The sequence below is a fragment of the Glycocaulis sp. genome (assembly GCF_050485565.1).
Classification (GTDB): Bacteria; Pseudomonadota; Alphaproteobacteria; order Caulobacterales; family Maricaulaceae; genus Glycocaulis.
This window is the reverse complement of sequence record NZ_JBJHBQ010000001.1, coordinates 340,801-452,509: the sequence shown is the minus strand read 5'-3', so window position 1 is coordinate 452,509 and position 111,709 is coordinate 340,801. Positions and strand designations below refer to the sequence as shown.

Annotated in this window: 103 protein-coding genes, 2 tRNA genes and 1 pseudogene (2 of these 106 running past the window's edge); 53 read left to right on the top strand and 53 right to left on the bottom strand. The window is 63.7% G+C overall.

The features are described from left to right. From ACQ5ID_RS01995 to ACQ5ID_RS01975, 5 genes are all read left to right on the top strand, one after another. Positions 1-140, top strand: partial view of a helix-turn-helix domain-containing protein gene (locus tag ACQ5ID_RS01995; protein ID WP_429910799.1) — the 3' portion only. 94 nt of this gene lie to the left of the window's left edge; only the last 140 of its 234 coding nucleotides appear in the window; its start codon lies beyond the left edge, outside the window; the stop codon is at positions 138-140. 155 nt (positions 141-295) lie between these two features. Then, a complete protein-coding gene (locus tag ACQ5ID_RS01990) occupies positions 296-1,981 on the top strand; it encodes a tyrosine-type recombinase/integrase (RefSeq protein ID WP_429910798.1) in 1,686 nt (561 codons plus the stop codon). An 11-nt stretch (positions 1,982-1,992) separates the two neighbouring features. Continuing rightward, positions 1,993-3,060, top strand: a complete 1,068-nt coding sequence (locus tag ACQ5ID_RS01985) for a hypothetical protein (RefSeq protein WP_429910797.1) — start codon at positions 1,993-1,995, stop codon at positions 3,058-3,060. Next, on the top strand, positions 3,057-3,251 hold the full coding sequence (locus ACQ5ID_RS01980; RefSeq protein WP_429910796.1) for a hypothetical protein: 195 nt from the start codon (positions 3,057-3,059) through the stop codon (positions 3,249-3,251). The genes ACQ5ID_RS01985 and ACQ5ID_RS01980 overlap by 4 nt, the downstream gene beginning before the upstream one ends. Continuing rightward, on the top strand, positions 3,248-4,858 hold the full coding sequence (locus tag ACQ5ID_RS01975; RefSeq protein ID WP_429910795.1) for a recombinase family protein: 1,611 nt from the start codon (positions 3,248-3,250) through the stop codon (positions 4,856-4,858). Before ACQ5ID_RS01980 ends, ACQ5ID_RS01975 begins: the two co-directional genes overlap by 4 nt. Here the strand turns inward: ACQ5ID_RS01975 and ACQ5ID_RS01970 are convergent. Next, positions 4,829-4,905, bottom strand: a tRNA-Arg gene (locus ACQ5ID_RS01970). The genes ACQ5ID_RS01975 and ACQ5ID_RS01970 overlap by 30 nt on opposite strands. A gap of 119 nt (positions 4,906-5,024) precedes the next feature. Between ACQ5ID_RS01970 and ACQ5ID_RS01965 the strand changes: the two genes are divergently transcribed. Further along, positions 5,025-7,070, top strand: a complete 2,046-nt coding sequence (locus ACQ5ID_RS01965; protein ID WP_429910794.1) for a potassium/proton antiporter — start codon at positions 5,025-5,027, stop codon at positions 7,068-7,070. Positions 7,071-7,097: 27 nt separating this feature from the next. Here the strand turns inward: ACQ5ID_RS01965 and ACQ5ID_RS01960 are convergent, their stop codons facing one another. Together ACQ5ID_RS01960 and ACQ5ID_RS01955 are read right to left on the bottom strand one after the other, a co-directional pair. Further along, positions 7,098-7,391, bottom strand: coding sequence for a hypothetical protein (locus ACQ5ID_RS01960; RefSeq protein ID WP_429910793.1), 294 nt, complete (start codon positions 7,389-7,391; stop codon positions 7,098-7,100). A 46-nt stretch (positions 7,392-7,437) separates the two neighbouring features. Beyond that, positions 7,438-8,418: an ABC transporter ATP-binding protein gene (locus tag ACQ5ID_RS01955; protein ID WP_429910792.1), complete on the bottom strand. Its 981-nt coding sequence runs from the start codon at positions 8,416-8,418 to the stop codon at positions 7,438-7,440. A gap of 160 nt (positions 8,419-8,578) precedes the next feature. Here ACQ5ID_RS01955 and ACQ5ID_RS01950 point away from each other — a divergent pair, with 160 nt between their 5' ends. Further along, complete coding sequence (locus ACQ5ID_RS01950; protein WP_429910791.1) at positions 8,579-8,809, top strand: zinc-finger domain-containing protein; 231 nt, start codon at positions 8,579-8,581, stop codon at positions 8,807-8,809. A gap of 22 nt (positions 8,810-8,831) precedes the next feature. Here the strand turns inward: ACQ5ID_RS01950 and ACQ5ID_RS01945 are convergent, their stop codons facing one another. Further along, a complete protein-coding gene (locus tag ACQ5ID_RS01945) occupies positions 8,832-9,950 on the bottom strand; it encodes a hypothetical protein (protein WP_429910790.1) in 1,119 nt (372 codons plus the stop codon). A 218-nt stretch (positions 9,951-10,168) separates the two neighbouring features. Between ACQ5ID_RS01945 and ACQ5ID_RS01940 the strand changes: the two genes are divergently transcribed. Further along, positions 10,169-11,686 (top strand): SLC13 family permease, encoded by a 1,518-nt coding sequence (locus ACQ5ID_RS01940; protein ID WP_429910789.1) that lies wholly within the window; start codon positions 10,169-10,171, stop codon positions 11,684-11,686. Here the strand turns inward: ACQ5ID_RS01940 and ACQ5ID_RS01935 are convergent, their stop codons facing one another. From ACQ5ID_RS01935 to ACQ5ID_RS01920, 4 genes are all read right to left on the bottom strand, one after another. Next, a complete protein-coding gene (locus tag ACQ5ID_RS01935) occupies positions 11,687-11,983 on the bottom strand; it encodes a winged helix-turn-helix domain-containing protein (RefSeq protein WP_429910788.1) in 297 nt (98 codons plus the stop codon). Positions 11,984-11,987: 4 nt separating this feature from the next. After that, on the bottom strand, positions 11,988-12,617 hold the full coding sequence (locus ACQ5ID_RS01930; protein ID WP_429910787.1) for a hypothetical protein: 630 nt from the start codon (positions 12,615-12,617) through the stop codon (positions 11,988-11,990). 245 nt (positions 12,618-12,862) lie between these two features. After that, complete coding sequence (locus tag ACQ5ID_RS01925) at positions 12,863-13,798, bottom strand: tyrosine recombinase XerC (RefSeq protein ID WP_429910786.1); 936 nt, start codon at positions 13,796-13,798, stop codon at positions 12,863-12,865. After that, positions 13,795-14,478, bottom strand: coding sequence for a DUF484 family protein (locus ACQ5ID_RS01920; protein WP_429910785.1), 684 nt, complete (start codon positions 14,476-14,478; stop codon positions 13,795-13,797). Before ACQ5ID_RS01920 ends, ACQ5ID_RS01925 begins: the two co-directional genes overlap by 4 nt. A 146-nt stretch (positions 14,479-14,624) precedes the next feature. Between ACQ5ID_RS01920 and ACQ5ID_RS01915 the strand changes: the two genes are divergently transcribed. The 7 genes from ACQ5ID_RS01915 (at position 14,625) to ACQ5ID_RS01885 (ending at position 22,312) form a co-directional block, all read left to right on the top strand. Further along, on the top strand, positions 14,625-16,814 hold the full coding sequence (locus ACQ5ID_RS01915) for a primosomal protein N' (RefSeq protein ID WP_429910784.1): 2,190 nt from the start codon (positions 14,625-14,627) through the stop codon (positions 16,812-16,814). A 347-nt stretch (positions 16,815-17,161) separates the two neighbouring features. Beyond that, the gene (locus tag ACQ5ID_RS01910; protein ID WP_429910783.1) at positions 17,162-17,722 is read left to right on the top strand and encodes a F0F1 ATP synthase subunit delta; all 561 of its coding nucleotides are present in this window, start codon (positions 17,162-17,164) and stop codon (positions 17,720-17,722) included. An 8-nt stretch (positions 17,723-17,730) separates the two neighbouring features. Beyond that, on the top strand, positions 17,731-19,266 hold the full coding sequence (gene atpA, locus ACQ5ID_RS01905; RefSeq protein ID WP_429910782.1) for a F0F1 ATP synthase subunit alpha: 1,536 nt from the start codon (positions 17,731-17,733) through the stop codon (positions 19,264-19,266). Between the two features lie 34 nt (positions 19,267-19,300). Continuing rightward, complete coding sequence (locus ACQ5ID_RS01900) at positions 19,301-20,185, top strand: F0F1 ATP synthase subunit gamma (protein ID WP_371393123.1); 885 nt, start codon at positions 19,301-19,303, stop codon at positions 20,183-20,185. Positions 20,186-20,258: 73 nt separating this feature from the next. After that, on the top strand, positions 20,259-21,698 hold the full coding sequence (gene atpD, locus ACQ5ID_RS01895; protein ID WP_429910781.1) for a F0F1 ATP synthase subunit beta: 1,440 nt from the start codon (positions 20,259-20,261) through the stop codon (positions 21,696-21,698). Between the two features lie 7 nt (positions 21,699-21,705). Beyond that, positions 21,706-21,912 carry a glutathione S-transferase gene (locus tag ACQ5ID_RS01890; protein WP_429910780.1) on the top strand — a complete coding sequence of 69 codons (207 nt, stop codon included), beginning with the start codon at positions 21,706-21,708 and terminating at the stop codon, positions 21,910-21,912. After that, entirely contained in the window at positions 21,905-22,312 is a 408-nt protein-coding gene (locus tag ACQ5ID_RS01885) for a F0F1 ATP synthase subunit epsilon (RefSeq protein ID WP_429910779.1), read from the top strand. The genes ACQ5ID_RS01890 and ACQ5ID_RS01885 overlap by 8 nt, the downstream gene beginning before the upstream one ends. Positions 22,313-22,395: 83 nt before the next feature. Here the strand turns inward: ACQ5ID_RS01885 and ACQ5ID_RS01880 are convergent, their stop codons facing one another. From ACQ5ID_RS01880 to ACQ5ID_RS01820, 13 genes are all read right to left on the bottom strand, one after another. Next, complete coding sequence (locus ACQ5ID_RS01880; RefSeq protein ID WP_429910778.1) at positions 22,396-24,240, bottom strand: serine hydrolase domain-containing protein; 1,845 nt, start codon at positions 24,238-24,240, stop codon at positions 22,396-22,398. 124 nt (positions 24,241-24,364) lie between these two features. Beyond that, positions 24,365-24,871, bottom strand: coding sequence for an RNA pyrophosphohydrolase (locus ACQ5ID_RS01875; RefSeq protein WP_429910777.1), 507 nt, complete (start codon positions 24,869-24,871; stop codon positions 24,365-24,367). After that, the gene (locus tag ACQ5ID_RS01870; protein ID WP_429910776.1) at positions 24,868-26,028 is read right to left on the bottom strand and encodes a divergent polysaccharide deacetylase family protein; all 1,161 of its coding nucleotides are present in this window, start codon (positions 26,026-26,028) and stop codon (positions 24,868-24,870) included. Before ACQ5ID_RS01870 ends, ACQ5ID_RS01875 begins: the two co-directional genes overlap by 4 nt. A gap of 137 nt (positions 26,029-26,165) precedes the next feature. Continuing rightward, positions 26,166-27,473: a S41 family peptidase gene (locus ACQ5ID_RS01865; protein WP_429910775.1), complete on the bottom strand. Its 1,308-nt coding sequence runs from the start codon at positions 27,471-27,473 to the stop codon at positions 26,166-26,168. 16 nt (positions 27,474-27,489) lie between these two features. Next, complete coding sequence (locus tag ACQ5ID_RS01860) at positions 27,490-28,701, bottom strand: murein hydrolase activator EnvC family protein (RefSeq protein ID WP_429910774.1); 1,212 nt, start codon at positions 28,699-28,701, stop codon at positions 27,490-27,492. 11 nt (positions 28,702-28,712) lie between these two features. Beyond that, entirely contained in the window at positions 28,713-29,180 is a 468-nt protein-coding gene (locus tag ACQ5ID_RS01855) for a 23S rRNA (pseudouridine(1915)-N(3))-methyltransferase RlmH (protein WP_429910773.1), read from the bottom strand. Between the two features lie 7 nt (positions 29,181-29,187). Then, positions 29,188-29,541, bottom strand: a complete 354-nt coding sequence (rsfS, locus tag ACQ5ID_RS01850) for a ribosome silencing factor (RefSeq protein WP_429910829.1) — start codon at positions 29,539-29,541, stop codon at positions 29,188-29,190. A 90-nt stretch (positions 29,542-29,631) separates the two neighbouring features. Beyond that, positions 29,632-30,648 carry an L-histidine N(alpha)-methyltransferase gene (gene egtD, locus ACQ5ID_RS01845; RefSeq protein ID WP_429910772.1) on the bottom strand — a complete coding sequence of 339 codons (1,017 nt, stop codon included), beginning with the start codon at positions 30,646-30,648 and terminating at the stop codon, positions 29,632-29,634. Between the two features lie 33 nt (positions 30,649-30,681). Next, on the bottom strand, positions 30,682-31,302 hold the full coding sequence (locus ACQ5ID_RS01840; protein ID WP_429910771.1) for a nicotinate-nucleotide adenylyltransferase: 621 nt from the start codon (positions 31,300-31,302) through the stop codon (positions 30,682-30,684). Then, positions 31,299-32,357 carry a GTPase ObgE gene (obgE, locus tag ACQ5ID_RS01835; protein ID WP_429910770.1) on the bottom strand — a complete coding sequence of 353 codons (1,059 nt, stop codon included), beginning with the start codon at positions 32,355-32,357 and terminating at the stop codon, positions 31,299-31,301. Before obgE ends, ACQ5ID_RS01840 begins: the two co-directional genes overlap by 4 nt. A 39-nt stretch (positions 32,358-32,396) precedes the next feature. Then, positions 32,397-32,957, bottom strand: coding sequence for a GNAT family N-acetyltransferase (locus ACQ5ID_RS01830; RefSeq protein ID WP_429910769.1), 561 nt, complete (start codon positions 32,955-32,957; stop codon positions 32,397-32,399). A 155-nt stretch (positions 32,958-33,112) separates the two neighbouring features. Next, positions 33,113-33,382, bottom strand: a complete 270-nt coding sequence (rpmA, locus tag ACQ5ID_RS01825; RefSeq protein WP_371393136.1) for a 50S ribosomal protein L27 — start codon at positions 33,380-33,382, stop codon at positions 33,113-33,115. Between the two features lie 47 nt (positions 33,383-33,429). After that, a complete protein-coding gene (locus tag ACQ5ID_RS01820; RefSeq protein ID WP_429910768.1) occupies positions 33,430-34,101 on the bottom strand; it encodes a 50S ribosomal protein L21 in 672 nt (223 codons plus the stop codon). A gap of 304 nt (positions 34,102-34,405) precedes the next feature. Here ACQ5ID_RS01820 and ACQ5ID_RS01815 point away from each other — a divergent pair. Continuing rightward, positions 34,406-34,495: transfer RNA gene (locus ACQ5ID_RS01815), tRNA-Ser, on the top strand. A 45-nt stretch (positions 34,496-34,540) separates the two neighbouring features. Here the strand turns inward: ACQ5ID_RS01815 and ACQ5ID_RS01810 are convergent. Beyond that, positions 34,541-35,197: a helix-turn-helix domain-containing protein gene (locus tag ACQ5ID_RS01810; RefSeq protein WP_429910767.1), complete on the bottom strand. Its 657-nt coding sequence runs from the start codon at positions 35,195-35,197 to the stop codon at positions 34,541-34,543. Positions 35,198-35,505: 308 nt separating this feature from the next. On the opposite strand from ACQ5ID_RS01810, the gene ACQ5ID_RS01805 reads away from it, so the two are divergent. From ACQ5ID_RS01805 to bla, 6 genes are read left to right on the top strand one after another with little or no spacing between them, the layout of a single operon-like run. Beyond that, positions 35,506-37,722: a TonB-dependent receptor gene (locus ACQ5ID_RS01805; protein ID WP_429910766.1), complete on the top strand. Its 2,217-nt coding sequence runs from the start codon at positions 35,506-35,508 to the stop codon at positions 37,720-37,722. Positions 37,723-37,754: 32 nt separating this feature from the next. Then, on the top strand, positions 37,755-39,749 hold the full coding sequence (locus ACQ5ID_RS01800) for a serine hydrolase domain-containing protein (protein WP_429910765.1): 1,995 nt from the start codon (positions 37,755-37,757) through the stop codon (positions 39,747-39,749). Between the two features lie 15 nt (positions 39,750-39,764). Then, positions 39,765-40,781: a dipeptide epimerase gene (locus ACQ5ID_RS01795; protein WP_429910764.1), complete on the top strand. Its 1,017-nt coding sequence runs from the start codon at positions 39,765-39,767 to the stop codon at positions 40,779-40,781. Beyond that, complete coding sequence (locus ACQ5ID_RS01790; RefSeq protein ID WP_429910763.1) at positions 40,781-41,821, top strand: DUF1611 domain-containing protein; 1,041 nt, start codon at positions 40,781-40,783, stop codon at positions 41,819-41,821. Before ACQ5ID_RS01795 ends, ACQ5ID_RS01790 begins: the two co-directional genes overlap by 1 nt. After that, on the top strand, positions 41,818-42,915 hold the full coding sequence (locus ACQ5ID_RS01785; protein WP_429910762.1) for a YkvI family membrane protein: 1,098 nt from the start codon (positions 41,818-41,820) through the stop codon (positions 42,913-42,915). Before ACQ5ID_RS01790 ends, ACQ5ID_RS01785 begins: the two co-directional genes overlap by 4 nt. Further along, positions 42,912-43,907, top strand: coding sequence for a class A beta-lactamase (gene bla, locus ACQ5ID_RS01780; protein ID WP_429910761.1), 996 nt, complete (start codon positions 42,912-42,914; stop codon positions 43,905-43,907). Before ACQ5ID_RS01785 ends, bla begins: the two co-directional genes overlap by 4 nt. Before the next feature lie 92 nt (positions 43,908-43,999). Here bla and ACQ5ID_RS01775 read toward each other — a convergent pair whose 3' ends face one another. Further along, positions 44,000-45,556 (bottom strand): amidohydrolase family protein, encoded by a 1,557-nt coding sequence (locus ACQ5ID_RS01775; RefSeq protein WP_429910760.1) that lies wholly within the window; start codon positions 45,554-45,556, stop codon positions 44,000-44,002. A gap of 122 nt (positions 45,557-45,678) precedes the next feature. Between ACQ5ID_RS01775 and ACQ5ID_RS01770 the strand changes: the two genes are divergently transcribed. The 3 genes from ACQ5ID_RS01770 to ACQ5ID_RS01760 are packed head-to-tail and all read left to right on the top strand — an operon-like array spanning position 45,679 to position 48,343. Next, positions 45,679-46,980: an ATP-grasp domain-containing protein gene (locus ACQ5ID_RS01770; protein ID WP_429910759.1), complete on the top strand. Its 1,302-nt coding sequence runs from the start codon at positions 45,679-45,681 to the stop codon at positions 46,978-46,980. Between the two features lie 6 nt (positions 46,981-46,986). Then, on the top strand, positions 46,987-47,676 hold the full coding sequence (locus ACQ5ID_RS01765; protein ID WP_429910758.1) for a gamma-glutamyl-gamma-aminobutyrate hydrolase family protein: 690 nt from the start codon (positions 46,987-46,989) through the stop codon (positions 47,674-47,676). 49 nt (positions 47,677-47,725) lie between these two features. Continuing rightward, positions 47,726-48,343, top strand: coding sequence for a hypothetical protein (locus tag ACQ5ID_RS01760; protein ID WP_429910757.1), 618 nt, complete (start codon positions 47,726-47,728; stop codon positions 48,341-48,343). A 17-nt stretch (positions 48,344-48,360) separates the two neighbouring features. Here ACQ5ID_RS01760 and ACQ5ID_RS01755 read toward each other — a convergent pair whose 3' ends face one another. The 3 genes from ACQ5ID_RS01755 to ACQ5ID_RS01745 form a co-directional block, all read right to left on the bottom strand. Further along, positions 48,361-50,019 carry a sensor histidine kinase gene (locus ACQ5ID_RS01755; RefSeq protein ID WP_429910756.1) on the bottom strand — a complete coding sequence of 553 codons (1,659 nt, stop codon included), beginning with the start codon at positions 50,017-50,019 and terminating at the stop codon, positions 48,361-48,363. A gap of 98 nt (positions 50,020-50,117) precedes the next feature. Then, positions 50,118-50,741 carry a sigma-70 family RNA polymerase sigma factor gene (locus ACQ5ID_RS01750; protein WP_429910755.1) on the bottom strand — a complete coding sequence of 208 codons (624 nt, stop codon included), beginning with the start codon at positions 50,739-50,741 and terminating at the stop codon, positions 50,118-50,120. A 3-nt stretch (positions 50,742-50,744) separates the two neighbouring features. Next, positions 50,745-50,957 carry a NepR family anti-sigma factor gene (locus ACQ5ID_RS01745; RefSeq protein ID WP_429910754.1) on the bottom strand — a complete coding sequence of 71 codons (213 nt, stop codon included), beginning with the start codon at positions 50,955-50,957 and terminating at the stop codon, positions 50,745-50,747. Positions 50,958-51,157: 200 nt separating this feature from the next. On the opposite strand from ACQ5ID_RS01745, the gene ACQ5ID_RS01740 reads away from it, so the two are divergent. The 3 genes from ACQ5ID_RS01740 (at position 51,158) to ACQ5ID_RS01730 (ending at position 53,043) form a co-directional block, all read left to right on the top strand. Then, positions 51,158-51,928, top strand: a complete 771-nt coding sequence (locus ACQ5ID_RS01740; RefSeq protein ID WP_429910753.1) for a response regulator — start codon at positions 51,158-51,160, stop codon at positions 51,926-51,928. An 18-nt stretch (positions 51,929-51,946) separates the two neighbouring features. Continuing rightward, positions 51,947-52,120, top strand: coding sequence for a DUF1328 domain-containing protein (locus ACQ5ID_RS01735; protein ID WP_429910752.1), 174 nt, complete (start codon positions 51,947-51,949; stop codon positions 52,118-52,120). Between the two features lie 143 nt (positions 52,121-52,263). Further along, positions 52,264-53,043, top strand: a complete 780-nt coding sequence (locus ACQ5ID_RS01730) for a PRC-barrel domain-containing protein (RefSeq protein WP_429910751.1) — start codon at positions 52,264-52,266, stop codon at positions 53,041-53,043. Between the two features lie 56 nt (positions 53,044-53,099). Here the strand turns inward: ACQ5ID_RS01730 and ACQ5ID_RS01725 are convergent, their stop codons facing one another. The 3 genes from ACQ5ID_RS01725 to ACQ5ID_RS01715 all read right to left on the bottom strand — a co-directional run bounded on the left by ACQ5ID_RS01725 (position 53,100) and on the right by ACQ5ID_RS01715 (position 54,714). Next, positions 53,100-53,525 (bottom strand): hypothetical protein, encoded by a 426-nt coding sequence (locus tag ACQ5ID_RS01725; RefSeq protein WP_429910750.1) that lies wholly within the window; start codon positions 53,523-53,525, stop codon positions 53,100-53,102. Between the two features lie 97 nt (positions 53,526-53,622). Next, the gene (locus ACQ5ID_RS01720; RefSeq protein WP_429910749.1) at positions 53,623-54,375 is read right to left on the bottom strand and encodes a Crp/Fnr family transcriptional regulator; all 753 of its coding nucleotides are present in this window, start codon (positions 54,373-54,375) and stop codon (positions 53,623-53,625) included. A 153-nt stretch (positions 54,376-54,528) separates the two neighbouring features. Next, positions 54,529-54,714 carry a CsbD family protein gene (locus ACQ5ID_RS01715; RefSeq protein WP_429910748.1) on the bottom strand — a complete coding sequence of 62 codons (186 nt, stop codon included), beginning with the start codon at positions 54,712-54,714 and terminating at the stop codon, positions 54,529-54,531. Positions 54,715-54,963: 249 nt separating this feature from the next. Here ACQ5ID_RS01715 and ACQ5ID_RS01710 point away from each other — a divergent pair, with 249 nt between their 5' ends. The 3 genes from ACQ5ID_RS01710 to ACQ5ID_RS01700 are packed head-to-tail and all read left to right on the top strand — an operon-like array spanning position 54,964 to position 59,718. Then, a complete protein-coding gene (locus ACQ5ID_RS01710; protein ID WP_429910747.1) occupies positions 54,964-56,736 on the top strand; it encodes an N-acetylglutaminylglutamine amidotransferase in 1,773 nt (590 codons plus the stop codon). A 24-nt stretch (positions 56,737-56,760) separates the two neighbouring features. Beyond that, entirely contained in the window at positions 56,761-58,530 is a 1,770-nt protein-coding gene (ngg, locus tag ACQ5ID_RS01705) for an N-acetylglutaminylglutamine synthetase (protein ID WP_429910746.1), read from the top strand. 15 nt (positions 58,531-58,545) lie between these two features. After that, positions 58,546-59,718 carry an osmoprotectant NAGGN system M42 family peptidase gene (locus ACQ5ID_RS01700; RefSeq protein ID WP_429910745.1) on the top strand — a complete coding sequence of 391 codons (1,173 nt, stop codon included), beginning with the start codon at positions 58,546-58,548 and terminating at the stop codon, positions 59,716-59,718. Here the strand turns inward: ACQ5ID_RS01700 and ACQ5ID_RS01695 are convergent. After that, positions 59,715-60,488, bottom strand: coding sequence for an EAL domain-containing protein (locus ACQ5ID_RS01695; protein WP_429910744.1), 774 nt, complete (start codon positions 60,486-60,488; stop codon positions 59,715-59,717). The genes ACQ5ID_RS01700 and ACQ5ID_RS01695 overlap by 4 nt on opposite strands. A 174-nt stretch (positions 60,489-60,662) precedes the next feature. Between ACQ5ID_RS01695 and ACQ5ID_RS01690 the strand changes: the two genes are divergently transcribed. Beyond that, positions 60,663-61,580 carry an acyl-CoA thioesterase gene (locus tag ACQ5ID_RS01690; protein ID WP_429910743.1) on the top strand — a complete coding sequence of 306 codons (918 nt, stop codon included), beginning with the start codon at positions 60,663-60,665 and terminating at the stop codon, positions 61,578-61,580. Positions 61,581-61,699: 119 nt separating this feature from the next. Here ACQ5ID_RS01690 and ACQ5ID_RS01685 read toward each other — a convergent pair whose 3' ends face one another. From ACQ5ID_RS01685 to ACQ5ID_RS01670, 4 genes are all read right to left on the bottom strand, one after another. Further along, positions 61,700-62,833, bottom strand: a complete 1,134-nt coding sequence (locus ACQ5ID_RS01685) for a pyridoxal phosphate-dependent aminotransferase (protein WP_429910742.1) — start codon at positions 62,831-62,833, stop codon at positions 61,700-61,702. A gap of 9 nt (positions 62,834-62,842) precedes the next feature. Beyond that, positions 62,843-63,538, bottom strand: coding sequence for a DUF4197 domain-containing protein (locus ACQ5ID_RS01680; RefSeq protein WP_429910741.1), 696 nt, complete (start codon positions 63,536-63,538; stop codon positions 62,843-62,845). Positions 63,539-63,617: 79 nt separating this feature from the next. Further along, positions 63,618-65,537 carry an N-acyl-D-amino-acid deacylase family protein gene (locus ACQ5ID_RS01675; protein WP_429910740.1) on the bottom strand — a complete coding sequence of 640 codons (1,920 nt, stop codon included), beginning with the start codon at positions 65,535-65,537 and terminating at the stop codon, positions 63,618-63,620. Between the two features lie 28 nt (positions 65,538-65,565). After that, positions 65,566-66,468, bottom strand: a complete 903-nt coding sequence (locus ACQ5ID_RS01670; protein ID WP_429910739.1) for an alpha/beta fold hydrolase — start codon at positions 66,466-66,468, stop codon at positions 65,566-65,568. A 132-nt stretch (positions 66,469-66,600) separates the two neighbouring features. On the opposite strand from ACQ5ID_RS01670, the gene ACQ5ID_RS01665 reads away from it, so the two are divergent. Beyond that, entirely contained in the window at positions 66,601-67,683 is a 1,083-nt protein-coding gene (locus ACQ5ID_RS01665; protein WP_429910738.1) for a lycopene cyclase family protein, read from the top strand. On the opposite strand, the gene ilvD is transcribed toward ACQ5ID_RS01665, so the two are convergent. The 5 genes from ilvD to ACQ5ID_RS01640 form a co-directional block, all read right to left on the bottom strand. Beyond that, positions 67,680-69,371 carry a dihydroxy-acid dehydratase gene (ilvD, locus tag ACQ5ID_RS01660; RefSeq protein WP_429910737.1) on the bottom strand — a complete coding sequence of 564 codons (1,692 nt, stop codon included), beginning with the start codon at positions 69,369-69,371 and terminating at the stop codon, positions 67,680-67,682. The two genes, ACQ5ID_RS01665 and ilvD, sit on opposite strands and share 4 nt — an antisense overlap. After that, positions 69,372-70,691, bottom strand: a complete 1,320-nt coding sequence (gene thrC / locus ACQ5ID_RS01655) for a threonine synthase (RefSeq protein WP_429910736.1) — start codon at positions 70,689-70,691, stop codon at positions 69,372-69,374. It lies immediately after the preceding gene. Then, complete coding sequence (locus tag ACQ5ID_RS01650; protein WP_429910735.1) at positions 70,688-71,635, bottom strand: homoserine kinase; 948 nt, start codon at positions 71,633-71,635, stop codon at positions 70,688-70,690. The genes thrC and ACQ5ID_RS01650 overlap by 4 nt, the downstream gene beginning before the upstream one ends. A 30-nt stretch (positions 71,636-71,665) precedes the next feature. Continuing rightward, positions 71,666-73,447, bottom strand: coding sequence for a homoserine dehydrogenase (locus tag ACQ5ID_RS01645; protein WP_429910734.1), 1,782 nt, complete (start codon positions 73,445-73,447; stop codon positions 71,666-71,668). Positions 73,448-73,557: 110 nt separating this feature from the next. Next, complete coding sequence (locus ACQ5ID_RS01640; RefSeq protein WP_371393204.1) at positions 73,558-73,695, bottom strand: hypothetical protein; 138 nt, start codon at positions 73,693-73,695, stop codon at positions 73,558-73,560. A gap of 73 nt (positions 73,696-73,768) precedes the next feature. On the opposite strand from ACQ5ID_RS01640, the gene ACQ5ID_RS01635 reads away from it, so the two are divergent. The 11 genes from ACQ5ID_RS01635 to ACQ5ID_RS01585 all read left to right on the top strand — a co-directional run bounded on the left by ACQ5ID_RS01635 (position 73,769) and on the right by ACQ5ID_RS01585 (position 87,956). After that, positions 73,769-74,134 (top strand): hypothetical protein, encoded by a 366-nt coding sequence (locus tag ACQ5ID_RS01635; protein ID WP_429910733.1) that lies wholly within the window; start codon positions 73,769-73,771, stop codon positions 74,132-74,134. A 95-nt stretch (positions 74,135-74,229) separates the two neighbouring features. Continuing rightward, the gene (ilvC, locus tag ACQ5ID_RS01630) at positions 74,230-75,246 is read left to right on the top strand and encodes a ketol-acid reductoisomerase (protein WP_429910732.1); all 1,017 of its coding nucleotides are present in this window, start codon (positions 74,230-74,232) and stop codon (positions 75,244-75,246) included. An 18-nt stretch (positions 75,247-75,264) separates the two neighbouring features. After that, a complete protein-coding gene (gene ilvG / locus ACQ5ID_RS01625; protein WP_429910731.1) occupies positions 75,265-76,962 on the top strand; it encodes an acetolactate synthase 2 catalytic subunit in 1,698 nt (565 codons plus the stop codon). Positions 76,963-76,965: 3 nt separating this feature from the next. Beyond that, the gene (locus ACQ5ID_RS01620; RefSeq protein WP_429910730.1) at positions 76,966-77,226 is read left to right on the top strand and encodes an ACT domain-containing protein; all 261 of its coding nucleotides are present in this window, start codon (positions 76,966-76,968) and stop codon (positions 77,224-77,226) included. Continuing rightward, positions 77,223-78,824 (top strand): 2-isopropylmalate synthase, encoded by a 1,602-nt coding sequence (locus tag ACQ5ID_RS01615; protein ID WP_429910729.1) that lies wholly within the window; start codon positions 77,223-77,225, stop codon positions 78,822-78,824. Before ACQ5ID_RS01620 ends, ACQ5ID_RS01615 begins: the two co-directional genes overlap by 4 nt. Before the next feature lie 10 nt (positions 78,825-78,834). Further along, on the top strand, positions 78,835-79,809 hold the full coding sequence (locus ACQ5ID_RS01610; protein ID WP_429910728.1) for a branched-chain amino acid transaminase: 975 nt from the start codon (positions 78,835-78,837) through the stop codon (positions 79,807-79,809). Further along, on the top strand, positions 79,787-81,220 hold the full coding sequence (gene leuC, locus ACQ5ID_RS01605; RefSeq protein WP_429910727.1) for a 3-isopropylmalate dehydratase large subunit: 1,434 nt from the start codon (positions 79,787-79,789) through the stop codon (positions 81,218-81,220). The genes ACQ5ID_RS01610 and leuC overlap by 23 nt, the downstream gene beginning before the upstream one ends. Then, positions 81,210-81,788: a 3-isopropylmalate dehydratase small subunit gene (leuD, locus tag ACQ5ID_RS01600; protein WP_429910726.1), complete on the top strand. Its 579-nt coding sequence runs from the start codon at positions 81,210-81,212 to the stop codon at positions 81,786-81,788. Before leuC ends, leuD begins: the two co-directional genes overlap by 11 nt. Before the next feature lie 101 nt (positions 81,789-81,889). Continuing rightward, positions 81,890-84,580 (top strand): leucine--tRNA ligase, encoded by a 2,691-nt coding sequence (gene leuS, locus ACQ5ID_RS01595; RefSeq protein ID WP_429910725.1) that lies wholly within the window; start codon positions 81,890-81,892, stop codon positions 84,578-84,580. Positions 84,581-84,654: 74 nt separating this feature from the next. Then, positions 84,655-86,379, top strand: coding sequence for a carboxylesterase/lipase family protein (locus ACQ5ID_RS01590; protein ID WP_429910724.1), 1,725 nt, complete (start codon positions 84,655-84,657; stop codon positions 86,377-86,379). Between the two features lie 74 nt (positions 86,380-86,453). Beyond that, a complete protein-coding gene (locus tag ACQ5ID_RS01585; protein WP_429910723.1) occupies positions 86,454-87,956 on the top strand; it encodes a flavin-containing monooxygenase in 1,503 nt (500 codons plus the stop codon). Here ACQ5ID_RS01585 and ACQ5ID_RS01580 read toward each other — a convergent pair whose 3' ends face one another. Next, entirely contained in the window at positions 87,957-89,327 is a 1,371-nt protein-coding gene (locus tag ACQ5ID_RS01580; RefSeq protein ID WP_429910722.1) for a DUF1254 domain-containing protein, read from the bottom strand. A 134-nt stretch (positions 89,328-89,461) separates the two neighbouring features. Between ACQ5ID_RS01580 and ACQ5ID_RS01575 the strand changes: the two genes are divergently transcribed. The 3 genes from ACQ5ID_RS01575 to ACQ5ID_RS01565 all read left to right on the top strand — a co-directional run bounded on the left by ACQ5ID_RS01575 (position 89,462) and on the right by ACQ5ID_RS01565 (position 93,758). After that, positions 89,462-91,285 (top strand): ABC-F family ATP-binding cassette domain-containing protein, encoded by a 1,824-nt coding sequence (locus ACQ5ID_RS01575; RefSeq protein WP_429910721.1) that lies wholly within the window; start codon positions 89,462-89,464, stop codon positions 91,283-91,285. Positions 91,286-91,356: 71 nt separating this feature from the next. Continuing rightward, positions 91,357-92,496 (top strand): glutamate 5-kinase, encoded by a 1,140-nt coding sequence (gene proB, locus ACQ5ID_RS01570; RefSeq protein ID WP_429910720.1) that lies wholly within the window; start codon positions 91,357-91,359, stop codon positions 92,494-92,496. Continuing rightward, on the top strand, positions 92,493-93,758 hold the full coding sequence (locus ACQ5ID_RS01565; protein WP_429910719.1) for a glutamate-5-semialdehyde dehydrogenase: 1,266 nt from the start codon (positions 92,493-92,495) through the stop codon (positions 93,756-93,758). The genes proB and ACQ5ID_RS01565 overlap by 4 nt, the downstream gene beginning before the upstream one ends. Here ACQ5ID_RS01565 and bioB read toward each other — a convergent pair. Beyond that, complete coding sequence (gene bioB / locus ACQ5ID_RS01560; RefSeq protein WP_429910718.1) at positions 93,755-94,732, bottom strand: biotin synthase BioB; 978 nt, start codon at positions 94,730-94,732, stop codon at positions 93,755-93,757. The two genes, ACQ5ID_RS01565 and bioB, sit on opposite strands and share 4 nt — an antisense overlap. Between bioB and ACQ5ID_RS01555 the strand changes: the two genes are divergently transcribed. Then, positions 94,731-95,177, top strand: a complete 447-nt coding sequence (locus tag ACQ5ID_RS01555) for a VanZ family protein (protein WP_429910717.1) — start codon at positions 94,731-94,733, stop codon at positions 95,175-95,177. The two genes, bioB and ACQ5ID_RS01555, sit on opposite strands and share 2 nt — an antisense overlap. Continuing rightward, complete coding sequence (locus ACQ5ID_RS01550) at positions 95,174-95,998, top strand: heme-dependent oxidative N-demethylase subunit alpha family protein (RefSeq protein ID WP_429910716.1); 825 nt, start codon at positions 95,174-95,176, stop codon at positions 95,996-95,998. Before ACQ5ID_RS01555 ends, ACQ5ID_RS01550 begins: the two co-directional genes overlap by 4 nt. Position 95,999: 1 nt before the next feature. Here the strand turns inward: ACQ5ID_RS01550 and ACQ5ID_RS01545 are convergent, their stop codons facing one another. From ACQ5ID_RS01545 to rlmN, 9 genes are all read right to left on the bottom strand, one after another. Next, complete coding sequence (locus ACQ5ID_RS01545) at positions 96,000-97,826, bottom strand: alanine/glycine:cation symporter family protein (protein WP_429910715.1); 1,827 nt, start codon at positions 97,824-97,826, stop codon at positions 96,000-96,002. Positions 97,827-97,984: 158 nt separating this feature from the next. Further along, on the bottom strand, positions 97,985-98,605 hold the full coding sequence (locus tag ACQ5ID_RS01540; protein ID WP_429910714.1) for a hypothetical protein: 621 nt from the start codon (positions 98,603-98,605) through the stop codon (positions 97,985-97,987). Positions 98,606-98,684: 79 nt separating this feature from the next. Then, positions 98,685-99,518 carry a dienelactone hydrolase family protein gene (locus tag ACQ5ID_RS01535; RefSeq protein ID WP_429910713.1) on the bottom strand — a complete coding sequence of 278 codons (834 nt, stop codon included), beginning with the start codon at positions 99,516-99,518 and terminating at the stop codon, positions 98,685-98,687. Continuing rightward, positions 99,518-101,113 carry a bifunctional phosphoribosylaminoimidazolecarboxamide formyltransferase/IMP cyclohydrolase gene (gene purH, locus ACQ5ID_RS01530; protein WP_429910712.1) on the bottom strand — a complete coding sequence of 532 codons (1,596 nt, stop codon included), beginning with the start codon at positions 101,111-101,113 and terminating at the stop codon, positions 99,518-99,520. The genes ACQ5ID_RS01535 and purH overlap by 1 nt, the downstream gene beginning before the upstream one ends. Positions 101,114-101,149: 36 nt before the next feature. Beyond that, on the bottom strand, positions 101,150-102,892 hold the full coding sequence (locus ACQ5ID_RS01525) for a heparinase II/III family protein (protein WP_429910711.1): 1,743 nt from the start codon (positions 102,890-102,892) through the stop codon (positions 101,150-101,152). A 10-nt stretch (positions 102,893-102,902) separates the two neighbouring features. Next, positions 102,903-103,565 (bottom strand): ribulose-phosphate 3-epimerase, encoded by a 663-nt coding sequence (gene rpe / locus ACQ5ID_RS01520; protein ID WP_429910828.1) that lies wholly within the window; start codon positions 103,563-103,565, stop codon positions 102,903-102,905. A 56-nt stretch (positions 103,566-103,621) separates the two neighbouring features. After that, on the bottom strand, positions 103,622-104,959 hold the full coding sequence (locus tag ACQ5ID_RS01515) for an RsmB/NOP family class I SAM-dependent RNA methyltransferase (protein ID WP_429910710.1): 1,338 nt from the start codon (positions 104,957-104,959) through the stop codon (positions 103,622-103,624). After that, positions 104,956-105,720 (bottom strand): 2OG-Fe(II) oxygenase, encoded by a 765-nt coding sequence (locus ACQ5ID_RS01510; RefSeq protein WP_429910709.1) that lies wholly within the window; start codon positions 105,718-105,720, stop codon positions 104,956-104,958. Before ACQ5ID_RS01510 ends, ACQ5ID_RS01515 begins: the two co-directional genes overlap by 4 nt. Before the next feature lie 32 nt (positions 105,721-105,752). Further along, positions 105,753-106,907: a 23S rRNA (adenine(2503)-C(2))-methyltransferase RlmN gene (gene rlmN / locus ACQ5ID_RS01505; protein ID WP_429910827.1), complete on the bottom strand. Its 1,155-nt coding sequence runs from the start codon at positions 106,905-106,907 to the stop codon at positions 105,753-105,755. 121 nt (positions 106,908-107,028) lie between these two features. On the opposite strand from rlmN, the gene ACQ5ID_RS01500 reads away from it, so the two are divergent. Continuing rightward, a complete protein-coding gene (locus ACQ5ID_RS01500) occupies positions 107,029-107,793 on the top strand; it encodes a DUF6065 family protein (protein ID WP_429910708.1) in 765 nt (254 codons plus the stop codon). A gap of 408 nt (positions 107,794-108,201) precedes the next feature. Here ACQ5ID_RS01500 and ACQ5ID_RS01495 read toward each other — a convergent pair. From ACQ5ID_RS01495 to ACQ5ID_RS01485, 3 genes and pseudogenes are all read right to left on the bottom strand, one after another. Further along, a pseudogene (locus ACQ5ID_RS01495) lies at positions 108,202-108,381 on the bottom strand (sterol desaturase family protein); the annotation flags it as partial. A gap of 713 nt (positions 108,382-109,094) precedes the next feature. Further along, positions 109,095-109,265, bottom strand: a complete 171-nt coding sequence (locus ACQ5ID_RS01490; RefSeq protein ID WP_429910707.1) for a hypothetical protein — start codon at positions 109,263-109,265, stop codon at positions 109,095-109,097. Positions 109,266-109,296: 31 nt separating this feature from the next. Continuing rightward, positions 109,297-110,193 carry an MBL fold metallo-hydrolase gene (locus ACQ5ID_RS01485; RefSeq protein ID WP_429910706.1) on the bottom strand — a complete coding sequence of 299 codons (897 nt, stop codon included), beginning with the start codon at positions 110,191-110,193 and terminating at the stop codon, positions 109,297-109,299. 104 nt (positions 110,194-110,297) lie between these two features. Between ACQ5ID_RS01485 and ACQ5ID_RS01480 the strand changes: the two genes are divergently transcribed. From ACQ5ID_RS01480 to fabB, 3 genes are all read left to right on the top strand, one after another. Continuing rightward, positions 110,298-110,891: an SH3 domain-containing protein gene (locus tag ACQ5ID_RS01480; protein ID WP_429910705.1), complete on the top strand. Its 594-nt coding sequence runs from the start codon at positions 110,298-110,300 to the stop codon at positions 110,889-110,891. A gap of 165 nt (positions 110,892-111,056) precedes the next feature. After that, complete coding sequence (gene fabA / locus ACQ5ID_RS01475; RefSeq protein ID WP_429910704.1) at positions 111,057-111,593, top strand: 3-hydroxyacyl-[acyl-carrier-protein] dehydratase FabA; 537 nt, start codon at positions 111,057-111,059, stop codon at positions 111,591-111,593. Further along, positions 111,590-111,709, top strand: the 5' end (the start) of a protein-coding gene (fabB, locus tag ACQ5ID_RS01470) for a beta-ketoacyl-ACP synthase I (protein ID WP_429910703.1). It continues 1,092 nt past the right edge of the window; only the first 120 of its 1,212 coding nucleotides appear in the window; the start codon lies at positions 111,590-111,592; its stop codon lies off the right edge, out of view. The genes fabA and fabB overlap by 4 nt, the downstream gene beginning before the upstream one ends.

Below are 111,709 nucleotides of genomic sequence, written 5' to 3'. Positions count from 1 at the left end.
TCGGCTGCAGCCGCAAGCAGGTCGAGCGCTTCATCGCCAGCGGAGACCTGATCGCGACCCGCTTCGGGCCGCGGATGGTGCGCGTGCACCGGCGGGACCTGGAGGCTTTCATCGCGTGGAAGCGCAAAGACCGCTCCTGACGCGCTCTGCCGCAATGAATGAGGTGAAGTCAAAGTTGAAATGAAAACCTCACAACTATTCACGGACGCTTATGTGTCGTGAGGTCATTATCAATTTTGCTCTTCGACTCATCATGACTTATCATGTCTCAATCTGACCAAGCAAGGAACTTGTCATGCCTGGACAAAAGCAACCCACCGTGACCCTCGCCGCCCTCATCGAGACGCTGAAGGCGCAGGACGACGTCCCAGCCGCCAAGGCCAAGCTCTACATCTCGGCGATCAACCGCTTCTGCAAAGTCGTCGACCGGTTGCCGTCCGACACGCTGGCCGACCCGGCCATCATCCGGAAGCTGGCCGGCACGGCCTGCTGGCACAAGCACATGAAGAAGTCGTCCTGGGCCACGGTGCGCTCGAACCTGAACGCCGCGCTCGCCGCAGGCGGGGTGCAGGTGCTCCACCGGAGCCGCCGCAATTACCGCCGCTCTGAAGCCTGGAACACGCTGCTCAGCGGTTTGTCCGCCCGGTCCCAGAAATTCTTCACCCGCTTCCCCGGCTGGTGCACATCCTACGGGATCGAACCGGACGACGTCACCGAGGGCACGTTCACGCGCTTTCTCGATGAGCTGCTGACCCTGAGCACGGCGAAGCACCCCAAGGAGGCGTGGCACCGCGCCCGGCGCATCTGGAACAGCGAAGTGGTCCCGTGGTCGGGCGGGCGATATCCGGTGATCGAAAACGTGGAAACGACCGAGACGAAGACCCTGCCCTGGTCGGACTTCCCTGAAGGTCTGCGCGACGATATCGAGCGCTATGCGGAAACGATGGCCGCGCCCGACTGGACCGATGAAGATCAGGAGAAATTCGAGCCGCTCAGCCCGGCCACGATCCGCAACTACGCCTATCATCTGCGGCTCCAGCTTTCCCTGCTCGTCAAGGACGGCGTGCCGATCGAGACGTTCCAGTCCCTGGCCGACTGCCTTCAGCTCGATCTGATCAATCGTGGCCTGAAGCTGCTTGAAGGCGGGCGCGGTCATAAGGGCGAAGCCCGGCCCATGCTGTGGGGGGCGGTGAACGCTTATCTCAGCTTCGCGAAATTCTCCGGCGCGCCTGAGGCGATTTCGGCGAAGCTTGGCATTTACCTGCGCAAGCTCCGGGACAAATCGCGGGGCTTGAAGAGGAAGAACAGGGAGCGGCTCGCCCAGTTTGATGACCCCAGGCGGCGCCGCGCCTTCTTCATGCTCCCCCTCGTGATCGAGGCGGAACTCGCCTCGGTGAAGAACCCTACCCGTGAACAGGCGCTGCGGATGCGGGGCGCGGCCATGCTGGAGCTGCTGCTGCACATGCCTATCCGCATCCGCAATGTGGTCGACCTCGATCTCGAACGCTATGTCCAGCGGGTCGATGAAGTCGATGGCCTGCGCTGGCGGATCGGAATCCCCGAGGACGAGGTCAAGAACGGGATCGCTCTGTCGGGGCATCTGCCGGTCGGGGCGACCCGCGTTCTCGAACTGTGGCGCACCCGGTTCCGTCCCCGGCTGAACCCGCAGTGCACGCGGCTGTTCATCGGAGACAAGGGCCGGTCTATCGGCGAGGGTCCGCTCTCGAAGGCCTTTTCCGATCAGATGATGCGGGAGCTGGGCGTGGTGGTGAATCCCCACCTCATGCGCCACTTCGCGACCACCAATCTGCTCAAGGCGCGGCCGGGCAGTTTCGAACAGGCCCGGCAGATGCTCGGTCACACCAACATCGCCACCACCATCAACTTCTATTGCGGCGAGGACATGGAAGCGGCTCTCGCGCAATGGGACGCCATCGTCGATCTTGAGCGCGGCGACGCGTCCGACGAAGACGAGCTGTGAGGGGGGCGGTCATGCATCAGGCTTTCCCCCCGCTCAAACCCGCCGCCTGGCCGGAAGCAGACCGCCGCCTGTGGGCCGCCGCCCGCGAGCCGGCCGATTTTCTTGACGAGGAGGGCCCGGCGTCGAGCTGGGCCCCATCGACCCTGGCCAAGATCGAATACGATTACGGCATCTGGCTGGGATGGCTGGACCGGACCGGTCAGCTCGACCCTGCGGCCCTGCCGCACCGCAGGGTCGACCGGGACCGGGTCCGGCGCTTCATCGCGGTCTATGCTCCGGGTCGCGCCGAAGGCACGATGGCGTCCGTGGCAGGCAATATCGCCGCCTTCATCCGCTGCGCCACCCCGCCCCATGGCCTCGACTGGCTTGACGCTCTGGCCGTCCGCCTCAAAAAGCGCGCCCGGCCGGCCCGCGCGAAATCCCCGCGAATGTCGTCCGTCAGAGAGCTGCTGTCGCTCGGCCTCGATCTGTTTTCCGAAGGCACCGAGATGATGGCCGACGGGCCCAGCCTGGACGGGGCCGTGCGGATGCGCGATGGCCTGGTCATCCTCATGCTCGTCGCGCGGCCGATCCGGCGCCGGAATCTGTGCGGGATGCGCCTGAGCGAGACCGTCTTCGTGACCGAGCGCCAGGTCAGGGCGGACTTCCCGCCCAGCCAGACCAAGGCGGGCAACCGGATCGCCTTCAGCTACCCGGGCTGGCTGCGCCCGCTGATCGACGCTTATCTCGCCGAGGCCCGCCCGATCCTCAGGAACAACCCGCACAGTTCCGGGGGCGAGGACGAGGGGTGGTTCTGGCTGACGCGCAAGGGCACGCCCCTCGATCCGGCTTACGCCACCACCCGCATTCCCCGCCTGATAGCCGCCCGTACGGGCCGCGCCACCAGCCTGCACCTGTTCCGGCACTGCGCGGCCACCGAGATCGCGCTGCGCGACCCTGAGCATGTCGGCATCGTCAAAGACGTCCTCCAGCACTGCTCCATGAAGAGCGGGCAGGCCTACTACATCCAGGCCCGCATGGCCGCGGCGCTGGACGACTGGGCGGATGTGATCGCGGAAATCCGGAAGGAGGCGGTATGATGGGAGACCTCGCCATGCTGACCCTGTCGCCCCCCGAGGCCGCCGTGACCATCCATGTGGACGACCGCCGCCTGGAGATCACCGGCATGCCCGCCCGCCTGCCGGTGAGGAGCGCGGAGATCGCCCTGCTGCGGGCCCTGTTCGGTCCCGAGATCGACGCCCTGATCCGGGGCGGGGAGGAGAGCGCATGACCATCCGCGCGGCCATATATGTGAGGGTCTCCACCACAAGGCAGGCCGAGCGCGACCTGTCCCTGCCCGACCAGATCGCCCAGTGCCGGGCGTGGTGCGAGGCCAAGGGCTGGCAGGTCGCCGAAATCTTCTCCGAGCCGGGCGCGTCCGCGCTGGACGACGACCGGCCCGTCTTCCAGGAGCTGATCTTCAAGGCCACCCGGCCCGAGCGGCCCTTCGACCATGTGGTCGTCCATTCGCTCTCCCGTTTCAGCCGGGACTCGCTGCATTCGGAGCTCTATGTCCGCCAGCTCAGGAAGGCGGGGGTGTCGCTGGTCTCCATCACCCAGGACATCGGCCAGGACGCCAGCGGGGAGTTCATCCGCAAGGTCCTGAACGTCTTCGACGAGCACCAGTCGCGCGAGAACGCCAAGCACGTCCACCGCGCCATGATGGAGAACGCCCGCCAGGGCTTCTGGAACGGCTCCCGCCCGCCCTTCGGGTACGGGCTGAGAATCGCCGAGCGGCGCGGGACGCGGGACAAGAAGGTGCTGGTGATCGACGAGGCCGAGGCGGAGATCGTCCGCGAGATGTTCACGCTGGCGGCAGGGGCGCAAAGCCGCCCCATGGGCGTCAAGGCCATCGCCTCCCATCTCAACCAGCGCGGCGTCACGCGCCGGGGCAGGCCCTTCATGACCGGGGGCGTGCACGCCATCCTGACCTCCACCACCTATGTCGGCCGCCACCAGTTCAACCGGCGCGACAGCCGCAACGGCACCGTCCGCCCGCCGTCTGAATGGATCGAGCTGGCCGTGCCCGCCATCGTCGACCAGGCCACCTTCGACGCCGTCCAGCGTCTGCTCCAGAGCCGCAACCCCAAGCGCACCCCGCCGCGCGTCGCCAACGGCCCCACCCTGCTCGCCGGGCTGGCCCGATGCGGGCATTGCGGGGCGGCCATGATCCAGAACACCGGCAAGGGCGGGGCCTACCGCTATTACGCCTGCTCGACCAAGATCAAGCAGGGCACGGCGGCCTGCCCGTCCAAGCGCATCCGCATGGACCGGCTCGACGAGCAAGTGATTGCAACGGTCACCGCCCAGGCCCTGAACCCGGATTATCTCACCGACCTGCTGCAGGACTATCTCAAGGCCGCCAGCGCGCGCGACCAGGCCTCCAGGGACAGGCTCGCGAAGCTCAAGGCCCAGGCCACCGAGGCGGGCGCGGCGATCACCCGCCTGCTTTCGCTGGTGGAGACCGGCGCCATGGCCGCGGACGACCCCGACCTGCGCGACCGGCTGGTGGGCCTGCGCCTCCGGCGCGACGAGCTCAGCCAGCAGGCCAGCGCCCTGCAGCGGCGCATCGCCGAGGGCGAGCCGGAGCTGACCGCGGACGCCATCGCAAAGCTGGCCGCATTCCTGAAGGACAAGCTGAAGGACGGCTCGCCGGAGCTCAAGCAGGCCTATGCCCGGCTGGTGCTGTCCGAGGTCGCCGTCAGCGACGACGCCATCCGCATCACGGGATCGAAGACCCGGCTGGCGAAGGCCGCTGCCGCCGAGATGGCGGACACACCCATGGGGGTTCTTTCTTTTGTTCGGGAATGGCGCACCCGACAAGATTCGAACTTGTGACCTCTGCCTTCGGAGGGCAGCGCTCTATCCAGCTGAGCTACGGGTGCATCACCACGCTCTCTTACAGGGCCGCGCAGGACTATTCAATGGACTGACGCCGCGCAAAAACCAGCCTGGCGTGCCCGGCCGCAGAGCAGCCATGACGGCCAGCGTGTGACGGGCAGGCTTGGCGCTTCCATGGTCAGGCGCGACCGCCTATATCGACGATATCATGGGTTCAGCAGAGTTCATCTTGCTAGCGGCGGCGGGCCTTGTCCTCCTCGCCATTGCGGGGGCTGCCGCAACGCGGCAGGCCGGGGCTCCGCTATTGCTGATCTTCCTGGTCATCGGCATGCTGGCGGGCGAGGAAGGCCCTGGCGGCATCGCCTTCCATGCCCATGACACAGCCTATCTGTTCGGATCACTGGCGCTGGCGCTCATTCTGTTTGATGGCGGGCTCGGCACCAAGCTGCGCCGCCTGCGCAGCGTGTTGCGGCCCGCGCTCAGCCTTGCCACGCTGGGGGTCATCATCACCGCGGGCATCACCGCCCTCGCGGCCAGATATCTGTTCGGGCTGGGCTGGGTCGAGGCCGCCCTGATGGGCGCCATCGTGTCGTCCACCGACGCCGCCGCTGTGCTGATGCTGATCGCCGGCAAGGATATCAAGGCCCGCCCGCGCGTGGCGACCACGCTGGAGGCCGAATCCGGTTTCAACGATCCCATGGCGGTGATCCTTGTGGTCACCTTCGTGGCGTGGCTGACGGGGCAGGGCATTCCCGATCCGCTTATCGCCACCCTCTCCATTGTCTGGGCCATACTGGCGGGCGGCGCGCTGGGCTGGTTTGGCGGGCGTGCGATTGCCTATGTCGAGCGCAAGATCGGCCTGCCCATCGGGCTTTATCCGATCTTTGCGTCCGCGGCGGCGGTGTTCCTGTTTGCGTTTGCCGAAGTGGTTGGCGGCTCCGGCTTTCTGGCCGCCTATCTTGCCGGAGTGGCCATGGCTTCCGCGCCCAAGCGCCGCGCGGCAGAGGCGACCGCGCGCTTTTCCGACGGGCTGGCCTGGATCGCCCAGATCGGCCTGTTCCTGATGCTGGGCCTGCTGGTCACGCCCAGCCACGCAGCTGAAGTGGCCTTGCCGGCGCTGGGGCTGGCCTTCGTGCTGATCCTCATTGCCCGCCCGGTGGCGGTGCTTGTCTGCCTGGCGCCGGAGCGCTTCCGCATCAATGAGCGCGCCTTTATCGGCTGGATGGGCCTGCGCGGGGCGGTGCCGATCTTTCTGGGGGCGTTTCCAGTGCTGGCAGGGGTGGAGAACGCGAACCTCTATTTCTCCGCTGCCTTTGCCGTCGTCATTGCCTCGCTGGTTATCCAGGGCTGGACCGCAGGCCCGGTCGCGCGCCTGTTCCAGGTCGCGCCGCCCTTGGCGCGGGGCGGCAATCTTGCCAATGCGGGCATGATCGCAGCCGTTGCGGTCGGCTTCACGCTGGCAAGCGCGCTGGTGTCGTTCGGCGTGAACGAGCGCGATACCGGCCGCGACGCAATTGCGCCGCTAAACATGCGTGAGCTTCTGGCCGCGCTGGGGCCTGATGGGGGGCCGCGCGCTGTGCGCCTGGAAAGCTTCCCCTCGGACTGGGACCAGATGGACCCGGCCCATCGCCGCGACACGTTTGCCCGCGTGGCGGCGGGGCTCGTCGCAGCGCAGAACGAACGCATCATGGAGGAGCGTGAGCAATTGCTGGTCATGCGTGCGCAGGAGGAGGCCGGCATCCCGTTGAGCCTGCCCCAGCAGGCGCGGCGCGACACGCTCGCAAGGCGCTATGGCGGCCGCTATGACGATCTGGATGATCTGCTGGCCCGCGTCGATATCGTGCCGCCTTCGCTGGGGGCCGCCCAGGCCGCGCTGGCGACCGGCTGGGGTTCCAGCAGCCCGGCTCTGGCGCGTAATACGCTGTATGGCCGCTCGGCGCGCGATGGCCGCTTTCCCAGCCTGACCGCTGCGGCGGCCGATTATGTGGATGTACTCAACACCCATCGCGACTTTGCCGCTTTCCGCGCCGAGCGGGCAGCCCTGCGCGGTAATGGCCAATACCCTACCGGACCAGCGCTGGTCGGTTTTGTAGGACCTTATGCGGAAAGCGGGGATGCCTATGCCGCCCAGGTGCGCGCCGTGATGAACAGCGCCGATCTGGCACGGTTCGATCCGGGTCAGGACAACCGCTTTACCGAAGAGAGCTAGCCCACCGCCCGCATCGCTGGCGCGCCGCTAGGAAATGTCCGCATCGTCCTCGCCGCGGCGTCCACTCTGGCCCCTGCCAAAGCCCAGCCCGGCCATATAGCGGTCACCGTACCCGCGTTCGGCGTCTTTGGGATAAAACTCCGCGCCCATCATCCAGCGATAGGCCACGAGTGCGGTCACGAAGGCGGCAAGTGCGAGCAGCACCAGAACAACCCAGCCCGCCGGTGACACCGGCTGGATCTGGAAGATGATTATAAACGCCAGCCCCAGACCGATAGCGCACAGGCTGGCAGCGCCGACTGACTTGAAAAAACGCATCATCACCGGTTCTCCCGGATGGCTTGGCCCCCGTCAGCAGCGCAGCAGATCAGCGCGCCGCCTTGGCCTCCTGCGCCCCAGCTTGCCCGCTATTATACGTCAGGGCGAGGAAAACATCCTCCAGGTCGGGTTCTTCGGTCCTCAGATCACGGATACGCTGGCCGCTTTCATTGAAGCGGGCGATGAGATCGCCCACCGATGTCTGTCCGGCCCGGTAGGTGATGGTCAGCGCGCCATCGCGCAGGTCCGCATCCAGCCCTTCAAACCCGGCAGGAATGGCCGAAAGCGCCGATTCCGCTTCGATAATCAGGGTCTTGCGGTCCAGACGGCGCAAGAGGCTGTGCTTGGGTTCGCTCGCCACAACCCGGCCCTGATCGATAATGGCGATCTCGTCGCACAGCTCCTGCGCCTCTTCGAGATAATGCGTGGTCAGCACGATGGTCACGCCCAGCCCGTTCAGCTTGACGACATACTCCCACAGCTGGCGGCGCAGCTCGATATCCACCCCGGCTGTGGGCTCATCGAGTACCAGAACAGGCGGATTATGCACCAGCGCCTTGGCGATCAGGAGGCGCCGCTTCATGCCGCCCGATAGCTGGCGCACATAGGCATTGCGCTTGTCGGCAAGGCCCATCACCTCAAGCAATTCATCGGAGCGCCGCTCGCCCTTGGGGACGCCGTAAAACCCCGCCATCAGCTCCAGCGTCTCAAAGGGCGTGAAGAACACGTCCATGTTGATTTCCTGCGGCACGACACCGATCGAGGCACGCGCCTGCCGCGCGGCGCTGGTGATGTCGTGGCCCCAGATGCTGGCCGTGCCGCCGGTCTTGTTGGTCAGCCCGGCGAGGATATTGATGAAGGTCGATTTGCCTGCGCCATTAGGCCCCAGCAGCCCGAAGATCGAGCCGCGGCGCACTTTCAGGTCAATGCCTGTGAGCGCCTGCTTGGGCTCGCGCTTTTTCGACCCGGCATAAGTCTTTTCAAGGCCCTCGGCGATGATGGCATAATCGGGCAGGGTGGGCTGGGTCATGTCGCGCGGGCCTCGATGTGTGAGCCATGCACGCTGGCGCCGATTGACGCAGCCAGCGGCTAAAACTAAAGCAGGGTGGAACTTAAGAGGCTTGCACACCGGCGTCCATGGCCGGTCCGCAACCCTTGCACAGCGCGTTTCCTGCGAAGGACTGATACCGATGGCCCGTACCCGCGAAAAGTCTGCCAAGCCGACCGCTCCCAAGGCACCCGTGGCCGCGTTCCCGCCGCCGGAAACGATCGAGGTCACCACCAAGCGCGTAATGTGCGACGGCGGTGGCGGGGCGCTTGGCCATCCGCGCGTCTGGTACGATATGGGCGACGAGAATTTCGTCGATTGCCTCTATTGCGACCGGCGCTTCGTGCTGAAAGCCGGATCGGACGGGCATTAGCGTCTTGGCAGTTTGCAGTATTTCAACCCGCTAGCACAGCAGTCACATCATCGTCGGTGAGTTTGAAATTATACATGACGCGCCTAAGTTGATCAGTGAGCTTGTCAGCATTAAACTTATTAAATTTTAAATAAATATTTGATCTATGTTTTTTATCTTCTATATATCTATCAAGCATCCAGCGTCCAATTTTAAATGTAGAAGATATATCTCCAAGATATAATTTTAGCCAATTTAATCCAAACTCTGATGTTTCAATGACTCCGGGACCTTCAACAGTATTGTGTCGTGCTGCTTGTTCTAGAGCTTTTAAACCATGGGATGCTGCGAGGCGTTCTCTTGGGTCTGATGAATTGTTCCAAATTGCAATATGCTCACGATAGGATCTTGCCCAATCTGAATTTCTAAGATGTAGCAGGCTAGTGAGGATTCCGTCTGGGCATTTGTCACGTGTTGATTGCATGGCGAGATATAAGAAGCTGGGTGCTATTAATGATATCTCATCGATATTCGAGTTTGATTTATGAGCTAGATCGGTAAGCACCTTACCTTCGATATCTCCGAACGCACCGCTGTGGATAAGTCGTAGTAGTTCGCGAGGGTAATCCTTGACGGCTTGCTTATCAAATTTGTGGCAAGCAACAAATTCAGACCCGACGCTTTCAGCAAATGCAATATAGCTTGAAGTTCGTTTTATATTTACATCTTCAAATATACGATTCCAATCGTCCCTGATTTGCCTATGGTATACAATTAAATCGTCAATTTCATTGTTGTTATGTAAGTGCTGATGTATTTTTCGCATTGTTTCTTCTGCATTTCTGTCCAACTCTTTTAGTCGTGAACTCGCATATATCTCAAAGTTATGGTCGACGAACATAAGGGCGTCGTCGGTCTCCGCACCGTGCACCGTAATAAGTTTAATGCCTTCAGTGCGCTTTGCCTCTTTGGAGAAAAATGAACTCGCTGGCCCGTCTTCGAAAGTAGGTGCGCCTGCCAAGTAAATTTGGTCGGAAAGTACCAAGGCATTGGAAAGTTTGAAAAGTTCTAGCAAACCTAGGCGTTGGTCACTCTCATGGTGGGAGCCTGAAAAAAGTGCGTCGATATACCCTCTTAAAAAAATTGTTGACTTGACATTCATCTCGACACCCCGAGTTTTCGATCTTAATTCAATTTAGGAGTTTTCTAGAGTGTATATTACTACTGTCTAGAACGGACAGGGCGAAGAAATTTTAACCTTGGGTCGGAGCTCACACAAGTATGTGTCATCCCGCCCTGTTGCCCTGACAACACCAATCCGGCTTAACTGCCCCCTCACAAGCGCCCGCAAGCGGCGCAGGGCTTTGCGGGAGGCATAGTATGGCGAAGGGCTGGACCGCCCGGCGGATAGGTCTTGTCACCGGGATCACGCTGGCGGCCATCGTTCAGCTCATCCCCGTGCCCGAAGGCGTCTCGCGCGAAGCCTGGCTGTGCCTGTCGCTGGCCCTGATGATGGCCAGCTGGTGGGCCACCGAAGCCATTCCGATTGCCGCCACCGCCCTGATCCCGGTCGCGCTCTTTCCCTTTCTTGGCATTGTCAGCGTGCGCGAGGCGGCGGTGCCTTATGCCGACCCGATTGTACTCCTGCTGCTGGGCGGGTTCATCATCGCGCTGGGGATAGAGAAGTGGAATCTTCATGCCCGCATCGCGCTCAATGTCGTGGCGTGGTTCGGCTCGCGCCCTTCGCTCATGCTGCTAGGCTTCATGATCGCGTCGGGCATGCTGTCCATGTGGATCTCCAACACGGCGACCACGCTGATGATGATCCCCATCGCGCTGAAAGTAGCCGAGGCGGTCCAGAAAGAGGGCGTGGACACGAAGATGTTCGCGCCTGCCCTTGCGCTTGCCATCGCCTATTCGGCCTCGATTGGCGGGCTGGCAACGCCGGTCGGCACGCCCTCCAACCTCATCGCCATGGGCTATCTGGAACGCACCACGGAACGCATTATCAGCTTTCCTGAATGGATGATGGTGGGCCTGCCAGCCGCCGCCCTGATCATTCCGGCAGCCTGGATCATCCTCACTCGCTTTGCCTTCAAGGTGCCGCACCGGGCAGGTAGCGGGGAAGGCCATGCCCTTATCCTTGCCGAGCGCGCCGCGCTGGGGCGCATGACCACGCCGGAAAAGCGCGTGGCGCTGGCCTTTGGCACGGTGGCTCTGCTCTGGATGGGCCGGGAGCTGCCGGGTGTGCTGATCGGGCTTCCCGATATCAGCTTTGGCTGGAACCCGCTTCTTTCGTGGATTGCCTCAGCCATCGGCCTGCCCGTGACGCCCACCCTTTCCGACATGCAGATCGCCATGGCAGGCGCGCTCGCCATGTTCCTGATCCCGGCAGGCGGCAAGGAGAATGGCGGCAAGGCGCTGATGGACTGGGAGACCACCCAGCGCCTGCCCTGGGGCGTCCTGATCCTGTTCGGCGGCGGGCTGTCACTTGCCTATGCGATGGATGCGACGGGGCTTTCAGGCTGGATCGGCTCTCATCTGGCCATTGTGGCGGCCCTGCCGCTGCCCATCGTGGTGCTGATCCTCGCCTTCATGGTCGTCTTCCTGACCGAGCTGACCTCCAACGTGGCCACCACTACCGCCTTCCTGCCCGTGCTGGGCGGCGTTGCGGCGGCGGCCAATGTACCGCCTGAGCATCTCATCCTGCCCGTGGCACTGGCGGCGAGCTGTTCCTTCATGCTGCCGGTAGCGACCGCGCCCAATGCCGTGGTCTATGCCAGCGGGGCGGTCACGATGGGACAGATGATAAAGGCGGGCTTCCGCATCAATATCGTGGCCGCGCCGATCATCGCCATGCTGGCCAGCTTCCTGGCGCCCATGGTCTTCCCGGCCTGATCACTCACCGACCAGCTTTTTCAGGTCATCGAGATAGGCCATCCACGCCTTGCGCCCCGCAGGTGTCAGAGCCGCATCGGTGCGCGGCTTGCGGTCGACAAAGCGTTTGGTGATGGCGACATAGCCTGCGTCCTCCAGCTTTCTGAGGTGGGTGGAGAGATTGCCATCGGTCGCGCCGGTGCGCTCTTTCAGCTCGCCAAAGCTCGCTGCCTCGACCCCGGACAGATAGGCCATCAGGCCCAGCCGCATGCGCCCGTGAATGACATCATCGAGATCAGAGGAGTTGAAGTCAGCCATTGCCCTACACCACGTCCCGCGGCTCTCTTGCCATCAGGAAGAAGCCGGGAATGAACGTGCCCAGCAGCATGCCGGCCGAGGCGACCAGATAGACCCAGGGCGTCATGACCAGCGCGGTGCCGAAGAAGGCGGCGGCCAGCGTGATGATGGCAGGCACCAGAAGCAGCCGCTCGCGCGATAGCAGCGCATCCACCATCCAGCCTGTCCCGTAGGCGAGAAACGCTATCGGCAGCATGGTGTTGATAAGCGCGCCCGGCACCAGACCCGCCAGCATGCCGGCTACCAGCCCGGCAAAATAAAGCCCGATACATCCGCCCAGCACCGGCCATAATACCTGTTGTACCCGGTTACCCATCGAGCCTGCTCCTGGCTTGTTGCGCACTGACCAGCCAAGTATCGCGCTGCCAATGGAGCCCAGCACCATATAGCCCAGCCAGAGCGGCCACAGCGCTTGCACGCCGATACCTACCGCCTCGGTGATAATCAGCCAGTGAGCAAACGCCACTGCGCCGGTCAGCCCGCCCCACCAGACCATGAAGCGCCCGCCCAGCAGGGGCGCTCTGGCGCCGGCCTCGGCCATTTCACGCAGATAGGCGAGGTCTGCGTGGGCGGCGGTCTTGCGGTCGGTATTCATGGGCGCGGCTCCTTCACACGGCGAATGCGCTGATTCGGATCAGCTCGCGCTTTAATGGCACAATTCAAACTACTTTGCAATACAAAGTTTATTATTGGAGCGGGCAGGGTCCCGTTATGTCATCGTACGGCCCCTCCCTGCGTCATTCCGGCGAAAGCCGGAACCCAGCCTTTCTTAACAATAACTGGGTTCCGGATAAGCGCTGGCGCGCTTTCCGGAATGACGAAGGGAGCAGCAGCAAAGCGCTATCCGCCCGCCGCCCGCCTTGCTCTCGGGTGCGTGGCCGCATGGACCGACAAAAGGCGCGCAGTATCCACCTCGGCATAGATCTGGGTTGTCGAAAGCGAGGCGTGACCCAGCAATTCCTGTATCGCGCGCAAATCCCCGCCCCCGGCCAGCAGATGCGTGGCAAAAGCGTGGCGCAGGGCGTGGGGCGTAGCGGTGGAGGGCAGGCCCAGAGCGCCGCGCATGCACTCGACACAGCGCTGCACCGCGCGCGCATTCAGCGCCCCGCCGCGTGCGCCCTTAAAGAGCGGCTGGTCTGCAGCCAGCGGATAGGGGCAGAGCGTCACATACGCCTCTACGGCCTGCCGCACAGGCTCCAGCACCGGCACCAGCCGGGTGCGCCCGCCCTTGCCCGTGATGCGCAAGGCATCAGCCAGCGGATAATCGCGTCCCATAAGCGAAAGCGCTTCTGATACGCGCAGCCCCGCCCCGTAGAGCAGGGTCAGCACAGCTGTATCGCGTGCGCCGTGCCAGGCTTCGGCGCGGGCAGTTCCAGCATCGTCCAGCATGGCCTTTGCGGCCGCTTCGCTGACCGGCCTTGGCAGCCGACGCGGCGCGCGCGGCGCTTCGACCAGAGCCAGCGCGGCATTGTCGATACCGTGGCGGGCGCGCACGAAGGCGTAGAAGCTGCGCACGGTGGAGAGGGCCCGTTGCAGGGTGCGCGGGCCTGCCCCGTCCCTGCGCCGGTCAGCCAGCCAGGCACGCCAGTCGGTGCCGGAGAGTTCAGAGAGGTCCTTTGAGGTTACAGCCCGGCCCTTGTGAGCGGTCAGAAAGGCGAGCCACTGGCCAAGATCACGCTCATAGGCTTTCACCGTGTGGGCGCTATAGCGCCGCCCGCCCTCAATATGCGCGAGGAAACCGGCCACAAGGGCCGTGGGGGCAGCGCCTTGCGTCATCGCGGCAGAAGGGCCTCCAGCCGGCGTTCGAGAATACGGGCCAGGAAATGGGCCAGATCCGCCGCATCGCTGGGCCGGAAGGCATCGCGCCGGGCAGAGCCAAGGCACAGAACGCCGGAGAAGCCGCGCCCCTCAAGCGCGATGACGGCTTCGCTCGCCACCCGGCTTGCCTGCACACCGTAAATCGGCCCGGAAAGGCGCGGATCCGGCGCGCCAAGGCGTTCGGACGCTTCGCCCAGCATGGCCAGTTTCAGGCCCGGTGCAGCGGGCAGTATGGCAATCGCGCGCGGCAGGGCGGTGATGCCCTCAAGGCAGACGCGCACAGCCTCAAGGCCCAGCGTGGTCGCCGTATGGCCTGCAAGGCGGCGGTCGAGCGCGGCCAGTGTCGGCTCGTCCATCAGCCCCATAACCGCGGCATGCGCGCTCGCCTGGGCGGCCAGATTGCCCCGCAGCATATCCTGCAAATCTTCATTGGCGGCTTTCAGCAGGGTGATTTCGCTCTGCAGGCGCGCGCGGGCCGCTGCATTGAGATCGGCGACATTCGCATCGCTCCGCACACCCAGCAGCGCATTCATCAGCTCGCCATCAGCCAGCACGCGCGACGGGTCGGCCAGTATCGCGCCCCGCCAGTCCGGCGTGTCCTCTGTGTTGCGGGCTGCGGGCATAGCGTTGCTGCGCATGCGTTTCATGCCGATCATTATCCATCCATCCTGTTGCCGGCCCCTCTTGGCGGGGGCGCTTGTCTATGCAGGCACTTTTGCATGAGACCGGTTCCAGATGCGTTAACTCACCTGCACGAATTGCGCAGCGCCGCTAGGATGGCCGGATGAGCGCGAATCGAGACCCGTCCACCCCTCAGATCGCTACCGTCCTGCTGCCCCTGCCCTTGCCGGAGGCGTTCGATTATGCCGTGCCGGAAGGCATGATGGTCGCTGAGGGGGATCATGTCGTGGTGCCGCTGGGCAACCGGCTCAGCCATGGCGTGGTCTGGGGTGTGCGCGACGGGACAGGCGGCAACCGGCCCTTGAAGCCTGTTGCCGAGCGTCTGGACGCGCCGCCCTTTACCGCCGCCATGCGCGATTTTGTCGACTGGGCGGCGCGCTATCTGGCTGAAAACCCCGGCCTCGTCCTGCAGGCGACATTGCGCAGCCGGGGCGGGCTCTCGCCATCCCCCACCGAGACGCTCTACCACCCTACCGGCCAGATACCGGACCGGATGACACCGGCGCGTCAGGCCGTGCTGGATGCGGCTGCCGAAGAACCCGCCAGCGGCGCAGAGCTCGCCCGGCGCGCAGGCGTATCGCCCGGCGTGGTGAAGGGGCTGGCCGATGCTGGCGCGCTGCGCGCTGAAGCGCGCGATGTCGATCAGCCTTTTCCTGCGCCCGATCCTTATCGCGATGGCCTCACGCTCAATGACGGGCAGGAAGCGGCCGCCAGCCAGCTGCGCCGTCTCGTCGCGGCTGGCGGATTTCAGGCGGCGCTTCTTGATGGCGTGACGGGGTCGGGCAAAACCGAGGTTTATCTGGAAGCCATCGCAGAGCTGCTACGCCGCGAACCCGACGCACAAGTGCTGGTGCTGCTGCCGGAAATTGCCCTGACACAGGCCGTTACGGCCCGGTTTGAAGAGCGGTTCGGTGTGTCGCCTGCACTCTGGCATTCGGCTATCGGGCCAACGGAGCGCCGCCGGGCCTGGCGGGAGATTACGGCAGGGCGGGCACGCCTGATTGCAGGCGCGCGCTCGGCCATCTTCCTGCCCTACCGCAATCTGCGCCTGATCGTGGTCGATGAGGAACATGATCCGACCTACAAGCAGGATGAGGGCCTGACCTATCACGCCCGCGATCTGGCCGTGGCGCGCGCCAAGATCGAAGGCGCCGTGGCGATCCTTGCCAGCGCCACGCCCAGCCTTGAAACCCTCGTCAATGCCCGCGCGGGCCGCTACGGCCATATCCGGCTGGCGGCGCGGGCGGGCTCTGCGGTCTTGCCGCAGATCGAGACGATAGATCTGCGCGAGCATCCGCCAGAGCAAGGCCACTGGCTGTCCCCGCCTTTGACCGCCGCCATGGCCGAAACTATCGCGCGCGGCGAGCAGGTGCTGCTCTATCTGAACCGGCGCGGTTATGCGCCGCTGGTCCTGTGCCGGGCCTGTGGTCACAAGATGAAAAGCCCGGACACTGACCGCTGGCTGGTCGAGCACCGCTATACCGGGCGGCTCATCTGCCACACGACCGGGTTCTCCATGCCCAAGCCGCGCGCCTGCCCGGAATGCGGCGCGATTGATTCGCTCACAAGCGTCGGCCCCGGCGTGGAGCGTGTGGCGGAAGAAGCCGCCTTGCGCTTTCCCGATGCGCGCGTGGAGGTGTTTTCCTCTGACAGCGCGGCGGGACCCAATGGTGTGCGCGAGCTTGTCGCCCGCATGGAGGCTGGCGAGATCGATATTCTGGTCGGCACCCAGATTGCCGCCAAGGGCCATAACTTCCCAAAACTGACGCTGGTGGGTGTGGTCGATGCCGATCTGGGTCTTAAAGGCGGTGATCTGCGCGCGGGCGAGCGCACCTATCAGACTTTGGTGCAGGTAGCGGGCCGGGCCGGGCGCGCCGACCGTCCGGGCCGGGCGCTGCTGCAGACCCATGAACCGCAGCACGAAGCCATCCAGGCGCTGCTGGCCGGAGACCGCGACAGCTTCCTCGATCTGGAAGCGATGATGCGCGAGCAGCTGGGCCTGCCTCCTTTCGGGCGGCTGGCGGCTCTGGTGATGTCCGGCACCGATGAGCGCCTGCTGGTGGAGACGGCTAAAATCGCGGCTGCCGCAGCGCCCTTGAGCGATGATGTGAAGCTGTTCGGGCCAGCCGAACCGCCGCTGGCGGTCGTGCGCGGGCGCTACCGGCGGCGCTTTCTGGTGCAGGCGCAGCGCAATGTGGATGTATCCGCCTTCATGGCGACCTGGATGGCGCGTTTCAAACTGCCCTCCTCCATCCGGGCGCGGGTAGATATCGAACCGTATTCCTTTTTGTGAGGCGTGGGCGCAACCGCGAAGACGTCCGCGCCGGTGCTTGGCTATCCGTCTGGCCGCCATGTCGTATGGTACCGGCAAGGGCCGCCAAGTACCGAGATTTTAGGCACCCTGCACACCCGTCAGAGCAGCCACGCCGCGTTTTCGTGACTTTCCGCCTGCGCCGATTGCGCGCGGGCAGGTTGCCGCCCTCAAACCCTTGTGCTAGGTGGGCGCCGGACTGAACGGGACTGTCCTTGCACGGCCAAGGCGGTCTTTTGAAAAACCTCAATATCTCAAGTGCTTGGGCCTGATCTGCCGACCAGACCCGATTTGGCGCTAACCACAGAGAAGAGAGCGGGCGAAAAACGGTGACCACCGCCGGTAACGCAATTTCAAACGAAGCCGCGCAGCGCTATGCGCGCGCGCTGTTCGATCTGGCCCTTGAATCCAAGGCGCTGGCCAAGGCTGAGGCCGACATGGCGTCTCTGGCCGAGGCTTTTGCCGAATCGGGCGAGCTTGCCCGCGCGGTGGCCAGCCCGATGCACAGGGCCGAGGACAAGGTGAAGGCGCTGGCCGCGCTGGCCAAGGCGCTCAAACTGTCGCCGCTGGGCACCAAGTTTATCGGTGTCGTGGCGCGCAATGGCCGCGCTGGTGATTTGCCGGCCATGACGGCGGCCTTCGCCGCACTGGCTGCCGCCCATCGCGGCGCCGTTACAGCAGATATTGCCAGCGCTGACGCGCTGACCGCCACGCAGCTCAAAGAGCTGACGACGGCACTGAAAACCGCCCTCGGGCGGGAGGTTGAGGTTCGCGCCGAGATTCGGCCCGAACTCATTGGCGGGCTCACTGTGAAGGTGGGTTCGCGCATGTTCGATTCTTCACTCCGGACCAAGCTGGACGGCGTGAAACAGGCGATGAAAGAGGCTTGAGAACCGCCATGGACATCCGGGCAGCTGAGATTTCTGCGATCCTGAAGGATCAGATCAAGAATTACGGTGCGGAAGCGGACGTCTCTGACGTCGGCCAGGTGCTCTCCGTCGGTGACGGTATTGCGCGCGTATACGGCCTCGACGAGGTGCGCGCCGGTGAGCTGGTGGAATTCCCCGGCGGCATCAAGGGCATGGCCCTGAACCTGGAAAGCGACAATGTCGGCTGCGTGATCTTCGGCGATGACCGGGGCATCAAGGAAGGCGACACCGTCAAGCGTCTGGGCTCCATCGTGGACACGCCGGTCGGCAAGGGCCTTCTGGGCCGCGTCGTCAACGCGCTGGGCGAACCGATCGATGGCAAGGGGCCGATCAAGGACGTGGCCGAGCGCCGCCGTGTGGACGTGAAAGCGCCGGGCATCCTGCCGCGTAAATCCGTGCACGAGCCGATGGCAACGGGCATCAAGGCCATCGACGCGATGATCCCGGTTGGCCGCGGCCAGCGCGAGCTGATCATTGGTGACCGCCAGACCGGCAAGACCGCGATCGCGCTCGACACCATTTTGAACCAGAAGCAGATCAATGAAGGCGATGACGAGAGCAAGAAGCTCTATTGCGTCTATGTCGCCATCGGCCAGAAGCGCTCCACTGTCGCCCAGATCGTGAAGACGCTCGAAGAGAACGGCGCGATGGAATACTCCATCGTTGTTGCCGCCACGGCCTCCGATCCGGCGCCGATGCAGTTCCTCGCGCCCTTCACCGCCTGCGCCATGGGTGAGTATTTCCGCGATAACGGCATGCACGCCCTCATCGTGTATGATGACCTCTCCAAGCAGGCCGTTGCCTACCGTCAGATGTCGCTGCTGCTGCGCCGCCCGCCGGGCCGCGAAGCCTATCCTGGTGACGTGTTCTACCTGCACTCCCGCCTGCTGGAGCGCGCCGCGAAGCTCAACGAGAACCACGGTTCTGGCTCGCTGACCGCGCTGCCGATCATCGAGACGCAGGCCAATGACGTGTCGGCCTACATCCCGACCAACGTGATCTCGATCACGGACGGCCAGATCTTCCTCGAAACGACCCTTTTCTATCAGGGTATCCGTCCTGCCGTGAACGTCGGCCTGTCGGTCAGCCGCGTGGGTTCCGCCGCGCAGACCAAGGCCATGAAGCAGGTTGCCGGCAAGATGAAGGGCGAGCTTGCCCAGTATCGCGAAATGGCCGCCTTCGCCCAGTTCGGCTCTGACCTTGATGCCGCCACCCAGCGCCTGCTGGCCCGTGGTGAGCGCCTGACCGAGCTCCTGAAGCAGCCGCAATTCTCGCCGCTCTCCATGGAAGAGCAGGTCTGTGTGATCTTCGCCGGTACGCGCGGCTATCTCGACAAGATCGCGACCGGTGATATCGGCCGCTTCGAGGCCGAACTGCTTCAGCACCTGCACGCCGACAAGGCCAAGCTGCTGGACGCCATCCGGTCCGATCAGAAGCTGTCTGATGCGTCGGAAGCCGAGCTGGTCAAGACGCTCGAAGCGTTCGTCACCCGGTTCGCGGGCTAGGGTGCAGGGGCAAGGGCTGACCGAGGCATAATCGATGGCGAGCTTGAAAGAACTGCGCAGCCGGATTTCCTCCGTGAAATCCACGCAGAAGATCACCAAGGCCATGCAGATGGTGGCCGCAGCCAAGCTGCGCCGCGCGCAGGATAGCGCGCAGGCAGCGCGCCCCTATGCGCAGAAAATGGCGCAGGTCATGGCCAATCTTGCCAATGGCGTTGTGGCCGGGCCGGAAACGCCGCGCCTGCTTACCGGCACGGGAAAGTCCGAAACGGTGCTCCTGCTGGTGCTCAGCGCGGATCGCGGCCTGTGCGGCGGTTTCAACACCAATATCGCGCGTCTGGCGCGCGAACGCGTGGCCACGCTTGTCGGCGAAGGCAAGGACGTGAAGATCGTCACGGTCGGCAAGAAGGGGTTTGATGCCCTTAAGCGCCTGCACCGTGACCGGATCGTCAGCGCAATTGAGCTGAAAGACGCCGCCAGCCCGGCAGCCCTCGCTGCACGCGTCGGCGACGAGCTGCGCAAGCTCTTTGAGGCTGGCGGGTTTGATGTGTGTGAGCTGGTCTCTTCGGAGTTCATCTCTGTCATCAGCCAGAAGCCGAAAGCACGCACGCTGATTCCGGCGCGCGAAGCCATTGATCCTGATGCGCCCGGTCCTGACCTCAAGGGTGCCATCTACGAGTACGAACCTGATGAGGAGGCCATTCTGGCCGCTCTCCTGCCGCGCTATGTCGACACCGTCATTCTTTCGGCCCTGCTGGAGAATGCGGCGGGCGAGATGGGCGCGCGGATGGCCGCAATGGACAACGCCACACGCAATGCCGGCGAGCTCATCAACAAGCTGAACCTGCAATACAACCGTACCCGCCAGGCCAAGATCACCACCGAGCTTACGGAGATCATCTCCGGGGCCGAGGCGGTCTAGGGCAGCGGACCACACATATTAGAGAACGCCTCCTGCAAAGCGCAGGGGATTGGTAAAAGAGGCTGAGACGATCATGAGCAATCTCAAGGGCCGTATCGCACAGGTCACAGGCGCTGTTGTCGACGTGAAGTTCGAAGGCGGTCTGCCCCCCATCCTGAACGCGCTGGAAACCATGAATGGTGACCAGAAGCTGGTTCTGGAAGTGGCCCAGCACCTCGGCGAGAGCATGGTGCGCACCATCGCGATGGATGCCACTGAAGGTCTGCAGCGCGGCGGCGAAGTGACCGATCTGGGTTCGCCGATCACCGTGCCGGTCGGTCCGGGCACGCTCGGCCGTATCCTCAACGTCACCGGCGAACCGATCGACGAGGCGGGCGATGTGGTGTTTGAAAAGCGCGCCCCGATCCACCGCGCCGCGCCGGCCTTTGACGAGCAGTCCACCGAAGCGGAAATCCTGCCCACCGGCATCAAGGTCATCGACCTGCTCTGCCCCTACGCCAAGGGCGGCAAGATCGGCCTGTTCGGTGGCGCGGGCGTGGGCAAGACCGTGCTGATTCAGGAGCTCATCAACAATATCGCCAAGCTGTTCGGCGGCTACTCCGTGTTTGCCGGCGTCGGCGAGCGCACCCGTGAAGGTAACGACCTTTACTGGGAGATGATCGAGTCCGGCGTGAACAAGGACCCGAAGGAAAACAAGGGTTCGACCGAAGGTTCGCGCTGCGCCCTGGTGTTTGGCCAGATGAACGAGCCTCCCGGCGCGCGTGCCCGTGTGGCGCTCTCCGGCCTCGCGCAGGCGGAGTATTTCCGCGATGAAGAAGGCAAGGACGTGCTCTTCTTCGTCGACAACATCTTCCGCTTTACGCAAGCCGGCGCCGAAGTGTCCGCGCTTCTGGGCCGTATCCCGTCGGCGGTGGGCTATCAGCCGACGCTGGCCACCGACATGGGCGCCCTGCAGGAGCGCATCACCTCGACCAAGAAGGGCTCGATCACCTCTGTGCAGGCCGTTTACGTGCCGGCTGACGACCTGACCGACCCGGCCCCGGCCACGACCTTCTCCCACCTTGATGCGACGACGGTGCTCAACCGCGCCATCTCGGAAAAAGGCATCTACCCGGCCGTGGACCCGCTCGATTCCACCTCGCGCATTCTTGAGCCGCGCATTGTGGGTGAAGAGCACTACCAGACCGCCCGCCGCGTGCAGGAAATCCTTCAGCGCTACAAGGCTCTGCAGGACATCATCGCGATCCTGGGCATGGACGAGCTGTCTGAAGAAGACAAGCTGACCGTGGCCCGCGCCCGCAAGATCGAGCGCTTCCTCAGCCAGCCCTTCGACGTCGCCGAAGTGTTCACCGGCTCGCCGGGCATTCAGGTGCCGGTCGAGGAGACGGTCAAAGGCTTCAAGGCGATCTGCGATGGTGAGTATGACCATCTGCCGGAGCCGGCTTTCTACATGGTCGGCACCATTGAGGACGCCGTGAAGAAGGCGCAGAAACTGGCCGCCGAGGCGGCGTAGGCGTAACATGGCCGCAGGCCGCCCCATGCTGCGGATCGAGGACTGCGTCAATGACGTATGTCCCTGGTCGGGCAAGCCGGTGAGCGCAGATTCGCTCACCCTCTATCGCGGGGCGGTCGTCGGCTTCTGCAATCCCGGCTGCCGGGACAAGTTTGAAGCGGCAAGTGGTGCGTTCGACAGCGCGCTGGCTGCAAGGGACGAAGACAATGGCTGACAAGCTGAAATTCGACCTCGTTTCGCCTGAAGCACGTGTGTTCTCTGGCGAGGTGGATATGGTGGTTGTACCCGGCGCCGAGGGCGATTTCGGCGTGCTGGCGGGTCATGCGCCCTTCATGGCCACGATCCGCACCGGCACGATCGACGTGCATGCCGAAAGCGGCATCACCCGCATCTTCATCCATGGCGGATTTGCCGAAGTGACCCCGCAGGGCCTGACCATTCTGGCCGAGGAAACGGCGGAGCTCGCCACGCTTGATGCGGCCGATATCCGTCAGAAGCTGGAGGCCGCCCGCCTGCGCGCCAAGGATGCGGCTGACGACAATGCGCGCGATCAGGCCGAGGCCGATATTGCCCGGCTGGAGGCGATGCAGGCGGCCATGGAACTGGCCCACTAGGGCGAGCGTCCTTTCCGTTACGGACTTGAAAAACCCCCGCACCAGCCGGTGCGGGGGTTTTCATTTGGCCAATGGGTACCGGGCTATCCGCTTACGACAGGCGTGTAGCTCCAGGGCGTCAGCCCCGCCCAGCCATAAACCGCCATCCAGCTCCAGCAGAGCGCCAGCAAGGCGCTGGTCAGACCAGCCTGCAGGCGGGCGAACAGGCGCACGTCGCTGGCCCTGAATGATGCCCATATTCCGATCAGGGCAAGCGGTCCAAAGACGAAGGTGGCAAGCTGGAAGGTGCGGCCCAGCGGTGACGGGCCTGCAAGATTTGCCAGAACATCGCCCGATGACAGGGCGAAGAACGCGCCCGCACCCACGGCCAGCGCAGCAATCGACAGGCTTGGCCACAGCCAGACCCGCCAGCGATGGGAGTTTTTGAACTGGCCAAACAGCCTGCCTGCCGCCCAGACTAGGAGGGTTACAAGCCCGGCAACAATCGCCAGTGCAGTGGCAATCCACATCGCGACAGGTCCGCCCATGCGCAGCCAGCTTGAGCGTTTCCAGCTCTCCCCATCGCTGTAGACCAGCTCGTGGCCGCCCGCGTCATCCGGGATCAGGAACAGGCGGCGGTGTGGCTGGTCCGCGATGAAGTAGCGCCCATCGCCCATGGAGGTATAGCGCCGGGGCTCTCCGCCAAACCCGGTTGCAACGCACAGCTCATTGCCGCACTGCCAGACGCGCTCGGCCTGCATCAGGTCTGTTATGGCGCGGAACATTTCCTGACGCGGATTGATGCTGCGATAGATACCGGCCACGCCATCGGGCATCTGCCAATCGGCCTCGGCCTGCGGCTCCGCACGGGGGCCGCCCAGCGCTTCACGCAAGGCGATGCGCATTTCTGCCATGCCGCGCCCGCCGGTATTGACCATCAGCGCGTAGCCGAGGCCCGAGGCGCGGTCATAGAAGAGCTCGGCCTGTGCCCGGTCAATGGCACCGCCATGACCGATCCACTCACCGTTCGCCGCGCGCCAGTGGTACAGGCCCAGCCCGTAATGCGGTATTCCGGCCTGCGCGGCGCGGCCCGTCTCACCGTTCTCCATGCGGGCTACCGACTGCGCGCCGACAAACCCGTCGCCGCCCGCCAGCAAGACCCTGCCGACCTCGGCAAGATCACGCGCACCGATGGACAGAGCCCCGGCGGGCGAGGCCCAGATACGGACGAACTGCGCGCGCTCATCTGCGTTGGCATAGCTGGCTATCCGCCGCTCAGGCGAGTCCTGGTCAAAACTCGCGCTTTCAAGCCCCAGCGGGGCAAGGACAAGATCCTGAACAGCGGTCTCGAAAGGGCTGCCGGTCGCGATCTCTATCACCCGCCCGATCGCAGCGGCGCCGGAATTGGAGTAGCTGGCGTAAAGGCCGGGCGCCCAGCGCGCCGTACGCGAGCGCGGATTGTCGGCGAGCCCGTCCACGAGCCGTGTGCCTTCCGGAAAGCTGCGATATTCCTGCGGCTGGATGTCGTCCCACCCTGCCGTGTGTTCGAGCAGGTGGACGAGACGCACCGGATGCTCGCTTTCGAACCGGTTGGTAAACGCAATGTCCGGCGCGACAGAGCGAAGCGGCGCGTCAAGATCAATCGCCCCTGCCTCGGCGAGGCGAACGGCTGCCAGCGCGGTGAAGAGCTTGGAGACCGAACCGGCCCTGAACGGCGTGTCGGCGGTGGCGGTGATCCCCGCCTCGCGGTCGGCATGGCCATAGCCGCGCGCGAAGATGATGCTGTCCGCGTCCATAATGGCGACACTGGCGCCAACGACGTTGCGCGCTTCCATGATGTCGGCAAGGCGCTGGTCAAGTGCCTCGATATCCACCGAGGCTTCTTCAGGCAAGGCCGCGGCGCTGGACAGGACCAGCGCGGTCACGGCGGCGGCAATGGATCGGATCATGGTGGCAGCATCCCCTGCTTGTTGGTCTTCAGGGTATGATGCGCCTTGCCGGGCGATTGGATGCGCGAGGGGTGTCCGGGCCTGAGTAGGCCGGCTTACCTTGGCGGTCTGGAGGAGGCTGGGTTCAGGGACGGGCGCGCTGACCAAACGCCGAAAACGCCCGCACGACCTCTTCATACACGGGCCGCTTCCACGGGATGATCAGCTCTGGCACCTCTTGGAGTGCGACCCAACGGAAAGCTTCAAATTCCTGCGGTGGCACGGCCGTGAGGTCGAAATCGGAATCTGTGCCCAGAAAGCGGAAGGCGAACCAGCGCTGGCGCTGGCCTTTCCAGTTCTTCTTGCGCAGCGCCAGCACTTCGGGCGGGAAATCATAGGTCAGCCACGCATTGATGGAGCCGAGCATTTCCACCTGATCTGTGTGGATGCCGGTCTCTTCGTAAAGCTCCCGGTAGGCAGCCGCTTCAGGGTCTTCGCCCGCGTCCATACCCCCTTGCGGCCATTGCCACATCCACGGACCCGCCTCCTGAAAGCGCTTGCCAACCCAGGTCAGCCCGTCCCGGTTGAACAGGACGATGCCGGCATTGGGCCGGTAAGCGGCAAGCGCCGCCGGGTCATGCACGGTGCTCATGTTCCCTGACCGGCGCGGTCCTCGCGGATATTGGCGACATGAGAGGCTGGCGCAAGCTGATAGCCACGCCGCTCAAGGCCCTCTGCCCAGCTTTGCAGCGCGGTGACCGTGACCGGGTAGGCAAAGCCGGAGCCCAATGAATGCCCGTTCTGGATAGCCAGCGCCTCCAGCTCCAGCAGCCTGGCATCTATCGCGCGCGCGCTGGGGTCAGCGTCAATCACCCGCTCGGCCAGCGCCAGCGGGGTGCCGGCCCGCGCAGCAGCGGCCGAGGCTGCGCCGGGGCGTCCGGCACCGTCATGGAAGATGGTCAGCCCGCGCTCGCCTGCCTCGCGGTAGATGCGCGCCAGCGCTGCCTCTGAACCGGAAAGGCGAGCGCCGAGATAGTTGGTAACGCCGAAATAGCCTGACGCGCGTGAGAGCAGCCAGTGAAGGCGGCGCATATTCTCCGCCTCGCTGGCATCGGCCAGCAGGGTGTGCGGGCCGGGGTCATTGTTGGGATAGTCAAACGGCTCCATGGGCAGTTCGATCATCACTTCATGGCCGGCTGCGCGCGCCCGGTTCATCCAGCTTTGCAGATCACGCGCATAAGGCACAAAGGACAGGGTTATCTCCGGCGGCAGCGAGTCTATGGCGGCCTGCGTCAGGGACTCGCTTACCCCCAGCCCGCCGACAATCACGGCAATGACGGGCGTGCCCGGCTCAGCCTCGAAGGGGCGAGCATAGGCCGTAGAGGGGCGTCGTCCATCGGCGGCGATAATGGGCAACGGCCCGCCGGGGCCGTCCTCATACAGGCCGGCATGGGGAACATTGGACACGCGCGCCAGCGCCAGTGCGCGCGCCGCATTGCTGCCCGGAGGCGGTTCCACCTCGCCGCCCAGCACGTCCTGCGTTTCGCGTACACCCGGAAGGCTGAAACTCTCGTCTTCCTCGCCTTCGGCGAATATGGCCGGGCTTGCCGCCGGAATTTCCGCCACCTCGATAATTTCGTCATCGCTGGCGGGCCTGTCCAGCGCCGCGCGCGCGGCTGTCCCGGTCTCGGGCTCGGGAGCGAGAAAGACGACGGCCGCAAACACCAGCCCTGCTGCTGCAAACAGGCAGGCAGCCGCGATCAGCGGATTGCGCAAAGGCGGCGTGTCGGATGTCTGGCGGGCGGGCATGGTGTCCGGTTTTGCCTGAACAGGTGAAGGCGTACTGACGAGCAGAACTCATCGGCACGCTGACATGCAAGACCATTCAATGCGCCGGGGTAAGGAAAGGTTAATGTCCGCGCAAGCCGGTAAGGCCGGTGCGGGTTTTACCGGCCCCCGCTCCCTGCGCGCGCCTCGCGCCGCTCCATCATGCTCGACAATTGCTCGATGGCGCGGTGAAGCTGGTAATCCTCATCTGCCGGCCAGTCTTCGGGCGGATACTCCATATCCTCGCGTTCGCGCCGTTCGGTCCCGCTCTCATGGGTCAGGGCATTGCGCAGATTGGCTTCGCTGAACCGGTTTGTCTCGCCTTCGCGCGGACGGCGGAAAGCCACGGCGATATCCGGCTCCAGGCCGGTCGCCTGAATGGAGGTGCCAGAGGGGGTGTAATAGCGCGCCGTGGTCAGGCGCAGCGCCCCGTCGCGTCCGCCCCGCAGCGGAATGACGGTCTGCATGGAGCCTTTGCCAAAGCTGTTGGTACCCATCAGCACGCCGCGTTCCCGGTCGCGTAACGCGCCCGCGACGATCTCGGAGGCGCTGGCAGAACCGGCATTGATAAGCACCACTATCGGCGCTCCGTCCAGAACATCGCCCGGGCGGGCATTGAAGCGATAGGTGTTGCGCGCGTCGCGGCCACGGGTGGACACAACCTCCCCGCCGCTCAGGAACAGATCGGACACCGACACGGACTGGTCCAGCAGACCGCCCGGATTGGAGCGCAGGTCCAGAACAAGGCCCGGCAGCGGGCCACCATAGGCTTCGCTCAGATCGTTGAGGGCCCGCATGGTGGCCTCGGTCGTATGTTCGTTGAATGTGGTGATACGCAAATAGGGGGTATTGTTGGCTTCCATGCGGTAGATCACCGAGCGCACTTCAATAATGGCGCGTACGATCGTTACGTCGAACGGCTCCACCCCGTCGCGCGCGATGGTAATCGTGACAGGTTCACCGGCCGGTCCGCGCATCCGCTCCACTGCGACGTCAATACCCACACCGATCATGGACTCGCCATCAACGGCGATGATGCGGTCCTCCGGCTCGATGCCGGCCCGGTCTGCAGGTGTTTCGGCAATGGGCGAAACCACGGTGACAAAGTCGTCACGCAGCGTCACCTCGATGCCCAGCCCGCCATATTCGCCGCGTGTTGACACTTGCATGTCCTGAAACGCATCGGCGTTGAGATAGGCCGAATGGGGATCGAGCGAGCCCAGCATGCCATTAATGGCCGCCTCGATCAGCTCGACCTGATCCGGGTGGCTGACATAGTCGGACTCGATCCGGCTCAATATGTCACCGAACAGCTCCAGCTGCCGGAAGGTCGCGTCCCGGCTCCGCTCTTCGCCCTGCGCCGAAACGGCCAAAGCCGCTGCGCCTATACCAAAGGCAATGGCTGAAGCGATAATGTGCAAGCGCATGAATTCGTCCTGTCTGTCAGCGGACCCGATACTCGGCTCTTAGCCAGTTTTCGGGGTTCTCGGCGGCTCCGGTACCCCGTCTTACCTCATAATATAGTCTCGGCGGCGGAATTTCACGCTCCGGCATGAGTCCGATCGGTTCTCCCGCCAGCACACTTTGCCCTTCCTCAGCATAAAGCAGGCCAATTCCGCCAAGAATAAGGGTGTAGCCGTCTGTCGTGTTTATCATCACCACCGCGTCAAAGCTCTGGAAGGGTCCGGCAAAAACCACCATTCCGTCAAACGGCGCTGACACCTGCCCGCCGCTGCGCGCTTCCAGCCACAGCCCGTCGCGCCGGATTCCGTCCGGTCCGGGCTCGCCCGCGCGGCTGGAGACGCGCCCTTCTGCGGGCGGGCGCAGGCGTCCGCGCATATCGCCAAACCCCGGTCCGGAAGCCGCCGCCTCGACCGGCAGGGCCGAGAGCAGTGTCTCGCCCTCCAGCATCGCGACATCTGCCATCATGGCGGCGCGGCGCTCACGTATGGGTGACAGCCGGGGCGAGATATCGGCCAGCTGTGTGATCTCCTCCCAGAGCTGACGCAGGGAGCGGGCTTCGGCGGCGATCCGGGCGGCCTGACTGGCCAGATCACCCGCTTCGCGCCGCAGGGCCGTTTCAGCCTGGCGCCGCTCCGCAATCAGGGCCTCCACCTGCGCCCGCACCGCCGCCAGCGCATCGCGGGCCGTCTCGACCGTCTCGCGCTGTCCGGACAGCTCTTCGCGCAAACGCGCCAGCGCCTCGATATCGCTGCGCAGCGCACTCGCGCGCCGCTCCAGTTCAGGCGCGATGGCGGCAAGCAGACCGGCTGCGCGCGCTGCCTCGCTGGCATCATCCGGGCTGACGGCCAGAGCAGGCGGCGCGTTCATCTCCAGCCTCTGCAGGGCGGCCAGCACGTCAGCCAGACTTTGCCTCTCACGCGCCAGCCGGGTGCGCAGCGCGTCCTCCTCCGCCTCCAGCTCGGCCAGCCGCGCCTCGGCGGCGTCTGCATCCGCCTCGCGGGCCTGTACCCGTGAGCCGGCTTCCACAAGGCGTGCCTGCAGATCGGCAATCTCGCGGCGCAGGGCATCGGCCTCTGCCTCGCGCGCTTCGCTGATGGCGCGCGTCTCGCGGGCGGTTTCCTCCATCGCCTCGATCTCCTGGGGATCAGGCGGTGTCTGCAACAGGGCGATGGCAAGGAGGAGCGCGCTCATTGTGCCGGCCTTCAGTCCCGGTGATAGGGCGCGCCGGACAATAGTGCGCTGGCCCGGTAAATCTGTTCTGCCAGCATGACGCGCACCAGCTTGTGCGGCCAGACCATGTGTCCGAAGGACAAAAGCCGCACACCGCCGGGCAGGAGGCTGTGGTCAAACCCGTCTGCGCCGCCGATGAGAAACTGCATCTCGCGTGCACCCTGATCACGCTCGCGTCCGATCATCTGTGAAAACTCACGCGAATCCATCTGCTTGCCCCGCTCGTCCAGTGCGATGGTGGGGCCGGACGTCAGGCCCTCCACAAGCGCGCGGGTTTCGGCAGCAGCGCCCTGCAGGGTGCGTGTATCGAACTCGCGTTCGCTGACCGGGCCAAGGCCGGTAGCGCGTCCATGATGATTGGCGCGCTCGATATAGCTGTCGACAAGCGTGCGCTCCGGTCCCGGCCGGATGCGGGAAATCGCGCGGATCTCGATGCGCAAGTCCGGCTCAGGCCGCCGTTTCCGGCGCCCCGCCCCACATCTTTTCCAGATCGTAGAAGCTGCGCACTTCAGGCCGGAAAAGGTGGACGATCACATCCCCGGCATCAATCAGCACCCAGTCGGCGGCCTGCAGGCCCTCGACCTTCACATTGCCGTGCCCGCTCTCTTTGAGCGCACGCATCAAATGGTCGGCCAGCGCGCCGACATGACGGTTTGACCGCCCGCTCGCGATGACCACGAAGTCGGTGACGGGCGATTTGCCGGTCAGATCTATGGATACGATGTCCTCTGCCTTGTCATCGTCGAGTGTTTTGACGACGAGGGCCTCGAGAGCTTCACTTTGCTCCCGGCCGCCTTTCAGGCTTACCGGGGCGGGCGCAGTATCATTGCGTTGGCGTTCGACGGGCAGTGCCGGAGCTCCTGTTGTTTGGGCGGGACCAGTAAAATCAGTCTAGCACGCTTCGCCCGCCGGTTCGAGCCAGTGGATGGAAAAGGGTTCACGTGCCGAAACCCACGCCTTGCGCGAGCGCAGGCCCGCCTTGGCAGCCAGGTCCTGGAAGGTTTCCAGCGTGAATTTGTGGGAGTTTTCCATGTGAATGGTTTCGTCCTTGCGGATCACGAAGCGCTCCCCGCCGACCGTGAAATGCATGTCACGCCTGGCTACCAGATACATCTCCACGCGCGAGCGGTACGGGTTCCAGAATGCCTTGTACTGCAGGGCGTCAGCATCGATATCGCCGTCCAGCTCGCGATTGATGCGGGCGATGAGATTGAGGTTGAAAGCCGCCGTTACCCCGGCCTCGTCATCATAGGCCGCCTCCAGCGCTTCGGAGGCTTTGCGCATGTCCGCGCCGATCAGCAGCGCATCTCCCTCACGCAGCCAGCCGCGCAGGGTCTTCAAGAGGGCGAGCGCATCAATCAGCTCGAAATTGCCGATCGTCGAGCCGGGAAAGAATACCAGCCGCCGGCCCGCATGGGCCTTGGCCGATAGCGGCAGGGCCGCCACATCAAGGCTCTGGGTGAAATCATGGCACAGCGCGCCAATCTCCAGCGACGGATAATCAGCAGCCAGCGCCTCGCACGCGCTTCGCACATGGTCGCCGGATATATCCATGCCGACATAGGCGCTGGGGCTATCGAGCGCGTCGAGCAATGTCCGGATTTTCACGCTGGATCCGGCACCCGGCTCCAGCACCAGCGCGCCTTCGCCCGCCAGTTCACGCAGTTCCGGACCGATAGTGCGCATCAGCTCCAGCTCGGTGCCGGTGACATAGTATTCGGGCTGCTCGGTAATGGCATCGAACAGGCGCGAGCCTTCCTCATCATAATAGTATTTGGGCGGAAGCGCCTTTTGCGGCTTTGACAGGCCGGCCAGAATATCGGCGCGGAAATCGGCTGCCGGTGGATGCATGTCTTCAAAGAAGGACAGGCCGCCTGTCTGGCTGGGCGTCTTGCGGGGCTCGGTCATGGAAGGTCTGGGGGTCGCTTCGGACGAGGGCTGCTACCGCCCCCGGCGCAGGAGCGAGGACGCCTCAGCATGTAATGGCGCGGTGATATATGTCCACCCCGGCGCGCCCCGTTTCACAAGCGCGCGCGCAGCCACGGGCTGAAAACGTGCGCCCGCCAGATGGCGCGCCGCCCGCCCCAGACGCCATTTGAGCGGGGTGCCGCCCCGCGCGATCACGCAGATTGGCACGCGCGCGGCAATCTCGCGCCAATTGCTCCAGCGGTGAAAACTGCCAAGCCCGTCCGCGCCCATGATCCAGACAAAGCGGACCTGCGGATACCGCTCTGTCAGATGACGGATGATATCGATCGTGTAGCGGGTGCCCAGCCGGTCCTCGATCGTGCTGATGACATGGCCGGGCTCCGGGATCAGCGCCGAAACGGCGTCTACCCGCGCTTGCAGTCTGGCTGGCGCATCGGCTTTGAGCGGGTTATGGGGCGCTACCAGCCACCATACCGCATCAAGACCCAGGCGCTTTCTGGCCGTCAGGGCGACATGGCGATGACCGGCATGGGGCGGATCGAAACTGCCCCCGTACAGCCCCACCGTCATGCCCGGCGCAAGCATCTCCGCCTTGCCGGCGGCAAAGCGGGGTGTGGCGGGCCGCTGGTTCATGGTGTCCAGCTATCGTCCTCGCCGCCGCGCGCCAGGCGCTCGGCCTCTGCCTTGTCGGCGGCGCGCTGGCCTTCAATGGCTGCCTCGATCCGGTAAAGCAGCGGGCGCATGTTTTCGCCCGTGACCGCCGATACCACAGCAATCTCGCCCTCGCTGCGGCTCTCCAGCTCGGATTTGAGCTCCTCAAGCCGTTCGGGGCTGACCGTCTCCATCTTGGAGAGAACCAGTATCTCCGATTTCTCCGTCAGGCCGCCGCCATAGGCTGCCAGTTCTCCGCGTACCACATCATAGGCCGCTACCGGGTCTTCCCCGCCCGCATCGACCAGATGGACCAGTGTTGCGCAGCGCTCGATATGGCCAAGGAAGCGGTCGCCAATCCCGGCACCCTCATGTGCGCCCTCGATCAGGCCGGGGATGTCAGCCAGCACAAAACGCTTGCCCTCGCCGGTGTCCACGACGCCCAGATTGGGATGCAGCGTGGTGAAGGGATAGGCCGCGATCTTCGGATTGGCCCGGCTGCAGGCCGACAGGAAGGTGGATTTGCCCGCATTGGGCAGACCGATCAGCCCTGCGTCCGCAATGAGTTTCAGGCGCAGCCACAGCCAGCGCTCCTCGCCCTCCTCGCCGGGCTGTGCGTGGCGCGGGGCTTGCTGGCGTGAGGTCTTGAAATGGGCATTGCCCTTGCCGCCGCGTCCGCCGCGCGCCAGCAACACCTTCATGCCCTCCTCGGTCATGTCGGCCAGCACTTCCTCATTATTCTCGTCGAGAATCTGGGTGCCGACTGGCACTTTCAGGATGATGTCCTCGCCATCAGCGCCGGTGCGGTTCGCGCCCGCGCCATTAATGCCGCGCTGGGCCTTGAAATGCTGCTTGTAGCGGTAGTCGATGAGCGTATTGAGCCCGTCCACGGCCTCGGCCCAGACATCGCCGCCCTTGCCGCCATCCCCGCCATCCGGCCCGCCGAACTCGACATATTTCTCCCGGCGGAACGACACACATCCCGGTCCGCCATAGCCTGACGCGATAAAGACTTTGACCTGATCAAGAAACTTCATGGGGTATGTGCAATCTGCAATGAGGGGGCAAGGGCCCGGTTATAGCGTGGGAACGGCGGCGCGCACCATGCGCGGGCAGGGGGCCGATGCCATGCGGCCCGATGAGAACGCAATCGGCACCTCGCCGGTATAGACAAAGCCGCATTTCTCCAGCACCCGGCCCGATGCCGGATTGTCGGCATAGTGGCCTGCGACAATGGGGGCAATGCCTGCCCGGTCGGCCGCGTTCAGCAATAGCTGCGCTGCCTCACTGGCATAGCCCTGGCTCCAATAGGGTTCGCCCAGCCAGTAACCAAACTCCCAAGCGCCATCTTTGCGGGGATGCAGCCCGATCATGCCCATGCCGGCGCGATCGGCCTTGCGGATGATCGCGCGCACCCGGTCGCCCCGATTGGCCTCTGCCGCCTGGCAGGTGAGCACGTAAAGTTCGGCCCCCAGAGGCGGGTTGGGATAGGGGATGCGCCCGGTCATGTCGGTAACCTTGCGATTGGTCGTGCCTTGCGCGATCCAGCCCGCATCCTCGAGCGTCAGTGGACGCAGGCTCAGCCGTTCGCTCTCCAGCGGCCGTGTCCAGTCGGGTATTGCGTTATCGGCGTGCATGGCCGTCTCCGCACGCTGGCCGGGAAAGGGTCCGGCGCAACGAAAAAGAGGAGCGGGATGATCCCGCTCCCCTTTCAGAGCTTTGCAGCTTTCGCCGCCCGGGATCACCTTTTCTTTAAAGAAGGGCGATCCGGCATGAAGCTTTCGGAAAAACCCTATTCGGCAGCGTCGCTAAGCGGGGCGACCGATACATACATGCGGTCGTCCTTCTTGCGGCGGAATTCCACCTTGCCTTCGGTAAGGGCGAAAAGGGTGTGATCCTTGCCCATGCCGACATTGGCGCCGGGGTAATACTTCGTGCCGCGCTGGCGAATGATGATATTGCCCGGAATCACGGCCTGACCGCCGGCCTTCTTGACGCCAAGGCGCCGGCCTTCACTGTCGCGTCCGTTGCGGGATGAACCGCCTGCCTTCTTGTGAGCCATGGTTCGCTCTCCTCAGATATTGTCTGCTATCGAAACGGCGCGGGGGCTTAGCCCTTCGCCAGTTCCTTGGCTTGTTTCACCCACTCGCCGCTTTCCGCTTTCGCCTTCACGCCGGCGATTTCAGCGTCCAGCGCGTCCAGATCAGCAGCCTTCCAGGCGGCGACCTGCGCAAAGCTGGTCACGCCCGCCGCGTTCAGCTTCTTGGCATAGGCGGGGCCCACGCCATTGAGCTGGGTCAGATCGTCATTGCTGGCGGCCTTGGCTTTCGGTGCGGCTTTCGCGGCCGGCTTTTCAGCTTTCGCGGCAGCTTTGGGCGCAGCAGCCTTCGGAGCGGCCTTGGCAGGCGCGTCCTCAGATTTGGCCGCCGGCTTGGCTTTCGCCTTGGCAGCCGTTTTCGGCTTGGCGCCCGGCAGCACGATCTCGGAGATCGCCACGAACGCTTCCCACTGGCGGTGGCCCTTGGTGCGGCGGTAGTTCTGGCGGCGGCGCTTTTTGAAGACGATGACTTTCTCGCCCTTGCGCACTTCCACCAGCTCGCCAATCACCTGCGCGCCGTCGATCAGCGGGCTGCCCACGGTCACGCCGCTTTCGCCGCCCAGCATCAGGACTTCGCCGAACACGATCTGGTCGCCAGCTTCGCCGTCAATTTTTTCCACGACGAGGCGGTCGCCTTCGGCAACCTTGTACTGCTTCCCGCCGGTCTTGATTACCGCATACATCTCTCAATCACCTTTTCTACGGCCAGATCTCCCCAAGTCATTGGGAAGCCTTACCCTTTTTCTTCGCCAGCTTCTTTGCAAGATGGCGTTGTCACAACAAAGCGCCCGCACTCATGGCCTGAGGCGGGCATCAGAGGCGCGCACTTACACGCAATAGGCGCCTTGAGTCAATCGTGGCGGGGCGCGCACTGGCCTTTGCAGGCAGTGCGAATGACCGCGCCGCAGGACATTGTCACCGCCGGTTTCATCTGCACATTACCCGCTTGCGGGGGGAGAGGCTTGCCGCTAGTTTCCGCCGCTTCGCGGAGAGGTGCCGGAGTGGTCGAACGGGGCGGTCTCGAAAACCGTTGTGCCTTTACGGGTACCGAGGGTTCGAATCCCTCCCTCTCCGCCAGTTCCTTCAAAACAAGTCCATGCTGCCCGTCGCGCGATAGCCCCGCTAGCTCACTGACTCGCGCTTCTCGCCGATATGGACGAGGCTTTCCACGTCGATGCGTTCATCACCGCCGCACACGCCGATAATCAGGGCTTCATCGCAGCCTTCGCCCACCAGGTAGGCGTGGCCCATCGAGCTGTCGAGATAGTAGGATTCCCACTTCTCTAGCACGACCGGGTCGTAAAACTCGGTATGCACCTCGACACGGCCTTCCAGCACGAAGATGAACTCTTCCCCGCCATGGCGGATCAGATCGCCGAACTCCTCCACGGAGCGCGCGCGCACCTTGGTGAAGATGGGAATCATGCTCTTCTTGCGCAGCTCGGTACACAGATAGAAATAGTCGTAATTGTCCGTCTCGACGCGCATGCCGGTGTCCAGCGTGCCCTTGGCGCGCCGCCCGGTAACCGCGCCTGCGGGCGTGCCACTGTCCGGGCTGGGGGCGCTGAACAGGTCCGATAGCGGGATATCCAGCCTCTGGCTGAGCTGCAAGAGCTTGTCATAGGTGAGGGTTAGCCGGTCGTGCTCGATCTTGGACAGGGTCGAGAGCGGAATGCCGGAGCGCTGGCTCATCTCCTTCAGGGTCCAGCCATTGCGCTGCCGTATGGCGCGCACGACCTGGCCCAGTGTCGTGCTGGCTTCGGTAGCGGTGTTATTCATCGCATATTCCTGACTATACCCTGATCGAAAATAGCCAAAACCGGCCCGTTCGGAAAACCACTTTCCATCCGGGACTTGGCACAGGCTAGCCGCGTTGCATGGCCGCCGCCAAGCCCACAACGCTTCCAGGCGTCACGAGCGCCGCAGAAAGCGATGTTGTCCTGATCAGAAAATTTTGTTGACAATTCTCCTATTGGGATCGACCCTGTTCCGGATAGACCTGATCTGGTGTGCGCCTCCATCCGCGATGGGGCGGGGCCTGTCAGGCCGCAACCATGAACGCAAAGTTCAGGAGGGGAGAGTAAATCATGATCAGGCATTCGCTTCGCGCGGGGCTTCTGGGCACGGCCGCCATGGCCATGTGCGCACCGGCACTCGCATTTGAGGACGCATCCCAGGATGACAGCCAGCCGGTTGCCACCTCGCAGGTGCGTGACGTCATCATCGTCACCGCGCAAAAGCGCGAGGAAGCTATCACCGACATTCCCGCTTCAATCAGCGTGGTTTCCGGTGAGCGCCTGCAGGGCATGGGTGTGGGTTCGCTGGCAGATTACGCAGCCTACGTACCCGGCGTGAATGTCGGCAGTGGCGGCAGTCCCGGCCAGACCTCGATTACGCTGCGCGGGATTGCGCCGGTCGGTCCGGGTGCTACCGTCAGCACCCATATCGACGATACCCCGCTGGGTGGCAGCTCGAATTATTCGCGCGCCTCGGCGTTCGCGCTTGACCTGTTCCCGAATGATATCGAGCGGGTTGAGATCCTGCGCGGCCCGCAAGGCACGCTCTACGGTGCCAGTGCCATGGGCGGCCTGCTGCGCTATGTCACGCGTACGCCCGACCCGTCCGGCTTTTCCGTGCAGATGGCTGGCGAGATGTTCTCGGTGGCCGATGCCAGCTCGCTGGGTTACGGCGCGCGCGGGCGGGTGAACGTCCCTCTGGCCGATAATGCCGCGTTCAGCGCCAGCCTGTTTACGCGCGAAACGCCGGGCTATGTAGACAACACGCTGACCGGGCGTAGTGACCAGAACGAGCTGACGCAGACCGGTGGCCGGCTGGCGCTCTTCCTGGAGCCTGCCAGCAACTTCACCATCAATCTGTCCGCGATGTTCCAGAACATCGATTCAGCAGACAACGCGCAAGTCTATCTCGATCCGGCGACGCTGCAGACCTTTGACGGGCCGCGTACCACGCGCAATCAGCTGGCCGAGCCGTTTGAAAAGCGGGAGCGCTATTATGCCGCCCGGCTCAACTGGGATATCGGCTTTGCCGACCTGACCTCGATCACCAGCTTCTCCAACATCGTGAATAACCAGACGCAGGACGCCAGTACGATCTACGGCGTTCTGTTCCCGTTGTTCACGGGCGGTGCGGTCCCGCCGGGCCTGTCGGAATTCAATATCCTGCTCGATCTTGAAAAGATTACTCAGGAATTCCGGCTGACATCGGCCGGGGACGGGCCCTGGCAGTGGATGGCTGGCGTTTTCTACACGCAGGAAGACAGCGTCAACCAGCAGATTGCAACGGCTCTGGATATGTCTGGCAGCTCGATTCCTGGTCTTGATCCGCTGGCTATTGTGGGACTACCCAGCAGTTATGAAGAAATCGCCATTTTCGGCAATATGAGCTTTGACCTCACCGACCGGCTTACGCTTGGGCTGGGCGGGCGCCTTGCGCGTAACGAGCAGGACTTTGCCCAGATTTCCGATGGCCCACTGGTTGGCGGGTATCAGGAGGTGCCTGGCGACTCCTCAGAGACCGTGTTCACCTACATGGCCAGCGCGACCTTTGATGTAACCGACCAGACCATGCTCTATGGCCGTGTGGCCAGTGGCTACCGCCCTGGCGGTCCCAATGTGTCGCTGCCCGGCGTGCCCCCGCAGGTCGATGCCGACCGGCTGGTAAACTATGAGGTCGGGATCAAGTCGGACTTCTGGGATGGCCGCGCGCTCATTGAGGCGACAGCCTTCTGGATCGAGTGGGAAGACATACAGCTGGCAACCGCTGCAGGCGGGATCAGCTGGCTGACCAATGGTGATACGGCCCGCTCGCGCGGTGTCGAGTTCCAGGGCGTTATCGCTCCGGTTGACGGGTTGCGTCTCGGCCTGAACGCGGCCTTCGTGGATTCTGTACTTACCGCTGATGCGCCCGGCCTGTCGGCAGTCAGTGGTGACCGGCTGCCCGGTGTGCCGCGGTATAACTACTCGCTTACGGCGGACTATAGCTGGGGGCTGCAGAACGGCTGGGATGCGAGCTTGGGCGGCGGGATCCGCTGGATTGGTGACCGCAATGTCTCCTATCCCGGCGCTGCCAATTTCATGAAGCTCGACAGCTATCACTCGGTTGATCTCAATGCCGAGATATCCAACGGAAGCTTGGCGCTGCGCGGCTATGTGCGCAACCTGACCGATGAGGATGTCTATCTCAGCGGAACCCGCATGACGGACGCATTCGGTGCTCCGACTTTTGTGATGAGCTCGTTGCTTCAGCCACGTACAGTGGGCGTGGTGCTTAGTCTCAGCCGCTAGCGGGGTTACACCCGGACAGGGAAGGAAAAGTGATGGTGAAGCATTGGATGCAGGGCGCATTGGGCGCCCTGCTGGCGGGGTTCGCCCTTTCGACAGCCTCCGCGCAGGTGCCTGATCTTGATCCACGTGATCAAGAGCAGGTCGAACTGCCGGCGCTTCCTGAACAGGTAGCGGCCCCGGCCGCGCCATCGGGCGTCATCGACCGGGCTGATCTGGAAAGCTGGCTGGATGGCTTCATGCCCTACGCGCTGGCGCAAGGCGACATTGCCGGTGCCGTCGTAACGGTGGTAGCGGACGGGGAAATCCTGCTCAGCAGAGGCTACGGCTATGCCGATGTAGAAACCCGCGCCCCGGTTGATCCTGACGCCACCCTTTTCCGTCCCGGTTCGGTATCCAAGCTCATCACCTGGACCGCTGTCATGCAGCTGGTCGACGATGGGCTTGTTGATCTTGATGCTGACATCAACACCTATCTCGATTTCGAGGTGAACGCAGTCGACGGTCCGGTCACCATGCGTCACATCCTCCACCACACGCCCGGCTGGGGCGAGGCGGTGCGCGGCCTGATCATGGACAATGAGGACAGGCTTGTGCCGCTCGGCCAGTATCTGCGCGAGAATGTGCCTCCGGCCATGTATCCGGCCGGCGAGGTACCTGCTTATTCCAACTACGGCACGGCGCTGGCTGGCTATGTGGTCGAGCGTGTGTCCGGCATGGCCTTCGATGACTATCTCGATCAGCGCATCTTCGCGCCTCTGGGCATGGAGCGGTCGACTCTGCGCCAGCCTTTGCCGGATCATCTCGAAGGCCTGATGTCCAGCGGATACCTGCGTGCATCTGATGGCGATGCGCGCCCGTTCGAGATTGTCAGCGCCGCGCCTGCCGGTTCGATGTCCTCAACCGGCAATGATATGGGCCGGCTGATGATCGCCTACCTCAATAATGGCGAAGGGCTGCTATCGCCCGAGACGGCTGAGCTGATGTATACCAGTGAGGATCGCAAGCTGCCCTCGCTCAACTCGATGGTGCTGGGCTTCTATCAGCAGAACCGCAATGGCCACCGCATTATCGGTCATGGCGGTGATACCACCCTCTTCCATTCCAATCTGCATCTCTATCTCGATCACGGCGTCGGCCTGTACATCTCGATGAACAGCACCGGGCGCGGCGGGGCAACGGGCCGCATTCGGCAGGCGCTCTTCGAGCAGTTCACTGACCGCTATTTCCCGGTGGAGCTGGAAGAGCTGCCGACGCTGGAGACGGCCGAGGAGCATGGCCGCATGCTGGTTGGCCAGTATCTTGTCTCGCGTCGTCCTACAGGCAATTTCCTGGCGTCCAGCTGGCTGCTAAGTCCGGCGAGCGTGACCATGAATGCTGATCACGAGCTGTCGCTTTCCATCCTGAACGATACCGCCGGTGCGCCCATGCGCTTCCGCGAGGTCGAGCCCTTTGTCTGGCAACAGGTGGGCGGCGTGGAACGCCTATCGGCCCGTATCGGCGAGGATGGCAATGTGGAGATGTTCAGTGCGGCCTTCTTCTCACCTTTCATGGTGTTCATGCCTGTTGAGTGGTGGCGCAACGGCACCCTGCTCACGCCTTTAGTGGGCATCGCTGCTGCCGCGCTCTTGCTGACTTTCATCTTCTGGCCGGTGCGGGCGATTGTGCGCTGGCGGTTTGGCAGGCGCTTCGCCCTGTCAGGCCGGGAAGCCATGGCGCACCGTCTGGTGCCGCTCGGCGCGCTGGCGACGCTGGTTCATGTCGGCGGCTGGGTCTGGCTCATCATGCACATGATGTCTGACTTCACCCGGCTTGATGGCCGCCTGGATGGCGTGATGACGCTGCTGCAGCTTCTGTCCGTGTTGCCGCTGGCGGCCCTCGCCATCATGGCCTGGAACGCCTTCGTAGTGTGGACCGGCGCTGCGAGCTGGTTTGCGAAACTCTGGAGCCTTGTGCTGGTCGTATCCATGCTGGTGATGCTCTGGTTCCTCACCGTTGGTGGCTTCTTCAACTTCGGAACGAGCTTCTAGGCGGAGAGGAGAACCATGCCTGTCACAACGCCCCTTTCCCTGACTGTGCGTATCGAGCCGGTCCGCCTGAAAACACCGTTCCGGATTACCGGACACGTGATGGACAAGGTTGATCTGGTGGTGTGCACCCTGTCTCGCCGCGGCCTTGACGGCCGGGGCGAGGCCACCGGGGTCTATTATCACGCCGAGACGGGAGCCAGCATGCTGGCTCAGATCGAGGCGGTGCGCGCGCAGATCGAAGCGGGTATCACGCGCGAGGCGCTGCAGGACCTCCTGCCGCCGGGCGGTGCCCGCAACGCTGTGGACTGCGCTTTGTGGGACCTTGAAGCGCGCGAGACGGGAAAGCCGGCCTGGCAGCTGGCCGGTCTGGGCAAAACCTCGCCTCTGCTCACCACCTTCACTCTGGGCGCTGACAGCCCTGAGGCGATGGGTGCCAAGGCGGCCACGCTGACTTATGCGAAGGCTCTCAAGCTCAAGCTGATCGGCGATGGGCTGGATGCCGAGCGTGTGCGGGCCGTGCGCGCCGCTGCGCCTGAAGTCTGGATCGGGGTAGACGCCAATCAGGCGTTTGACCGGGCCGGAACCGAGGCGCTTCTGCCCTGCCTGATCGAGGAGAAGGTGAGCCTTCTTGAGCAGCCTTGTGCCATTGGTGCGGACGAAACGCTGGCAGGGCTCAACGCACCCATCCCGCTGGCCGCCGATGAAAGCGCGCAGACCAGCGCGGACATTGCCCGGCTCGCGCCCATTTACGACATCATCAATATCAAGCTGGACAAGTCCGGCGGTCTCACCGAAGGGCTGAAAATGGCGCATCTGGCGCGCGAGCATGGCCTTGGCGTCATGGTCGGCAATATGGTTGGCACCTCGCTGTCATGCGGACCGGCGGCAATAGTCGGCCAGCTCTGCGATGTGGTCGATCTGGATGGGCCCTGGCATCTGTCCGCCGACCGCGATCCGCCTGCGCGTTATGAAAACGGCCATCTTGTATGCCCGCCTGAAGGGTGGGGTCTGCCGGAAAGGAAAGCGGCCTGATGAGTGTTCTCTCCCTCCCCCGGCCTTACCTGCTCTTTCTTGGCGATGTCACTGACCTGTCCTATGCCAAGACGGCGGCGGGCCTGCGCGACTGGGTGCCGGATCAGTGTGTGGCCGAATGGTCCTTGCCGGGAAACCCCTTACGGCTTGGTCTTCCGGTCATGGCACCGGCAGAGGCGGCTCGCGCAGGCGCCCGCTCGCTGGTTATCGGCGCGGCGACAATGGGCGGGGCTATCCGCCCGGCCTGGGTGCCAGCGCTGGTCGAAGCCATGGAAGCCGGTCTCGACATCATTTCGGGCATGCACGCTCCGCTGGCCGGGGTTCCGGAGCTCAAAGAGGCCGCGGCGCGTCTGGGCCGCCAGCTGATCGATGTCCGGCGCCCGCCCGCCGGCTTGCCGCTCGGTACGGGCCGCAAGCGCACGGGCAAGCGCCTGCTGACCGTGGGTACCGACTGCGCGCTGGGCAAGAAATACACCGCGCTGGCACTCACCCAGGCGTTCACGCGCGCCGGAGCCAAGGCAACCTTCCGCGCCACCGGCCAGACCGGCATTCTGATCGCGGGCGGCGGCGTGCCGATGGACGCGGTGGTCAGCGATTTTCTGGCGGGCGCTGCCGAGGCCCTGTCTCCCGATGCGCCAGCCGATCACTGGGATATTGTCGAAGGGCAAGGTTCGCTCTTTCATCCCTCCTATGCGGGCGTGTCGCTGGGCCTCCTGCATGGCAGCCAGCCCGACGTGCTGGTGATCTGCCACGAGTTTGGCCGTAAACGGATTATCGGTCTCGACGCGCACTATCCCATTCCCTCCATCGAGGAGGTGATCGAGCTCAACCTGATGCATGCGCGCCGGGTGAACCCGGATGTGCGGGTGGGCGGGATCAGCCTGAACACCTCCAAGCTGTCAGAAGACGAGGCACGCCGCGCCATCGAGGCGGAGACACGCCGGTCTGGCCTGCCATGCGCAGATCCGATCCGCGGAGGCGCAGCGTTCGACGCGCTGGTAGAAGCCTGCCTTGAGCCGGAAGCAGCCCTCGCCCAATGAGCGCGCCGCCCAGCCTCTTTCAGCGCCTGATCCTGCCGGGCCTTGCCTTCAAGGCGGTGGTGATTGGCGGGGGCTATGCCACGGGGCGCGAGCTGGTCGAGTATTTCATGCCATCTGGCCCGGTGGGCGGATTGCTGGGGCTGGTGCTGGTCACGGCATTGTGGAGCGGTATCTGCGCGCTGACCTTCGTCTTCGCGTACGCTACGCGCAGCGCCAATTATCTCGCCTTCTTCAAGGCGCTGCTCGGCCCGTTCTGGCCGCTCTTCGAGATCGCCTATCTGCTCTTCCTGTTCCTCATCCTTGCCGTGTTCGGCGCGGCAGCAGGCGAGATCGGGGCGGCGCTTTTCGACCTGCCTAACCTGGTGGGATCGGCCGCTCTGGCGCTCTCCATCCTCATCTTCGCCGCTCTTGGTCAGGAAAGCGTGGAGCGGCTTTTCAAATACGCCTCGCTCTTCCTCTATCTGGTCTATCTCGTCTTCGTGGTGATGTGTTTCACCCAATTTGGCGGGGATATCCTCGCCGGTCTTGATGCCGGTATTCCGGCCACGGGCTGGGTGTCCGGCGGTATCACCTATGCGGGCTATAATGTGATCGGCGCAGTGGTGATCCTGCCCATGCTGCGCCATCTGACCAGCCGCAAGGACGCAATTATTGCAGGCGCGCTTGCCGGGCCTTTGGCCGCGCTTCCCGCGCTTCTCTTCTTCGCCTGCATGATCGCCTTCTACCCGGAGATTTCCGGCGCGGCCCTGCCGTCAAACTATATCCTGGAGCGTCTGGGTTCGCCCGCTTTCCAGATGGCCTTCCAGTTCATGGTGTTCGTCGCGCTGGTGGAAACCAGCGTCAGCGCGGTCCATGCCGTCAATGAGCGGATATCGGCCGTGCGGCCCCGCGCCATCGGCATACGCACCCGTCTTGCGGTCACCTCCGTCATACTGCTCGCGGCCATGGTGGTGGCAGACCGGTTCGGCCTGATCGCTCTTATCGCCAATGGCTACCGCATGCTGGCCTTCGCGATTATCGCGGTCTTCGTCCTGCCGCTCCTGACGCTCGGCGTCTGGAAGCTGATGCGTATGCGCAAGGAGGCCGGCGCATGAGACATGTCCTGATAGCAGCCGTGCTGGGCACCGCCCTCTGCACGGGGCCGCAGACCGGCGTCAGCCATGCCGCCTTGCTGGAAGAGAGCGAAACCGCCGCGATAGAGGCGCGCATCGCCGCGCTGGCACAGATCGCGGGCGGGCGTGTAGGCGTGATGGCCTTTGCCCTTGAGGGCGGTCCTGCGGTGGGCCTTAACGCCGATGAAGCCTTCCCCATGGCCAGCACGTTCAAGATCGCGGTAGCTGCAGCGGTGCTGGCGCGGGTGGACGCAGGCGAGCTGTCGCTGGACACGATGGTGGATATCCCGCAGGAGCGCTATGTGCTCTCCGATGTGATCGCCAACCGGTTGATCCATCCCGGTGTGGCGCTGTCGGTCGCCAATCTGATCGAGCTCAACATCACCGAGAGTGACAATACCGCCGCCGACATGCTGACCGAGCTGGCTGGCGGGCCGCAGGCGGTCACTCAATGGCTGCGCGCGCAAGGGATTGAGGACCAGCGCGTGGACCGGGATACGGCAGGGCTGATCCGTGATTTCTTCGCCCTGCCCGATGGCCCGCTCATCCACACTGTGCCGGCAGCTCTGGAGACGGACCCGCAGATATTCCAGCGCGGCCAGCAACCCAATCCCGATTTTGATGCCGACCCGCGCGACACTTCCAGCCCGCGCGCCATGGCCCGCCTGATCGCGCGTATCGCACAAGGCGAGGCGCTCAGCGAAGCCAGTACCGGGTTTCTGCTCGCCTCCATGGGGCGCACGCGCACCGGGGCCGGGCGGCTGAGGGGTCTGCTTCCCGGCGGTACGCAAATTGCCCACAAGACCGGCACGATCGGGGGCACGGTCAACGATGCCGGGCTTATCACCCTGCCGGATGGGCGGCGTATCGTGGTGGTGGTGTTCGTGAAGGAAAGCGCCGCGCCGATTGCCGAGCGCGAGCGCGCGATAGCGGAAATCACCCGCACCCTGCATGACTGGTTCCTCGTCCGGTAGGACAGGAAAACCGCTGCTTTCCGGATTTCAAAGAGTCAATCAGCGGGCCGGGAACGGCTGGCAGGGCCTTACCGCCTTGCCAGCCATAATCCCTACTCCGCCCCGCTGGCTACTGTTCCCCGGACCGGGCGGCCGGGCAGGACGGAGGTGTCCAACTCGCCGCCATCGACCAGCACCGTGCCATTCACGATCACATAGTCAAAGCCGACTGATGCCTGGGCGGGCCGCTCGAACGTGGCGCGGTCGGCCACCGTTTCAGGGTCGATGACCACGATATCGGCGTCCATACCGGCTTGCAGACGGCCCTTGCGGCGCATTTGCGGCACGGCATCAGAAAGGATGCGGGCAGGGTAAAAGCTGGTCTTGGCAATGGCTTCCGGCCAGTCGATCACGCCGCGCTCGCGCGCATAGATGCGAAGGAAGCGGCCATAGGTGCCGGCGCTGCGCGGGTGGGAATGGGCATCCTCCGGGATCGGCCAGACATCGCCGGTCAGGCGCTCGCTGCCGACGGACCACGGTCCGCCATCAGAGGCGATCGCCCCGCCGGGGAAGAGGATGGAGCGGTCGAGATAAGCCTGATGCTCCGGGCGCTCATCGGGATTGAGGAAGTGAACGACAATGCCGGTACCCGGCGCGTTTTCCTGCAGATCGTGGAAGCGCTCCTCATCGAGCGGTTCACCTCGCACGGTAAAGTCGGAATATTCGATCCCGCCCATGCGCTCGCGCCAGTCCGGCCCGCGGAACATCGCCGCGCCAATACCGGTTGCGCCCGCACCATAGGGGTAGGCTTCCACCGTGATGTTTATCCCGCGTGCCTGCGCCCCCTCGATCATCTCCGCGATGCGGTCAATGTCGGACAGGCTGATAGAGTTGAGATGGCTGATATGCATGTGGGCGCCGGTGGCGGCGGCCACGGCCACCATCTCCTGAAAGCCCTCGAACGAGCTTTGCGGCTCGATAGCGCTCAAAAACCGCGCATGGGTGAAGGTGGGTACATCGCGCGCGGCGGCCAGCGCGTTGACGGCGTGATACTCGCCCCGGCTGACGCCGGGCGCATAGCCCAAAAGAATACCGATGCCCAGCCCGCCTTCTTCCAGCCCGGTATTGATATGGCGCAGGATTGCCGACAGGCGCTCATCATCGGCGAGCTCCGTCTGCCAGCGGGGATCACCGATATATCGGAAGAACCAGTAGGTGTCGGCATCGGGCTCGACATCCATGACGGCGGCGATGCGCGCATGGGCCCAGCTTGAGGCGGCACCGTAATTGATCGGACGGCCTTCCTCGGCGGCGCGGTCGTAGAAATCGGCTACGGGGAGCACGCCCGATTCCAGTTCCAGCGTGGTCGTTACGCCGTCCATTGCCTGCATGCGTCCCGACGGCGTGTTCTGGCCATGGCCGTGCAGATCGATAAAGCCCGGCGCCACGATGCGGCCTGTGGCGTCGATCGTGCGCGCGCCTTCCAGCGGAGTTTCGGAAATGATGGCAATTTCGTCGCCGCGGATGCCGACATGGCGGATCGCATCAAGACCGGTTTCCGGGTCGATGACGCGCCCATTATTGAGAACAACGTCATAATCCTGCGCAAGCGCGGCCGGGCTGAAGGCCAGAACACCTGCTAGCGCAAGTTTTGCGATGATACCCGTCATGACCGGACTCCCCGTTTTCTTTTTCTGATGCATTTCTCTTATCAGAGAAAATTGGCTCTGTCAGGTTTGTTTGCGCATGCGAGCTGGCTGGAACCCGATCCTGCCGGGCGCGTTTTCGGCGTATGAAACAACCGGTCGTGATTATCACCTATGCGCGCAGCCTGATGGCGCTGACGATCGCTGAGTCCTGCCGTGATCTGGCAGGGCGCATCGTGGCCGCTGACAGCGTGGACATGACCCCGCTCGGCTTCTCCAAGCATTGCGACGAAGCGATCGTTACCGCTGATTGCCGCAGCGACCCGGAAGGGTTCGTGAACGGCATGGTCGAGGCGTGCGCCCGCTATGCCGGAGAGGCCGTGATTATCATGCCGGTGTTTGAGGAAATGGAATTGCTGGCGCGCGAGCGTCATCGCTTCCCGGCGCATGTCACCATTGCCGCGCCGGACGCCGCTGCGATTGCCAAGGTTACGCCCAAGCACCATCTGGCCGAGACGATATCGGGTACGGATATCCCCGCGCCTGCGACCGAGATCATCGGGGATGGAAAGTCCGGACTTAAGGAGCCGGAAGGTTTCACCTATCCCTTCCTCGTCAAACCGTCTGAAGGCGCGGGCGGACGCGGCATCAGCAAGATTGAGTCCGGTGATGAGCTGGATGCCTATGCGGCCGGTCTTCGTGAGAAGGATGTCATTCTCGCGCAATCGCTGGCACCGGGAGAGGACTATTGCGTCTCGGCCCTGTGCCGTCAGGGCGAGCTCGTCATCTGCTCGGCCTACACCAATCTGGAGCAATTCCCCAAGGAGCACGGCGCGGGCGTGGTGCGCGAAACGGTTGATACAGCGCCCTTCGTGGAGGCGGTCCGCCGGATTGCGCGCGAAACCGGCTGGGACGGGATTTTCGAGGCCGACTTCATGTGGACCGGCAATAAGGACGACACGCCCCTCCTCATCGAGATCAATGCCCGTTTCTGGGCGGGCGTGCGTCATTCCAAGCTGTCGGGCGTGGACTATCCCCGCCTGTTGCTGGAGCAGACCCTGTTTGGCCGTATCCAGTCTGATCCCGGCGTGCCGGAAATCGGTCATCGCTCGAAAGTGCCGATGATCTGGATGCCCTCTGCGGTGTCTGAGGCGTTCTCGGAGACCGAATACGCCGAGAAGCTGTCCGAAGCGTGGGAGCATCTGCAGGCATCAGACGGTAATCTCTTTGAACGTGTCGGCCGCTTTCTTGGCACGCTGGGCAGCGCGAAGTCGGCTGGTGAAGCGATAGACGATATCGTGTTCCGCCTGACCGACAGGTCAGACCTTGATATCGATCTGATGGCCGAAGATGACCCTCGCTCGGCCCTGGGGGTCCTGTTCATCGCATCCCATCTGGCGCGCTTTGGCAAACTGCCGCCGGAAATCTCCTACAAGCCCATGGATTAGCGCATTTTGAGACCTGTCATCGGATATATCGGTGCGCCGCGCGGCGACCGGCTGGTCGGAGCTTTGACCTCGCTCATCATCCGCATTTCGGGTGGCAGGCCAGTCCGCCTGCGCAAGCCGCCCGGCCCGGAGCCCCGCAGGGTTGATGGCCTCATCCTTCTGGGCGGGCTCGACATCCACCCCAGCCGGTATAATGCGGAAATGGAGGTTGAAAGCCGGTTTGACCTTGAGCGTGACGAGCTGGAGTTGGCCTGGCTGGACATCGCCTTTGCGCGCGCAATCCCCGTTATGGGCATTTGCCGGGGCCTTCAGATGCTCAACGTCAAGGCGGGCGGAGATCTGCACCAGCGGCTCGATCCTGAAGTGACCAAGAACTGGCCGAACGGCCCGCTCGGCTACGCCTTGTTCCGCAAGCCGGTCGAGGTGCTGCCCGGCTCATTCCTCGCCAGCGTGTTCGGCGCAGGCACGCTGCGCGTAAACAGCCTGCACCGCCGTGCCGTGCGCGCCGTAGCGCCTGGCTTTGAGGCAACGGCGTGCGGAGCAGACGGCGGTGTGCAGGCGATTGAGGCACGGGGCGGAGCCTTGCGCCTCGGTGTGCAGTTTCACCCTGAACTGCTGCCCCATCGGCGCGATATGCGCCGCCTGTTCGACCGCTTCATCGATGCCTGCCGCACGCGCATCCGGGCAGATATTTGAAACCTGACAGTGCCGTGCGCGTTAATCTTCTCAATGGAGGTATGACGCGATGCACATGGCTATCGGATCGATGATCGCCGCTGCCCTGACCGGTCTTGCCGCCAGCACAGCTGTAACTCTGGCAGGTTCGCAATCTGGCCAGTCCCGCTTTGTGCCGGCTGCGGCGGCCCCGGCTGACGCGTTGCAGGACTTCCAGGTGCGGCTCGCCGACGGCGAGGCTTATATCGACCAGGTGCATTATGACGAGGCAGGTTCGCCTGTCGCGTTCACGATGCGGGTGGGAGCAGGTTCGCGCTTTGCCGCCCGCTTCCGGCCAGCTCTTCCGGTGCGTATTGACGCCGAAGACGTCCTCTTCGACGCCCGTCGCGGCGTGGTGGTTGTACCCTTTGGCGAGCACGATCTTCTCGCGCAGCAGGCTGCCGCGAGCATAGCGCTTGCTGACGCGGACAGTGTGGTACCGGCGGGTACGGCGGTCATCACCGATCGCGGCCACCGCTTTGGCGAAATTGTTGAAGATGCCGCCGACACCCCGGAAGCCGGTCAGGTGCTGATGATCCGGCTCTACGGTGCCGGAGGCGGGTTGCAGCGCGTGCCTGCCGCATGCGCCGGACTTGTCCCGGAAACGGGCCTTGTTGTTGTACGTGCCTGCAATCTCGATACCGTCTGAGCGCAAGCCCGGAGCGGTCAGTTGTCCCAGCTCTTGCTGACCGGGAAGGCGACAGCCGCTTCATACCCGCCAAGCGCGCTGACCCGTGTCGTGAACTGGCCGCCCAGCTGCTGGGCAAAGGCATTCATCAGCGATGAGCCAGTGCCTGTTCCCGCTTGCGGGGATGCGCCATTGCCATTGTCGCCAATGGCAATTTCGCACTGATCGTCATCACCGCAGATCAGGCGCACGACGATCCTGCCGGAATCCCTGCCCGCAAAGGCATGTTTGAAGGCGTTTGTAACCGCTTCGGTCACAAACAGGGCCATGGGCGCAGCCTGGTCGGGGCTAAGCGCCAGCTCCTCACACTCGATCTCCACGCTGATATTGCTGTCATGGCCGCCCAGCACCTCAGCGAGGTTATGGATCAGATCCTTCAGGAAGGGAGCAATTTCGATAAAGCGCAGATCATCAGTCTCGTAGAGGCTGCGATGAACAAGGGCGAGCGCGTTGATCCGCCGCCTGGCATCCATCAGCGCTTCGGCGGCCGCCGGGTCGCTTATCCGGCCCGACTGCAGATTGAGAAGGCTCACAATGACCTGAAGATTGTTCTTCACGCGGTGATGGATCTCGCGAAGCAGGCCGGAGCGCTGATCGACCGCTTCGGCCAGTTCGGTGCGCTGTTCATCCAGCGAGGCGGCCATCTGCTCCATGACGGCGGCGAGCCTTGCCACTTCGCGCGGCGCCTTGCGCGCGCGCTGGGGAACAAGGTCGAGCCGTCCGGCAGCATAAAGCTGCGCAATGCGCTGCAAATAGGTCAGCCAGCGCAGAATGAAGTAATCCACCGCCACCCAGACGCACACCAGCACCAGCAATGTCATCAGGGCAGGGATGGCAAATGTGCTGATGACGCTGACACCGCTCCAGCTTTCGAACACGCGCGCGGGCGCAGCGATTGCAACGCCGAGCCGTTCCGGGAGCAGCGATGCGACGATCACCTCATAGTCTGAGCGCACGCCTGTGCCTTGCGCGCGGATAGCCTCGCCGGGCCGGGCCTGTTCGAGAAGCGTGCCGACAGCAACGTTCTCAAACACATCATCATTGATGGTACTGCCTTCCAGCTTCAGCGCGCCCTGCCGGCTGATAAGGGCAATCTGGGCGTCGGTGCCCAGCCGCTCGCGCCGCACCAGCCGGGCAGCAGCGTCCATGTCTGTCGCCACGGCGACCACACCAGCGAACGTGTCGGGATCGGTGCCGTCAGCATCCGGGCGTGCACGCAGGCGGCGCACTGTCAGGACGACCTGGCGCTGGGATATGCTGCCGAAAACGACGTCACTATGGGTCCGGTCGGCACCCTCACGCAGGGCCTGGAACCAGTCACGCGAGCTGAAATTGCGCTCCGAGCCGGAGGGGGGCACCGCCGAACAGATAAGCTCGCCATCGGCGTCCAGAACCGCGATATTGGAGACGGTGATGTCGGCCTGCGTCATGTGCTGCAGCGTCCTGACACACGCAACCGGATCATCCATCAGGGCGAAAGACCAGGACGCAATCGCCCCTGCCTTGCCGTCGGCGCGTGAGAATGCCGCCGTGATCGCTTCCGATGCCGCCAGTGCAGCGGTGTGAAGCCGGTCGATCTCACGCTGGCGCTGCTGCTCATACTCCATGATGCCCTGCACGCTCGACAGGAGAAGCATGGGCGTAAGCGCCAGGGTGAGAACGGCAAGCAGCTGGACACGCAGCCCTCTGCGCGATCCGTTCTCCAGAGCTTCCGATAACCCCCCGAGCAAGTGCGTCAGGCCCCCGAAGTGAGGGATTTCACCTCTGCCATGATGAGTTCTGCCGATTGGGAAGGCTTGATCTCGTCGCCCGCCGAACGCTGCCTGGGGCCGGACTCCAGAATGGCGGCGAGCGCTGCCCGCGCCCGGCTTACCCGGCTTTTCACCGTGCCGATGGCGCAGCCACATATGCTAGCGGCCTCTTCATAGGAAAAGCCGCCTGCACCGACGAGAATGATCGCCTCGCGCTGATCGTCAGGCAGTTCCAGCAGCGCACGGCGTGTCTCGTCCAGTTCCATCACGCCATTCATCGACGAGGGCCCCGTCAGCGTCCGGTCTGCCTGTTCCTGATCCCAGGCCACCTGGCGCCAGCTCCGCCTGCAATTGGAGTAAAACTGGTTGCGCACGATCGTGAATATCCATGCACGGAAGTTTGACCCCGCGCGGAAGCGTTTGCGCGCATTCCACGCTTTCATCAGCGCATCCTGGGTCAGATCGTCTGCAGCGCTGTCGTCGCCCGTCAGCGACCGCGCGAAGGCGCGCATATAGGGGATTGCCTCGGCCATTTCCCGCTTGAATTCGGCGACGGGCAGGGGCTCTGCAGGCGCGTCCGCAGCTGTATCGCATTGCGGGCCAACCATGTGTCAGCCCTCATTTCCGCGGGAGCCGCTACCCGGCGTGGCGCCGGGCTGCTCCTCCAGCTCGTCGAGAGCAGCCAGCATCTGCTCAAAATCGTCCGGCACGCCCTGGCGGACGACATCGTCGTATACCGCCTGCAGGCGCGCACCTATGACACGCTGACGGCTCTTGACCGCCTGCGCATCCGGTTTGTCGTCAGACTTGTTCATTGCACTCATACTTGCTCTTTGCGGCTGCGCTACGCGGCGGAAAGCCGACCCCTCATCGCATGTGGACCATCATAGCGTATTATTCCTCTTGAGGCAGACAACGCGCCGGTGAGGAACCGGTTCCGCCGCTTTGCTGCATTTGATCGGTGTTGGCGGAACCGGTTCTGCAGAACGCGCGTTATCATAAGAGTTTCGTCCGGAGGAGACTGATGAGTTTTTCAAACGCTATTCGCCCGCATCTTCCCTATTTGCGGCGTTATGCCCGTATTCTGACCGGGTCGCAGGCGAGCGGGGACGCCTATGTGCGCGCCTGTCTGGAAGCCGTTCTGGCCAACCCGCAGGGCTTTGACCGCGATCAAAGCCCCAAGATTGCACTCTATCAGCTTTTTCATGCGACCTGGGACAGCTCAGGCGGCGCAGATCCGGCATCGAGCCTCGACCGGCGCCTGTCGGAGATTACCCCGCTGCACCGTCAGGTGATGCTGCTGACCTCGGTAGAGGGCTTCAGCCTTGAGGACGCGGCCACCATCATGCGTATCAGCACGGAGCAGGCCGAAAACGCCCTTCTCAGCGCGCAGAAAGAGCTGGAGCAGGGCCTGGCGACATCTGTGCTCATCATTGAGGACGAGCCGATCATCGCGCTTGATCTGGCAACCGTGGTCGAGCGCCTTGGCCACCGGGTCTGCGACACCGCCCGCACACGCGGCGAGGCGGTACAGAAGGCAGCCCAGCACCGCCCGGGCCTTGTTCTCGCCGATATTCAGCTGGCAGACAATTCCTCGGGCATCGACGCCGTACGTGACATCCTTTCCGGACAGGATGTCCCGGTGATCTTCATCACCGCCTATCCTGAGCGCTTGCTGACGGGGGAACGTCCGGAGCCGACCTATCTCATCACCAAACCCTTCATGCCGGAAACGGTGGCCGCGACCATCAGTCAGGCCCTGTTCTTTGCCGCCGAGCCGGCTGAAGCATCCTGATCTGGAAGGAACACGACCATGTTTGGCTGGGCACTGCTTTTCCTGATCATCGCCATCATATGCGCGGTTCTGGGCTTCATGACGCTCGCCGGCGCGGCCGCGACAATTGCGCAGGTGCTGTTTGTCATCGCGCTGGGTCTGGCGGTTCTGTCTGCCATCATTCAGGCATTCCGGGGACGCCCGCCAGTGTAACTTGGTTGAAATTTCACGCACCATTCAAGGCAGGCCATAACATAGATTGTGGCCTGCTTTTTTTGATTAAATCCGGAACAGATTCGTAGAGGGCGCAGTTGTCTACCTAGGAGCTTTTGACTCCCGATGCAATGGAGGTAGACATGAAAATGTTTCTGAAAACATGCACGATTATTGCCGGTGGCGCGCTGCTTTCGCCCGTGGCACTGGCTGGCGAGCCGCCGGCCGGAAGCCCGGACCGCACGCAGGAAGCCCGCGAGTGGGCCGATGACCGCGCCGAGGATGCCGGCGACTGGGCGTCTGAAACCGGCGATGCTCTGGGCAGCGCCATCATGCCCGACCGCACCCGTCTGACGGCCCGCACCCTGACATCGACCGACCTTGAATATGATGGTGGCTCTGCCCCCATCCGTGATCTGCGCATGAGCACGCAAGGCGAGGTCGAGGCGATCATTGTCGCCCATGGCGGCTTTCTGGGCGTGTTCGGTGACGAGGTTCAGGTCGATGCGGTTTCCGCCACGATCACCCACGATGCCGATGACGGTGAAATCACCGTTGTGGCAAACGTGACGGAAGCGGACATGGAGGCAGTTGCCGATGGTGATCGCTCCACCATGTCGCTGGAACTGGTCGAGGAGCGGTCTGACACCGCGCTCTATTATTCTGACCTGTCCGGCGCCGAGGTTCACGGTGCCAATGGCGAAGCGATTGCCGTAATCCGTGATGTTGAACTGAGCGCCGATGGCCAGGCCGAGTATGCGGTCGTCCGCGATAGCGGCTTCTTCAACATGCTGGGTGAAACGGGCCGGATCGCCTTTTCCAGCCTGTCGCTCGAGCACAATGGTGATGGCTGGGAAGTTCATGCCCGGTCGGTCACCGAAACCGATATCGAGCGCCTTACGTCAGATGATGACGCCTTCTAGATAGCGCGTTGTGCTGACAGTCTGGGCCCCCGTGCAGTAATGCGCGGGGGCCTTTGTCATTCCAGATCCGGTTGCAGGGCGGAGATCCCGCTCAGCATGAAATCCTCGGCCCGGTGCAAGGGCAAATTCACGATGAACGCAGCCTCGGTCAGCGAATACCCCTCCACGCAGACCAGCAAAACCGTCGCGCGCGCGGTGAAGGGCAGCCCCCACAGCGCGGCGGCAAACGAGGCAGGACTGACCGGGACCGAAGACGGAAGAATGCGAAGATTGGTCTTTGGCCGGGGCCTGGCCTGCTGCAGCTCGCACGTCAATCGGCGAAACAGCTCGCGCTCACGGCTGGCGGTGTGGGTAAGGGTGTCGTTGGCCGGGGTGGCGGCCAGTAGCGCATTCAGCGCGCGTCCCGCAGACACAAGGTCGGCCGAGAGCAGGAAACCATACCGGTGCAGCCGGACGGCGAGTGGCAGTTTTGAAATGGACATGAGGCTGGCGGCATTGCCGCCTCCTCCTTTGTGTAACGCCCACTTCCCTTAACAATTGCGCGCGCACGGCGCGCTAACATGAGTTATGTGCCCGGCATCACGCCTGCCCGGCACCTGCCCGGTCCAGCACATGACCCGGCCGGGCCAGATGCAGATATCGCGTATCGTAATCGGCTTCGCGCGCCAGAGTGTCGATGTCCGTGATCCGCAACCGGCCGCGCGGCTGCAGCTCGACCAGACTCATACGGCGCAATTCGCTCAGTGTACGCGACACATGCACTGGCGTCAGACCCAGACAGTCAGCCATCACCTCGCGGGTAACGGGAACCTCGATAAGGCCGTCACTGGGGCCGCCCCCGAGCGCCTGCCGGCGGACCAGCTCGAGCAGAAGGTGGGCGAGGCGCACCCGCGCGCTCCTGCGGCCGATACGGACAATGTGTTCGCGCAATATGCCTTCCTCCTGGACGACGCTCCAGAGCAGCGAGGCCGCAATTTCGGGGTCGGCATTGAGCAGATCGAGAAACCGGTCAGGTTCGACCTCGCAGACCATCGCCGCGGTCATCGCTGTCACCGAATGGTCGGCGCGCGTATCGACCAGACCCTGAAGGTCGCAAATATCGCCCGGCAGCAGAAGGTTGAGTATCTGGCGCCGTCCATTAGCGAGATTGCGGTGACGCATTGCCCAGCCGCTTTCGATCCAGAACAGCATGTCAGTCTTCTCTGCCTGCTGAATCAGGCAGTGCCCCGGCTCCACCAGGCGGTTGTGCTTTCTGCAGGCGAGCAGCGCTTGGGCGGCTGGATCTCCCAGCTTGCCGTATTGGCGCAGGCGCAAGATGAGTGGGCTTGTCATCAGGGAGGTCTCCGTTGTGATCGCTCGCGCAGCGGCCCAGGCAACCTTAAGATATACGTTTCGGCGCGGAGCCCGGTTCCGGTTGGCGCAACGCATTGCGCCCGCCGGACCGGCGGGCGCAGCACCAATGTGATGGCTGTCAGAGCGGGAAAACTACCAGTTTTCCAGTTCCCTCTCCGCTTCTTCGCGAGTCTTCCCGTAGCGCTCCTGTAACTTGCCGACGAGCTTGTCCTTCTCGCCGTCAATTTGTTCCAGGTCGTCATCCGTTAGCTTGCCCCAGCGGCTCTTGATGTCGCCGGTCAGCTGCTTCCACTTGCCCTTGATCTCGTCGGAATTCATCTCGTTCTCCTTTCGCGCCCCGTCGGTAAACGCCGCTCATGCCGGGCAGTTCCGTCAGAAAACTGGCAGATGGCAGGGATCGCGTTGGAAAGTGCCGCGTTAGATGGTCTACGATGGAGATCATGGCTGTTTGCGGATCTGCCGCATACGGTTGAACTTCGTCTGTGGCATCATATCTGGAAAACTCATCGCCGGTTGCGGCGGATCATCCGGATTTTTCAACAGTATTGATTTGAGGAGGCATTTTGTATGTGCGGTATTGCCGGTGAATTGCGTTTTGACGGCGAACCCGCCGACATCTCCGCGCTGGAAGCGGTCACGGGCCGGATGACGCCGCGCGGGCCGGATGCTGGCGGGCTCTATGTTCAGGGGGCTGCCGCTTTGGGCCACAGGCGGCTCAAGATCATCGACCTTACCGACGCCGCGCAGCAGCCCATGGTGGATTCGCAGCTCGGCCTGTCCGCCGTGTTCAATGGCTGTATCTATAATCACAAGGAGCTGCGCGCCGAGCTCGAAGCAAAGGGCTACCGGTTCTTCTCCGACGGCGACACGGAAGTTCTGCTCAAGGGTTATCATGCTTGGGGCGAGGATTTCGTTCAGCGCCTCAACGGCATGTTCGCCTTCTCAATCGTTGAGCGCGATTCCGGCCGTGTACTGATTGGCCGCGACCGGCTGGGCATCAAGCCACTCTATTACAGCGAGACCAAAGGGGCATTCCGCTTCGCGTCGAGCCTTCCTGCGCTTCTCGCATTCGGGGATATCGATACATCAATCGATCCACAGGCGCTCAACTTCTACTTCTCCTTCCATGCCGTGGTTCCTGCGCCGTGGACCATATTGAGGGGCGTGCGCAAGCTGCCGCCGGCCACGCTTTTGAGGATCGAGCCGGACGGAACCCGCTCCGAGCGCAGATTCTGGACGCTCCCCTTCGGCCCGCGTGATGACGAGGCCGGACTGTCGCGCGATGAATGGAAGGAGCGTGTCGCTGACGCCATGCGTCTGGCGGTAAAGCGCCGCCTGGTCGCTGATGTGCCAGTTGGTGTGCTGCTGTCGGGCGGTCTTGATAGCTCGCTGATCGTCGGCCTTCTGGCCGAGGCCGGGCAGACCGGGCTGAAAACATTCTCGATCGGCTTTGAAAGCGTTGGCGAGGAAGCAGGCGACGAATTTCAGTATTCGGACATAATCGCGAAACGCTTCAAGACCGATCACCATCAGATCCGTATCGACACCGCGCGCGCCCTGCCGGCGCTTGAGCGGGCCATTGGTGCGATGAGCGAACCGATGACCAGCCATGACTGCGTGGGCTTTTTCCTGCTGTCCGAGGAGGTCTCCAAGCACGTCAAGGTCGTCCAGTCCGGGCAGGGCGCAGACGAGATTTTCGCCGGTTATCACTGGTATCCGCCCATGCTGGACGCCAATGATGCGGTGGAGACCTATGCCAAGGCGTTCTTCGACCGCGATAGCGCCGAAATGGGCGAGCTGTTGCACGAAGGCTGGGCGGATGGCGATTTCGCCCGCAAATTTGTCGCCCAGCACTTTGCGCAAGCCGGTGCAGAGCGCCCGATCGATAAGGCGCTGCGCATCGATACCGAAATCATGTTGATCGACGATCCGGTCAAGCGGGTGGACAATATGACCATGGCCTTTGGCCTGGAAGCGCGCGTACCCTTCCTCGACTACGAGGTGGTGGAGCTGGCTGCGCGTGTGCCGGCCGAGCTGAAGATCGCCGAAGGCGGCAAGGGTATTCTCAAGGATGTGGGCCGTGATGTGATACCATCGGAAGTTATCGACCGGCCCAAGGGCTATTTCCCTGTTCCGGCACTGAAATATCTGCGCGGCCCCTATCTGGAGCGTGTCCGCGATGCGGTCACATCGGACAGTTTTCGTGCGCGCGGTATCGTGAAGGACGGCTATGTCGACCGGCTGCTCGATGATCCCGAGGCACACATCACCCCGCTGCGCGGATCAAAGCTCTACCAGATCGGCCTGCTGGCCATGTGGCTTGAAGCGCATAATGTGTAATCAGGGACAGATCGGAGGCGGCCGATGAGCCAGCCACGCAAGTCCGGCAAGCGAAACCCGATGGGCCACCGGCTCAAGCGCATGCGCGATCAGTCGATGCGCGCTGCTATTCCGGGTGCTGACGATGCAGCGCCTCCATCCCTGCCCGCCAATGTGGTGGTGGATTGTGGCTGGGGCCGCCTTGCCTTTGCGCAGACGTTTGAAACCGCCGAGGCGCTGGTCGATGTCCTGCGCAGCGAGGAAAGCACCAAGCGCGATATCGCGTTCTATATCCGCGATCCCCATGTTGCGCTCGCGGCGGCGCCGCAGGAAATTTTCCTGGACCCTTCGCATACCTATCGTCTCGATCTGGCGACCTATCGCGCCCGCAAGACACCGCTGCGCGGCTATTTCGTGCGGCGGCTGTGTTCTGAGGCTGATGCCAAGGCGGTCAACCGCATCTACCGCGCACGCGGCATGGTGCCTGTTGATCCGGAGTTTTTCTGGCGGCAACGCGACAGCCGCACACTCACCTTTCTCGTGGTCGAGCACGATGAGACAGGCGAAATCCTGGGCGCCGTGACCGGGGTGGACCATGCCCGTGCCTTCGATGATCCGGCACACGGATCGTCACTCTGGTGTCTGGCGGTGGACCCCCGCGCTAGCCAGCCGGGGATTGGCGAGGCGCTGGCCCGCCGGCTGGCCGAACTTTTCCAGGCGCGCGGCGCATCCTATCTGGATCTGTCCGTACTCCACGATAACCAGTCGGCCATCGCGCTTTATGAAAAGCTCGGTTTCAAGCGCATTCCGGTTTTCACCCTGAAGCGCAAGAACACGATCAACGAAAAGCTCTTCATCGGCCCGCCGCCTGAAGAGCAGCTGAACCCCTATGCGCGCATCATCGTCGATGAGGCCCGCCGGCGGGGTATCGGTGTAGAGGTGCTTGATGCCGAGGGCGGCTTTTTCAAGCTGAGCTGGGGTGGGCGCACGGTGGTCTGCCGGGAATCGCTCTCAGAGCTGACCACTGCCATTGCCATGAGCCGCTGTGACGACAAGGCCGTGACCCGCCGCCTGATGGAAGCAGCCGGCGTGCCGGTACCCCGCCAGCTCAGTGCCAGCGCCCGCAAGGCCGAGCGCGCAGCTTTTCTGGAGACGTGCGGCTCTGTTGTCGTCAAGCCGTCGCGCGGTGAACAGGGCCGCGGCGTGGTCGTCGGCATTGAAACCCTTGAGGATATGGACGCCGCGCTGGAGCAGGCCGCCCGCGTGAACCCCGATGTTCTCATCGAGGAATGCGTGCAGGGCGATGATCTGCGTGTCCTCGTCATCAATGACGAAATAGTAGCCGCCGCCTTGCGCAAGCCGCCGGAAATTCTGGGTGATGGCGAGCGGACCATCCGTCAACTGATAGAGCGTCTGTCACGCCGCCGCGCCGCCGCGACGCAAGGGGAATCGCGTATCCCCCTTGATGACGAAACCGCGCGCTGCGTCAGGGCTGGCGGCTATGATCTCGATGATGTCCTGCCGCGCGGCGAACATCTGCGTGTGCGCCGCACGGCCAATCTGCATACCGGCGGCACCCTGCACGATGTCACAGCCGAGCTGAGTCCGGCGATTGCCGCTAGCGCCCTCAAGGCAGCCAGAGCCATTGATATTCCCGTTGCGGGCATGGACTTTATCGTGGCCGCCCCGTCTGAGGATTATCATGTTTTCATCGAGGCCAATGAGAGACCGGGCCTTGCCAACCATGAACCCCAGCCGACGGCTGAACGGTTTGTCGATCTTCTCTTCCCACTATCGGCGGCCCGCCCGGACTGACAGAAAGCTGACGCGATGCCTCTGATTGATGACACCTATATTGCAAGTTTTCTCAAGACCTTGCTCGAAACACCCAGCCCCACCGGCTATACCGACGCGGTGACGCGCGTGTGCTGCGCAGAGCTGGACCGTCTGGGCGTCAGCTATGAGATCACACGGCGCGGCGCCATCCGCGCGAAACTGCAGGGCGGGCGCCGCCAGCCCGCCCGCGCCCTGATCGCCCATGTCGACACGCTGGGCGCACAGGTCAAATTCCTTAAAGACAATGGCCGCATGGAGCTGGTGCCAATCGGCCACTGGTCGTCGCGCTTTGCCGAAGGCGCGCGGTGCACGGTGTTTACCGCCGAGCATGGTGCCTTCCGGGGCACGATCCTGCCGCTGAAGGCATCCGGACATACGTTCAACGAGGAGATAGACACCCAGCCCGTCGCCTGGAGCCAGGTGGAGCTGCGCCCCGACATAGTGGCCGAGAGCGCCGATGATCTGGCCGTGACCGGCTTCAATATCGGGGATTTCGTGGCAATTGATCCGCAGCCGGAGTTTCTCGACAATGGCTTCGTGGTTTCGCGCCATCTTGATGACAAGGCCGGTGTCGCGGCCATGTTTGCCGCAATCAAGGCGCTGGTCGAAGGCGAGGTGAAGCTCGCTGTTGATACCTATTTCCTGATTTCGGTTACCGAGGAGGTGGGCCATGGTGCCAGCTCGGTTCTGACCCACGACATTGCCTCCATGATCACGATCGATAACGGCACCACCGCGCCCGGTCAGAATAGCCGCGAATTTGGCGTGACCATCGCCATGGCAGATCAGACCGGGCCGTTCGACTATCATTTGACCCAGAAGCTTCTGCGACTGGCGCGGGAGCACGAGATTGAGCATCAGCGCGATATTTTCCGCTATTACCGCTCTGATTCCGCCGCTGCGATTGAATCAGGCGCCGATGTGCGAACCGCGCTCGTCACATTCGGAATTGATGCCAGTCATGGCTATGAGCGTATCCATATGCACGCCCTGCATTCAGTGGCCCGCCTGGTCCACGCCTATGCCGCGTCGCGTGTGGAGATCCGGCGCGATGCCGAACCCCTCACAGACTCGCTCAAAGGCTATCCGGGCCTGCCCATGGAACCTGCCGCCGAGGAAGCCTGGGACGGGCGTGATGACCGGCCTGAACGGCCGTCCGAAGGCTAAGCTGTGGCGGTTTGCGCCGCAGATACCGGTTCTGGCCAGCTGATCTCTGGCAGGGAAGCGATCTGCGGGCGGGCAAACAGGAAGCCCTGCATCAGATCAATGCCGAGCGCCTGCAAGGCCAGCATCTCGTCCAGTGTCTCGATACCTTCCGCCACGACTTTCAGATCGAGCAGGTTGGCCGTGGCAAGGATGCCTTTGATAATGGCCGAGCGCCCATGGTCGTTATGAACATTGCGAATGAGGCCCATATCTAGCTTGATGACATCCGGGCGAAACTCGGCCAGCAGGCCGAGGCCGGAGAAGCCCGCCCCGAAATCGTCAATGGCGGTGACGAGATTGCGCGCCTTGTATTCCTGGATGATCGCCTTGACGTGGTTTACATCATCCATCCGCTCGCCCTCGGTGAACTCCAGCATGATGCGGTTGACGGCAAAACCGGTCCTGTCGGCGGCCTGCAGGGTCGCGCGGATGCATGCGGCGGGCACATAGACCGCATTGGGTAGGAAGTTGATGGAGAGCAGCGGGCCGTCCGGCTCGTTGAACAATTCGGATGCCATCTCGATGGCCTTGACCCGGCAGGACTGGTCGAATGCATAGCGGTTCTCTGCCGTAACCTGATCAAGCACCCAGCCCGCGCCCTGGCCGTCGGGTCCGCGTACCAGCGCCTCATAGGCCCAGACGCGCCGCGTCGCCAAGTCGAGAATGGGGTGAAACGCCATGGTGAAATCAAAGGGTGCCTCGACGCCATTGCGGCATGCAGAGCAGGTCATAAGTTTGGTCCGTGATGCTGAAATCGCGTCAGAGGCTAATCGTCCATCTATAATAAACCATTACAGATAATGTGTTTTCTGGGGCCGTGTGCGGCGGTGGGCCGAGCGGGGCTTGCCTCCAGACAAAAACTGCTAAGACTGTTGTCGCATTGCAGCATAACCCGGATATCGCCCATGAAAGATGATCCCGCCCGCGCCGTTGAGCCTGCGCCTGTCGATAGCCAGGATGTTCAGGGTCTGGCTGACGGCCTCGCCCGGCTTTTGCGTGTCGAGGAAATCGATACAGATCTTTATCGCGGCCCGCGCAATCCCGGCGGCAAGGGGCGGGTGTTTGGCGGTCAGGTCGTCGGTCAGGCATTGATGGCTGCGGCCGGCTCGGTTGGAGAGGAGCGTTCGATCCACTCGCTTCACGCCTATTTCATGCGGGCGGGCAATGAGGATTATCCGATCATTTTCCGCGTGGAGCGCGATTTTGACGGCGGCAGTTTCTCCACCCGCCGCGTCATCGCCATGCAGAAGGGCCAGCCCATCCTCAATATGGCCGCCTCCTTCCAGCGCGCCGAAGAAGGCTTGTCTCACGCCGATATAATGCCCGATGTGCCGGGTCCCGAAGAGCTCAAAAGCGAAGCTGAACTTGCTGAAGAACAGCGCGGCAGCCTGCCGGACGGCTTCTACCAGATGGTCACCCGTCCGCGCCCGATAGAGCTGCGCCCTGTCGGCCCGTGGTCGCCGGGCAATCCGCCCAGGCTGGAACCGGTGCGCCATATCTGGTTCCGGGTACGCGGTGATCTGGGCAGCGATCCCCTGCTGCATCGCGCAGCGCTGGCCTATGCGTCGGACATGGCGCTGCTGGGTACCTCCATGCAGCCGCACGGGGTGAGCTGGGTCTCGCCCGGCCTGCAATCGGCGAGCCTGGATCATGCGGTCTGGTTCCATGCACCTGTGCGCATGGATGAGTGGCTGCTGTATTCCACAGACAGTCCATGGGCGGGTTCCGGCCGGGGTTATAATCGCGGACGGCTCTTTACGCAGGATGGCCGTCTGGTCGCCTCCACGGCTCAGGAAGGTCTGATCCGGATACGGAAGAAGTAGAGGCAATATGATCCCTCGTCCTTCGAGACGGCCCTTCAGGCCTCCTCAGGATGAGGGATCATTACGTTCAAGCCCTCAGCCTGAGGGTGAGCGATAGCGAACGTCTCGAAGGACGAGGGCTACTTCTTCAACGCCGCAAACCACGGCTCCAGCCGGGAAATCGCTTCTCTCACCTGCGGCGTTGATACCGCAAAGCTGAGGCGCATGAAGCGATGCCCGTTGACCGGATCAAAATCCAGCCCCGGGGCCGCCGCCACGAACGTCTCGCGCAGCAGGCGCTCGCAAAACGCCATCGAATTGTCTGTCAGATGGCCGATATCGGCCCAGATATAGAAGGCACCGTCTGGCGGAGCGATGGAATTGAGGCCCATGCGTGGCAGCGCTTCGAGCAAAGCTGCGCGATTGGCCCGGTAGGTCTCGACATGGGTGTCGAGCTCGCTCTCACAATCCATGGCCGTCAGCGCGGCGTGCTGGCTCAAAGAGGGCGGGGTGAGGAAGAGATTGCCGCGATAGGCGCGCACCAGCTCCGCCTTGTCGGTTGGCGCGATCACCCAGCCCAGCCGCCACCCCACCATGGAATAGTATTTGGAGAAGCTGTTGACGATGAAGGCCGTGTCGTCGAACCGCGCGACGCTGGCTGCGGGCATGCCATAGGACAGGCCGTGATAAATCTCGTCGGAGATGATCCGTATACCGCGTTCCCGGCAGATTTCTGCGATGGCTTCCAGCTCTTCTGGCGGCAATATCGTGCCGGTCGGGTTGGCGGGGCTGGTGATGACAATACCGGCGGGGACCGGGTCCAGCGCCTCGATCATCTGCGCACTGAGCTGGAAGCGGGTTTCCGGCCCGCAATCAATCTCGACCGGAACCAGATGCACGGCTCGCGCCGTATTGCGGTAGGCAACATAGCCCGGCCGCGCCATGACGATGCGGTCACCGGGCTCAAAGCCGGCCAGCATGGATAGCAGGAGGGCAGGCGATGCTCCGGCGGTCAGGATGACCCGGTCCGGCGCAATCTCCACGCCATAGCGCTCCTGGTAGTGACGGCTGATCCGCTCGCGCAAGCGCGCGCTCTCCCAATATCCCATGGCATCGCCATCCAGCACGGCGTGCGCGGTCTGGATCGCTGCCTGCGGCGCGCCGGTCGAGGGCTGGCCGAACTCCATGTGGATGACGGGCTTGCCTTCGGCTTTCAGCCGGTGGGCAAGCTCGGAAATGGCGATGGCTTTGAAGGGTTCGATGCGTGTGTTCATGCGGCCTGTCTAGCCGCCAAACAGCCCCCGCAAAAGCCCTGTTGCGCGGCTGACCGGATCACGGCGGATGGAGCGCTCTTCCTCACCGACATAGTGGAATATGCCGTCCAGCGCGCGGGTCACGGCAAAGTCGGTCAGCTGGCCCCGCAAATTGGTTGCGGGTGACCTGCCACCCCGGCCAAACAGCCCGCCCAGCCCTGAGCGCTGGTTGAGCAGGCCGGACGCACTGTCGAGCGCGCTATAGGCGCCCGACGCGGTGAGCGTCTCCTCCATGGGCGGGCGCAAAAGCCCGGTCAGCGGTGTTTCGGTGCGCCCTCTCAAGTACTGCGTGGCGGCGGTGTCCGGCCCGCGGATAATCGAGGCGGCGTCCTGGATCGTCAGGGAACGGATGGCATCAATGACCAGCCGCCGGGCGGGCGGCATGGCCTGTTCCGCCGCGCGGTTCATCCGCATCTCCACATCATCGAGCGGTCCGGCAAGGCCGACGGGCTGCAGGCGCTGCTGCACGCTGCGCATCGTGCCGGGCAGGGGTATACGCACCACCGGATCGCCGAAGAAGCCGTCGCGCTGGCCCAGCCGCGTCGTGGCCGCCTGCGTCGCCGTTGTCAGCAGCTGACGGATGGCCGCGCTGCTATCGCCTTGCGCAAAGCCTGCAGGTGTTATGGTGAAAGCCAGCCCCGTGGCCAGAAATGTACGGCGATCCATCGGCATTCCTCCCTCGCCCTGTAAAGGTCAGGATAGTGACTATACGCCGATGAACAGGAGCTGACAGAAAAACCGGTGCCTATTCGGCGGCGATTTTCTCTGTGGCGGACGCGCCTGCATCGCGGTGGCGCAGCGCCCGGCCAAGCTTCGTCTTGCCGTGCGCCTTGGTGAAGCCGTCCCTGGTCCAGACCAGTCCGCCACCAACCAGCACATGCGTCACCACGCCGTCAGAGCGGTTCACCAGCTGCTCGTGCTCGAACACGTCGCGATGGATGAATTTGAGCCCGGCATCGGAATCGTAGGTTTTGAGGGCCTCAGGGTCGATGATCGCGATATCAGCCACATCGCCGGTCTCGATCCGGCCGGCTTCGATGCCGATAAAGTCTGCCGGATCACGCGTCAGGCGCTTCACCTGCGCGGCGACGCGTTCCATGCCATCGGCCTGCGCCAGCTGCAGGCAGCGCAGATTGCCGTCATAGAAGGCCATATTGGTCAGGTGCGCACCGGAATCGTTGAAGCCGGGGAAGATCTGCGGATCAACCAGCAGCTTCTTCACCACTTCCATGTCCCGGTTGGCAGAGATCGTCCACCAGCGCAGGTCGGTGTCGTAAAGCTGGAACAGGCCAATAATGAACCAGGGCTCGCCCACATCCGGCGTGGTCGCCATGAGCGGCAGGGCATCAAACGCCGCGCGCTCCTCCTCGGAGCGAATAACGTCCGGCATGCCAAAGCTCACCTGATAGCGCCTGAACACATCCTCAAAGGTCTCGCCGACCCAGTCTGCCGGGCAGCCCGAATGGAACACCATCTGGGCCATATCACGGTCGAACGCCATCTGCTCGGCGCGCATCTTGCGCTTGAGGCCCGCGAGCCCGCCCTGCTTGCCGTGCATCCACATGGCCGCAAAGCGCGCCTGATAGTCCGGGTCGGCGAGGATGCGCTGGCGCGCCTCGCGGTCTTCAAGATCGGGCTCGTTCAGTTCGCGCAGTTCCGGGATTTCCTCGGCCAGCGGATTGACCGGCCCGTCCCAGTAAAGCCGGAAGGGAGCGGCGAGCGCCTGAAAGCGGAAATGGCCCTTGAAGAGCGTGGAGTTCAGCAAGCGCGTCAGGATTTTGGCGAGTTTCACCAGATTGCGGTTCGCCGCCACGTCCATCGCGGCGACGGCGGTGACTTTGAGCGGCTTGCCGTGGACGCGCCCGCTGGTCAGCATGAAATTGCGGAACACTTCTGCCGGATTGTCCTTGGGCGGTGTTGCCTGCCACAGCCGGTCCCAGCGGCGCAGGATGGCCGTCAGGCGTTTGAGCTCCTTGTAGCTGCCGAACTGGGAGGGGATTTTGGTCTTGCGGTGCGGGTCTTCGGCCAGGAAGTGGAAGGGCAGCGCGTCGGTGGAAAAGCCCACATAGCCCTCGCCCATCGCGGTCTCCAGCAACGCCTCCATCCGCTGAAGCTCGTCTTCGCGCGGATCGCGGCTGACGCTTTCCCGCAATCCCATCACCTCGGCGCGCAGCATGGAGTGCGGGATCATGGGGATGACATTGATGCCGAGTTTGAGCGTATCGAGATGGTCCAGATACTCAGCCGTCGTCGTCCAGGTAGCGAGGTCCGCAGCCTTGCGCAATACAGGCTTGGGCATGTTCTCCACGCGCGCAAAGCAATCGACGATCGGGTCTTCGCCATTGCGGCGCTGATGGCCAAAGCAGATGCCAAGCGAGCAGTTGGACATGAGCACGGTGGTGGTGCCGTGACGCACCGCTTCGGGCAGGCCCGGATCCAGCTCCACCTCCAGGTCGAAATGGGTGTGGATGTCGAGAAGCCCCGGCATCACCCAGAGCCCGTCCGCCTCGATCACGTCTTTGGCCTTGCTGGCATCCAGCCCGGTGCCGCGCGCGGCAATCCGGCCGTCCTTAATGGCGATATCGCCGGTCACTGGTGTCGTGCCCGTCCCGTCAATGACGAGGCCGCCCCGGATCAGTGTGTCCCATTCGCGTCTGGCGGCCATCGGGCCCTCCCTCGTCTCGTTGGTCTATCTAAAGAGTATTCAGCGTGCGGTGGAAATCCAGAAAGGCGGCCAGCACCGCCTCTGGTGTTTCCACCTGCGGGTAGTGGCCGATCCCCTCAAGGATGACCGTGTCGGGGTTTGGCACCAGCTCGCGATAGCGCGCGACCATGTGTGCGCCTGATACCGGATCGGCCCCGCCATCAATGACGCGCAAGGGAATTTGTGCCTCCTGCAGCGCGCCGACCCAGCGTTCGCGGTTCGCGCGCCGCTCGGCGATATAGCGGATCAGCTTGTGGCCGATGGCCGGCATGCCGCCATTGGCCGTCACCAGCGCCCAGAACTCTTTAAGCACCGCATCATCGGGCTGGGTGTCGGGGCCGAACACCTCGGAGAAGCCCTTGCGGAAGCGCTTCTCCGTCATCAGGCGCGAGATCAGAAAGCCTATCGGCGAATGCAGGAGTTTCTGGTTGAAGGTGGCGTGGTGGGTTTCCGGGAAGAGCCCGCCATTCAGAAATACGACCGATTGCAGCTTCGGCGTTCCGCCTTCGCTTCCATTATGCCGCGCGAGCAATTCCTGCGCGACCGTGTCGCCATAATCATGCGCCAATACATGGCATTCAGCGATCCCGAGCGCCGCGCACAGGCCGGCATGCAGGTCGGCCTGATCACGGATGGAATAATCATATTCAGGCGGCTTCGCCGAGAAGCCGAACCCGATCATGTCCGGCGCCAGCAGGCGGAAATGCGCGCTCAAGGGCTCCCACATATCCACCCAGTCCCAGCTGGCGGTGGGAAAGCCGTGAATGAGCATCACGACCGGCTTTGACGCATCGGACCAGTCGCCGCCCTGCCAGTAGGCGATTGTGTGCCCACGCCAGTCATAGCGCTGCGCGGTCTTACGCCAGTCTTCCAGGGTCGGCCTGGCGGCCATGCTGTCTCCTCCCGGCAAGCTTTTCACCTCAGACTATTGTTCACTGACAACTCACTCAACCGGTTTTGACCGATTGCAGCGCACGGGAAGATTGGGAAAGGTGGAGCGGGACACACAGAAGGATGGACGCCAGTGCGCGCCGACAGGGATGTCATCATTATCGGTGCGGGTCTGGCCGGTCTCATGCTGGCCGAACGTCTCGCACTGTCTTCCCAGCGCCAGCTGCGTGTGGAGGTGCTGGAACAGTCGGCGAGCCTCACAACCGCGCGGCGTAGCTGGAGCTGGTATGAGGCCGGCCGGCCCCGTACGGCGTTTGACAAGATCTGGACACGCTGGGAGATGAGCGCGGCCAATCTGGCGGCTGGCCGCCCGTTTGCGGACGGCCGCTACGGCCTCTTGCGGGGCGAGGCGCTGGCCGGGCGGGTCATGCAGGCGATAGAGACGAGCCCGTCTGCGCGCCTGCGCCTGTCAGCAAGCGTTAGCGCCATCAGGTCCGTACCCGGCGGGGCTGTTGTCGAGACAAGTCAGGGGGAACTCAGCGCACGGATGGTGATCGACACCCGTCCGGGCGGAGCCGAGCTGCTCGACCGGGCGCGCTGGGTGCGCACTAGCATCAGGGCCGAAGTGCGTACCGGTTCGGCCTGCTTCGATCAGGACACCGCCACGCTGGTTCACCGCCTGCGCCGGGAGGATGGCGCGCTGACATTCGAGACCGTCCTGCCGCTGGCGGCCGACCATGCCATCATCGAAGCGGTACGCATCGCCCGCTCAGGCGATGAGCGCCGGCCGGCCTTTGATCGGGCGGTGGAAAGGGTCACCGGCGGTGCGGCTGTCGACATCGGCACGCGCATGCGCAGCGCAAGTCCGCTGGGCCTCTCCGACCGGTGGCCCGTGAGCGCCCCTGCCGTGCGTATCGCAGCGAGCCGCGGGGCCGGACTTGCCCTTGCCGGGGCAACGGGGCGTGATGCCCAGCGCGGCCTGGTATGGGCAGTCCAGGCTTTCGACGCGCTGGAGCGCGGCCTGACATTGCCCGCCCTGCCCGCGCAGCCCTTGCTTGCCCGCCTGTCCTCTTATTGGCTGTTCGGGCGGCTTGCGGCCCGTCCTTCACGGCTGATTGCCATGGCAGAGCGGTCGCCGGGTGATCCGATCGTGCGCCTGGTGGGCGGAACGGCGTCGCTGGCCGACGCAGCGCCCCTGCTCTGGGCGAGCCGCTAGGAGCTGGCGAACGGGAAGGATGTCACCGCGCCATCGGACGCTGATGACACCAGCGCCGCGTATTTGGCATAGGCACCCGATGGATAGCGCGGCGCTGGCGGCGTGAAGCCGCTCTTCATGCGCGTCTCCAGATCGGCGTCGGTATCAATGCGCTGGGCATCGACATCAATCCTGATCCGGTCACCATCCTTTACAAAGGCGATGGGGCCGCCCCGCGCGGCTTCCGGCGCAACATGACCGACCATGAAGCCGTAAGTGGCGCCGGAAAACCGGCCATCCGTAATCAGTGCGACATCATCGCCCAGCCCCGCGCCCTGAATGGCGGCTGTGACCGCCAGCATTTCGCGCATGCCCGGCCCCCCGGCGGGGCCTTCATAACGGATGACCACCACATCGCCTTTCTGGATTGTCCCGGCCTGGACCGCCTCAAAACAGGCATCCTCGCTGTCGAACACGCGGGCCGGCCCTTCAAAGGACAGACGGTCATGGCCTGCCAGCTTGGCAACACAGCCCTGCGGTGCCAGATCACCATAGAGAATGCCGAACCCGCCGCGCGATTTGAGCGGTTTCTCCGCAGACAGAATAACGTCCTGCCCTTTGGCTTCCTCTGCATCTGCAACCAGCCCGAACAGGGCGTCACCGGTGATGGTGGGCGCGTCGGCGATGAGCCCGGCCTCCTTCAGCCGCCGGCCCAGCAGGGGCGAGCCGCCAGCCGCCGCCATGTCGGGCGCCATATAGCGCCCGCCGGGTTTCAGATCGGCGATCACCGGGGTTGAGCGTGAAATGGCATCGAAATCGTCAATGCCGAAGGCGGACGGTTCCAGCCCCGCCTCGCGGGCTATTGCCACCAGATGCAGGACCGCGTTGGTAGACCCGGCGGTGGCGCTGACGGCGGCGGCAGCATTCTTCAGCGTTTGCGGGGTGACAAACTGCCTGGCATTGCGCCCCTCGCGGAACGCTTCGACGACCAGCTCACCGGCGCGCCGCGCGGCATCGGGCTTTCTGGGATCGGTGGCCGGAATATCATTCAGCCCCATGGGTGACAGGCCCAGGAAGGTCAGCGCCAGCGCCATCGTGTTGGCGGTAAACTGTCCGCCGCACGCGCCCGCGCCCGGACAGGCTTGCCGCTCCACCTCGCCCAGCTCCGCCTCGCTGATCTTGCCCGCAGCGCATGCGCCGACGGCCTCGAACACGTCCTGAATGGTCACCGCCTTGCCGTGCAGCTTGCCCGGCATGATCGATCCGCCATAGAGAATGACGCTTGGCAGATCGAGCCGCGCCGCCGCCATGGCGGCGGCCGGAATTGTCTTGTCGCATCCGGCCAGAAACAGCACCGCATCGAGACAATGTCCGCGTACGGCCAGTTCCGCCGAATCCGCCACGCATTCGCGGCTCATCAGGCTGGCGCGCATGCCCTCAGTACCCATTGCGATGCCGTCAGTGACCACAATCGTATTGAAGTCCACCGGCGTTCCGCCCGCAGCGATAATGCCCTCGCGCGCGTGGTCGGCCAGCGTATTGAGGTGCATGTTGCACGGCGTGACGCTCGTCCAGGTGTTGACGATGGCGATCATCGGCTTTGCCATCGCGGCGTCGTCATAACCGGCTGCGCGCAGCATGGCTCTGGCCGGTGCACGGCTCGGCCCTTCAATAAGGGCGCGCGAGGGGGAGGTCGGGCGTGTGGTCATTTATGCGTATCCTGCAGACACTCTTGAAGAACGAAACGTACCGGCCAGAGCCCGCGACAGGGCGTTCATGTCCGCTGCCAGCTCGTCCATCTGTGACGGGCGGTCAAGGACGGCTTTTAGTGGCGCGCTGGGGTCGATGGATTGCCCGATAAGGGGTTCCACCACATCGGCAAACTTGTAAGGGTGAGCTGTGGCCGCCGCTATCCAGACCCGCTGCTCGCGCGCGGCCTCCGGCAGGCGGTGCCAAGCCTCGGCGGCAATGGCCGAATGCGGGCACCATATATATCTGGTACGCTCGAAATCCGCGATTATCCGGGTGCGGATCGCATCATCATCCACCCGTTCCACGCTGATCGCGCGCTGGTCTGATGCCAGATGATCGAGCCGTTCGAAATTGCTCGGCGTGCCGATATCCATCGCATTGGCCAGCGTCGCGACCGATGGCCGGGGGCGGTACACGCCAGTCTGGTTCCATTCGTGCAAGGTGGCATTGGCATTGGTGGCAATCACTACCGGCCCGATGGGAAGACCGATGGAGCGGGCATAGAGCGCCGCCAGACCATGGCCCAGATTGCCGCTGGGAATGATCAGGCCGGGCAGGGTGCCGCTCGACCGCCAGACTTTCAGCGCCGCATCAGCCAGATACACCATCTGGGGCAGCAGCCGCACGATATTGATCGAGTTGGCCGAGGTCAGCCGGTAGCGGCGCGTCAGTTCCTCATCGGCGAACGCGTTCTTGACCAGGGCCTGACAGGCATCGAAATCGCCGCTCACGCGAAATGCCCGCACGGGCGTATTCCAGCAGGTCAGCTGATGTTCCTGGAAGGGAGATACGCGCCCTTTGGGGTACAGCACAGCCAGCTGTACGCCCTTGCGGCCCTCTGCCGCCTGCGCGGCCGCCCCTCCGGTGTCGCCCGATGTCGCAACAAGCACCGTAAACGGATCATCTTCATCGGCGAGGCAGTCCAGAGCGCCCATCAGGAAGCGCGTGCCGAAATCCTTGAAAGCGCCCGTAGGCCCATGAAACAGCTCAAGCGCGCGCAGGCCCGGCCTTGCCGGATCAGGAATGGTCAGCGGCACCGGAAAGTCGAAGGCATTCGCGCACAAGGCTGGCAGATCAGCCTCCAGCGCGTCGCCCTCGAAGAACGGGCCAAGAAGCTGCGCAGCAAGCTCGGCAAGCGAGAGTCCGGGCTGGACATCGTCTGAACTGATGCGGGGCAGGGTCTGCGGGATGAAGAGTGCGCCGCCGGGCGCGCTCCCCCGGCAGATTGCCTCGCTCAGGCTGACGGACTGGCCGCCGCGCGTGGAGACATATCTCACCCCACCACCTCCGGCAACGATTCCAGTCTCGCCCCGCGGGAATTTATCGGCGCGTGATAGGCGTGTGCGGTCTGGCCCTCGCTGGCGAAGGCGGCGCACATGGCAGCTTCGACGGCCGCGTGGTCTGCCTCGGTGCACCATGCAAATATGGACGGTCCGGACCCGGAGAATGAGCAGCCCAGCGCCCCTGCCTGCAAGGCTGCGGCCTTCACGGCCGGAAGCGCTGGCAGAAGATATCGCCGCTGCGGCTCAACCAGCACATCGTCCAGCCCGGCGCGGATCAGATCATGTTCATTGGCGGCGCAGCCAGCCACAAAGGCCGCCAGCCGCCGCGAGTGTTCGACAACCGTCTCCATCGCGACAGCGGGGCGCAATATCCCGCGCGCGGCGCGCGTCTCAATCTCCGCATCAGGATGAACGACGATCGACACCAGGCCCGAGGGCGCCGGTATGCGGCGCACCTGACTGGCCTCCAGCCGCGCAGCGATCACCAGCCCGCCAAGCAGGCTTGCCATCACATTGTCCCAAGGCGGAGGATCGGAAGACACCCGCTCGCCTTCAAGGGCGAACATCAAGAGCTCGGCTTGCGCGAACGGCGTTTCCAGAAGGGCATTGACGGCCACTGCCGCCGCGACCGCCGATGCGGCTGAGCCGCCCATGCCCGCGCTCAGCGGCACGCCCTTCTCAATATCCAGCCGCACCCCGAAACGGGCACCGGCTGCGTCGAGCAGAGCCTTTGCAGCCGCCAGTGCGGTATTGCGCGCAGCAGAACCGGGCAGGCTTTTCACCCGGCCGGAAACCGCGCCGAGGCGAACCCCGGGTTCGGCCTCACGATGGGCGGTGACCACATCCTGTAGCGCGTCAAACGCTTGGCCCAGAATATCAAATCCCGGTCCCACATTGCCTATGCTGGCCGGTGCACTCGCTCTGGCGATGTCCTTCATCGCGCGCATCCTCTCCTTGCCGCCCATCGGTCAGGCCCTCAGCAATGCAGGCGCTCTGGACGGTTCCGACGCGGCGAATTCCATCTTTTCAGGCTCCGACAGTCCGCGGTGAATGTCCATGATGTCTGCAAACACGGCTGCAGCCGTCGGCCAGCGCCCCGCGCCCTTGCCGCACAGGGTTTGCACGCTGTGATCGGCGCAGGTGAGAATGAAGCGGTTCTCCTCGTTGCGCGCGCCCGCCAGAGGGTGCTGTGCCGGCACTGCACGCACCCGCACTTCGGCTTTCACCTGCCCGTCGGCCGACAACTCGCAAACGCCGATCTGCTTGAAGACCAGCCCGTCTGCGCGTGCCGCCTTCACCGCCGCCGGGTCGGCCTGCGCAAGCGAATCCTTGGGTATACCGGCCGGGTCGACAGCCTTTCCGAACGCGGCCCGGATCAGCAGGGACAGCTTGTCGGCGGCGTCATGCCCGTCGACATCGGCCGCCGGATCGGCTTCGGCAAATCCCAGACGCTGCGCCTCTTTCACTGCATCGTCGAATGCATCCCCTGCGGCCAGCCGGTCCAGCAGAAAGTTCGCCGTGCCGTTCATCACGCCCTCGATCCGCACCGGACCATTGTGTCCTGCACGCTGTTCCAGCGCTTCAAGAATGGGCGTGCCGCCACCCACCGCCGCACTGAAAGACAGCCGCGCTGCCCCGTCACGCGCTGCGGCGTGAAGCGCGTCATAATGGCGGGCCAGAGCCGCCTTGTTGGCGGTGACAACATGCGCGCCGCCGCTCAGCGCTGCGCTCATGATTTCCGCCGGATGATCCGCGCCGCCCAGCAGCTCGACCACCAGATCCGGCTGGCCCGAAAGCGCCAGGCCAGGATCATCGGTAAAGTGCACCCCGTCCTGATGCGGACGGGCATCGGGACGGCGTACCAGCACCGGGTTCAGTTCAAACAGGTCTGGGCGGGAGCGTAGATGCGCCAGAACGCCGGCACCGACCGCGCCGCAGCCCAGCAGAGCGACACGCAGGCGCCGTACGGGTCGGGCGGGTGCCTTGCGGGCCGGAGCCGCGCAGATACGGGTGGCATCACCGGCGCCCATGGCCGCGATCTCGATGACGATATTGGCGGCCTTGGCCGCCGCGATGGCCTTGGGCTGTATCAGGCCCGCGCTGACATCGGCTGCGGCGTCATAGTCCAGCTCTGCATAGCGTTCTGCCTGCGGGTTCTCGGCCGGATCTTCCGCGTAGACGCCATCAACATCCTTGATCAGGCGCACGCGCGCTGCGCCGCATTGCGCCGCAAAGAAAACCGCTGTCAGGTCCGTGCCGCCTCGCCCCAGCGTGACCGCGCCAAAACGGGCATGCACCGCAGTAAAGCCCGGCACGGCCAGCACTTCGTGGGATGACAGGGCCTCGGCCACTGCGGCGTTGTTCAGACCGCACAGATTGGCGTCCAGCGGATCGCCTTCCGCTTCCAGCCCGATTTCGTGCGGATCGAGAATAGCCGTCCGCACGCCCACCCGTCCCAGCGCCAGACCCATGAGGGCGGCAGAGCGCAGCTCGCCCACCCGTGCAAGGCGCGCCATCATCGCCGCATGGGGCGTGGCTCCGTTGCCGCCGACAAGTTCGCCTTGTGCCAGAAGGGCATCTGTTTCGCCCGCGAGCGCGGAAACCACCGCAATGACTTTTTCGCCCCGGCGGACATGCCGGAACACTTCCTGGGCGGCGGCGTCGTAATCGGCGTCGCACTGCAGGACCGAGCTGCCGAATTTGAGCACGCAAAGCGGCGGCGCGCCGGATTTCATGGGTTGGAGTTTCATGGCGGTTTCCTGTCTCGTGCTGAAAGTCGGGCTGGGTTCAAGGCATGAAAAAACCCGCTCGCCGGGGTGGGGAGCGGGTCGGTTTGGTGTGGTGAGGTTTATCTGCCTCGTCAGACCATATCCGCTCCGCCCCCGGTACCGCCGGTGGTGGTGATGATGGTCGTGATAATGGTCATGTGCGGGGCAGACAGAACGCCGCCATCACGGGTTTCAAACCCGTGCGATGCATTCGTGCTGAAGGCGCTCATCGCCTGCATCTGTCTGACCCTTTATCGGTAGGCAACCCGCATTGCTGCGGCTGCTAACTGTCGACGAGCTTCGATGCAAAACGCACATCGCGTCAAACAAAAATTTTGCCTGGCGGGTGCTGCTGGTGCCGATCTGCATCGTAACTGTCAGAAATTATTGAATAAAAAATTTAACACACAACCGGAGAAATTTCCTCTTGCACTTTTGTTGCGCTTGCCTCACGGTTTTCGCAGATGCGAGACACGATTGTTTCGCACCGTCGCAGCAGCCTGTTTGAGGCTGCAGGGGAAAACAGGTATGAGCCGCCGCGCCATTGCCATGGCTGACCGCGCAGAGCGCGAGACCCGGACACGGATGATTGCCGTGACCGGTCTCATTACGCTCGTACTTGTAATTGTACTTACCATTCCCATACCGGGAGCGGTTGTCCCTGCCTGACGGTCCAGACAAGACCTGAAATGCAAGAACCCCCGCTCCCACCCGGAAGCGGGGGTTTTCTTTTGCGCCTAGCGCACACCAAGGAGACCTCGAGAATGCAAGCCCGGATTTACACAGACAATGATGCCAACCCGTCCGCGATAAAGCCGGGGCCGGTGGCCATTATCGGTTATGGCAGTCAGGGCCGCGCCCATGCGCGAAACTTGCGCGACAGCGGCCATGACGTGATCGTTGGCGCGCGCACTGGTGGCCGGGCGGAGGCTACGGCGAAGGGTGATGGCTTTACGGTGGTCAGCCCGGCTGAGGCCGCAAAGGCCGCTTCGCTGATCGCGCTTCTGACCCCCGACATGTCCCACGCCGAGGTCTACACGCATGATATTGCGCCCAATATGAGCGCTGGTGACGCGCTGCTGGTCGCGCACGGATTTTCCATCCATTACGGCCAGATCCAGCCCGCCAGGGATATCGATGTCATCCTGGTTGCCCCCAAAGGACCGGGCGATCTGGTGCGCCGCGAGTTTGAGCGCGGTGCGGGCGTGCCCAGCCTCTTTGCCGTCTGGCAGGATGCGTCTGGCAAGGCGCGCGACAAGGCGCTGGCCTATTGCGCAGGCAATGGCGGCACGGCGGGCGGCGCCATCGAGACCACATTTGCCGAGGAAACCGAAACCGATCTGTTCGGCGAACAGGCCGTCCTGTGCGGCGGAGCGAGCGAGCTGGTCATTGCCGGCTATGAGACGCTGGTGGAAGCCGGATACCAGCCTGAAGTGGCCTATTTCGAGTGCCTGCACGAGCTGAAGCTGATCGTCGACCTCATGTATGAGGGCGGTCTCGCCAAGATGCACAGCTTCGTGTCAGAGACCGCCAAATATGGCGATCTGGTCTCCGGTCCGCGTGTCATCAATGCCGAGACCAGAGAGCGCATGCGCGAGGTGCTGCGCGATATCCAGACAGGCAGCTTTGCCCGTGACTGGGTACTGGAAAACCAGGCGGGCAAGCCGCGCTATGCGGCCCTGCTGCGCGAGGATCTCGATCAGCCGATCGAGCATACCGGCGAGCGCCTGCGTGCGCGCATGGGCTGGCTGCAGCCCGGCGCGAATGCCGGTCAGGCGTAAAGGGCAGGAAACCGGATCATGACGCCCGCATCGCCCCCCAAACTGGATACCAGGCCGGACACGCGTTCGGGTGCCCAGCTCGTCATTGACGCGCTGGAGCATCAGGGCGTGAGCCATGTCTTCGGCTATCCGGGCGGCGCGATCATGCCGGTCTATGACGCGCTGACCGCATCCAGCCTGAAACATATTCTCGTCCGCCACGAACAGGCCGCAGCGCTCGCCGCTGATGCCTGGGCGCGGGTGACGGGCAAGCCAGGCGTATGTCTGGCCACCTCCGGTCCCGGCGCGACCAATCTCGTCACCGGTCTGGCCAATGCCTTCATGGATTGCGTGCCGATGGTGGCCATCACCGGTCAGGTGGCGACGCCTCTGATGGGCACTGACGCCTTTCAGGAGATCGACACGTTCGGCATCACCCTGCCCGTCGTGAAGCATTCCTGGCTGGTGCGCGATGCGGCCGATATCCCTGACATTTTTGCCGAGGCTTTCCGCTTTGCCCGTTCAGGCAGGCCCGGCCCGGTTCTCATCGATCTTCCCAAGGACGTAACGCAGGCAAGCGGCATTTCCCCCCGCTCGCATGCCTGCCGGACGGCGGCGCGGGCCGTGTTTCCCCTCGATGCGAAAGCGTTGGCCGCTGCCGACCGTCTTATCGCTTCGGCCCGTCGCCCCGTCCTCTATTTTGGCGGTGGCATCGCGCTGGGCAAAGCAGAAGAGGCGCTGCGCGCCTTCTTCCAGCGTTCGCGCATTCCTGCTGTGGCAACCCTGAAAGGTCTTGGCGCGCTGCCCACTGACTGGCCGGGATTCCTCGGCATGCTGGGTATGCACGGTACGCGGGCCGCCAACATGGCCGTGCATGACAGCGATCTGCTGATCTGTGTCGGCGCGCGCTTTGACGACCGGGCGACCGGCCGGCTGGACACGTTCGCGGCCAATGCCCGTGTTGTGCATATCGATGGCGATGCAGCGGAAATCTCCAAGCTGCGTGAGGCCGATGTGGCGCTGGCTGGCGACGTTGCCGCCATATTGTCGGCCCTTTCCGGCCAGACCGGCGGGATTGATGGCTGGCGGCGCACCTGCGAGGAGAATGCCGAGCGCTGGGCCTTCCGCTATGACGCGCCGGGCTCGGGCGTCTATGCGCCTGCCTTGCTCAAACAGATTTCCGAAGCGGCCGGGGAAAAATTCATCGCCACCTGCGATGTCGGCCAGCACCAGATGTGGGTGGCCCAGCATTGCCGCTTCTCGCGCCCGCAGGCCCACCTGACCAGCGCCGGTCTCGGCACGATGGGGTATGGCCTGCCAGCGGGTATCGGCGCGGCTCTCGCTGAACCGGACGCGACGGTTGTCACGATCAGCGGCGACGGCTCGATAATGATGAATATTCACGAGCTGGCGACGCTGCGCCGCTACCGCATCCCGCTGAAAATCGTCCTCATCGACAACGCCCAGCTCGGCATGGTCCGGCAGTGGCAGGAGCTCTTCTACGAGGAGAATTTCTCCGAGGTCGATCTCTGGGACAATCCCGACTTTGCCGAGCTCGCACGAGCTTTTGGCATCGAGGCGTTCACGCTGGACCGCCGGGCCGATGTGCCGGGCGCCGTGGAGCGCCTGCTATCTACGCGCGGGCCGGTCCTGTGCCATGTGCGCATTGACCCGCGTGAGAATGTCTGGCCGCTTGTGCCGCCGGGCAAAGCCAATTCCGACATGATGGAGGCCTGAGCCATGACCACACAGATCGATATCGATTTCCTGCCCGCAGAAGGGGCCGTGGTGCGTCTTATCGGCCTTGTAGAACGCCGTGGCTATGAGCTGGATGCGGTAAACTATGCGCCCGCCGCCGGCGCGCACACGCTCAGCATGACCGTGCGCGCACGCCCCGGCCTGCGCCGGATCGAGACGCTGAAAGCCCAGATCGCGCGCGTCTACGGCGTCGTGTCGGTGAACGAGATAACGGCGGTACCCAGACTGGAAGCAGCATCATGACCCGGCAGATCATCATATTCGATACCAGCCTGCGCGATGGCGAACAGGCACCCGGCTTTTCGATGAACGAGACCGGCAAGCTGGCCATGGCCAGAGCGCTGGCGGCCCTGAATGTTGATGTCATCGAGGCTGGCTTTGCGGCCGCTTCGCCCGGTGATGCCAGGGCCATTGCCCGCATCGCTGCCGAAATTGAAGGCCCGTGCATCTGCTCGCTGGCACGGGCGTCGACAACCGATATCGATGCGGCGGCAGAGGCCCTGAAAGCTGCGCCCAGAAAGCGCATCCATGTCTTCCTTGGCACCAGCCCGATCCACCGGGAATTCAAGCTGAAAATGACCCCGGCGGAGATACTCTCCGCCATCTCCGACATGGTCGCCCATGCGCGCACATATTGCGACGATGTGGAGTTCTCCGCCGAGGACGCGATCCGTACAGAGCCGGGCTTCCTCGTCGAGGCCCTGTCTACCGCTGCTGCTGCAGGGGCTACCACGCTCAACGTGCCCGATACGGTTGGCTATGCCACGCCCGAAGAGATCTACGAGCTATTCCGCATGCTGACTAAGAAGGTGACGCGCGAGGAGGACGTTATCTTCTCGGCCCATTGTCACAACGATCTGGGCCTGGCGGTTGCCAATTCGCTGGCAGCGATCCGGGGCGGGGCGCGTCAGGTGGAGTGCACCGTCAACGGGATTGGCGAACGGGCCGGCAATGCTGCGCTGGAAGATATCGTGATGGCCATCCGTACACGGCGTGACGCGATGGGTGTCAGTACGGCCGTCAACACGCCGGAAATCATGTCGGCCAGCCGCACCCTGTCGCGCATCACCTCCACCCATCCCCCGCGCAACAAGGCGATTGTGGGGGCGAATGCCTTCGCCCATGAGGCCGGCATTCACCAGCATGGCATGCTGATGAACCGCGAGACCTACGAGATCATGAAGCCGGAAGATGTGGGCTGGCCATCCAGCTCGCTGGTACTGGGCAAGCATTCGGGCAAGCACGCGCTGGCGGCCCGCGCCGCCGAGCTGGGCTTCAAGCTGGATGACGAGGCGTTTGCGCGCGCCTTTGCCGAGTTCAAGCGTGTCGCTGACGAGATCGGTACGGTCGATACGGCGCATCTCGCGGCCATATTGTCGCGCAGCGAAGGCGTGTCCGATGACGAGCTGTGGACGCTGTCGCGCGTGGAAATCCGCGCGCCGCTGGCCTCCAATGCCGAGCCGGTTGCCCGCGTGGAGCTGGACCATCCGCGCCGGGGCCGGGTGACCGATGTCGCCGCAGCGCCCGGCGCCATGGACGCGGCCTTTCTGGCAGTAAGCCATATTATCGGTGTCGCGGCCAGCGTTGAGTCTATCGATATGCGCTACATCGCGGCTGAAGCCGAAGATTCAGGCAGCAAGGCCCAGATCGCCGATGTGCTGATTGAAATGTCAGTCACCAGCAGCGGTGAAAGCTTTACCGGGCGCGCGCGTAACCGCGATATCCTGCCCGCCTGTGTTGGCGCGTATATAGATGCGCTGTGCAATGCCAGCGCCGTAGCCCGCCATCGCGCGGGCAACGGCTCCGATCATCCAGCGGCCAATGGTGTCGCAGCAGAATAGGAATACGCCGATGAGCATTCAGGAAGTCGAACACATCTGGCACAACGGCCAGCTTATACGCTGGCAGGACGCCCAAGTGCATGTGCTCACCCACGCGCTGCACTATGGCACCTCGCTGTTTGAGGGTATTCGCGTCTATGACACGCCGGACGGGCCGATGGGTTTCCGCGTGCATGATCACATGCAGCGCCTGGTGGATTCGGCCAAGATCTACGGCATCGAGCTGGACTATGACGCTGAAGCGCTGACCAAAGCCTGTCTGGATACGGTAGCCGCCAATAATCTGCGTTCTGCCTATATCCGCCCCGTGGCGTTCCTGGGCTATGGCTCGATCGGTGTTGCGCCGCTGACCCTGCCGCCGGTGGAAATCTACATGGCCGCTTTCCCATGGGGTGCATACCTCGGTGACGAGGGCCGCACCAAGGGCGTGGATGTCTGCGTCTCCTCCTGGAACCGGCTTGCGCCCAATACGGCTCCGACCGGTGCCAAGGCGGGCGGCAATTATCTCTCCAGCTTCCTTATCTCGCGCGAAGCCAAGCTGAACGGTTTTGCCGAAGGCATTGGTCTTGATACCGAAGGCCGCCTCTCTGAAGGCGCAGGCGAGAACATTTTTGCGGTGAAAGATGGCCGCATCCTCACCCCGCCGGCAGCCTCGTCCATCCTGCAGGGCATTACGCGCGACAGCATCATCAAGCTGGCAAAGGCCGAAGGCATTGAAGTCGTCGAGCAGGCTTTGCCGCGCGAGATTCTCTACCTCGCCGACGAGATTTTCTTCACTGGCACGGCGGTCGAGCTGACCCCTGTGCGCTCGGTCGACCGCAAGCCCACCCGTGCAGGCGGCCCCGGCGAGATCACCAAATGCCTGCAGGACCGTTTCTTCGGCCTGTTTGAGGGGCGCACGCCCGACCGTTGGAACTGGCTGGACCCGGTTCCCGCCACCACTACTGACAAGGAAGCCGGAAATGGAACGCGCATCGCCGTCTGAACCGCGCACGCTGTTCGACAAGCTGTGGGACAGTCATATCGTCATGCCGGAAAGCCCTGAGGCACCGGCCATGCTTTATGTTGACCTTCACCTTGTGCATGAGGTGACGAGCCCGCAGGCTTTCGCGATGCTGGACGAGCGGGGGCTGAAGGTGCGTGCGCCGTCACGCACCTACGCCACGCTCGACCATTCCACACCCACCACGCCGCGCAGGAAAGGTCAGCGCCCGGCCTATATCAGCCCGGCGGCCAGGGCGCAGGTGGAGCGTCTGGAAGAGAACTGTGCGCGGCACGGCATTCCGCTGGCGGGCTGGGGCAGTTCAGACCGAGGCATTGTCCATGTGATGGGGCCGGAACTGGGCCTGACCCAGCCCGGTATGACCATTGTCTGCGGTGACAGCCATACCTCCACCCATGGCGCATTTGGCGCTCTGGCCTTTGGCATCGGCACCACCGAAGTCGCCCATGTGCTGGCCACCCAGACCGTACTCCAGCGCAAGCCGAAGACGATGAAGGTCCATGTCGATGGCCGCCTGCCCTATGGCGTCGGTGCCAAGGACCTGATCCTGGCCATCATCGCAAAGCTCGGCGCGGGCGGTGCCTCCGGCCACGTCATCGAGTATTGCGGCCCGGCCATCGAGGCGCTCTCCATGGAGGGGCGCATGACGGTCTGCAACATGTCGATCGAGGCGGGCGCGCGCGCCGGTCTGATCGCGCCCGACGAGGTGACGTTCGCCTGGCTTTCGGGCCGGGAGTATGCGCCCAAGGGCGCCGCCTTCGAGGCGGCCCGCCTGAAATGGAAGCAATTGCGCAGCGATTCCGGTGCCGGCTTTGACCGCGAGGTGCGTGTCGATGCCAGCCGTCTCGCCCCGATGGTCACCTGGGGCGCATCCCCGCACATGGCCGCGCCCGTGGACGCGATGGTCCCGGCTCCCGCAACCGCCGACGATGTGAAAGCGCTCGCATGGATGGGCTTTACGCCGGGCGAAACCCTGATGGGCGAGGCGGTCCACACCGTCTTTGTCGGCTCCTGCACCAATGCGCGCCTGTCCGATTTGCGTGAGGCCGCCTTCATCATGGCCGGACGCCATGTGAAGCCCGGCGTGCGCATGCTGGTTGTTCCGGGCTCAGAGCGCGTGCGCAAGGCGGCAGAGGCCGAGGGGCTCGACGCGATCTTCCGCACCGCAGGCGCGGAATGGCGCGAACCAGGCTGCTCCATGTGCATCGCCATGAATGGCGATAGCGGCAGGCCGGGAGAGCTGGTCGTTTCGACCTCGAACCGCAATTTCGCCGGTCGGCAGGGCCCCGGCGTGCGTACCGTCCTGGCAAGCCCGGCGACCGCCGCTGCCGCCGCCGTTGCCGGTGCGATTACCGATCCGCGCAAGATGATGGAGATGTGTGGTGCAGCGTGAACCGATAAGTGAAATCCGCTCGCGCAGCTTTGCCTTGCAAGAGCACAATATCGATACCGACCAGATCATCCCGGCCCGCTTCCTGACCACCACAGAGCGCGGCGCGCTGGCCGATGCCTGCTTTCGCGACTGGCGCTTCGACGGGGCGGGAAAGCCTACCGATCACCCGCTGAACGCGGTTGAGACCGAAACCCATTCCGTTCTCATCGCGGGGGATAATTTCGGCTGTGGCTCCTCGCGCGAGCACGCGCCCTGGGCCTTGCGTGACTTTGGCGTGCGCGCCGTCATCACCACGCGCGCGGGCGATATCTTCAAGGCCAATGCGGCCAATAACGGGCTGGTCGTGGCCGAGATTGATGCCGAGGCGCATGCAGCACTACTGGAGCGGACAGGCGAGGAAGTGACTGTAAGCCTCGCCGATATGAGCGTGACCAGCGGCAATGTGCGCGCCGGTTTCACGCTGGAGCCGTTTGCCCGCACCTGCCTCATTGAAGGCCATGATGCGCTCGGCTTCCTCCTGGCGCGCGAGGATGCCATTACCCGCTTCGAGCAGGTCAGCGCGGCCTGAGAGCGGCGCTGCCCGTCAGGGCTTTGCCAGAAACGCTGGAGCCTAGTAGAAGCGGCGGTTCATCCGCCGCTTCGCCTGTTTTCAAAGAAAGTTGCCCGCCCGTGTGCGACACCTACGATTTCACCGCGATTGAAACCAAATGGCGCCAGCTCTGGGCTGAGCGGGACACGTATCGCACGCCGGACCCCAAGCTCGGCGACAAGACCTTCTACGTGCTCGACATGTTTCCCTATCCGTCGGGATCGGGCCTGCATGTCGGCCATCCTGTGGGCTATCTCGCGACCGATATCGTGGCGCGCTACAAGCGCATGGCGGGCTTCAACGTGCTCCACCCGATGGGCTGGGACAGTTTTGGCCTGCCCGCCGAACAGCACGCGATAAAGACCGGCGAACACCCGGAAGTTTCCACCACCAAGAATATCAAGACCTTCCGCCGCCAGATGGATCTGCTGGGTCTGGGCTATGACTGGAATCGCGAGATCACCACCTCAAAGCCGGACTATTACAAATGGACCCAGTTCATCTTTGTGCAGATGTACGAGGCGTGGTTCGACAAGGATGCCAACAAGGCCCGTCCGATTGCTGAGCTGCCTATCCCCGACGATGTGAAGGCCGCAGGCAAGCTCGCCATTCAGGAATATCAGGATGCGCGCCGTCTGGTGTATTTCGACGATGCGCTGGTCAATTGGTGCGCGGAGCTTGGCACCATCCTCTCCAATGAAGAGGTGTTCGACGGCAAGTCCGAGCAGGGTTTTGACGTGGTACGCGTGCCGATCCGTCAGGTGAAGATGCGCATTACGGCGTACACGGAGCGTCTGCTGGCGGGTCTTGAGGGGCTCGACTGGCCCGAAGGCATCAAGGACAGCCAGCGCAACTGGATCGGCCGGTCGGAAGGCGTCGAAATCCGCTTTGCGATCGAGGGTTCAGACGAGACCGTCACCACGTTTACAACGCGCGCCGACACGCTCGCGGGCGTCACCTTCCTCGCGCTCGCGCCGGAACATCCGCTGGTCGCCAGCCTGGTGCCTGCCAGCCATCGCGCGGAGGTGGACGCCTATTGCGAGGCAGCGGCCCGCAAATCCGATCTCGACCGCACGGTGGATGCCGAGAAAACGGGCGTGTCTTCAGGTCTTTACGCCATCAACCCGGTGTCGGGCGCGAAAGTGCAGATCTTCGTCGCGGACTATGTGCTGCCCGACTATGGCACCGGCGCGGTGATGGGCGTGCCAGCCCATGATGAGCGCGATTTTGCCTTTGCGAAGAAGTATGGCCTGCCTGTCGTGCCGGTTATTGATCCGGGTGCTGACATCCCTGTGCGCGAGGCCGTGCTGAAGGGCGAAGCCTGCTGGACCGAAGACGGCATCATGCTCGACCCGCCAGCCGGAACCGAAGCCGGTCTCTATCAGGCTGGCCAGCGCTGGCGCGATGCACGCGAGGCGGTCGCCGACTTTCTTTCTGCCCGGAGCCTCGGCAGGCGCGTTGTCAGCTATAATCTGCGCGACTGGATATTCTCCCGTCAGCGCTATTGGGGCGAGCCAATCCCGATCATTCACTGGGAAGATGGCACACGCACCAGCCTTGATGTGTCAGAGCTGCCGCTGACCCTGCCCCATGTCGATGACTACAAGCCGACGAGCTATGACGCGCCTGCGCTGGCGCGCGCGCCCGGCTGGGTGGAAGTGACCGACCCGAAGACCGGCATGAAGGGGCGGCGCGAGCTGAACACCATGCCGCAATGGGCCGGCTCGTGCTGGTATCCGCTGCGCTTCATGGACCCGAAGAACGCTGATGCGCTGGTTGATCCGTCCAAGGAGAAAGCGTGGGGGGCGGTTGATCTCTATGTGGGCGGCGCCGAGCATGCGACGCTGCACCTGCTCTATGCGCGCTTCTGGTATCTGGCGCTCCATGATCTGGGCGTCATCTCGACGGCCGAACCGTTCAGCAAGCTCGTCAATCAGGGCATGCTCACCTCCTTTGCCTACCAGAATGCGCGCGGCGTTATCCTGCCCGTGGACGAGGTTGAGGAGCGCGGCGAGGGGCAGTTTGTCCACGTGCCGACAGGGGACAGGGTTGAGCGCATTGGCGCGAAAATGTCGAAATCCCTGCGCAATGTGGTGACGCCGGACGACGTGGTGGCGCAGTACGGATCGGACGCTTTCCGGGTCTGCCTGATGTTCATGGGGCCGGTCGAGGGCGGGCGTGTCTGGGAAACCGAGAAGGCCGCCGCCTCGCTCAAATTCCTGCGCCGGGTCTGGAACTATGCGATGTCCGGTATCGCCAGCCCGGCAGAAGAAGAGGCGTCTGCTGTTACCATCGCAGTCGGCAAGCTGGTCGAGGCGGTGACGGAGGATCTGGAGAATCTCCGCCTCAACACCGCCATTGCCGAACTGATGAAATTCCTCAACGCGGTAGAGGGTCAGCCTGTCACCATGGACGGACTATTGACCTTCCTGCGTGTGCTCGCGCCTTTCGCCCCGCACATGGCAGAGGAGCTGTGGGAGCGCGCCGGGCAGACGGGCAGCGTCTTCCATGCTGACTGGCCAAAGGCCGATGCCGACATGCTGCGCGCGGCGGTGGAGACCATCGAGATCGTCGTGCAGGAGGGCGGCAAGAAGCGCGGCTCTGTTCACCTTGCTCCGCAGGCGGACGATGAAGCTGTTCGAGCGGCCTCCATCGCCATGCTGAAGGAAACGGGCCGGGATGTATCCGGTCTCGACCCGGCCCGCATCATCGTCGTGCGTGACAAGAAGACGGGCTGGGTGCGGCTGGTGAACATTCCTAAAACCGGATAGCGCCAGAACGCGCTTGCAGGAGCGCGCGCGCACGCTCTACCCTCATTCGCGAACTGGAAATCGGGGAGGGTTTCATGCGGCATATATGGCTGGGTGTGTTGGGCGCATTGGCGCTATCGGCGTGTACGGGAAGTGCAGAGCAGCGCCCGCCCGAACCGCTGGAGGCAACCCTTCGCACAGTAGAGCAGGGCGAGCTGATCGGCTTCCAGCATTCGCCCGGCGCGTGGGCCTGGCGCGGTGTGCCCTTTGCCGCTGCGCCTGACGGCGATCTGCGCTGGCGCGCGCCGCGTCCCGCTGCGGATTTCAATGGCCGCTTCGAGGCGCTGGAGCACCCTGAGCCCTGCCCGCAATTTACCAGCGCGCTTCAGGCATCCTCAGGCGTCACACCCGGCCAGCTCGTCGGCAGCGAGGACTGCCTGCGCCTCGATATTTACGCTCCGGAAGGCGCAAGCGCGGACAATGCTGACCGTCCGGTCATGGTCTGGATTCATGGCGGGGCCAATGTCTGGGGCTTTGCCGGACAGTATGACGGCGCGCAGCTGGCCAAAGACCAGGATGTGGTCGTGGTCGCCATCCAGTACCGGCTGGGCCCGCTCGGATTCTTCGCGCATGACGCCATCCGCAATGATGCCGTCGACCCACGCGACGCGGCGGCCAATTTCGCGCTTCTGGACCAGATTGCGGCGCTTGAATGGGTGCGGGAGAACGCGGCCCAGTTTGGCGGCGATGCCGGCAATGTAACCATTTTTGGCGAAAGCGCAGGCGGGCATAATGTGGCCGGGCTGCTGGCCTCGCCGCTGGCGTCGGGCCTGTTCCACCGTGCCATCATCCAGTCGGGCAGCTTTGACAGTGTCAGCTGGGAGGTGGCCAGCGGGGCCGAACCCGGCCAGCCTAACGCGTCTGATGAAGTCGCGCTTCGCATCGCCGGAGACGGCTATAATGCTGCCGCCCTGCGCGCCGCTGATCTGGAGACCGTCTTCAACGCCTATCGCGGGGAGGATGGCGCCCCCTTCCTCAACCTGCCGCGCATGATCGAGGACGGGGTGACGATCCCGCGCGATGGTCTCGCCAACGCCTTTGCCTCACCCGATACGTTCAACGCGGTTCCGGTCATCACCGGCACCAACCGGGACGAGATGAAGCTGTTCAATCTCTTCAGCGATGATCTGGTGAAGCGCTATTTCGGCGTCATCCTTATCAGCCGGGACGCAGCCTTCTATGACGCCATCTCGGACTATCAGAGCCGGGTATGGCGCATCCTCGCCGTGGACCAGTCTGCGAGTCTCATGCGGGCCGGCGGACATGGCGATGTCTGGGCCTACCGGTTTGACTGGGATGAGCAGGGCCGGGCCCTGTTCGTGATGGACCTCTCCCATCTTCTGGGCGCGGCCCACGCCATCGAGATACCGTTCGTCTTCAATCATTTCGACTTCTTTGGCCGCCTTGATGGCGCGATGTTCAATCGCAGCAATGCCAGCGGCCGCGAAGCGCTGGCCGCTGCCATGGGTGCCTACTGGGCCGAGTTTGCCCGCACCGGCGAGCCGGGAACGGGCGGGCCGACCAATCTGCCCTATTGGGAGCGCTGGGATGAGGGCGGTGTCCTGATGCGCTTTGACAGCCCGGAGGCGGGCGGTCAGGAGATCATCACAGGCACGGACAGCTTTGACGCGCTGGAGGCTGATCTCGCTGCGGATACGCGGCTGGATGATGCGCAGCGCTGCACGGTTTTCGAGGCGATGGCCGCCTGGCGTCCGCGCGGCAGTCTTGACGCGATGCGCCAGCGCCTGGGCTGCGGCTGACCTTCGAGCCTCTTGCCAGAGGGAAGTGAACGGTGTTCACTTTTCTCCGGCAGAGGGTTCGGAGACAATGCGTCATGGCGGATAATCAAGCGCAGAACGTGGACGTGCTGATCGTCGGGGCCGGGATTTCCGGTATTGGCGCGGCCTGGCATCTCCAGCACCGCGCACCCGGCCAGAGCTATGCCATCATTGAGGCGCGCGGGCAGATTGGCGGCACCTGGGATTTGTTTCGCTATCCCGGCATACGCTCCGACTCCGACATGTACACGTTCGGCTATAATTTCCGCCCCTGGGTGGACGGCAAGGTGTTTGCCGACGGGCCGAGCATTCGCCGCTATGTCACCGATACCGCGCGCGAGGCCGGGATTGACCGGCATATCCGCTTCAATACGCGCGTCATATCAGCCAGCTGGGATAGCGGGCCGGCCCGCTGGACGGTGACAGTGGAAGGGCCGGAAGGCCGCCAGGCGCTCACCGCCCGCTTCCTCATGGTGTGCTCTGGCTATTACCGCTACGAGCAGGGCTATATGCCCGAGTTTGAGGGGCTGGCAGACTTTGCTGGCGAGATCATCCACCCGCAAAAATGGCCTGAAGACCATGATTATGCGGGCAAGCGCGTGGTGATTATCGGCTCTGGCGCAACGGCGGTGACGCTGGTGCCGGCCATGGCGGAGAAAGCCGCGCATGTGACCATGCTACAGCGCTCGCCAAGCTATATCGCGGCGCGTCCCTCACGCGATGCTGTGGCCGATGCGTTGAGGAAAATCCTGCCCGGACGGCTCGCCTACGCGCTCTCGCGGGTGAAGAATATCGGGCTCTCCATGTTCTTCTTCCAGCTATCGCGCGTCTGGCCGGGCTTTGTGAAGCGGGGCGTCATCAAGGCGATACGCGCAGAGCTGGGCGAGGATTTCGATGTCGAGCGCCATTTCTCGCCCCACTATAATCCGTGGGACCAGCGCTTCTGCCTCGCGCCTGATGGTGATTTCTTCGACGCGCTTAAGGGGAGCAAGGCCAGCATCGTCACCGATCATGTCGAACGCTTCGAGAAGGGCGGCATCCGCCTGAAATCCGGCGAGCTGATCGAGGCTGATCTCATTATCCCGGCCACGGGGCTGGAAATGCAGGTCGGCGGCGGCATGGATATCAGCGTGGATGGCGAGAGCGTGGTGCCTGCTGGCAAGATCACCTATCGCGGCATGATGCTCTCCGGCGTTCCCAATGCCGCTCTGGCGTTTGGCTACACCAATGCCTCATGGACGCTGAAGATTGATCTCACTGCCGAACGGGTCTGCCGCCTGCTGAATCATATGGAGCGGCAGGGCCATGATTACTGCGTGCCGGTGCCGCCTGACGGGATCGAGCTGGCACCGCTGCTCGATTTCTCGTCCGGCTATGTCCAGCGCGCCCTGCCACACCTGCCCCGGCAGGGGACGAAAGCGCCCTGGCGCACCTATCAGAACTATGTGCAGGACATGCTGACCATACGTTATGGCCGCCTCGAGGACGGGCATTTGCGCTTCCGCAAGGCGAAAGGCGATGCCAGCGTGGCAGACCCGGTTGCCCGCGCTGCCGAGTAATCAGTCCAGCCGTTCCACGGGCGGCATCGTCCACTCACCATCCAGCACGCTGTCCTGCGGCCAGTAGAGGCGGGCGAGCAGGGTGAAATGGCCGCTCTGCGGTGCGGGCAGCCAGTTCGCCTCACGGCCCTCTTCTGGCGGGCCGGCATGAATGTCGAGCGTGATGCTGCCATCCTCATCGGCCACCAGCGCGTTCCGGCTGGTCAGGGCGTAGCGGTTCTGCGCATTGGCGATGAAATAGCCATCGGCGTCATAGAGCGTGACCGACCAGAACCCGTTGACCGGGGGCATGGCATCGGCTTCAAACCGGATCTGGTAGCGCTGTCCGCCCTGCAGGGGCTCGCCAGATGAATCGGTGCTGGCGGAGGGATAAACAGCGTCTTCGGGGAGGTTTGCGCCAAGGCCATAGAGCGCCACTCCGGCCCGGTAGGCATGATCGCTCCCATAGCGGCCAATATGGTCATCGGGAATAACCCAGCCCTCGGCCCGTGATGGCCCTTCGGCCAGACGTTCACGCGCTGCCGCCACACCGCGCAACATCACCTGCATGGCCAGAATTCCGTATTCGGACCAGTCGACAGTGTCGCCGGGGCCAGCGCCGAGCGCGCGCATCCGGGCCAGCGCCTCGCGATCAGTCTCGGCAGGGGGATTATCTGCCATCAGCTGGCCCAGCCGGGTAAAGAAGTCCGGCGCATCCATTTCGGCCACCCTGGCTGGCGGCGCAGGCAACGTTGTTGTGGATGCTGGCCGCTCCAGCGTCACACCATGGCCTCCCGGCATGGCGCGATACGGGTAGAGCCGCAATCCGTCCTGCAGCCGGTGTACGGCTGGCAGATCATCCGGTCCACCGATCTCGATCCGGCCCAGAAGCCACACCATGCGGGTTGGCGAACGGTAAAGCGCCATGCCTTCCGGCGCGCTTCCCTCAAAATCCGGCCCGGCAATCAGTATGCTGACACTGCCATCGCCCAGCGTGCGTACACCCGGATCGGCAAACACATTGGTCCAGGCATCCATGCCCTGAAACAGCCAGTAGCGTCCGTCCATCGCCGGGACGTCGAGCTGCATGGGAGTGCTGCCCAGCTCCAGCCAGGCCAGCGAATACAGCGTATCGACATTGGGACGCACCACGGCGGTGAACCCCGCCTCCGGCAGGCTGCGTATATGCGCCAGCCGGTTCGGCGGCAGCCCGCCCCGCTCGATCACATCGCGCCGGGTCTCATCCATCAGCACCAGCGGATACCCGTAAATATAGGATTGGCCCGCGGCCTGCCCCAGCTCCTGCAGGGTCAGCTCAAGCGGGTTGCGGGTCGACCATACCCAGCCCATCGCCAGCGCGCCGACAAGGGCGCTGACGATGATGGTGGCCATCAATATCCGGCGGCGTCTGCGGTAAAAGGCCAAACGCATTCCTCCAGCCTGCCCAGGGGCAAGCATCGCGCGCTCCGGCAGGGCAGCGCAAGGGCGCTGACAGGCCAATCGCTTTGCGTTATCGCACACACACCATGGCACCACCGCTTCTCACCTTGCAGGACATAAGCCTGAGCTTCGGGGTCACGCCCCTGCTCACGGGCGCGGAACTGATCGTCGCGCCCGGCGAGCGCATCTGCCTTGTCGGGCGGAACGGCTCAGGCAAGTCCTCCCTGATGAAGATCGCCGCCGGGCTGATCGAGGCAGATGCAGGCGAGCGCTTCATCCATCCGGGCGCGACGGTGCGCTACCTGCCGCAGGAGCCGGACCTTTCCGGCTTCGAGACAGCTCTGGCCTATGTCGAGGCCGGGCTGACGCCGGGCGATGACCCGTGGCGCGCCCGCATGCTGCTCGAAGCGCTGGGGCTGACCGGCGAGGAAAACCCGGCCCGCCTGTCAGGCGGGGAGGCGCGCCGGGCGGCGCTCGCCCGCACGCTGGCACCCGAACCCGATATCCTCTTTCTTGATGAGCCGACCAACCATCTCGATCTCCCGGCTATCGAGTGGCTGGAAGAAGAGCTCTCGCGCACGAAAAGCGCGCTGGTGCTGATCAGTCACGACCGGCGCTTTCTGGAGAATCTCTCCCGCGCCACCGTCTGGCTGGACCGGGGCATCGCCCGGCGGCTCGACAAGGGGTTTGCCCATTTCGAGGACTGGCGCGACGAGGTGCTGGCGGCAGAAGAGCTCGAACAGCACAAGCTCGCCCGCCAGATCGCGCGCGAGGAAGACTGGATGCGCTATGGCGTCACCGCCCGGCGCAAGCGCAATGTCCGCCGTGTGGATGAGCTCAAGGCCCTCAAAGCCCGTCACCGCAGCCATTCCGGCCCGCAAGGCAATGTCGCTCTGGAAGCCTCTGATGCCGAACAGTCCGGCAAGCGCGTTGTCGAGGCGAAGAACATCTCCAAGCGCTTCGGTGACCGTGTGGTGGTGCGCGATGTCTCGGTGCGCATCCTGCGCGGCGAACGTATCGGCTTTGTCGGCCCCAATGGCGCGGGCAAGACCACGCTTCTCAACATGCTGGTGGGTAATCTCGAACCCGATACCGGCACCGTTCAGCTGGGTGCGGGTCTGCAGATCGCCCAGCTGGACCAGAAGCGCGCGCAGCTCAAACCCGGCTGGACGCTGGCCGAGGCGCTGACCGGTGGCGGCGGTGACCATGTCGAGATCAACGGTCAGACGCGCCATATCGCTGCGTGGATGAAGGACTTCCTCTTCCGCCCTGAACAGGCCCGCACGCCGGTCCATGTGCTCTCTGGCGGCGAGCGCGCACGGATCATGCTGGCCCGCGCGCTGGCCCTGCCCGGCAATGTCATGGTGCTCGACGAGCCGACCAATGATCTTGATCTGGAAACGCTGGACCTGTTGCAGGATCTGATTGCCGATTATGCCGGCACCGTGCTGCTGGTCAGCCATGACCGTGATTTTCTCGACCGCACGGTGAACCGCACAATCGCCTATGAACGCGATGGCAACTGGCAGGTCTATGCGGGCGGCTATTCCGACATGGTGGCCCAGCGCGGCGAAGGCGTACGCGCGCGCAGCCAGCAGGAGCACCCCGCAAAGCCCGCCGCACCAGTTTCTGCGAAATCACCAGCCTCGGTGCCGCCACAGCAGCGCGCCAAGCTGTCCTTCAAGGACAAGCATGCGCTTGAAACCCTGCCCGGCGAGATCGAGGCGCTGGGGAGCAAAATTGCCAAGCTGGAAGCTGAACTCGCCGATCCGGCGCTGTTCTCGCGCGATCCGGACCGATTCCATGCCGCCAGCGGCGAACTGGCGAAGGCCAGCGAAGAGCGCGAAGCCAAGGAAGAACGCTGGCTGGAGCTGGAAATGCTGCGCGAGGAACTGGAAGCCGGGCGCTAGCCCTGCTCATTGCGCAATGCTGCGCCTGCGATATGGTGTCCCGGATTATTGGGTCTGAAGGATAATATGCCGTGGCTGCGTCCGCATCCGAGCTGATTTCCGGTGTGCGCCGCGCCGTCGTGAAAATCGGTTCCTCCCTTCTCATTGATGCGCATACGGGCGGCCCGGACACGGCCCGTTTCGAGGCGATTGGCGGAGCGCTGGCGCGCTGGCGTGCGCGCGGCATCGAAACCGTGCTGGTATCCTCCGGCGCGGTGGCGCTGGGCCGCAAGCGGCTGAACCTGCCCGCCGGCAAGCTGGCGCTCGACCAGAAACAGGCGGCCGCAGCCGCAGGCCAGACCGCCCTGATGATGGCGTGGAATGCCGCGCTGGAACCCCATGGCATGCCCGCCGCGCAGGCGCTTCTTACTTTTGATGACATGGAAAGCCGACGCCGCTGGCTCAATGCCCGCGCCACGCTGGATGCGCTGCTGGCTGCCGGTGCACTGCCCGTCATCAATGAGAATGATACGGTCGCCACAGCCGAGCTGCGCTATGGCGATAATGACCGGCTGGCCGCGCGCGTGGCGCAGATGTGCGATGCGGAACTCCTCGTGCTCCTGTCGGACGTGGACGGGCTTCACAGCGCTGATCCGTCCCGTGTTCCCGGCGCGCAGCTGATTGCCTATGTCGAGGCCATCACGCCGGAGATAGAGGCGCTGGGCGGGGAGCCGGGCAAGGCTGGCACAGGCACCGGCGGCATGGCGTCCAAGATTGCTGCTGCGCGCATCGCCGCGCGGGCCGGCATTGCCACCATCATCGCAGCCGGCGCCGAAGATGATCCGCTGGACAGGCTGAGCAGAGGCGCGCCGCACACGGTCTTTGCGCCGGAGACCTCGCGCACCAATGCCCGGCGCAACTGGATTTCCGGTGCGATAGCTCCGCGCGGAAAACTGCATCTCGATGACGGCGCAGCGCGCGCCGTGCGGTCCGGCAAGAGCCTGCTGCCTGCCGGGATTGCGCGGGTAGAAGGCGAGTTCTCGCGCGGCGAAACAGTGGCGCTGGCGGGCGGTGATGGCGCGGTGCTCGCCAAGGGAATTTCCGCCTACGGAGCAGAGGAATTGCGCCGGATTGCCGGCTTGCGCTCAGCCGATATCGAAGCGGTGCTGGGCTATCGCCGGGGCGTGGCGGCCATCCATGTCAACGATCTGGTGCTGGAGGATCAGGGATGAGCAAGTATCAGCCTGATTGGGCAAGCCGCGCGGGCGCGGACCTTCGCGCCGCTGCGCGCGCGCTGGCAGACACAAGCGCGGACAGGCGCACCGCCGCGCTTACCGCCATGGCCGATGCGCTGCAGGCAGCCTCGAAAAGTGTGCTGGCTGCCAATGCGGATGATGTGGCCCGCGCTCAAAGCAATGGCACCAGCGGCGCCATGCTGGACCGGCTGCGCCTCGACCCGGCAAGGCTTGATGGCATTGTCGAGGGTATCCGCGCCGTCGCCCGCCACCCCGACCCGATAGGGCGCGAGATCACGCGCTGGACGCGTCCCAACGGCCTCGTCATGGCGCAGGTGCGCGTCCCCATCGGGGCGATCGGTGTGATCTTTGAAAGCCGCCCCAACGTGGCTGCGGATGCGGCGGCCCTGTGTGTGCGTTCGGGCAATGCGGTGGTGCTGCGCGGCGGATCGGACGCAGCATCCAGCGTCGCCGCGATATTGGATGCTCTGCGTGGCGGATTGGGCGAGGCGGGCCTGCCGCAAGCCATCATCACCACGCCGCCCGGTACTGACCGCGCCTATGTCGGTGACATGCTGGCCGGGATGGATGGCGCGCTGGATCTCGTCATTCCGCGTGGCGGCAAGGCGCTGGTCAAACGCGTGCAGGAAGAGGCGAGGGTGCCGGTGCTCGGCCATCTCGACGGACTCTGCCATGTCTATGTGGACGGCGCAGCGGACGCGGACATGGCCGAACGCCTGGTGGTGAACTCCAAGATGCGCCGCACCGGCGTGTGCAATGCCGCTGAATGCGTGCTCATCGACCGGCAGGCCGGCGAAGCGATGGTGACCCGCCTCGTATCCGCCCTACAGGCAGCCGGGTGCGAAGTGCGCGGTGACGCAGCGGTGCAGGCGCTCGCCCCGTCGGTAACGCCCGCCAGCCTTGAAGATTTCGACACCGAATATCTCGACGCCATCGTCTCCATGGCGCTGGTGGACGGGGTGGAAGGCGCGCTGGCTCATATCGCCCGCCATGGCTCTGGCCATACCGAGGCGATCATCACCGGCGACGAGACAGCAGCGCGCACCTTCCTCGCCCGCGTGGATGCCGGCGTTGTCATGCACAATGCCTCGACCGGCTTTTCAGACGGCGGCGAGTTTGGTTTTGGCGCAGAGATAGGCATTGCCACGGGCCGCATCCATGCGCGCGGCCCTGTGGGCGCTGATCAGCTCACCAGCTGGAAATACCAGGTCTTTGGCACGGGGCAGGTGCGAACCTAACGCGCTTCCAGCCCCAGCGTCTCGAACATCTGCGCATCGCGCGTCAAGGACGGGTTGGGCGTGGTCAGCAACTCCTCGCCAACAAAGATCGATCCGGCACCGGCCAGGATGCAAAGCGCCTGCAGCTCCCGGCTCATGCCTTCCCGGCCCGCCGACAGGCGCACCACCGAGAGCGGCATGATGATGCGGGCGGTGGCGATGGCGCGCACGAAATCAAGCCCGTCCAGCGGGGCAGACCCGGAAAGCGGCGTGCCAGACACCTGCACCAGATGATTGATCGGGACGCTTTCGGGATGCGGGTCCAGCCGGGCGAGCTCGGTCAGAAGACCAATACGGTCCTCCGCCCCTTCGCCCATGCCGATAATGCCGCCGCAGCACACCTTGATGCCCGCGCCGCGCACCCGTGCAAGTGTCTCTATCCGGTCTTCCCAGGTGCGGGTGGTGATGATCTTTTCGTAGTATTCCGGCGAGGTATCCAGATTGTGGTTGTAATAGTCGAGCCCGGCATCTTTCAGCCGTTCGGCCTGCCCCTCTTCGAGCATGCCAAGCGTCATGCAGGTCTCAAGGCCGAGCGCCTTCACACCCTCGATCATCTCGCAGATTTTCGGCTCGTCGCGTGTCTTTAGCGAGCGCCAGGCCGCGCCCATGCAAAACCGCGTGGCCCCGCCCGCCTTGGCCGCCCGCGCCTTTTGCAGCACGATTTCAGTGTCCATCAGCTTGGAGGCTTTAAGCCCGGTGTCGAACTTGGCAGACTGGTTGCAATACCCGCAATCTTCCGGGCATCCGCCCGTCTTGATGGAGAGAAGCTGGCTTTTCTGCACCTCGCCTGCCCGGTGGTGGAGGCGGTGGATTTCCCCCGCCGCATGCATCAGCTCGGCGAAAGGCGCATCATGGATCGCCTTGACCTCCTCGCGGGACCAGTCAGAACGGGGCGTGCCGGAAGCGCGAATCGTGTCGAGCAGTGAAAGCGTCATGATGTTAAACAAGTCCTCAGCTGATAAGGCCGGTACCCTAGGCGAGGGGTGCCGTAAGCCTCAAGTGCGCTGGGCGGCAGAACTCGCCGGATTCTTCCGCCCCTTCTGGCACTGGCTCTTTATTGCGGCGTTTCTCGTCACCTGCGTTTTTGCACTATGGCCCGGATACGCCAACCCGCCGACGCCTCTTGGATGGCATGTCGTCAACCATCTCATGGCCTTTGTGGTGCTGACCATGCTCGCCCGTGCGGCCTGGCCAGAGCTGCGCCGGATATGGCTGTTTCTCATTCTTCTGGCCTTTGGCGGACTGATTGAGCTTCTCCAGTCCCTGCCTTTCATCAACCGCTCAATGTCGCTCTATGACTGGGCGGTAGATGCGGTGGGCATCGTGCTGGGGCTGGTTCTGGTCTGGATCGCAGGCTGGATTGCCGGCGAACCCTGGTGAGCGGCCCGCGCCCGTCCCATACGCCCTGGCGTGATGGCCCGCCGCGCTTTGTTGTTGGTCTCAAACCCATTGATCCCGGCGCCTGGCTGGTCCCGGATACAGAAGCGGGCAGCCTGCCAGAGCGCCGCACCCTGCTGACAGACCGCGCCCTGACGAATTTTGAAGCGTCCGGCGCTGGCCCCGCTGCGCGTGAAGCGGCTGTGCTGGCCACCGGCCATCTGCATGACGCTGGCATGGACGCGCCCGAGCCGGAGGAGGGTTTGCCCGCACTCTGGCAGCTGGCCCATCATGTCAGCGATGATCTGGTGCTGATGATGCCGGGCAGGGATGGCTGGCAGGTGGGCGCGGCAGTGCTCACCTCGCCGACCTTCTTCTCCCTGCCTCATGCGGCCGGGAAAACGCTGCACGCACTCCACAAGCCCATCCCCGGCGGGGAGCTGCTGGCCACGCGCATTGCCCGCGTATTCGACCATGTCCGGCCCGGACAGGTGCTCGAACGCTTCAACTGGACCCTGCAGGCAGGTGATGACCGGTTCACGCCGGACGGCGCGCCCTTGCGCGCACGTGCGCTGGCGGCCAAGCCGGCCGAGGCGGAAACCCTCCTGCATGTGCGGGTAGAGCGCCAGACGATCACGAAGCTCGAAGACAGCGGCGCGGTCCTCTTCACCATCCGTATCTGCCTTGATCCGGTGGCGGCGCTGGACGCAAAAGAAAAGGCCGCCCTTGGGGCGGCCTGGCACGGTGCAGATGATGCCGCACGCGGCTACAAGAAATGGGCAGTGCTGGACCATCTGGTGGCCGCAGCACTGCCCGCTCCCTGAATTACCCGGCGGGTTCTTCGCCTTTCCCGCTCTCCGGCTTGGCGGAAGCCACCGGCTTGCCGTCCGGCCCTTTGGCCGTATCGCCAAACCATGCCGGAGGCACGACGCCGTTCTTGTCGAAGTCGCGCGTGTACTTGACGACCATTCCTGACAGCAACAGCAGTGCCAGCAGGTTGGGCAGTGCCATGGCCGAGTTGGCGATATCGCCCAGGCGCCAGACGAAGTCATTGGCCTGGATCGCGCCGGTGAACACCATGGCCACCCACACGAAGCGGAACGGCTTGGCGGCCCAGTCGCCCACCAGATAGGTGGCCGACTGTTCGGCGTAGTACGACCAGCCGATCAGCGTGGTGAAAGCGAACAGGGCGAGCGCCAGTCCGATCACCCAGCCGCCGACCACCGGCAGGCCCTGTCCGAAGGCCGCCGACGTGATGCCGACATCCTGAAGTTCGCCGATCGACATCCAGGCGTATTCGACGAAGCCGCCGCCCTCGGTCGGGTACTGGCCAGCGACCACCAGGATCACCAGCGCCGTCATGGTGCAGATGATGATGGTGTCGATGAACGTACCCAGCATCGCCATTTCGCCCTGACGGATCGGGTTCTTGGTCTGGGCTGCGGCGTGGGCGATAGGCAGGGAGCCCTGGCCGGCCTCGTTGGAGAACAGGCCGCGCGCGACGCCAAAACGCACCGCCTCCATCACCGCATAGCCTGCCAGCCCGCCTACAGCTGGTCCAAATCCGAAAGCGTACTCGAAGATCTGCATGAAGGCGCCCGGCACATGTTCAATGTGCAGGACAAGGACGAAGGCTGCGACGAGGACATAGGCCGCCGCCATGAACGGCACCATGATCCCGGCGACGCGTCCGATGGACTTGATGCCGCCAATAATCACCAGGAAGACAAAAAACGCGATCAGCGCGCCAGGTATCCACGCAGCAACCACCAGGCGCAGCGTGTCGGCAGTGAGCACGCCGGGCGCCGCCTCGGCGGCCATGGCGGCCTCAGGGTCAATCACCTGGCCGGTTTCGGCCGCGGCGGCTGCCGCAGCGGCTTCTGCTGCGTCTGCGGCCGCGGCGGCGCGTGCACCGCGGGCCCGCCCGCTTGCGTCCAGCTCGATAATGCCCCCGGCGTCCACGATGCGCCGGGCCTCGCAGGCCGACATGCCGATATTGGCCGTGGGCTGCAAAAGCTGGCAGGGCAGGATGCGCGCGATATTGTTTTCGGTGCCCGTCTGAACGCCGTTGGTGATGGAGTTGGACTGGATCATGTTGCCAGTGGCGAGCGCGGAGAACAGCGCGCCGATACAGAACACCACTGCCAGCCAGCCCCAGCCTTTGCCCAGGCCGTTCTTGATGTAGTACATCGGCCCGCCATGGAAGTGTCCGTCAGCGTGCTTTTCACGGAAACGCACGGCCAGCGAGCCTTCCGCGTATGACAGCGCCATGCCGAACAGGGCGGTGATCCACATCCAGAAAATCGCGCCGGGACCACCCAGCGAGATGGCAGTGGCAACCCCGGCCAGATTGCCGGTGCCGACCTGGCCGGAAAGCGCAGTGGACAGCGCCTGCCATGGCGTGATGTCGCCAGCGCTCTCATCGCCCTTGCGCCCGCCCCACAGCCGGGAGAACGCGCCGCCCAGTGTCCGGACCGGGCGGAAGCCCAGACGGACCATCAGGAAAAGGCCAATCCCGAGCAGGGCTACCACCATGGGACCCATGGGGACGATCTGATCGTCACCCCAGTATCCGCCCCACAGGAAATCCGCCGCCATGAACACAAGATCGACGAGATTTGTCCCGCCCGCTGGCGCTTGCTCAACTGCCATAATGTCGCTCCCCACAAATTTGGTGGGTGCAGCTTAGGCACCTGCCGGGCAAACGCAAACGCCTTTGTGACATTGATAATCGGCCACGACTGATGGGGCAGGCGCGGCCCCCATGCACCATTAATTCAGGGCCGTGGCTTTGCGGCGGTGCAAGGCGGCTACGGCGTGCCGCTCGGCTGATAAGGCGTGATGGCAAACACGCCCCAGGGCCACAAATCATCGTTCATATCGGCCAGATCGTTGTGGTTGAGGCGCGGCCAGACCAGCATGACAGGGCCAAGCCCGCCCGTGGCCAGCGGGTCGCCGTCCGCGCGCAGGGCAAGGATGGGCTCATGGCGGGCAATAAGCTCTGCAGGCACCTCTGCTTCATACCCGTCAAAGGCGGTAAGGCGCACGCTCGCCCCCTCCAGCCCGGCACTGCGCAACACCTCGGACAGGCGAGGCCCGTCGAACACGCGCGGCGAGCTGCCGACGGGGAAATCTGCGCGTATCTGGCGCCAGCTCATCGCCGTCAGTTCCGGGCGGGTAAATCCGCGCGCGCCCTGCACCTCGATACCGTAAATGGCATAGAGGCCCTCATAGGTGACAGGACGGCTGCCACGATGGGCGCTATCGACCCCGGTGATGACCAGCACAACCGGGCCGGTGCGCGATATGGCGTCCGGGTCAACCGGATTCTGGCCACAACCCGGAAGCGTCAGCCCGGTTATCAGAAGCATGAGGCCAGCCAGCCCTGTCAGTCCGGCACGCCAGCATTGCGCAGCAGTAAAACCTGACATCGCGTCTCCCCTTTTTGGTGCGTATGGCGCGGCGCTGACCACCACCATGCGCGAGTATGCTCCCGATGGCCAGCCAGCCCTAACGCTGACCGGCCAGAAGGCTGTCCGCCAGACGCTCAGCAAACCAGTCATGTGCATGGGCCGCGCCTTGTGCGTCATGGCGCACGCGCGGATCAAATGGCTCGTCAGGCGCATCGAAGGCGTGGGTCAGCCCTGCCATAACCTGCCAGTCGATCTGCGCGCCCGTTTCCAGCTGCGCCTCGAACAGATCACCGCAGGCGCGCGGATTGGCAATCACATCATCGCCCGCCAGCAGGGCATGGACCGGCGGATAGGCCGGCAGGTCATGGTGACGTGCGCGCGACAGAAATCCGCACCACGGATAGACCAGCATGACCGAGCGCACGCCCTCCAGCGCATTGCCGGGCAGCGCCTCCATCCCGGCAGGCGGCGCACCCTCATGGGCAAGCGTCAACGTATCCAGCAAGGTCCAGCCGCCATGGCTCCAGCCGATCAGGGCGAGCCGGGAGGCATCAATCTGCGGCAGGCTGCGCGCATATTCGAGAGCTGCCACGACATCGCCCGCGCGCGCATCACCGCGCAGGCGCGCTGCGCTGCAGACCGTCAGGCGCGCACCCATACGGCCAATCCCGCGTGCAGCGTGGGAATCCACGATCAGTGCCGCAATACCGGCTTCATTGGCGATGGTGGCATAATCGTTCTGCACGGAGATCACCCCGCCGCAGCCTGAAAACATCAGCACGGCAGGGACAGGCTCCGAGGCGCCTTGAGGCATCTGAACGCTGATATGCGGCTCCAGCATGGCGATACGCTGTTCGAGCGTATCAGGCGCATTGCTGCAGGCCGCTAGCAGCAGCGCGGTGAGCGCCAGAATGGCGGCCCGCCAGACCATCAGTGCCGGAAATGGCGCATGCCGGTGAAGACCATGGCAAGGCCCGCCTCATTGGCCGCCTTTATCACGTCGTCATCGCGGATCGAGCCGCCCGGCTGGATGATCGCGGTCGCGCCCGCCTCGATGGCCGCGTTCAGCCCGTCAGCAAACGGGAAGAAGGCATCCGAGGCGCATACCGAGCCGCGCGTGCGCGGTTCGTCCCAGCCATTTTCCTGCGCGGCCAGCTCTGCCTTGCGTGCGGCCAGCACCGCCGCATCCAGACGGCTGGTCTGGCCCATGCCGATGCCGGACGTCGTACCGCCCTTGGCGTAGACAATGGCATTGGATTTCACATGCTTGACCACACGCCAGGCAAACAGCAGATCGGCCAGCTCGGCTTCGCTAGGCGCGCGCTCGGTGACGGTTTTCAGGTCCTTGGCCAGCACATGGCCGGTATCGCGCGACTGGACCAGGAGGCCGCCCGCCACCGATTTGACCATCCAGGCAGCCTGCGCCGGATCGGCGAGGCCATTTGTCACCAGTACGCGGACATTTTTCTTCGCCGCGAGGATTTCCATCGCCGCTTCATCGGCCTCCGGCGCGATCACCACTTCGGTGAAGTGTGAGGCGATGAGATCAGCCGTATCAGCGTCCAGCTTGCGGTTCAGCGCCACAATGCCACCAAAGGCGCTCACCGGATCGGCAGCAAACGCGCGGTCATAGGCCGAGGCGAGATTGTCGGCGGCGCTGACCCCGCACGGATTGGCGTGCTTGACGATGACGCAGGCCGCCTGCTCTTCGGCATCAAACTCGCTGACCAGTTCAAACGCGGCGTCTGCGTCTGCGAGATTATTGTAGGACAGCTCCTTGCCCTGCAGCTGCTTTGCCGAAACGATGCCGGGCCGCGGCGCAGGGCTGGCATAGAGGGCCGCGCTCTGGTGCGGGTTCTCGCCATAACGCAGTCCTTGCGACAGCGCGCCGCCAATCGCGAAAAAGCGGTTGTCCGGCTCGTCTGTTTCCTCGGCCAGCCGCTCGGCAATCGCACTGTCATAGGCGGCGGTGCGGGCAAATGCTTTGGCTGCCAGATGGCGGCGCAGGGCGAGCGTGGTCTGGCCCTCATGCTTTTCCATCTCGCCAATGACCTTTTCCAGATCATCGCCTTCCACGCACACGCTGACATGGGCGTGATTCTTGGCGGCAGCGCGGATCATGGCCGGGCCGCCGACATCGATCTTGGCGATGCAGCCATCAATGTCTGCGCCGGAGGCGACCGCATCCTCGAACGGGTAGAGATTGACCATGAGAAGGTCGATGGCCGGGATGCCGTGCTCTTCCATGGAGGCGAGATCATCCTCCCGGTCACGCCGGGCCAGCAATCCGCCATGAATGCGCGGATGCAGGGTTTTCACCCGCCCGTCCATCATTTCGGGAAAGCCGGTCACTTCGGCGGCGTCCAGCGCCTCCAGCCCGGATTCGCGCAATGTGGCCAGCGTGCCGCCGGTGGAGATCAGCTCGACGCCCATCTCTGACAGCTTGCGGGCACGGGCAACAAGGCCGGTCTTGTCCGATACCGAGATCAGCGCGCGGCGTACCGGCGCAAGGAATTCATCCGACATGAGGGGAATGCTCCATACAAATCTGGCGTCTGGCTATCACGCCCCGCCGACGCGACCAAGGCGCTGGAACGCCCATCTTACACGGTTTGGCGGCCGCTCGCCTCCCCCATACGATTCTGCCTCGCCGGAGATGACCAGCTGGGTCGAGCGCACAGGGCTTGGGCCACTGGCCAGATAAACCGAGCGTTCCAGCCTGACAGGGCCGCCATCGGTGCGAAAACGCCAGCCATCGCCATTGGGCAGGACCAGAAGCGCGCTAAGGGAATCGCGCGAAAGAGACGCCTTCACGCCGGGATGCAGCTGGAAGCGGATGGCGAAGCTCAAAAGCTTCTCCGGATCATCGGGCGGGCCGTCCTCTACGGGGCGGAAAATGCCGTCCTCGCCGCGCAGATCGCCGCCATCCACGGCCAGGAAGAGCCGCCGGCGTATGCCGACACCAAACTTGGCCCGGTAGCCATCATGGCTGGATTCCAGCCAGACGCCGACATCTTCCTCATTGCGGCGCGCACGCACCGGATCAGGCCCGGTTTCGAACCGGTCGCCCAGCAGATTGCGCTTCCAGCCCGGACGGATAAGGCGCGCCGAGGAGGTTTCCTCCAGCGTCAGCGCCGAATGGGCGGCGGTGGCCCGCACCGCTTCGCGCCAGGCCGGCGGCTGGTCATCATTCCAGCCGCAATTGACGATCAGGCGGCCACCGGGCGGCGCAAACTCGAATGATAGCGCGCTGGCATGGGCGTTTATCCCGTGCACGCCTTTTGCTGGCCCTGCCGCATCCAGAATGACGACAGAGCCGCCCGCCTCGGCGCGGTGATAGCCCGAATGGGGTGCAACGTTGAAAGGTTTCACCTTTTCGCGCCCGCGCATGGCGGTTTCAATAAGCCGGGTTGATCCTTCGCCCCCGCCATGGAAGCTGGCAAGCCCTTTGGGGCCCATGCGGAAGAAGCGCACCGCGCCCGCCAGCCGGTCCATCGCCCGGCTGATTTCGGTATCGAGCGTCAGCCCCTGCGCGTTGGCCAGCGCATCCAGCTGCACCAGGGCGGCCAGGATGCGCGCGCTGGTCAGCGGTGTGCGGCTGACATGCCCGCCATCAGGCAGGACTTGCGATTTGAGATCGGCCACCAGCTGGCGTTCGCCGGCCTGGCGTGCGCGCGTGCCGAGCTCAAGGCTTATCGCGGCGGCTGTAAGTGCGATGGCGGCGTCTATCCGCTCGGCGCTGGCTGGCAGCAGGGGGAGGGCGCGCCGCAGCCGGGCCGTCTGCCGGACAAGGCTTTTCAGCCGGGTATCGCGGGCGCCGCGGTCATCACCGCCGTCCAGCAGCGGCAGGACCTGCAGCCAGATACGCACCCGGCGCGCCAGTATGGCCGGGCTCCACGCAAAACTGTTCCAGCGGCCAAACCATGACAGCCAGTCATCAATCAGGGTGAGGGCCGCATCTGTGGGATCGTCTTCGCGCACCGCCAGAAGGTCGGGCAGCCACTCAAAGCTGTGCAGGCGCGCGGCAAAGGCACGCGATGGCGCGGGCAGCGCCCACACGCTCTCGCCAGCCGGTACGCCCAGGGTCTCGCCGCCCAGCGTGAAGCGCCCTGCCAGCAGCGCTGCGCCGCGCGTGGCATCTCCGCCTGGAGCGGGTTCGAGAGGATGGATGGTGCGCTTGCCCGCCCCGCCCGCCAGAGACAGCATGCGATAGGGCGGCAGGAAATTGGCAAAATCGGAAAGTTCGCGGCGTATCGCGCCAAGGCTGGCCTGCCCGATATCCCGGCTGGTGACGAGAGAGCCCATGGGCGCTGTGTCAGCCTCCGCGCAAGGCGTCGATATTGGCCGCGTAGCGCGCCGGTCCGCCGGAGAACACGGCAGAACCGGCCACCAGCGCATCCGCGCCCGCCTCGACGCATTGCCGGGCGGTCTGCGGATTTACCCCGCCATCGACCTCTATCAGGGTGGATGAACCGGCTGCGTCGATCAGGCTGCGCAGCTTTTCGATCTTTTTTAGCTGGCTGGTGATGAAGCTCTGCCCGCCAAAGCCCGGATTGACGCTCATCACCAGCACCAGATCCAGCTCCTCGATCACAGGCTCCAGCACATCGGCGGGCGTGGCCGGGTTCAGCGCCGCACCGGCCTTCACGCCGTGGGATTTGATCGTCTGGATGGTGCGGTGGAAATGCGGCCCGGCTTCCGGGTGCGCGGTAATCATGTCCGCGCCCGCATCGGCAAACTGGGCGATGTAAGGGTCGACCGGCGAGATCATCAGATGCACGTCGAACGGCTTTGTCGACCAGCCGCGCAGCGCCTTCACCACAGCCGGGCCAATGGTAAGGTTCGGCACGAAATGCCCGTCCATCACATCGACATGGATCCAGTCGGCCCCGGCCTCGTCGACAGCTTTCACCTCCTCGCCCAGCCGGGCGAAGTCCGCAGAGAGGATGGAGGGTGAAATCTTGACTGTGCGCGCCATGGTAACGGGCATATCAGCGCCCCCCGGCAAGGGCAAGCTGGCGCGGCCAGTAAGGGTTAGGGCTGCCTCACTAGCCGGGCGATGAAGAAGCCGTCCAGCCCGCCTTGCTCCGCCCACATATCGGGCCGCGTGCGCACATCACCCTCTGGCGTGAGAGCATCGCCAAGACCCGGCAATTCATCGGCGCTTACGGGTTCGCGGGCAGCGCCCGGCGTGCGTTTGAGGAAAGCCTCGATCTGGGCTTCGCCCTCTTCCGGCTCCAGCGAGCAGGTGCAGTAGATCAGCCGCCCGCCGGGTTTGAGCATGGCAAACGCATTGTCGAGCAGGCTCTCCTGCAGGGCGGCAAGGCTGGCGATATCGGCTTCGCTCTTGCTCCATGCCACATCCGGGCGGCGGCGCAGTGTGCCGGTCGCGCTGCACGGCGCATCCAGCAATACGGCGTCGAGTTTCTCATCGGGCTGCCAGCTTGTGGCATCGGCGGTGATGATCTGCGCATTCAGCCCGGTACGGGCGAGGTTCTGGCTGACGCGCTTCAGGCGCGCTTCTGAGCGGTCCACCGCGATGACATCCGCCCCCGCTGCGGCCAGTTGCAGCGTCTTGCCGCCCGGCGCGGCGCAGATATCTGCGATGCGCTCGCCTTCCAGTGGGACCAGCAGCTTGACCGGCAGCGCCGCTGCCGCGTCCTGCGCCCACCAGTTCCCGTCAGCAAAGCCCGGCAGCGCCGTGACATCGCCAATCCCCTCTTTGCGTACCGTGCCTGTGGGCAGCAGCACGCCGCCGATTTCGCTCGCAAAGCCTGCTGCATCAAAGTCCGGCTTGGTGGATAGGTCCAGAGGCGGAGCGCCTGCGCGGGCTAGCGCGATGGCGCGGGCCGTATCCTCGCCGTAAATCTCGCACCAGCGCGCGCGCAGCCAGTCTGGCAGATCGATGAGCGGATCAGCGGCGATAAACGCCTCTGCTCCGCGCTCTGACACTCGGCGCAGCACGGCGTTCACCAGCCCTTTCAGGCGGCGGCCTTCTTCGGCGGCGCCTGTAATCCTCACCCAGCCATCCACCACCGCGTGCGGCGGCGTCATCAGCACCAATAGCTCGCCAGAGGCGAGGGTGAGCACGGCCCGGCCAAACACCTCGCGCGGGCGCAAGGGCTTGTCGAGAAAGCTGTTATAGGCCGCTTCCAGCGTACCCCGGCGGCGGATGGCGGCAGAGAGAATCGCGCGGGCAAACGCCCGGTCGCGCGCCTCCATCGCCTTGTAGCCGGGCTGGGCGGAGAGCGCGCTATCCAGCGCCGCGCCATCGGCCTCCATGGCGAGAAAGGCTTTCAGCGCCGCCTCACGGGCGGAGAGCGGACGGGGTCTGGGGCGAGCGGCGGCGTTTGGCCGGCGTTTGGCTGTCATGCGCCCGGCGGCACTTCGGTGCCCTGTCTCAGCCAGCCTGTCAGGGCGTAGCGATAGCCAGGCGCGAACGGGGCCACCACGCTAACCGCATGCTGGGCGGGTACGCTGAAGAGGGCCAGCGTGTTAAATCCCGGAACAAAGGCTTCGTCGACATGGCCCTCGGCGTTCAGGAATTGAAGCTGCCCGCCGAAATCAGCACGCCAGCCGGGTGTCAAATTGACGACATAGGCGGCCAGCCGGTTCTTGCCGTCCACATCATCATCGTGGGTGGTGAGATAGTGGCCCGGCCCGAACGCGGTCGCCTGGCTGTCAGTGTAGCTGATAGCGCGACGCCCGGTGATCGCGCGCGCCAGCTCCAGAAAGTCCGGGCTGCGCACGATGCCCAGCGCCTGGCGCAGCACCGGATCATCCAGCCTGTCCTGCATACCCAGATCATAAAGCGGATAATTACGGAACAGGTACTGGAAGCCCTGGCGCGCCTGTAGTCCTGCCGTCTCGACGAACTGGGCGAATTTCGCCTTGTCGAGTGCTTCCATGGCGCTGGCTTCGAACGCCCTGTGCTGGCCGCCAATGCAGCTTACCAGGTGCCAGCCGGTCCAGCTGTGCAGGCGCTGATAGAGGGCGTTCGCGGTCTCGGCGGGCAGCAGATCAGGCACGAGCACCCTGCCATCCTTCGCAAATTTCTCCGCGAGCTGTGCAATATCGTCACGTGGTGCCAGACGAGGCCCGGCCGCGCCGGCACCAGGTCCCGCGCTGGTCATGGACGTCCCTGCCTTGATTGGCTGTTCACGCTTCAAGCCCCCGCCTCTCTCTCCAGACGGCGCTTTTCGCTGGCGCGCTGTTTCACGCTTTCAGAGCGTAATTGCCCGCAAGCGGCAAGGATATCGCGCCCGCGCGGTGTGCGGATGGGGCTGGCATAGCCTGCCCGGTTCACGATGTCGGCAAAGCGCTCGATCGTGGCCCAGTCAGAGCACTCGTAAGGCGAACCCGGCCACGGGTTGAACGGGATCAGATTGATCTTGGAAGGGATGCCCTGCAGCAGGCGCACCAGCGCCTTGGCCTCGCCGGGCGAGTCGTTCACGCCCTTGAGCATCACGTATTCAAATGTCACCCGCTTGGAGTTGGAAAGCTCCGGATAGGCGCGGATCGCGTCCATCAGCTCGGCAATCGGGTATTTCCGGTTCAGCGGCACCAGCTCGTCGCGCAAGGCATCGTTGGTGGCGTGCAGGGAGATCGCCAGCATGGTGTTGGTGCGCGCGCCCAGCTCCTCGATCTTCGGCACCACGCCGGAGGTGGAGACCGTGATGCGCCGGCGGCCAATGCCGATGCCTTCGCCATCGGAAATCACGTCAATCGCATCAGCGACATGATCGAGATTATAGAGTGGCTCACCCATACCCATGAACACCACATTGGTGATCTGGCGGTCTTCCAGCCGGCTCGGCCATTCGGCCAGATCATCCTTGGCGATCAATACCTGCTGGACGATCTCGGCGGCGGTGAGATTGCGCACCAGCGCCTGCGTGCCGGTATGGCAGAATGTGCAGTTGAGCGTGCAGCCGACCTGGCTGGACACACACAGCGCGCCCGAACGGCCAACACCCGGAATGAACACCGTCTCGCATTCCACGCCCGGTGACAGCTCGATCAGGTATTTGCGCGTGCCATCCACGCTCACCTGGCGATCAGTTATACGCGGACGGGCGAGGGTGAAATGCGCGCCGAGGCCCTCGCGCAGCTCCTTGGAGATGTCCGTCATCGCGGCAAAATCAGTGATGCCGTACTGATAGACCCAGCGCCAGATCTGGCCTGAGCGCATCTTCGCCTTCTTCTCCTCGACCAGCCCGGTGGCAACCAGGCAATCGCGAATCTGGTTACGCGTCATCCCGGCAAGGGATGGCGTTACGGCAGGCCGGTTGGCGGCGGAAAGATCAAGGCTCGTGCTCATGGCCGCGCGATATACGTCAATCGCGGCCAAATTGCGAGGGCGCGCCTGATGGACACGGTTCTCGACGGGTTGAGGCCGCGCTAGGCTGAGCGCTTTCGCAGCTTCGTGATGTGATCGCCCAATGAAACTTCTCTGCCATCCCCTCGCCGCGCAGGCCCCCACCATCCGTGCCGCCTCCGGCCGCCGCCAGTGGATGGATGATACGCCTGAAAGCTTTGCCTATCGCTGCCTGCCGCTGGCGGTGGCCAATCAGCATGGCTGGGAGGTGTTTACGCCCTCAGGCCTCACCGCGCGCTGGAATGGCGGGGTGCGGGTAGAGGATGTCGAGGTGGAACTCGATGAGCCGCTGACCATGCACCAGCCGGGCAGCGCGATGACCAATTTCGGCTCCGGCATCCTCACCTTCGAGATGAGTTTCCTCCTGCGTACCCCGCCGGGCTGGAATACATGGGTGACCGGCCCCATCAACGGCATCAAGGACGGCATCGCCCCGCTTTCCGGCGTGATCGAGACCGACTGGAGCCCTTATTCCTTCACCATGAACTGGCGCTTTACGCGGCCCGGCGAAGTGCGCTTCGAGGCTGGCGAGGCGGTCGCCCATTTCTTCCCTGTGCGCCGGGATCTCTTTGACCGCATCACGCCGGAACTGCGCCCCATCCAGTCCGATCCGAAGACGCTGGAACAGCTCAATAACTGGCGGGTGAGCCGGGAGGATTTCGCGGGCCGCCTGAAAACCGGCGACAAGGAAGCGGCGGAAGAAAAATGGCAGAAAGGCTATTATCGCGGCCTGATGCCGGACGGCAAAAAAGGCCCCAGCGATCACAAGACGAAAGTGCGCGTCGAGGAGTTCAAACCGGCAGAGACAAAGCCGGGGAAGGGGCGGTAGGGGGTAATACTTAGCCAAAAACGTGATAAGAGAGGTTGTTTGTATGGCATATGTGCATCTGTTGATTGATAGATAGGGGAGTCGTATGAATCCGATTATAGGTAGGAGTCATATTGTAGCAGCTCTGATTTTTATAAATTATGCAGTAGTAAATACTGTTATTTTTATAGGATTTAGAGAAAGCTATCATTCTGCTGCGGTGTGGTCCTCTTTTTCATTTGTAATTGGCGTAAACACTTTTATGACACTAGATTACCATAGAACCATGAGAATTCTGTCGATTGCATATGCTGTTTTCGGCTTTCTTGTGGTTTTATACTTTGCTTTAGCGCTGTAATTGTGACGGAAAAAGCGCCGCATCAGACGATGGCGCAGAGGGTGAAGCTCACTTCCCTCGCGCCCCTCCCTTCACTTCCGCACCAGCGGCCAGGCGAGTTCGCGCGCGGCGGTGACCGGCTCCAGCCCTTCAATGCCGTAGGTTTCCGGATAGTGCCGCGTGATCTTCGCGGTGCCGAACAGCACGTCCCAGAAGAATAAGAGATTGCCGTAATTGCCCTTGTAGTGGGTAACGCCGTCTTGCCAGTGCAGGTGCCTGCCCTACGGGTACGTCCGGCCCTGATCTGGCGCGCTGATGCTCCCGCCAGCGCCGCGCGCGAGGCTTTGTGTGCGTGCTTTGAGGGGGTGTGATTGCGTAGACCGGTGATCTGTCTGACTATGTGATGATTGGGCGTTGCACCAGATTGCAACGCGAATCGAAGTTTGGGGAATTCAGTCATGGCAGAGCCAGAACATGAGGGGCGATCGACGTTACTGATTGAAGCAAGCGTGCAGCTTCGAACACTTCATGAGATGGGCTGAGTCTCGATTGTACGGGACCGGGCGGCTGAAAAGGTTACCGCTTTTCGAAGGGCCCGGTTCCTATATAAAATGGCGAGTGTTTTGGTCTATGCGTTTTTATCGAGCAGCATCAATGATATATAAAATATACATTGCATTTACTCTGCTAGTTTTTGCGCTGGTTATCGCATTTTCAATAGCTGGCGGAGAATTCGCTTTTTATGCTGGCCTAGGAGCTATCTTTTTAATTGTGCAAGCAGTTTTTAACTTCGTCTTCCCGCATTTCATCAGCTCGAAAGCACAAAGAAACGCCTTCCCTAATTTTGTTACGTACATAACGCCTCGATCACTCAGGGGAATCGCAATATATATTGGAGCGCCATTGTTGGGAATTCTAATTATAAACGTTGTGCTGTTTATCTACTTGAGCATCAAATGATTTTGATTAAGAATTAATATGCCCCTCACCGCAGCCGCGTTGTCTTTTTCTTCTTCTTGCCCGCGCCTTGCGCCGTCATCACCAGCACGCCGGTGAAGCCGAGGGCAAACAGAAGGCCGACAATCGCGCCCGCCACCCAGCTTTCCATGAGCAGGGTGAACAGGAGCGCCAGCAGCACCCCTGTCCCGATGGGCAACACCATCACCCTTAAGGGCGGCAATTTGGGCTTATTGCGTGAGGCCGGTGATGTCACGATAGAAGGTCCATGTCATGCGTTCTGTGGTGATGAAACCCCAGTTCCATGCATCATGGAAGTCGCTTAGCGGATTTTCTTCCTGAATGGCGGCGAGATCATGGCCCGCCTCCACCAGCGCAGCCACGCGCGCCCTGCCCTCGATCAGCATGTCGCGGCTGGCGATCAGGTCATCGCGGCTGGAAAGCGGACCGTGGCCTGCGATGAAGCGGGTCTCCTCGTCGCTAAAGCCGATAATCTCGTCCAGAGCCGCAATGAAGCCCTCCACAGAGCCGCCTGCGTCCAGATCGATGAAGGGATAACGGCCGGAGAAGAGAAGATCGCCCATATGGATGATATTGGCGTCAGCGATATTGACGATGATGTCGCCATCGGTGTGCGCATTGGCAAAGTGCAGAACCTCGCCCGTCACGCCAAAGCGCGTCAGCATCATGGCTTCACTGACAAGGATATCCGGCAGGAAGGCCTCATCCAGCGCCTCGGGCGTATTGCCGGTCAGCTGATTCAGCACCGGGTTGGCGAGGCGCTCGGCCACATTGCGGTGGGCGAGGATGCTGGCTCCCAGCGCCGCGAAATGGGCGTTGCCCAGCACGTGATCGCCGTGGAAATGGGTGTTGATGACCAGCGTCGGCGCACGTCCGCCGCTGGCCGCGCGCACCGCCGCTTCCAGATCATCCAGGAAGGGCGGCATCTGCGTATCGATCAGGATGATGTGATCCCCCGCATCGATCAGGCCGACATTGCCGGCGCGGTCATTGGCGATCATGTAGATGCCGTCTCCAAGATCGGTCGTTTCAAAACCGTTCTGGGCTATGGCTCCGGCAGTGAGCGCCAGGCTCGTGGCAATGGCGGTGGTGATGGTGCGCAGCATGAGGTGTCTCCCTTTTCCTGTGTCAGCCAGCATACGTGGTGCGGCAAAAACCGGTGCCAAGCTTAACCTCGAATTCACCACCGCGCGCCAGTTTCTTCCTCCTGATGACCCGCTGCGCCCTTGCCCCTTTTCTGCTTGCTGTCACCGCTGCTCTGGCGGGTGCGCCTGCCTGGGCGCAAGTGTGTGATACGCCGTCGGGCCAGCCCGTGCCGCGCTTTGTGACGCTGAAATTCTCCGAGGTGCGCGGGCGCATCGGCCCCTCGACCAGCCATCCGGTGCGCTGGGAGTATCGCCGTCAGGGTCTGCCTGTGGAGATCGTTGCCGAAACCTCCGACTGGCGGCGTGTGCGCGATCCGCTGGGCGAGGAAAGCTGGATGCACCGGCGCACCCTGTCTGGCCGCCGCGCAGTCCATGTGGTCCAGGAGACCGGGCTGCACACGCGTCCGGATGTCGAATCGCCCGAGACCGCGCGGGCCGAACCCGGCGCGATTTTGTGGCTGGAGCGCTGCCGTTCAGGCTGGTGCCGCCTTGAATCCGATGGTGTGCGCGGCTGGGTGATTGCGGCCTATCTGTGGGGTGCCTACGCCCATGAACAGGCCGCCACGCCAGACCCGGACGCCCCGGCCGGCCCGCCCTGCAATGGCGCGCGCAGCGCGGCACAGGAAATTGCGGCGGCGCAGGACGTTTCCGGTCTCTAGATATTGTCCGGCTGCATCGGGGGGAGACACAGACGCTCTACCCGGTCTAGATTGCCCCCAATCCGCAGGGGCAGGATCCGCGCGAACCGCCCTTCTAGTCCCCCTAGCCGCTCCGGCGCGTAAGCGCGCGCCTTGCAAGGTGTGGCCAATCAGGCAGAGACACGCATGTCACAATACCCCGGCAGCTTTGATTATGACGCTCTGATCGAGTGCGGAAAGGGCCAGCTTTTCGGCCCCGGCAACGCCCAGCTTCCCCTGCCGCCCATGTTGATGATGGACCGCATCACGCACATTTCCGGCGAAGGCGGAAAGTATGGCAAGGGTCAGGTCGTGGCCGAGCTGGATATCAACCCCGATCTCTGGTTCTTTGCCTGCCATTTTGAAGGCGATCCGGTGATGCCGGGCTGCCTCGGCCTTGATGCGATGTGGCAGCTTGTGGGCTTCTTTCTTGGCTGGTCAGGTGCACCGGGCAAGGGCCGCGCGCTGGGTGTCGGCGAGGTGAAATTCACCGGCCAGGTGACCCCGGACGTCAAGAATGTGCGTTACGTGATTGATCTCAAGCGCGTCATCATGCGCAAGCTTGTGCTCGGGCTGGCCGATGGCGTGGTCGAAGCCGACGGGAAGGTGATCTACACCGCAACCGATCTGCGCGTGGGTCTGTTCAAGCCAGAGGACATGAGCAAGTCAGGAGTGCCTGCATGAGACGGGTCGTCGTCACCGGAATCGGGATTGTTTCCTCTATCGGGGAAGACAAGGACAAGGTTTCAAAGGCCTTGCAGGCCGGTAAATCCGGCGTGGTCGCCGCGCCCGAATACACC

What these genes read in the sequence shown, in the direction of transcription:
- ACQ5ID_RS01640 (WP_371393204.1), bottom strand. Translation starts at nt 73,695, where the DNA reads ATGAGCGCCTTCAGCACGAATGCATCGCACGGGTTTGAAACCCGTGAT.
- ACQ5ID_RS01670 (WP_429910739.1), bottom strand. Translation starts at nt 66,468, where the DNA reads ATGGCCGCCAGGCCGACCCTGGAAGACTGGCGTAAGACCGCGCAGCGC.
- ACQ5ID_RS01615 (WP_429910729.1), top strand. Translation starts at nt 77,223, where the DNA reads ATGACCCGGCAGATCATCATATTCGATACCAGCCTGCGCGATGGCGAA.
- ACQ5ID_RS01985 (WP_429910797.1), top strand. Translation starts at nt 1,993, where the DNA reads ATGCATCAGGCTTTCCCCCCGCTCAAACCCGCCGCCTGGCCGGAAGCA.
- ACQ5ID_RS01840 (WP_429910771.1), bottom strand. Translation starts at nt 31,302, where the DNA reads ATGAACCAGCGGCCCGCCACACCCCGCTTTGCCGCCGGCAAGGCGGAG.
- ACQ5ID_RS01860 (WP_429910774.1), bottom strand. Translation starts at nt 28,701, where the DNA reads ATGAGCGCGCTCCTCCTTGCCATCGCCCTGTTGCAGACACCGCCTGAT.
- ACQ5ID_RS01535 (WP_429910713.1), bottom strand. Translation starts at nt 99,518, where the DNA reads ATGGTCTGGCGGGCCGCCATTCTGGCGCTCACCGCGCTGCTGCTAGCG.
- ACQ5ID_RS01620 (WP_429910730.1), top strand. Translation starts at nt 76,966, where the DNA reads ATGACCACACAGATCGATATCGATTTCCTGCCCGCAGAAGGGGCCGTG.
- ACQ5ID_RS01870 (WP_429910776.1), bottom strand. Translation starts at nt 26,028, where the DNA reads ATGCCCGCCCGCCAGACATCCGACACGCCGCCTTTGCGCAATCCGCTG.
- ACQ5ID_RS01680 (WP_429910741.1), bottom strand. Translation starts at nt 63,538, where the DNA reads ATGGATCGCCGTACATTTCTGGCCACGGGGCTGGCTTTCACCATAACA.
- ACQ5ID_RS01915 (WP_429910784.1), top strand. Translation starts at nt 14,625, where the DNA reads ATGAGCGCGAATCGAGACCCGTCCACCCCTCAGATCGCTACCGTCCTG.
- ACQ5ID_RS01920 (WP_429910785.1), bottom strand. Translation starts at nt 14,478, where the DNA reads ATGCGCAGCAACGCTATGCCCGCAGCCCGCAACACAGAGGACACGCCG.
- ACQ5ID_RS01770 (WP_429910759.1), top strand. Translation starts at nt 45,679, where the DNA reads ATGAAACAACCGGTCGTGATTATCACCTATGCGCGCAGCCTGATGGCG.
- ACQ5ID_RS01510 (WP_429910709.1), bottom strand. Translation starts at nt 105,720, where the DNA reads ATGACCAGCGCGGGACCTGGTGCCGGCGCGGCCGGGCCTCGTCTGGCA.
- ACQ5ID_RS01540 (WP_429910714.1), bottom strand. Translation starts at nt 98,605, where the DNA reads ATGTCAGGTTTTACTGCTGCGCAATGCTGGCGTGCCGGACTGACAGGG.
- ACQ5ID_RS01790 (WP_429910763.1), top strand. Translation starts at nt 40,781, where the DNA reads ATGAGTGTTCTCTCCCTCCCCCGGCCTTACCTGCTCTTTCTTGGCGAT.
- rpe (WP_429910828.1), bottom strand. Translation starts at nt 103,565, where the DNA reads ATGGCGCGCACAGTCAAGATTTCACCCTCCATCCTCTCTGCGGACTTC.
- ACQ5ID_RS01730 (WP_429910751.1), top strand. Translation starts at nt 52,264, where the DNA reads ATGAAAATGTTTCTGAAAACATGCACGATTATTGCCGGTGGCGCGCTG.
- ACQ5ID_RS01865 (WP_429910775.1), bottom strand. Translation starts at nt 27,473, where the DNA reads ATGCGCTTGCACATTATCGCTTCAGCCATTGCCTTTGGTATAGGCGCA.
- bla (WP_429910761.1), top strand. Translation starts at nt 42,912, where the DNA reads ATGAGACATGTCCTGATAGCAGCCGTGCTGGGCACCGCCCTCTGCACG.
- egtD (WP_429910772.1), bottom strand. Translation starts at nt 30,648, where the DNA reads ATGACCGAGCCCCGCAAGACGCCCAGCCAGACAGGCGGCCTGTCCTTC.
- ACQ5ID_RS01685 (WP_429910742.1), bottom strand. Translation starts at nt 62,833, where the DNA reads ATGAACACACGCATCGAACCCTTCAAAGCCATCGCCATTTCCGAGCTT.
- ACQ5ID_RS01515 (WP_429910710.1), bottom strand. Translation starts at nt 104,959, where the DNA reads ATGACAGCCAAACGCCGGCCAAACGCCGCCGCTCGCCCCAGACCCCGT.
- obgE (WP_429910770.1), bottom strand. Translation starts at nt 32,357, where the DNA reads ATGAAGTTTCTTGATCAGGTCAAAGTCTTTATCGCGTCAGGCTATGGC.
- ACQ5ID_RS01725 (WP_429910750.1), bottom strand. Translation starts at nt 53,525, where the DNA reads ATGTCCATTTCAAAACTGCCACTCGCCGTCCGGCTGCACCGGTATGGT.
- ACQ5ID_RS01925 (WP_429910786.1), bottom strand. Translation starts at nt 13,798, where the DNA reads ATGACGCAAGGCGCTGCCCCCACGGCCCTTGTGGCCGGTTTCCTCGCG.
- fabA (WP_429910704.1), top strand. Translation starts at nt 111,057, where the DNA reads ATGTCACAATACCCCGGCAGCTTTGATTATGACGCTCTGATCGAGTGC.
- ACQ5ID_RS01590 (WP_429910724.1), top strand. Translation starts at nt 84,655, where the DNA reads ATGCGGCATATATGGCTGGGTGTGTTGGGCGCATTGGCGCTATCGGCG.
- ACQ5ID_RS01940 (WP_429910789.1), top strand. Translation starts at nt 10,169, where the DNA reads ATGGCGAAGGGCTGGACCGCCCGGCGGATAGGTCTTGTCACCGGGATC.
- ACQ5ID_RS01645 (WP_429910734.1), bottom strand. Translation starts at nt 73,447, where the DNA reads ATGAAACTCCAACCCATGAAATCCGGCGCGCCGCCGCTTTGCGTGCTC.
- ACQ5ID_RS01695 (WP_429910744.1), bottom strand. Translation starts at nt 60,488, where the DNA reads ATGACCTGCTCTGCATGCCGCAATGGCGTCGAGGCACCCTTTGATTTC.
- ACQ5ID_RS01480 (WP_429910705.1), top strand. Translation starts at nt 110,298, where the DNA reads ATGACCCGCTGCGCCCTTGCCCCTTTTCTGCTTGCTGTCACCGCTGCT.
- ACQ5ID_RS01760 (WP_429910757.1), top strand. Translation starts at nt 47,726, where the DNA reads ATGCACATGGCTATCGGATCGATGATCGCCGCTGCCCTGACCGGTCTT.
- ACQ5ID_RS01750 (WP_429910755.1), bottom strand. Translation starts at nt 50,741, where the DNA reads ATGGTTGGCCCGCAATGCGATACAGCTGCGGACGCGCCTGCAGAGCCC.
- ngg (WP_429910746.1), top strand. Translation starts at nt 56,761, where the DNA reads ATGAGCCAGCCACGCAAGTCCGGCAAGCGAAACCCGATGGGCCACCGG.
- ACQ5ID_RS01900 (WP_371393123.1), top strand. Translation starts at nt 19,301, where the DNA reads ATGGCGAGCTTGAAAGAACTGCGCAGCCGGATTTCCTCCGTGAAATCC.
- ACQ5ID_RS01545 (WP_429910715.1), bottom strand. Translation starts at nt 97,826, where the DNA reads ATGGCAGTTGAGCAAGCGCCAGCGGGCGGGACAAATCTCGTCGATCTT.
- leuC (WP_429910727.1), top strand. Translation starts at nt 79,787, where the DNA reads ATGGAACGCGCATCGCCGTCTGAACCGCGCACGCTGTTCGACAAGCTG.
- atpA (WP_429910782.1), top strand. Translation starts at nt 17,731, where the DNA reads ATGGACATCCGGGCAGCTGAGATTTCTGCGATCCTGAAGGATCAGATC.
- ACQ5ID_RS01885 (WP_429910779.1), top strand. Translation starts at nt 21,905, where the DNA reads ATGGCTGACAAGCTGAAATTCGACCTCGTTTCGCCTGAAGCACGTGTG.
- ACQ5ID_RS01930 (WP_429910787.1), bottom strand. Translation starts at nt 12,617, where the DNA reads ATGAATACCGACCGCAAGACCGCCGCCCACGCAGACCTCGCCTATCTG.
- ACQ5ID_RS01755 (WP_429910756.1), bottom strand. Translation starts at nt 50,019, where the DNA reads ATGCTTCTCCTGTCGAGCGTGCAGGGCATCATGGAGTATGAGCAGCAG.
- ACQ5ID_RS01775 (WP_429910760.1), bottom strand. Translation starts at nt 45,556, where the DNA reads ATGACGGGTATCATCGCAAAACTTGCGCTAGCAGGTGTTCTGGCCTTC.
- ACQ5ID_RS01785 (WP_429910762.1), top strand. Translation starts at nt 41,818, where the DNA reads ATGAGCGCGCCGCCCAGCCTCTTTCAGCGCCTGATCCTGCCGGGCCTT.
- ACQ5ID_RS01580 (WP_429910722.1), bottom strand. Translation starts at nt 89,327, where the DNA reads ATGGCCACCATCATCGTCAGCGCCCTTGTCGGCGCGCTGGCGATGGGC.
- ACQ5ID_RS01810 (WP_429910767.1), bottom strand. Translation starts at nt 35,197, where the DNA reads ATGAATAACACCGCTACCGAAGCCAGCACGACACTGGGCCAGGTCGTG.
- purH (WP_429910712.1), bottom strand. Translation starts at nt 101,113, where the DNA reads ATGTCGGATGAATTCCTTGCGCCGGTACGCCGCGCGCTGATCTCGGTA.
- ACQ5ID_RS01740 (WP_429910753.1), top strand. Translation starts at nt 51,158, where the DNA reads ATGAGTTTTTCAAACGCTATTCGCCCGCATCTTCCCTATTTGCGGCGT.
- ACQ5ID_RS01635 (WP_429910733.1), top strand. Translation starts at nt 73,769, where the DNA reads ATGCAAAACGCACATCGCGTCAAACAAAAATTTTGCCTGGCGGGTGCT.
- ACQ5ID_RS01735 (WP_429910752.1), top strand. Translation starts at nt 51,947, where the DNA reads ATGTTTGGCTGGGCACTGCTTTTCCTGATCATCGCCATCATATGCGCG.
- ACQ5ID_RS01500 (WP_429910708.1), top strand. Translation starts at nt 107,029, where the DNA reads ATGAAACTTCTCTGCCATCCCCTCGCCGCGCAGGCCCCCACCATCCGT.
- ACQ5ID_RS01935 (WP_429910788.1), bottom strand. Translation starts at nt 11,983, where the DNA reads ATGGCTGACTTCAACTCCTCTGATCTCGATGATGTCATTCACGGGCGC.
- atpD (WP_429910781.1), top strand. Translation starts at nt 20,259, where the DNA reads ATGAGCAATCTCAAGGGCCGTATCGCACAGGTCACAGGCGCTGTTGTC.
- rlmN (WP_429910827.1), bottom strand. Translation starts at nt 106,907, where the DNA reads ATGAGCACGAGCCTTGATCTTTCCGCCGCCAACCGGCCTGCCGTAACG.
- ACQ5ID_RS01485 (WP_429910706.1), bottom strand. Translation starts at nt 110,193, where the DNA reads ATGCTGCGCACCATCACCACCGCCATTGCCACGAGCCTGGCGCTCACT.
- ACQ5ID_RS01805 (WP_429910766.1), top strand. Translation starts at nt 35,506, where the DNA reads ATGATCAGGCATTCGCTTCGCGCGGGGCTTCTGGGCACGGCCGCCATG.
- ACQ5ID_RS01610 (WP_429910728.1), top strand. Translation starts at nt 78,835, where the DNA reads ATGAGCATTCAGGAAGTCGAACACATCTGGCACAACGGCCAGCTTATA.
- ACQ5ID_RS01830 (WP_429910769.1), bottom strand. Translation starts at nt 32,957, where the DNA reads ATGCACGCCGATAACGCAATACCCGACTGGACACGGCCGCTGGAGAGC.
- ACQ5ID_RS01890 (WP_429910780.1), top strand. Translation starts at nt 21,706, where the DNA reads ATGGCCGCAGGCCGCCCCATGCTGCGGATCGAGGACTGCGTCAATGAC.
- ACQ5ID_RS01950 (WP_429910791.1), top strand. Translation starts at nt 8,579, where the DNA reads ATGGCCCGTACCCGCGAAAAGTCTGCCAAGCCGACCGCTCCCAAGGCA.
- ACQ5ID_RS01555 (WP_429910717.1), top strand. Translation starts at nt 94,731, where the DNA reads ATGATGTTAAACAAGTCCTCAGCTGATAAGGCCGGTACCCTAGGCGAG.
- ilvD (WP_429910737.1), bottom strand. Translation starts at nt 69,371, where the DNA reads ATGACCACACGCCCGACCTCCCCCTCGCGCGCCCTTATTGAAGGGCCG.
- ACQ5ID_RS01745 (WP_429910754.1), bottom strand. Translation starts at nt 50,957, where the DNA reads ATGAGTGCAATGAACAAGTCTGACGACAAACCGGATGCGCAGGCGGTC.
- ACQ5ID_RS01880 (WP_429910778.1), bottom strand. Translation starts at nt 24,240, where the DNA reads ATGATCCGATCCATTGCCGCCGCCGTGACCGCGCTGGTCCTGTCCAGC.
- rpmA (WP_371393136.1), bottom strand. Translation starts at nt 33,382, where the DNA reads ATGGCTCACAAGAAGGCAGGCGGTTCATCCCGCAACGGACGCGACAGT.
- ACQ5ID_RS01720 (WP_429910749.1), bottom strand. Translation starts at nt 54,375, where the DNA reads ATGACAAGCCCACTCATCTTGCGCCTGCGCCAATACGGCAAGCTGGGA.
- ACQ5ID_RS01820 (WP_429910768.1), bottom strand. Translation starts at nt 34,101, where the DNA reads ATGTATGCGGTAATCAAGACCGGCGGGAAGCAGTACAAGGTTGCCGAA.
- ACQ5ID_RS01955 (WP_429910792.1), bottom strand. Translation starts at nt 8,418, where the DNA reads ATGACCCAGCCCACCCTGCCCGATTATGCCATCATCGCCGAGGGCCTT.
- ilvG (WP_429910731.1), top strand. Translation starts at nt 75,265, where the DNA reads ATGACGCCCGCATCGCCCCCCAAACTGGATACCAGGCCGGACACGCGT.
- ACQ5ID_RS01700 (WP_429910745.1), top strand. Translation starts at nt 58,546, where the DNA reads ATGCCTCTGATTGATGACACCTATATTGCAAGTTTTCTCAAGACCTTG.
- ACQ5ID_RS01585 (WP_429910723.1), top strand. Translation starts at nt 86,454, where the DNA reads ATGGCGGATAATCAAGCGCAGAACGTGGACGTGCTGATCGTCGGGGCC.
- ACQ5ID_RS01690 (WP_429910743.1), top strand. Translation starts at nt 60,663, where the DNA reads ATGAAAGATGATCCCGCCCGCGCCGTTGAGCCTGCGCCTGTCGATAGC.
- ACQ5ID_RS01650 (WP_429910735.1), bottom strand. Translation starts at nt 71,635, where the DNA reads ATGAAGGACATCGCCAGAGCGAGTGCACCGGCCAGCATAGGCAATGTG.
- ilvC (WP_429910732.1), top strand. Translation starts at nt 74,230, where the DNA reads ATGCAAGCCCGGATTTACACAGACAATGATGCCAACCCGTCCGCGATA.
- ACQ5ID_RS01960 (WP_429910793.1), bottom strand. Translation starts at nt 7,391, where the DNA reads ATGATGCGTTTTTTCAAGTCAGTCGGCGCTGCCAGCCTGTGCGCTATC.
- ACQ5ID_RS01715 (WP_429910748.1), bottom strand. Translation starts at nt 54,714, where the DNA reads ATGAATTCCGACGAGATCAAGGGCAAGTGGAAGCAGCTGACCGGCGAC.
- ACQ5ID_RS01800 (WP_429910765.1), top strand. Translation starts at nt 37,755, where the DNA reads ATGGTGAAGCATTGGATGCAGGGCGCATTGGGCGCCCTGCTGGCGGGG.
- ACQ5ID_RS01565 (WP_429910719.1), top strand. Translation starts at nt 92,493, where the DNA reads ATGAGCAAGTATCAGCCTGATTGGGCAAGCCGCGCGGGCGCGGACCTT.
- ACQ5ID_RS01795 (WP_429910764.1), top strand. Translation starts at nt 39,765, where the DNA reads ATGCCTGTCACAACGCCCCTTTCCCTGACTGTGCGTATCGAGCCGGTC.
- ACQ5ID_RS01990 (WP_429910798.1), top strand. Translation starts at nt 296, where the DNA reads ATGCCTGGACAAAAGCAACCCACCGTGACCCTCGCCGCCCTCATCGAG.
- ACQ5ID_RS01710 (WP_429910747.1), top strand. Translation starts at nt 54,964, where the DNA reads ATGTGCGGTATTGCCGGTGAATTGCGTTTTGACGGCGAACCCGCCGAC.
- ACQ5ID_RS01675 (WP_429910740.1), bottom strand. Translation starts at nt 65,537, where the DNA reads ATGGCCGCCAGACGCGAATGGGACACACTGATCCGGGGCGGCCTCGTC.
- ACQ5ID_RS01975 (WP_429910795.1), top strand. Translation starts at nt 3,248, where the DNA reads ATGACCATCCGCGCGGCCATATATGTGAGGGTCTCCACCACAAGGCAG.
- ACQ5ID_RS01575 (WP_429910721.1), top strand. Translation starts at nt 89,462, where the DNA reads ATGGCACCACCGCTTCTCACCTTGCAGGACATAAGCCTGAGCTTCGGG.
- ACQ5ID_RS01980 (WP_429910796.1), top strand. Translation starts at nt 3,057, where the DNA reads ATGATGGGAGACCTCGCCATGCTGACCCTGTCGCCCCCCGAGGCCGCC.
- ACQ5ID_RS01875 (WP_429910777.1), bottom strand. Translation starts at nt 24,871, where the DNA reads ATGAGCACCGTGCATGACCCGGCGGCGCTTGCCGCTTACCGGCCCAAT.
- ACQ5ID_RS01525 (WP_429910711.1), bottom strand. Translation starts at nt 102,892, where the DNA reads ATGGGCTCTCTCGTCACCAGCCGGGATATCGGGCAGGCCAGCCTTGGC.
- bioB (WP_429910718.1), bottom strand. Translation starts at nt 94,732, where the DNA reads ATGACGCTTTCACTGCTCGACACGATTCGCGCTTCCGGCACGCCCCGT.
- ACQ5ID_RS01945 (WP_429910790.1), bottom strand. Translation starts at nt 9,950, where the DNA reads ATGAATGTCAAGTCAACAATTTTTTTAAGAGGGTATATCGACGCACTT.